This is a genomic window from Kitasatospora sp. NPDC058170 (assembly GCF_042883905.1).
Classification (GTDB): Bacteria; Actinomycetota; Actinomycetes; order Streptomycetales; family Streptomycetaceae; genus Kitasatospora.
Genome location: NZ_JBHVUV010000004.1, coordinates 1 through 114,163 on the forward strand (window position 1 = coordinate 1; position 114,163 = coordinate 114,163).

The 114,163-nt window shown below is 72.9% G+C and carries 94 protein-coding genes and 4 tRNA genes (1 of these 98 cut by a window edge); 33 read left to right on the forward strand and 65 right to left on the reverse strand.

Features of this window, described 5'->3' with window-relative positions:
- Positions 1-176: 176 nt before the first annotated feature.
- From ACFVVX_RS06120 to ACFVVX_RS06130, 3 genes are all read right to left on the reverse strand, one after another.
- The gene (locus tag ACFVVX_RS06120; protein ID WP_387941940.1) at positions 177-1,154 is read right to left on the reverse strand and encodes a ribose-phosphate diphosphokinase; all 978 of its coding nucleotides are present in this window, start codon (positions 1,152-1,154) and stop codon (positions 177-179) included.
- Positions 1,155-1,398: 244 nt separating this feature from the next.
- Entirely contained in the window at positions 1,399-2,874 is a 1,476-nt protein-coding gene (gene glmU / locus ACFVVX_RS06125; protein ID WP_387941942.1) for a bifunctional UDP-N-acetylglucosamine diphosphorylase/glucosamine-1-phosphate N-acetyltransferase GlmU, read from the reverse strand.
- A 140-nt stretch (positions 2,875-3,014) separates the two neighbouring features.
- Positions 3,015-3,088, reverse strand: a tRNA-Gln gene (locus tag ACFVVX_RS06130).
- Positions 3,089-3,327: 239 nt separating this feature from the next.
- Between ACFVVX_RS06130 and ACFVVX_RS06135 the strand changes: the two genes are divergently transcribed.
- Both ACFVVX_RS06135 and ACFVVX_RS06140 read left to right on the forward strand, forming a co-directional pair.
- Complete coding sequence (locus tag ACFVVX_RS06135; protein WP_387941944.1) at positions 3,328-4,299, forward strand: acyl-CoA desaturase; 972 nt, start codon at positions 3,328-3,330, stop codon at positions 4,297-4,299.
- A 173-nt stretch (positions 4,300-4,472) separates the two neighbouring features.
- The gene (locus ACFVVX_RS06140) at positions 4,473-5,075 is read left to right on the forward strand and encodes a TetR family transcriptional regulator (RefSeq protein WP_387942509.1); all 603 of its coding nucleotides are present in this window, start codon (positions 4,473-4,475) and stop codon (positions 5,073-5,075) included.
- On the opposite strand, the gene ACFVVX_RS06145 is transcribed toward ACFVVX_RS06140, so the two are convergent.
- Positions 5,072-5,890, reverse strand: coding sequence for a methyltransferase domain-containing protein (locus ACFVVX_RS06145; protein ID WP_387941946.1), 819 nt, complete (start codon positions 5,888-5,890; stop codon positions 5,072-5,074). The two genes, ACFVVX_RS06140 and ACFVVX_RS06145, sit on opposite strands and share 4 nt — an antisense overlap.
- A 111-nt stretch (positions 5,891-6,001) precedes the next feature.
- Here ACFVVX_RS06145 and ACFVVX_RS06150 point away from each other — a divergent pair, with 111 nt between their 5' ends.
- Complete coding sequence (locus ACFVVX_RS06150) at positions 6,002-6,499, forward strand: MarR family winged helix-turn-helix transcriptional regulator (RefSeq protein WP_387941948.1); 498 nt, start codon at positions 6,002-6,004, stop codon at positions 6,497-6,499.
- Between the two features lie 49 nt (positions 6,500-6,548).
- Here ACFVVX_RS06150 and ACFVVX_RS06155 read toward each other — a convergent pair whose 3' ends face one another.
- From ACFVVX_RS06155 to ACFVVX_RS06165, 3 genes are all read right to left on the reverse strand, one after another.
- Positions 6,549-7,460 (reverse strand): LuxR C-terminal-related transcriptional regulator, encoded by a 912-nt coding sequence (locus ACFVVX_RS06155; protein ID WP_387941950.1) that lies wholly within the window; start codon positions 7,458-7,460, stop codon positions 6,549-6,551.
- Positions 7,461-7,646: 186 nt separating this feature from the next.
- Complete coding sequence (locus ACFVVX_RS06160) at positions 7,647-9,170, reverse strand: DHA2 family efflux MFS transporter permease subunit (RefSeq protein ID WP_387941952.1); 1,524 nt, start codon at positions 9,168-9,170, stop codon at positions 7,647-7,649.
- 29 nt (positions 9,171-9,199) lie between these two features.
- The gene (locus ACFVVX_RS06165) at positions 9,200-9,781 is read right to left on the reverse strand and encodes an NADPH-dependent FMN reductase (protein ID WP_387941954.1); all 582 of its coding nucleotides are present in this window, start codon (positions 9,779-9,781) and stop codon (positions 9,200-9,202) included.
- A 119-nt stretch (positions 9,782-9,900) separates the two neighbouring features.
- On the opposite strand from ACFVVX_RS06165, the gene ACFVVX_RS06170 reads away from it, so the two are divergent.
- Entirely contained in the window at positions 9,901-10,566 is a 666-nt protein-coding gene (locus ACFVVX_RS06170; protein ID WP_387941956.1) for a TetR/AcrR family transcriptional regulator, read from the forward strand.
- A 63-nt stretch (positions 10,567-10,629) separates the two neighbouring features.
- Here ACFVVX_RS06170 and galE read toward each other — a convergent pair whose 3' ends face one another.
- From galE to ACFVVX_RS06190, 4 genes are all read right to left on the reverse strand, one after another.
- Positions 10,630-11,595, reverse strand: a complete 966-nt coding sequence (galE, locus tag ACFVVX_RS06175; protein ID WP_387941958.1) for a UDP-glucose 4-epimerase GalE — start codon at positions 11,593-11,595, stop codon at positions 10,630-10,632.
- Between the two features lie 229 nt (positions 11,596-11,824).
- A complete protein-coding gene (locus ACFVVX_RS06180) occupies positions 11,825-12,493 on the reverse strand; it encodes a LuxR C-terminal-related transcriptional regulator (protein WP_387941960.1) in 669 nt (222 codons plus the stop codon).
- A gap of 169 nt (positions 12,494-12,662) precedes the next feature.
- Positions 12,663-12,735, reverse strand: a tRNA-Thr gene (locus tag ACFVVX_RS06185).
- A gap of 78 nt (positions 12,736-12,813) precedes the next feature.
- Complete coding sequence (locus tag ACFVVX_RS06190; RefSeq protein ID WP_387941962.1) at positions 12,814-13,224, reverse strand: winged helix-turn-helix transcriptional regulator; 411 nt, start codon at positions 13,222-13,224, stop codon at positions 12,814-12,816.
- A gap of 152 nt (positions 13,225-13,376) precedes the next feature.
- On the opposite strand from ACFVVX_RS06190, the gene ACFVVX_RS06195 reads away from it, so the two are divergent.
- The gene (locus tag ACFVVX_RS06195) at positions 13,377-13,982 is read left to right on the forward strand and encodes a flavodoxin family protein (RefSeq protein ID WP_387941964.1); all 606 of its coding nucleotides are present in this window, start codon (positions 13,377-13,379) and stop codon (positions 13,980-13,982) included.
- Between the two features lie 18 nt (positions 13,983-14,000).
- Here the strand turns inward: ACFVVX_RS06195 and ACFVVX_RS06200 are convergent, their stop codons facing one another.
- The 4 genes from ACFVVX_RS06200 to ACFVVX_RS06215 all read right to left on the reverse strand — a co-directional run bounded on the left by ACFVVX_RS06200 (position 14,001) and on the right by ACFVVX_RS06215 (position 19,289).
- Positions 14,001-15,341, reverse strand: a complete 1,341-nt coding sequence (locus ACFVVX_RS06200; RefSeq protein ID WP_387941966.1) for an MFS transporter — start codon at positions 15,339-15,341, stop codon at positions 14,001-14,003.
- Positions 15,342-15,482: 141 nt separating this feature from the next.
- Positions 15,483-16,931, reverse strand: a complete 1,449-nt coding sequence (locus ACFVVX_RS06205) for a S8 family serine peptidase (RefSeq protein ID WP_387941968.1) — start codon at positions 16,929-16,931, stop codon at positions 15,483-15,485.
- A gap of 101 nt (positions 16,932-17,032) precedes the next feature.
- Positions 17,033-18,673 (reverse strand): WXG100 family type VII secretion target, encoded by a 1,641-nt coding sequence (locus ACFVVX_RS06210; protein ID WP_387941970.1) that lies wholly within the window; start codon positions 18,671-18,673, stop codon positions 17,033-17,035.
- 43 nt (positions 18,674-18,716) lie between these two features.
- Positions 18,717-19,289, reverse strand: coding sequence for a hypothetical protein (locus ACFVVX_RS06215; protein ID WP_387941972.1), 573 nt, complete (start codon positions 19,287-19,289; stop codon positions 18,717-18,719).
- Between the two features lie 367 nt (positions 19,290-19,656).
- Between ACFVVX_RS06215 and ACFVVX_RS06220 the strand changes: the two genes are divergently transcribed.
- Entirely contained in the window at positions 19,657-21,591 is a 1,935-nt protein-coding gene (locus ACFVVX_RS06220) for an FUSC family protein (RefSeq protein ID WP_387941974.1), read from the forward strand.
- Positions 21,592-21,641: 50 nt separating this feature from the next.
- On the opposite strand, the gene ACFVVX_RS06225 is transcribed toward ACFVVX_RS06220, so the two are convergent.
- From ACFVVX_RS06225 to rsmI, 8 genes are all read right to left on the reverse strand, one after another.
- On the reverse strand, positions 21,642-23,444 hold the full coding sequence (locus ACFVVX_RS06225) for an ABC-F family ATP-binding cassette domain-containing protein (RefSeq protein WP_387941976.1): 1,803 nt from the start codon (positions 23,442-23,444) through the stop codon (positions 21,642-21,644).
- A 183-nt stretch (positions 23,445-23,627) separates the two neighbouring features.
- Positions 23,628-24,560: a 4-(cytidine 5'-diphospho)-2-C-methyl-D-erythritol kinase gene (locus ACFVVX_RS06230; RefSeq protein WP_387941978.1), complete on the reverse strand. Its 933-nt coding sequence runs from the start codon at positions 24,558-24,560 to the stop codon at positions 23,628-23,630.
- Positions 24,557-25,438, reverse strand: a complete 882-nt coding sequence (rsmA, locus tag ACFVVX_RS06235; protein WP_387941980.1) for a 16S rRNA (adenine(1518)-N(6)/adenine(1519)-N(6))-dimethyltransferase RsmA — start codon at positions 25,436-25,438, stop codon at positions 24,557-24,559. Before rsmA ends, ACFVVX_RS06230 begins: the two co-directional genes overlap by 4 nt.
- Positions 25,439-25,466: 28 nt before the next feature.
- Positions 25,467-26,066 carry a Uma2 family endonuclease gene (locus ACFVVX_RS06240; protein ID WP_387941982.1) on the reverse strand — a complete coding sequence of 200 codons (600 nt, stop codon included), beginning with the start codon at positions 26,064-26,066 and terminating at the stop codon, positions 25,467-25,469.
- Positions 26,067-26,149: 83 nt separating this feature from the next.
- Positions 26,150-27,028 carry a TatD family hydrolase gene (locus ACFVVX_RS06245; RefSeq protein ID WP_387941984.1) on the reverse strand — a complete coding sequence of 293 codons (879 nt, stop codon included), beginning with the start codon at positions 27,026-27,028 and terminating at the stop codon, positions 26,150-26,152.
- Positions 27,028-28,647 carry a methionine--tRNA ligase gene (gene metG / locus ACFVVX_RS06250; protein ID WP_387941986.1) on the reverse strand — a complete coding sequence of 540 codons (1,620 nt, stop codon included), beginning with the start codon at positions 28,645-28,647 and terminating at the stop codon, positions 27,028-27,030. The genes ACFVVX_RS06245 and metG overlap by 1 nt, the downstream gene beginning before the upstream one ends.
- Positions 28,648-28,757: 110 nt before the next feature.
- The gene (locus ACFVVX_RS06255; RefSeq protein ID WP_387941988.1) at positions 28,758-29,183 is read right to left on the reverse strand and encodes a hypothetical protein; all 426 of its coding nucleotides are present in this window, start codon (positions 29,181-29,183) and stop codon (positions 28,758-28,760) included.
- A 302-nt stretch (positions 29,184-29,485) separates the two neighbouring features.
- Entirely contained in the window at positions 29,486-30,385 is a 900-nt protein-coding gene (gene rsmI / locus ACFVVX_RS06260) for a 16S rRNA (cytidine(1402)-2'-O)-methyltransferase (protein ID WP_387941990.1), read from the reverse strand.
- 106 nt (positions 30,386-30,491) lie between these two features.
- On the opposite strand from rsmI, the gene ACFVVX_RS06265 reads away from it, so the two are divergent.
- Positions 30,492-32,318 (forward strand): phospholipid carrier-dependent glycosyltransferase, encoded by a 1,827-nt coding sequence (locus tag ACFVVX_RS06265; protein WP_387941992.1) that lies wholly within the window; start codon positions 30,492-30,494, stop codon positions 32,316-32,318.
- 177 nt (positions 32,319-32,495) lie between these two features.
- On the forward strand, positions 32,496-34,271 hold the full coding sequence (locus tag ACFVVX_RS06270) for a penicillin-binding transpeptidase domain-containing protein (protein WP_387941994.1): 1,776 nt from the start codon (positions 32,496-32,498) through the stop codon (positions 34,269-34,271).
- Positions 34,272-34,313: 42 nt separating this feature from the next.
- Here ACFVVX_RS06270 and ACFVVX_RS06275 read toward each other — a convergent pair whose 3' ends face one another.
- The 5 genes from ACFVVX_RS06275 to ACFVVX_RS06295 form a co-directional block, all read right to left on the reverse strand.
- Positions 34,314-35,729, reverse strand: a complete 1,416-nt coding sequence (locus ACFVVX_RS06275) for a glycosyltransferase 87 family protein (RefSeq protein ID WP_387941996.1) — start codon at positions 35,727-35,729, stop codon at positions 34,314-34,316.
- A 124-nt stretch (positions 35,730-35,853) separates the two neighbouring features.
- Positions 35,854-37,341 (reverse strand): amino acid permease, encoded by a 1,488-nt coding sequence (locus ACFVVX_RS06280; RefSeq protein ID WP_387941998.1) that lies wholly within the window; start codon positions 37,339-37,341, stop codon positions 35,854-35,856.
- A gap of 265 nt (positions 37,342-37,606) precedes the next feature.
- Positions 37,607-39,067: a penicillin-binding transpeptidase domain-containing protein gene (locus ACFVVX_RS06285; RefSeq protein WP_387942511.1), complete on the reverse strand. Its 1,461-nt coding sequence runs from the start codon at positions 39,065-39,067 to the stop codon at positions 37,607-37,609.
- Between the two features lie 62 nt (positions 39,068-39,129).
- Entirely contained in the window at positions 39,130-40,464 is a 1,335-nt protein-coding gene (locus ACFVVX_RS06290) for an FtsW/RodA/SpoVE family cell cycle protein (RefSeq protein WP_387942000.1), read from the reverse strand.
- A gap of 129 nt (positions 40,465-40,593) precedes the next feature.
- Positions 40,594-41,106, reverse strand: a complete 513-nt coding sequence (locus ACFVVX_RS06295) for a DUF1269 domain-containing protein (protein ID WP_387942002.1) — start codon at positions 41,104-41,106, stop codon at positions 40,594-40,596.
- A gap of 557 nt (positions 41,107-41,663) precedes the next feature.
- On the opposite strand from ACFVVX_RS06295, the gene ACFVVX_RS06300 reads away from it, so the two are divergent.
- The 3 genes from ACFVVX_RS06300 to ACFVVX_RS06310 all read left to right on the forward strand — a co-directional run bounded on the left by ACFVVX_RS06300 (position 41,664) and on the right by ACFVVX_RS06310 (position 44,415).
- Positions 41,664-42,980 carry a VWA domain-containing protein gene (locus tag ACFVVX_RS06300; RefSeq protein WP_387942004.1) on the forward strand — a complete coding sequence of 439 codons (1,317 nt, stop codon included), beginning with the start codon at positions 41,664-41,666 and terminating at the stop codon, positions 42,978-42,980.
- Between the two features lie 2 nt (positions 42,981-42,982).
- Positions 42,983-43,876, forward strand: coding sequence for a peptidase (locus tag ACFVVX_RS06305; RefSeq protein ID WP_387942006.1), 894 nt, complete (start codon positions 42,983-42,985; stop codon positions 43,874-43,876).
- Between the two features lie 101 nt (positions 43,877-43,977).
- Positions 43,978-44,415, forward strand: a complete 438-nt coding sequence (locus ACFVVX_RS06310; protein ID WP_387942008.1) for a universal stress protein — start codon at positions 43,978-43,980, stop codon at positions 44,413-44,415.
- Between the two features lie 87 nt (positions 44,416-44,502).
- Here ACFVVX_RS06310 and ACFVVX_RS06315 read toward each other — a convergent pair.
- The 8 genes from ACFVVX_RS06315 to ACFVVX_RS06350 all read right to left on the reverse strand — a co-directional run bounded on the left by ACFVVX_RS06315 (position 44,503) and on the right by ACFVVX_RS06350 (position 50,851).
- A tRNA-Ala gene (locus tag ACFVVX_RS06315) sits at positions 44,503-44,576 on the reverse strand.
- Positions 44,577-44,648: 72 nt separating this feature from the next.
- Complete coding sequence (glpR, locus tag ACFVVX_RS06320) at positions 44,649-45,749, reverse strand: gephyrin-like molybdotransferase receptor GlpR (RefSeq protein WP_387942010.1); 1,101 nt, start codon at positions 45,747-45,749, stop codon at positions 44,649-44,651.
- Between the two features lie 150 nt (positions 45,750-45,899).
- Positions 45,900-46,526: a GNAT family N-acetyltransferase gene (locus ACFVVX_RS06325; RefSeq protein ID WP_387942513.1), complete on the reverse strand. Its 627-nt coding sequence runs from the start codon at positions 46,524-46,526 to the stop codon at positions 45,900-45,902.
- Positions 46,523-47,029 (reverse strand): molybdenum cofactor biosynthesis protein B, encoded by a 507-nt coding sequence (locus tag ACFVVX_RS06330; RefSeq protein ID WP_387942012.1) that lies wholly within the window; start codon positions 47,027-47,029, stop codon positions 46,523-46,525. Before ACFVVX_RS06330 ends, ACFVVX_RS06325 begins: the two co-directional genes overlap by 4 nt.
- On the reverse strand, positions 47,026-47,466 hold the full coding sequence (gene moaC, locus ACFVVX_RS06335; RefSeq protein WP_387942515.1) for a cyclic pyranopterin monophosphate synthase MoaC: 441 nt from the start codon (positions 47,464-47,466) through the stop codon (positions 47,026-47,028). The genes ACFVVX_RS06330 and moaC overlap by 4 nt, the downstream gene beginning before the upstream one ends.
- 170 nt (positions 47,467-47,636) lie before the next feature.
- Complete coding sequence (gene glp / locus ACFVVX_RS06340) at positions 47,637-48,983, reverse strand: gephyrin-like molybdotransferase Glp (RefSeq protein ID WP_387942014.1); 1,347 nt, start codon at positions 48,981-48,983, stop codon at positions 47,637-47,639.
- A gap of 26 nt (positions 48,984-49,009) precedes the next feature.
- Positions 49,010-49,930 carry a UTP--glucose-1-phosphate uridylyltransferase GalU gene (gene galU, locus ACFVVX_RS06345; protein ID WP_387942016.1) on the reverse strand — a complete coding sequence of 307 codons (921 nt, stop codon included), beginning with the start codon at positions 49,928-49,930 and terminating at the stop codon, positions 49,010-49,012.
- A gap of 51 nt (positions 49,931-49,981) precedes the next feature.
- Complete coding sequence (locus tag ACFVVX_RS06350; protein WP_387942018.1) at positions 49,982-50,851, reverse strand: GGDEF domain-containing protein; 870 nt, start codon at positions 50,849-50,851, stop codon at positions 49,982-49,984.
- A 61-nt stretch (positions 50,852-50,912) separates the two neighbouring features.
- On the opposite strand from ACFVVX_RS06350, the gene ACFVVX_RS06355 reads away from it, so the two are divergent.
- Entirely contained in the window at positions 50,913-51,488 is a 576-nt protein-coding gene (locus ACFVVX_RS06355; RefSeq protein ID WP_387942020.1) for a 5-formyltetrahydrofolate cyclo-ligase, read from the forward strand.
- Positions 51,489-51,581: 93 nt separating this feature from the next.
- Here the strand turns inward: ACFVVX_RS06355 and ACFVVX_RS06360 are convergent, their stop codons facing one another.
- A complete protein-coding gene (locus tag ACFVVX_RS06360; RefSeq protein WP_387942022.1) occupies positions 51,582-54,299 on the reverse strand; it encodes a penicillin acylase family protein in 2,718 nt (905 codons plus the stop codon).
- Positions 54,300-54,637: 338 nt separating this feature from the next.
- Here ACFVVX_RS06360 and ACFVVX_RS06365 point away from each other — a divergent pair, with 338 nt between their 5' ends.
- From ACFVVX_RS06365 to mscL, 4 genes are all read left to right on the forward strand, one after another.
- Positions 54,638-56,122 carry a potassium/proton antiporter gene (locus ACFVVX_RS06365; RefSeq protein ID WP_387942024.1) on the forward strand — a complete coding sequence of 495 codons (1,485 nt, stop codon included), beginning with the start codon at positions 54,638-54,640 and terminating at the stop codon, positions 56,120-56,122.
- A gap of 378 nt (positions 56,123-56,500) precedes the next feature.
- The gene (locus ACFVVX_RS06370) at positions 56,501-57,925 is read left to right on the forward strand and encodes an MFS transporter (protein ID WP_387942026.1); all 1,425 of its coding nucleotides are present in this window, start codon (positions 56,501-56,503) and stop codon (positions 57,923-57,925) included.
- Between the two features lie 180 nt (positions 57,926-58,105).
- A complete protein-coding gene (locus tag ACFVVX_RS06375) occupies positions 58,106-58,408 on the forward strand; it encodes an FmdB family zinc ribbon protein (RefSeq protein ID WP_387942028.1) in 303 nt (100 codons plus the stop codon).
- A gap of 605 nt (positions 58,409-59,013) precedes the next feature.
- On the forward strand, positions 59,014-59,433 hold the full coding sequence (gene mscL / locus ACFVVX_RS06380; protein ID WP_387942029.1) for a large conductance mechanosensitive channel protein MscL: 420 nt from the start codon (positions 59,014-59,016) through the stop codon (positions 59,431-59,433).
- Positions 59,434-59,943: 510 nt separating this feature from the next.
- Here mscL and ACFVVX_RS06385 read toward each other — a convergent pair.
- Positions 59,944-60,915, reverse strand: a complete 972-nt coding sequence (locus tag ACFVVX_RS06385; RefSeq protein ID WP_387942031.1) for a sigma-70 family RNA polymerase sigma factor — start codon at positions 60,913-60,915, stop codon at positions 59,944-59,946.
- 447 nt (positions 60,916-61,362) lie between these two features.
- Between ACFVVX_RS06385 and ACFVVX_RS06390 the strand changes: the two genes are divergently transcribed.
- From ACFVVX_RS06390 to ACFVVX_RS06405, 4 genes are all read left to right on the forward strand, one after another.
- Entirely contained in the window at positions 61,363-62,271 is a 909-nt protein-coding gene (locus ACFVVX_RS06390; protein WP_387942033.1) for a phosphatase PAP2 family protein, read from the forward strand.
- Positions 62,272-62,281: 10 nt separating this feature from the next.
- Positions 62,282-63,124: a carbon-nitrogen hydrolase family protein gene (locus ACFVVX_RS06395; RefSeq protein WP_387942035.1), complete on the forward strand. Its 843-nt coding sequence runs from the start codon at positions 62,282-62,284 to the stop codon at positions 63,122-63,124.
- 543 nt (positions 63,125-63,667) lie between these two features.
- Positions 63,668-64,825: a sensor histidine kinase gene (locus ACFVVX_RS06400; RefSeq protein WP_387942037.1), complete on the forward strand. Its 1,158-nt coding sequence runs from the start codon at positions 63,668-63,670 to the stop codon at positions 64,823-64,825.
- Positions 64,822-65,517 (forward strand): response regulator, encoded by a 696-nt coding sequence (locus ACFVVX_RS06405; protein ID WP_387942039.1) that lies wholly within the window; start codon positions 64,822-64,824, stop codon positions 65,515-65,517. Before ACFVVX_RS06400 ends, ACFVVX_RS06405 begins: the two co-directional genes overlap by 4 nt.
- Positions 65,518-65,698: 181 nt before the next feature.
- Here the strand turns inward: ACFVVX_RS06405 and ACFVVX_RS06410 are convergent.
- Positions 65,699-65,771: transfer RNA gene (locus tag ACFVVX_RS06410), tRNA-Arg, on the reverse strand.
- Between the two features lie 274 nt (positions 65,772-66,045).
- On the opposite strand from ACFVVX_RS06410, the gene ACFVVX_RS06415 reads away from it, so the two are divergent.
- Positions 66,046-67,584 carry a glycosyltransferase family 39 protein gene (locus ACFVVX_RS06415; protein WP_387942041.1) on the forward strand — a complete coding sequence of 513 codons (1,539 nt, stop codon included), beginning with the start codon at positions 66,046-66,048 and terminating at the stop codon, positions 67,582-67,584.
- A gap of 54 nt (positions 67,585-67,638) precedes the next feature.
- A complete protein-coding gene (locus ACFVVX_RS06420) occupies positions 67,639-68,727 on the forward strand; it encodes a YhjD/YihY/BrkB family envelope integrity protein (RefSeq protein ID WP_387942043.1) in 1,089 nt (362 codons plus the stop codon).
- Positions 68,728-68,875: 148 nt separating this feature from the next.
- Here ACFVVX_RS06420 and ACFVVX_RS06425 read toward each other — a convergent pair whose 3' ends face one another.
- Positions 68,876-71,176 (reverse strand): D-alanyl-D-alanine carboxypeptidase, encoded by a 2,301-nt coding sequence (locus ACFVVX_RS06425; RefSeq protein WP_387942045.1) that lies wholly within the window; start codon positions 71,174-71,176, stop codon positions 68,876-68,878.
- Between the two features lie 298 nt (positions 71,177-71,474).
- Between ACFVVX_RS06425 and ACFVVX_RS06430 the strand changes: the two genes are divergently transcribed.
- The 3 genes from ACFVVX_RS06430 (at position 71,475) to ACFVVX_RS06440 (ending at position 73,869) form a co-directional block, all read left to right on the forward strand.
- Entirely contained in the window at positions 71,475-72,224 is a 750-nt protein-coding gene (locus ACFVVX_RS06430; protein ID WP_387942047.1) for a GPP34 family phosphoprotein, read from the forward strand.
- 575 nt (positions 72,225-72,799) lie between these two features.
- On the forward strand, positions 72,800-73,663 hold the full coding sequence (locus ACFVVX_RS06435) for a helix-turn-helix domain-containing protein (protein WP_387942049.1): 864 nt from the start codon (positions 72,800-72,802) through the stop codon (positions 73,661-73,663).
- Entirely contained in the window at positions 73,660-73,869 is a 210-nt protein-coding gene (locus tag ACFVVX_RS06440) for a DUF397 domain-containing protein (RefSeq protein ID WP_387942051.1), read from the forward strand. The genes ACFVVX_RS06435 and ACFVVX_RS06440 overlap by 4 nt, the downstream gene beginning before the upstream one ends.
- 124 nt (positions 73,870-73,993) lie before the next feature.
- On the opposite strand, the gene ACFVVX_RS06445 is transcribed toward ACFVVX_RS06440, so the two are convergent.
- Positions 73,994-75,109, reverse strand: coding sequence for an ADP-ribosylglycohydrolase family protein (locus ACFVVX_RS06445; RefSeq protein ID WP_387942053.1), 1,116 nt, complete (start codon positions 75,107-75,109; stop codon positions 73,994-73,996).
- Between the two features lie 187 nt (positions 75,110-75,296).
- On the opposite strand from ACFVVX_RS06445, the gene ACFVVX_RS06450 reads away from it, so the two are divergent.
- Complete coding sequence (locus ACFVVX_RS06450; RefSeq protein WP_387942055.1) at positions 75,297-76,409, forward strand: tyrosine-protein phosphatase; 1,113 nt, start codon at positions 75,297-75,299, stop codon at positions 76,407-76,409.
- A gap of 133 nt (positions 76,410-76,542) precedes the next feature.
- On the opposite strand, the gene ACFVVX_RS06455 is transcribed toward ACFVVX_RS06450, so the two are convergent.
- The gene (locus ACFVVX_RS06455; RefSeq protein ID WP_387942057.1) at positions 76,543-79,116 is read right to left on the reverse strand and encodes a bifunctional FO biosynthesis protein CofGH; all 2,574 of its coding nucleotides are present in this window, start codon (positions 79,114-79,116) and stop codon (positions 76,543-76,545) included.
- Positions 79,117-79,309: 193 nt separating this feature from the next.
- On the opposite strand from ACFVVX_RS06455, the gene ACFVVX_RS06460 reads away from it, so the two are divergent.
- From ACFVVX_RS06460 to ACFVVX_RS06470, 3 genes are read left to right on the forward strand one after another with little or no spacing between them, the layout of a single operon-like run.
- A complete protein-coding gene (locus tag ACFVVX_RS06460; RefSeq protein ID WP_387942059.1) occupies positions 79,310-80,536 on the forward strand; it encodes an outer membrane lipoprotein carrier protein LolA in 1,227 nt (408 codons plus the stop codon).
- Positions 80,536-81,672, forward strand: coding sequence for an ABC transporter ATP-binding protein (locus ACFVVX_RS06465; protein ID WP_387942061.1), 1,137 nt, complete (start codon positions 80,536-80,538; stop codon positions 81,670-81,672). Before ACFVVX_RS06460 ends, ACFVVX_RS06465 begins: the two co-directional genes overlap by 1 nt.
- Positions 81,659-82,579: an ABC transporter permease gene (locus ACFVVX_RS06470; RefSeq protein ID WP_387942063.1), complete on the forward strand. Its 921-nt coding sequence runs from the start codon at positions 81,659-81,661 to the stop codon at positions 82,577-82,579. Before ACFVVX_RS06465 ends, ACFVVX_RS06470 begins: the two co-directional genes overlap by 14 nt.
- A gap of 63 nt (positions 82,580-82,642) precedes the next feature.
- On the opposite strand, the gene rarD is transcribed toward ACFVVX_RS06470, so the two are convergent.
- Positions 82,643-83,641 carry an EamA family transporter RarD gene (gene rarD, locus ACFVVX_RS06475; RefSeq protein ID WP_387942065.1) on the reverse strand — a complete coding sequence of 333 codons (999 nt, stop codon included), beginning with the start codon at positions 83,639-83,641 and terminating at the stop codon, positions 82,643-82,645.
- Positions 83,642-83,785: 144 nt separating this feature from the next.
- Positions 83,786-84,637 carry an NAD(P)H-binding protein gene (locus tag ACFVVX_RS06480; protein WP_387942517.1) on the reverse strand — a complete coding sequence of 284 codons (852 nt, stop codon included), beginning with the start codon at positions 84,635-84,637 and terminating at the stop codon, positions 83,786-83,788.
- A 110-nt stretch (positions 84,638-84,747) separates the two neighbouring features.
- On the opposite strand from ACFVVX_RS06480, the gene ACFVVX_RS06485 reads away from it, so the two are divergent.
- On the forward strand, positions 84,748-85,140 hold the full coding sequence (locus ACFVVX_RS06485; RefSeq protein ID WP_387942519.1) for a winged helix-turn-helix transcriptional regulator: 393 nt from the start codon (positions 84,748-84,750) through the stop codon (positions 85,138-85,140).
- A gap of 58 nt (positions 85,141-85,198) precedes the next feature.
- Here ACFVVX_RS06485 and ACFVVX_RS06490 read toward each other — a convergent pair whose 3' ends face one another.
- Positions 85,199-85,969: a TetR/AcrR family transcriptional regulator gene (locus tag ACFVVX_RS06490; protein ID WP_387942067.1), complete on the reverse strand. Its 771-nt coding sequence runs from the start codon at positions 85,967-85,969 to the stop codon at positions 85,199-85,201.
- 82 nt (positions 85,970-86,051) lie between these two features.
- On the opposite strand from ACFVVX_RS06490, the gene ACFVVX_RS06495 reads away from it, so the two are divergent.
- On the forward strand, positions 86,052-86,255 hold the full coding sequence (locus ACFVVX_RS06495) for a DUF6011 domain-containing protein (RefSeq protein WP_387942069.1): 204 nt from the start codon (positions 86,052-86,054) through the stop codon (positions 86,253-86,255).
- Positions 86,256-86,274: 19 nt separating this feature from the next.
- On the opposite strand, the gene ACFVVX_RS06500 is transcribed toward ACFVVX_RS06495, so the two are convergent.
- Positions 86,275-88,158 carry a hypothetical protein gene (locus tag ACFVVX_RS06500; protein WP_387942071.1) on the reverse strand — a complete coding sequence of 628 codons (1,884 nt, stop codon included), beginning with the start codon at positions 88,156-88,158 and terminating at the stop codon, positions 86,275-86,277.
- A 227-nt stretch (positions 88,159-88,385) separates the two neighbouring features.
- Here ACFVVX_RS06500 and ACFVVX_RS06505 point away from each other — a divergent pair, with 227 nt between their 5' ends.
- A complete protein-coding gene (locus ACFVVX_RS06505) occupies positions 88,386-90,392 on the forward strand; it encodes a DUF4157 domain-containing protein (protein WP_387942073.1) in 2,007 nt (668 codons plus the stop codon).
- Positions 90,393-90,553: 161 nt separating this feature from the next.
- A complete protein-coding gene (locus ACFVVX_RS06510; protein ID WP_387942075.1) occupies positions 90,554-90,934 on the forward strand; it encodes a VOC family protein in 381 nt (126 codons plus the stop codon).
- 68 nt (positions 90,935-91,002) lie between these two features.
- Here the strand turns inward: ACFVVX_RS06510 and ACFVVX_RS06515 are convergent, their stop codons facing one another.
- The 19 genes from ACFVVX_RS06515 to ACFVVX_RS06605 form a co-directional block, all read right to left on the reverse strand.
- The gene (locus ACFVVX_RS06515; protein WP_387942077.1) at positions 91,003-92,058 is read right to left on the reverse strand and encodes a 2-oxoacid:ferredoxin oxidoreductase subunit beta; all 1,056 of its coding nucleotides are present in this window, start codon (positions 92,056-92,058) and stop codon (positions 91,003-91,005) included.
- Positions 92,051-94,033 (reverse strand): 2-oxoacid:acceptor oxidoreductase subunit alpha, encoded by a 1,983-nt coding sequence (locus ACFVVX_RS06520; protein ID WP_387942079.1) that lies wholly within the window; start codon positions 94,031-94,033, stop codon positions 92,051-92,053. Before ACFVVX_RS06520 ends, ACFVVX_RS06515 begins: the two co-directional genes overlap by 8 nt.
- Before the next feature lie 337 nt (positions 94,034-94,370).
- The gene (locus tag ACFVVX_RS06525) at positions 94,371-95,033 is read right to left on the reverse strand and encodes a response regulator (RefSeq protein WP_387942081.1); all 663 of its coding nucleotides are present in this window, start codon (positions 95,031-95,033) and stop codon (positions 94,371-94,373) included.
- 134 nt (positions 95,034-95,167) lie between these two features.
- A complete protein-coding gene (locus tag ACFVVX_RS06530; protein WP_387942083.1) occupies positions 95,168-96,178 on the reverse strand; it encodes a polyprenyl synthetase family protein in 1,011 nt (336 codons plus the stop codon).
- Between the two features lie 263 nt (positions 96,179-96,441).
- The gene (nuoN, locus tag ACFVVX_RS06535) at positions 96,442-98,079 is read right to left on the reverse strand and encodes an NADH-quinone oxidoreductase subunit NuoN (RefSeq protein ID WP_387942085.1); all 1,638 of its coding nucleotides are present in this window, start codon (positions 98,077-98,079) and stop codon (positions 96,442-96,444) included.
- Positions 98,076-99,695 carry an NADH-quinone oxidoreductase subunit M gene (locus ACFVVX_RS06540; RefSeq protein ID WP_387942087.1) on the reverse strand — a complete coding sequence of 540 codons (1,620 nt, stop codon included), beginning with the start codon at positions 99,693-99,695 and terminating at the stop codon, positions 98,076-98,078. The genes nuoN and ACFVVX_RS06540 overlap by 4 nt, the downstream gene beginning before the upstream one ends.
- A gap of 37 nt (positions 99,696-99,732) precedes the next feature.
- Positions 99,733-101,646, reverse strand: a complete 1,914-nt coding sequence (nuoL, locus tag ACFVVX_RS06545; RefSeq protein WP_387942089.1) for an NADH-quinone oxidoreductase subunit L — start codon at positions 101,644-101,646, stop codon at positions 99,733-99,735.
- A gap of 14 nt (positions 101,647-101,660) precedes the next feature.
- Positions 101,661-101,960 (reverse strand): NADH-quinone oxidoreductase subunit NuoK, encoded by a 300-nt coding sequence (gene nuoK, locus ACFVVX_RS06550; protein WP_209412994.1) that lies wholly within the window; start codon positions 101,958-101,960, stop codon positions 101,661-101,663.
- Entirely contained in the window at positions 101,957-102,847 is an 891-nt protein-coding gene (locus ACFVVX_RS06555; protein ID WP_387942521.1) for an NADH-quinone oxidoreductase subunit J, read from the reverse strand. The genes nuoK and ACFVVX_RS06555 overlap by 4 nt, the downstream gene beginning before the upstream one ends.
- A 5-nt stretch (positions 102,848-102,852) precedes the next feature.
- Positions 102,853-103,455, reverse strand: a complete 603-nt coding sequence (gene nuoI, locus ACFVVX_RS06560) for an NADH-quinone oxidoreductase subunit NuoI (RefSeq protein ID WP_387942091.1) — start codon at positions 103,453-103,455, stop codon at positions 102,853-102,855.
- A 6-nt stretch (positions 103,456-103,461) separates the two neighbouring features.
- The gene (nuoH, locus tag ACFVVX_RS06565; protein WP_387942093.1) at positions 103,462-104,793 is read right to left on the reverse strand and encodes an NADH-quinone oxidoreductase subunit NuoH; all 1,332 of its coding nucleotides are present in this window, start codon (positions 104,791-104,793) and stop codon (positions 103,462-103,464) included.
- Complete coding sequence (locus ACFVVX_RS06570) at positions 104,790-107,402, reverse strand: NADH-quinone oxidoreductase subunit G (protein WP_387942095.1); 2,613 nt, start codon at positions 107,400-107,402, stop codon at positions 104,790-104,792. Before ACFVVX_RS06570 ends, nuoH begins: the two co-directional genes overlap by 4 nt.
- A complete protein-coding gene (nuoF, locus tag ACFVVX_RS06575) occupies positions 107,399-108,760 on the reverse strand; it encodes an NADH-quinone oxidoreductase subunit NuoF (RefSeq protein WP_387942097.1) in 1,362 nt (453 codons plus the stop codon). Before nuoF ends, ACFVVX_RS06570 begins: the two co-directional genes overlap by 4 nt.
- Positions 108,760-109,500 carry an NADH-quinone oxidoreductase subunit NuoE gene (nuoE, locus tag ACFVVX_RS06580; RefSeq protein WP_387942099.1) on the reverse strand — a complete coding sequence of 247 codons (741 nt, stop codon included), beginning with the start codon at positions 109,498-109,500 and terminating at the stop codon, positions 108,760-108,762. The genes nuoF and nuoE overlap by 1 nt, the downstream gene beginning before the upstream one ends.
- Positions 109,497-110,843: an NADH-quinone oxidoreductase subunit D gene (locus ACFVVX_RS06585; RefSeq protein ID WP_387942101.1), complete on the reverse strand. Its 1,347-nt coding sequence runs from the start codon at positions 110,841-110,843 to the stop codon at positions 109,497-109,499. Before ACFVVX_RS06585 ends, nuoE begins: the two co-directional genes overlap by 4 nt.
- Complete coding sequence (locus ACFVVX_RS06590; RefSeq protein WP_387942103.1) at positions 110,843-111,634, reverse strand: NADH-quinone oxidoreductase subunit C; 792 nt, start codon at positions 111,632-111,634, stop codon at positions 110,843-110,845. The genes ACFVVX_RS06585 and ACFVVX_RS06590 overlap by 1 nt, the downstream gene beginning before the upstream one ends.
- Entirely contained in the window at positions 111,631-112,185 is a 555-nt protein-coding gene (locus ACFVVX_RS06595) for a NuoB/complex I 20 kDa subunit family protein (RefSeq protein ID WP_387942105.1), read from the reverse strand. Before ACFVVX_RS06595 ends, ACFVVX_RS06590 begins: the two co-directional genes overlap by 4 nt.
- Before the next feature lie 87 nt (positions 112,186-112,272).
- Positions 112,273-112,632 (reverse strand): NADH-quinone oxidoreductase subunit A, encoded by a 360-nt coding sequence (locus ACFVVX_RS06600; protein WP_014137597.1) that lies wholly within the window; start codon positions 112,630-112,632, stop codon positions 112,273-112,275.
- Between the two features lie 785 nt (positions 112,633-113,417).
- Positions 113,418-114,163, reverse strand: partial view of a response regulator gene (locus ACFVVX_RS06605; protein ID WP_387942107.1) — the 3' portion only. Its footprint extends 7 nt past the window's final position; the window shows 746 of its 753 coding nt (coding positions 8-753); its start codon lies off the right edge, out of view; it ends in the stop codon at positions 113,418-113,420.

The window sequence follows — 114,163 nt, forward strand, 5'->3', positions numbered from 1 at the left end:
CCCCCCCCCCCCCACCCGCCCCCCCGCCCCCCCCCCGCGATATTTTCCTCGAGCCTCCCCCCCGGGGGGCCCCGCCTTAATCGGGGGGGGCGCCCGGGCGGGGGGGCGCGGGGCCCCCCCGCCCGAGGCTTCGTCAGTGCACGCCCCCGAAGGTCCGCGCACGGGTGGTGCGAAGGTCAGTGCACACCCTCGAAGAGGCTGGTCACCGAGCCGTCCTCGAACACCTCGCGGATCGCGGCGGCGATCGACGGGGCGATCGACAGCGTGGTGATCTTGTCGAGCTGGAGCTCGGCCGGGGTGGGCAGGGTGTTGGTGAACACGAACTCGCTCACCCGGGAGTTCTTCAGGCGGTCCGCGGCCGGGCCGGAGAGCACACCGTGGGTGGCCGCCACGATGACGTCCGCCGCGCCGTTCTCGAACAGGGCGTCGGCCGCGGCGCAGATGGTGCCGGCGGTGTCGATCATGTCGTCGACCAGGACGCAGACGCGGCCCTTGACGTCACCGACCACCTCGGCGGAGAGGATGGTGTTGGCCTGCGTCATGTCGCGGCGCTTGTGGATGATCGCCAGCGGCGCACCCAGGCGGTCCGACCACTGGTCGGCGACCTTGACCCGGCCGGCGTCCGGCGAGACGACGGTCAGCCGCGAGCGGTCGACCTTGTCGCCCACGTAGTCGGCCAGCAGCGGCAGCGCGAACAGGTGGTCCACCGGGCCGGAGAAGAAGCCCTGGATCTGCGCGGTGTGCAGGTCCACCGCCATGATCCGGTCGGCGCCGGCGGTGGCCAGCAGGTCCGCCACCAGGCGGGCCGAGATGGGCTCGCGGCCCAGGTGCTTCTTGTCCTGGCGGGCGTAGCCGTAGAACGGCAGGATCGCGGTGATGCTCCGGGCGGAGGCCCGCTTCAGAGCATCGATCATGATCAACTGCTCCATGATCCACTGGTTGATGGGAGCCGTGTGGCTCTGCATCACGAAGCAGTCGGCGCCGCGCGCCGAATCCAGGAAGCGCACGTAGATCTCGCCGTTGGCGAAGTCCAGGGCCTTGGTCGGGACCAGCTCGGTCCCCAGCGACTCGGCGACCTCCCTTGCCAGCTCCGGGTGGGCACGGCCGGAGAAGAGCTTCAGCTTCTTCTCACCCGACGTCGTGATCCCGCTCACTGCACCGTCTCCTCGCGTTGCTGACGCTGAACCCGTCCGCACCGCGGGCAGGCAGAGGCCTGCTGGCGATGGAGGTCGGGGCTTGTCGGTACGCCTGGACGCGGGCGGTAAGCCCAATGGCGCACGTATGTCCCCCAGGTTACGCGCCCGCGCAGAAACCGTCCGCCTCGGGACCGCCCCTCGGACGGCCCGCAGGCCCGGACCGGCCCTCCCGGACCGGCCCCGGAGCCGGCGAACGGCCCGCTCAGCCCTTGTCGCCCTCGGCGGGCGCGACCTCCCGCGCCTGCGCGACGTACGCCGCGCGCGCGGAGTCCGTACCGGAGCGCTTGCGGAGCACCCAGCCGTCGATGTTGCGCTGCTGCGCCCGGCTCACGCCCAGCGCACCGGCCGGGACGTCGCCGGTGATCACCGAGCCGGCCGCGGTGTAGGCACCGTCGCCGATGGTCACCGGGGCGATGAACATGTTGTCCGAACCCGTGCGGCAGTGGGCCCCCACCACCGTGCGGTGCTTGTTCACCCCGTCGTAGTTCACCGTCACCGAGGCCGCGCCGATGTTGGTGCCCTCGCCGATCGTGGCGTCCCCGATGTAGGAGAGGTGCGGCACCTTGGCGCCCTCGCCCAGCTCCGAGTTCTTCACCTCGACGTAGGTGCCGACCTTCGCCCTGCGGGCCAGCCGCGCCCCCGGCCGCAGGTAGGCGTACGGGCCGACGGAGGCCAGCTCGCCGATCTCGGCGCGGTCCGCCGTGGTGTTGCTCACATGTGCGCCGGCGCCGATCGCGGTGTCCTTGATCGTGGAGTTCGGGCCCACCTCGCAGCCCTCGCCCAGGTGGGTGGTGCCCTTCAGCTGGGTGCCCGGCAGCACCACCGCGTCCGGCTCGTACGAGACCTGCACGTCGAACCAGGTCGTCGCCGGGTCCACCACGGTGACGCCCGCGCGCATCGCCTGGTCCAGCAGGCGGTCGTTCAGCAGGCGGCGGGCCTGCGCCAGCTGCACCCGGTCGTTGATCCCCAGGATGTCCCGGTAGTCGGTCGCCACCACGGCGCCCACCCGGTGGCCGGCCGTGCGCAGGATCTCCAGGGTGTCGGTGAGGTACTCCTCGCCCTGCACGTTGTCCGTGGTCACCCGGGACAGCGCCTCGGCCAGCAGCTTGGCGTCGTAGGCGAAGACGCCGGAGTTGATCTCGTCGATCGTCCGCTGCTCGTCCGAGGCGTCCTTCTCCTCGACGATCGCGGCGACCGCGCCGTCGGCCCGGTCGCGCAGGATCCGCCCGTAGCCGAACGGGTCCGGCACCACGGCGGTCAGCACGGTCACGCCGTTGCCCTGCTCGGTGTGCGCCTGCGCGAGCGCGCTCAGCGTCGCGCCGGTCAGCAGCGGCGCGTCCCCGGTGGTGACGATCACCGTGCCGTCCAGCTCCACCCCGTCGGCCGCCAGCGACTCCAGGGCGGTCCGCACCGCGTGCCCGGTGCCCTTCTGCTCCGTCTGCACCACGGCGCGCGCCGCCGGGTAGTGCGCCGCCAGGTGCTCCTGCACCTTCTCCCGCATGTGGCCGACCACCACGACCAGCTGCCGCGGGGTCAGTTCCTCCGCCGCCGCCACCGCGTGCCCGACCAGCGAACGCCCGCACACCTCGTGCAACACCTTGGGCAGGCTGTTCGACTTCATCCGGGTCCCGCCACCGGCGGCGAGCACGACAACGGCGGCAGGCGAATTGGCACTCACGGGGGGAGGCTCCTCAGTCGGTTCACAGAGAGGGCAGAGCAGCCCGGCCGCGACCCAGGCCGGTCGCCCTTCGCACAGTCCGCCGAGCGCCACAGACAATACCGGCGGTGTGGTGACGAGCCCGAAACACGGGCATCCACTGGCTCCGCCGCTAGGATTCGAACCCAGACAAAGGCCTCCAAAGGGCCCTGTGCTGCCATTACACCACGGCGGATCGATCATCAACTCGCAGCGCCCGAGGCGCTCCGACACAGCCTAAGGGTTGTGACCGCATAGCTCCACCACCATTGCGCGACCGGTCGCGCCCGCGTGGATTCCGCTCGTTGTCCATCCAGTCGGGTGAAATACGCCCACCTGCCCCCGGCCGCGTATTCCCTTGGTGACGAACCACAACCTACGATGCCGTAGGTTACGCCAACGTAGCCTTCGCCCCCCTCCCCCCAAGGGACGCCCATGACCATTCAGGCCGGCGAGGCGCGCTCCGATACCGCGCTCTCCATCGACCCCGCCCCGACACTGCTCTCCGCCACCCGTGGCGGAGAGAGCCAGGGGCTCGCCGAGCGGATCGCGCTCGGGTCCTTCATCGCCGTACCGTTCGTCGCCCTGCTGGCCGCCGTGCCGGTGGCCTGGGGCTGGGGACTGGGGTGGACGGACCTGGCGATCGCCACCGTCATGTACTTCCTCACCTGCCACGGCATCACGGTCGGCTACCACCGCTACTTCACCCACGGCGCCTTCAAGGCGAACCGGGCGATCCGGCTGAGCCTGGCGGTGGCCGGGTCGCTCGCGATCGAGGGCCCGCTGGTGCGCTGGGTGGCGGACCACCGCCGGCACCACCGGTTCAGCGACAAGGAGGGCGACCCGCACTCGCCGTGGCGGTACGGGGAGACCATCCCGGCCCTGCTCAAGGGCCTCTGGTGGGCGCACATGGGCTGGCTCTTCGACGAGGAGCAGACCCCGCAGCTGAAGTACGCGCCCGATCTGGTCGGCGACCCGGCCATAAGGCGGATCTCCCGGCTGTTCTGGCTCTGGACCACGATCTCGATGCTGCTGCCGCCGCTGGTCGGCGGGCTGGTCACGCTGTCCTGGCAGGGGGCGCTGTCCGCCTTCTTCTGGGGCTCGCTGGTCCGGGTGGCGCTGCTGCACCACGTCACCTGGTCGATCAACTCGATCTGCCACGCGCTCGGCGCGCGCCCGTTCCGCTCGCGCGACCGGTCCGGCAACGTCTGGTGGCTGGCGGTCCTCTCCTGCGGCGAGTCCTGGCACAACCTCCACCACGCGGACCCGACCTCGGCCCGGCACGGCGTGCTGCGCGGGCAGATCGACTCCTCGGCCCGGCTGATCCGCTGGTTCGAGCTGGCCGGCTGGGTCCGGGACGTCCGCTGGCCGGACGCGGAGCGGATCGCCGCCCGCCGCGCCGCATGAGGCCGCGCCTGCAGCATGATGTAGGGGTGAACGGGAGCAGCGCAGACAGCACAGGCGGCCACGAGAGCACGCGGACGGACGCCGCGCCCGGTGCGGCGCCGGCCCGTCCGCGTGCCGCTGCCCCGACGGGTTCCGGCACCCCGGCGGCCCGCCGCCGCGGCGGCCGGGTCCGGATGACCGGGAAGCAGCGACGGGAGCAGCTGCTGGAGATCGGCCGGTCGGTGTTCGCGGAACGCGGCTACGACGGCACCTCGGTGGAGGAGATCGCCGAGCGCGCCGGGGTGTCCAAGCCGGTGGTGTACGAGCACTTCGGGGGCAAGGAGGGGCTGTACGCGGTGGTGGTCGACCGCGAGATGCAGCTGCTGCTCGACATGGTCACGGGGGCGCTGACCGGCGGGCACTCGCGCGAGCTGCTGGAGCAGGCGGCGTTCGCGCTGATGGACTACATCGACACCTCCACGGACGGCTTCAAGATCCTCGTCCGGGATTCGCCGGTGGCCCAGTCGACCGGCACCTTCGCCTCGCTGATCAGCGACATCGCGACCCAGGTGGAGGACATCCTCGGCCTGGAGTTCAAGGCGCGGGGCTTCGACCCGCGGCTGGCCCCGATGTACTCGCAGATGCTGGTGGGGATGGTCGCGCTGACCGGCCAGTGGTGGCTGGAGGTGCGCAAGCCGCAGAAGGCCGAGGTGGCCGCCCACCTGGTCAACCTGGCCTGGCACGGCCTGGAGGGCATGGAGCGGCACCCCAAGCTGGTGGGCGAGCGGAAGGGCTAGTCCCGGCCCGAGCGCGCGGGCCGCCCCTGCCGGACCGCGACGGCGAAGATCCGCCGGAACGGGAAGACGGTGCCGTGCGGCCCGGCCGGGTAGGCCCCGCGCAGCAGGGCGCCGTACTCGGCGAGGAAGGCGGCCCGCTCGGCGGGGTCGGTGAGCCGGGTGAGGACGGGCCGCAGCGCGGTGCCCTTGACCCACTCCAGCACCGGGTCCGGCCCGGGAAGCAGGGTGCTGTAGGTGGTCTCCCAGACGTCGACGGCGCACCCGGCGCCGGCGAGCACCTCCAGGTACTCGCCGGGTTCGTGGGCGCCGGCCCGGGTGGAGTCCGCCCCGAGCAGGGCGCGCCAGCGGGGGGTCCGGCGCAGCTCGGCGAGCAGCGTGTGGCTGGGCGAGCCGAAGTTCCCCGGCACCTGGAAGGCGATCACGCCGCCGGGCTTGAGCGCCCCCGCCCAGCGGGGCAGCAGGGCGAGGTGCCCGTCGATCCACTGCAGGGTGGCGTTGGAGGCGATCAGGTCGGGCCCGGCGCAGGCCGGGTCGTAGCCGCCCGCGTCGGCGAGCAGGTAGTCGGCGGAGGGCTCGCCCTCGGTGCGGGCGGTGGCGAGCATCTCGGCGGAGTTGTCGATGCCGGTGATCCGGGCCGTGGGCCAGCGCTCGCGCAGGACGGCGGTGGAGTTGCCGGGGCCGCAGCCGATGTCCAGGATCGTGGCGGCCGGCTCGTGCGGGACGGCGGGGACGCGAGCGAGCAGGTCCCGCAGCGGGCGGGTCCGTTCGTCGGCGAAGCGCAGGTACTGGGCCGGGTCCCAGGTGGGGGTGCTCATGGTCGACCTCGCAAGTATCTCGACATCAAGATATCCAGGCGTAGCTTCCACGTTACATTTCTCGACGTCAAGAGACTTCACATCGACACATCCCCCGATACACTGATCGTCATGGAGGACGAGGTCGACCGCCTGGTCGCAGCATGGCGCCGAGAGCGCCCCGACCTCGACGTGGAACCACTTGAGGTGCTCAGCCGGGTCAGCCGGCTCGCCCGGCACCTGGACCGCGCCCGTCGGACGGCCTTCGCCGAGCACGGCCTGGAGCCCTGGGAGTTCGACGTCCTGACCGCACTGCGGCGGGCCGGCTCCCCCTACCAGCTCTCCCCCGGACAGCTGCTCACCCAGACCCTGGTGACCTCCGGCACGATGACCAACCGGATCGACCGGCTCACCGGCAAGGGCCTGGTCAAGCGCCTGCCCGACCCGGACGACCGGCGCGGCGTACTGGTCCGGCTCACCGACGACGGACGCGACCGCGCCGACCAGGCGCTCGCCGGGCTGCTCGCGCACGAGCGGGAGCTGCTCGCCCAGCTCACCGCCGGCCAGCAGGGCGAACTCGCCGGGCTGCTGCGCCGGCTCGTCGCCCCCTTCGACAACATCCCCGGCTAGGACTGGCGGACCTGACGGACCCGACGGGGTCGGTGCGACGGGACGCGGGTCAGCCGGCGCCGGGGGCCGTGGTGGTGGCGACGGACGGCGGGACTGCGGGCACGGCCGGCTCGGACGGGCTGACGCCGGCCCGGCGCGCCACCGCGACGGCGGCCAGGGTGGAGTGCACCCCGAGCTTTCCGAGGACGTTCTGCATGTGGGTGCGCACGGTGTGCGGGGAGAGGTAGAGCCGTTCGGCGACGGCCTGGCGGCCGAGGCCGGCGACCATGCAGCGCAGGATCTGCTTCTCGCGCGGGGTGAGGGTGTCGACGAGGCGTTCGCTCTCGGTGCGGTCCCGCCGGGCGGTGGTCAGCTCCCGGATGACGCCGGTGAGCAGCGCCGGCGGCAGGTGCGTCTCGTCGCGCAGCACCCCGCGGACCACGGCCAGCAGGCGGGCGAGCGAACTCTCCTTGGCGACCCAGCCGGTGGCGCCGGCGTGCAGGGCGCGGGCGGCGCGGTGCGGGTCGTCGGCGGCGGCCAGGACGATCGCGCGCACCGCCGGGTGGTTGCGGCGGGCCCGGGCGAGCAGGGTGATGCCGTCGGGTGCCGGTGCGGTGCGGTACGCGTCCGCGGACGGCCCGGCGGGGTGGCCGACGGGCGGCACCGGGATGCCGGGAGGGCGCCGGGGTGCGGGCACCGGGGACGGCAGGCGCCGCCGGGCCGCGTCGGACAGGCCCTCGCCGGGGCGGACGGGTCGGCGCGGGACGGTGGGGACGGCCTCGGCCCCGGCGCCGAGGTCCGCGTCGATCAGCACCACGTCGAAGGCGCGGCCCTCGACCGCGGCCCGCTCCAGGGCGCGTTCGGCGGCGGCCGCGCTGCCGGCTGCGCCGACCTCCACATCGGGCTCGGCGGCGAGCGCCGCGGCCAGGGCCTCGGCGAAGATCCGGTGGTCGTCGACCACCAGGACGCGGATCCGCCCCATCGTCAGTTCCCCCCTGCTCGGACCGGCCTGCGCACGGGGCTACGGCCCGGGCCCAGTGCCGCGACCTGGGCACTTCCACTCCGCCCGCCCACCGGTTGCCGGTGAGGCCGAGGCGCCGACCCCCACCGGTACCGGATTCAGCGTACGGGGTGGGGGGCGACCGGGTGGGGGTTTGGTGAAGTTTCGTCAGGAGGTGCGCACTTGGCGTGACTTGGGGCCGTCCTGGACCGGCTTGCGGCGGGACATCAGCAGGGCGGGCAGCAGCGCGAGGGCGAGCAGGGCCACGGCCCATCCGTAGGTGTCCCGGAAGGCGTCCGCGAGGCCGGGGGCGAGTGCGGCCCGGGCCGGTCCGGTCAGGGTCCGCAGGGCGCCGAGGCCTCCGTCGCCGATCTCCGGCAGCCGGTCGGCCATCGCCCCGGTGAGCACGACGGACATCAGCGCGGTGCCGACCGAGCCGCTGACCTGCTGGACGATGGTGAGCAGGGTGGTGGCGGCCGGGACGTCGGCGGGTGCGACGCTGCGGGTGACGGCCGCCATCGCGGGCATCAGCGTCATGCCGATGCCGGCACCCATCACCACCAGCGCCGCGATCAGGTGCCGGAACGGGGTGTCGGCGGCGACCTGGACGGTGAAGGCGGCGAAGCCGGTGGCGGCCGTGGCGACGCCGGTGAGCACGATCCGGCCGGGGGCGAAGCGGTCGGTCAGCCGGCCGGCGACCTGCATGGTGAGGCCGGTGGCCAGGGCCTGCGGGATGCCGAGCAGGCCGGCCGCGGTGGCGCTCTCGCCGCGCACCAGCTGGTAGTAGAGCGGGAGCAGCAGCATCGAGCCGAAGTAGCCGCAGCCGACCAGGGCGATGGTGGCGGCGGGGGCGGCGAAGGAGCGGCGGCGCAGCAGCCGCAGGTCGAGCAGCGGCTCGCGGGCGGTCAGCGACCGGACGACGAACCCGGCGACCAGGGCCGCGCCGGCCAGGGCGGGCAGCAGGGTGCCCAGGCCGCCCGGGTTCCCGCGTTCGGCGCCCAGGCCGTAGACCAGCGCGGCCAGGCCGGGCGAGAGCATCAGCAGTCCGGGCAGGTCCAGTCGGCGCCCGCCCTGCCCGCCGCCGCGGGGCAGCAGCCGGGCGGCCAGGAGCAGCGCCAGCGCGCCGAGCGGCAGGTTGACCAGGAAGACCCAGCGCCAGGAGGCGTGGTCGACCAGCCAGCCGCCGAGCACCGGCCCGGCGAGCGGGCCGATCAGGACGGGGATGCCGAGCACGCTCATCGTGCGCCCGGTGCGGGCCGGGTCGGAGGCCCGGACCAGGACGGTCATCCCGACCGGCATCACCATGCCGCCGCCGAGGCCCTGCAGCACCCGGAAGGCGATCAGGGAAGGGGCGTCCCAGGCGAGTCCGGCGAGCGTCGAGCCGAGCACGAACAGCACGAGGGCGGTCAGGTAGAGGCGCCGGGTGCCGAAGCGTCCGATCGCCCAGGCGGTGACCGGCGTGACGGTGGCGAGCGCCAGGGTGTAGCCGGTGGTGATCCACTGGATGGTGGCGAGCGGGGCGTCGAAGCTCTCGGCGAGGTGGTTGAGGGCGACGTTGACGATGGTCGTGTCGAGGACCGTCAGCAGCGAGCCGAGGACCACCACCGCGGCGATCGCCGCGGTCCGCGGGCCGGCCGCGGCGGCGGACCGCACGGGTGCGGCGGCGGTGTCCGGGCCTGTGATGGTGCTCATGTCCGTTCCCCCCTTCTCGGCGCGCGGGCTCAGACGCCGTACGGGCGGGCGGTGCGGGCGTCGCGCAGCGCCCGCGCCCACCAGGTGAGCTGGTCGAGCATGCCCTTGGCGGCGCCGTTCGGGACGGCCGGGTCGACCGGCTCGCCGTCGTCGCCGAAGACCGCCCAGGCGCCGTGGAAGCTGACGGTGTCCCGGACGGTGACGGCGTGCAGCTCGGCGAAGACCAGCCGCAGCTGCTCGACCGCGCGCAGCCCGCCGCCGAGGCCGCCGTAGGAGACGAAGCCGACCGGCTTGGCCTGCCACTCGGCGCGGTGCCAGTCGATGGCGTTCTTCAGGACGGCGGGGAAGCTGTGGTTGTACTCGGGCGTGATCACCACGAAGGCGTCGGCGGCGGCCAGCCGGAGGGAGAGCGCGGCGAGCAGCTCGGCCTGCTCGGGGGTGGGCGTGTCGCCCAGGTGCGGCAGCGGGTGGTCGGCGAGGTCGACGACGTCCAGGTCGAGGTCGTCCCGCCCGCGGGCGGTGCGCAGGAACCAGTCGGAGATGGTGGGCGCGAACCGGCCCTGGCGGTTGCTGCCGACGATGACGGCGACGCGGTACTGGGTCTCGGACATGGCGGTCTCCCTGGTCGGGCGGTACGGAGGGCACCGCCCGATCGGACGGCACATCAGGTAAAGTACAACGTGTATGGCAATTAGTACAACGGTGACTGCAAGTTTTCGGAGGAGCTTCGATGAGCAGCCAGAACGAGACGCCCGCCCCGCCCCGCCGGGGGCTGGCCGAGAAGCGCCAGGCCATCACCCGGGCCGCCCTCACCGTCTTCGGGCGGGACGGCTACACCCGCGCCAGCATCGACGCCATCGCGGCGGAGGCCGGGGTGTCCACCCGCACCATCTACAACCACTTCGCCGGCAAGGAGCTGCTCTTCCAGACCGTCGTCCAGGACAGCGCCGGGCAGGTCAGGGACGCCCAACTGGACGTCATCGAGCGCCGGTTGGCCAAGGTCACCGACCTGGAGGCGGACTTCGTCGCGTTCGGCCTGGCCTGGGTGGCCACACTGTGGGAGTTCGGCGACCACTTCGCCCTGGTCCGCCAGATCAACGCCGAGGCCGGCCACCTGCCGAAGCCGCTGCTGGACGCCTGGCAGGAGACCGGACCCCGCCGAGCCATGGCCGAACTCTCGCGCCGGTTCGGCGAGTTGGCCGACCAGGGGCTGCTGGAGGCGGCCGATCCGGCGCTCGCGGCCCAGCACTTCGTCCTGCTCACCGGCACCGAGGTCACCCAGCGCTCGTACTGGGGCGTGCACCCGCTCACGGCCGAGCAGACGGAGGAGATCGTCAGCAGCGGCGTGCGGGTGTTCCTGCGCGCCTACGCCGCACGCCCGGCGCGGGCCGAGTAGGCACCCGCAGACGCCGAGGCGCCGCCCCCGGGCAGGTGGGGGCGGCGCCTCGGCGGGCGGCGGCTACTTCCCGCCGTTCTTCTCCAGGGTGAAGTTCCAGGCGTCGGCGACGATGTCGTCCAGGTTCGGGCGGCGCGGGGTCCAGCCGAGGGCCTGGTGGGCGCGGGCGGCGGAGGCGACCAGCACGGCCGGGTCGCCGGCCCGGCGGCCGGAGGTCACCACCGGGATCTCGCGGCCGGTGACCCGCTTGACCGACTCGATCACCTCGCGGACCGAGAAGCCGCTGCCGTTGCCCAGGTTGCAGATCAGGTGCTCGCCCGGCTCGGCCGCGTCCAGCGCCAGCAGGTGCGCCTCGGCGAGGTCCGCGACGTGGATGTAGTCGCGGATGCAGGTGCCGTCCTCGGTCGGGTAGTCGTCGCCGTACACCGCGATGTGCTCGCGCTGCCCGAGCGCGGCCTGGAAGACCAGCGGGATCAGGTGCGACTCGGGGTCGTGCCGCTCGCCGTACGCACCGTAGGCGCCGGCCACGTTGAAGTAGCGCAGCGAGACGGCGGCCAGGCCGTGGGCGACGGCCTCGCTGGTGATCAGGTGGTCGACGGCCAGCTTGGTGGCGCCGTAGGTGTTGGTCGGGGAGGTGCGGGCGGTCTCGGCGATCGGGACCTCCTCGGGCTCGCCGTAGACGGCGGCGGTGGAGGAGAACACCAGCTTGCGCACGCCGGCCTTGCGCATCGCGGCGACCAGCTCCAGCGAGCCGGCCACGTTGTTGCGCCAGTACTTCTCCGGGTCCGCGACCGACTCGCCGACCTGGGAGGAGGCCGCGAAGTGCAGCACGCCGTCGAAGGAGCCGTCCAGCACGTCGGCGGCGTCCTGGATCCGCCCGCGCACGAACTCGGCGCCGGCCGGCACGCCCTCCCGGAACCCGGTGGAGAGGTCGTCCAGGACGGTCACCTGGTGGCCCGCCTCCAACAGGTGCGCGGCGACGACACTGCCGACATAGCCGGCGCCACCCGTGACCAGGTACTTACTCATGATGAGACCTCCAGCGGGCGATGGTCCGCGGCGTCGGCGGGCCATCGGTGACGTACGTACGACGGGCCCATTCTCCCTGGCCGCGGGGGTGCTCCGGACCATCGGAACGACCCGCCGACCGGCGGCGCCCGGACCGTCCGCCCGGTTCGCCGGCCCGGCCCACCCGGTCGGCCCACCGGCGCAGGCGACCCCGCGCCGCCCTCCCCCACGGCCCGGGCCGCGGCCGCCGTCAGTCGCGCGCCATCCGCTCCAGCAGGCCGGTCCGGGCCGCCACGGCGGCCGCCTCCAGCCGGGTGCGCGCGCCGAGCTTCATCAGCACCCGCTGGACGTGGGTCCGGGCCGTGCTCGCGGCGATCCGCATCCCGGCCGCGATCGCCGCGGTGTCCTCGCCGTCCGTGATCCGCGCCAGCACCTGGACCTCACGGCGGGTCAGCAGCCGCAGCAGCCGCACGGCTTCGTCGTCCGACTCGGCCGCCGGTCTCAGCAGCTGGTCGAAGGCCCCCCGCAGGACGTCCACCGCGACCGCCGCCTCACCCGCCCGAGCCCGCGTGATGGCCCGTTCGACCACCTCGATCCGCTCGTCGCTGGGCACGTACCCCGCCGCCCCCGCCGCGAACGCCGCCGCCACGCCCCGCAGTTCGCCGACCGGTCCGAGCACGATGACGGCCACCTCGGGCCGCTCCCGGCGGATCCGCCGCAGCCCGTCGAAGGCCGCCGGCTCGGCCGGAGCGGCCACCCCGAGCAGGCACACCTCGGGCCGCCGCCCGACCACCAGGTCGGCGGCCGCCGCACCCGGCGACCCCACCGCGAGCACCCGGTGGCCGCGCAGCTGGAGCGCGGTGGCCAGCGCCTCGGCCAGCAACCGGTGGTCGTCGACCACCACGAGTCGAACACCCATGACGCCTCCAGGTCGGGGTCCGGCCCGCGCCCGTCCCCGGTGGGGCGGGCGGCCGATGACGCACCATCACAGCGCATTCCGTACCCGACCCGCTAGGCCGCCTCACACCCGGCGGGTGCGCGGGGAAACGAAAAGGACCCTCGCCGTTGGGCGAGGGTCCTTCACTTTGAGCCCCCATGCGGAATCGAACCGCAGACCTTCTCCTTACCATGGAGACGCTCTACCGACTGAGCTATAGGGGCGAACCGGTCGAACAAGGAAGACATTACACGGCTCGCGGCCCGAAAGGGAAATCGGCCCCCACCGCCCCCGCCGCCGGGTCAGCCCCCCGTGTGGGCACGGTCGAACTCCTCGCGCGCGGCCAGCATCCGGTCGGTGTGGAGCTCGGTCCAGTGCCCCATCGGCGACACCAGCGCGGCCAGCTCGCGACCGAGCGGCAGCAGGTCGTAGACCACGCGCGGCGGCGTCTCGGGGTACACGGTGCGCCGCACCAGGCCGTTGCGCTCCAGCGTGCGCAGCGACTGGGTGAGCATCTTGCGACTGACCCCGTCGACCGCGCGCTGCAGCTCGGAGAAGCGCTGCTGCCCGAACTCGCCGAGGCTCATCAGGATCAGCAGCGACCACTTGTCCGCCAGCTCCGCGAACACCGCCCGGCTCGGACAGAGCTGGGCGAAGACATCGAGTGCCTGGTCCTGCCCGGTGTCGGCCGGGCACCGCTCGTGCGTCGTCATGTACTCCAGGGTAGCTGGGGAGTCTCCAATCCACCCTTGGTAACTATTAGAGACCTGGTCTATATTAGAGACCGAGGTGAGGGGCAGTAGCCGGTGCCCCTCCAGCCCTCCGTCCTTCCGTCCCCATGCCACCGTTCAGGAGTGCCCCAGAGATGACCGCCACCCGCCCGACCGTCGCCATCGCCTACCACTCCGGCTACGGCCACACCGCCGTGATCGCCGAGGCCGTCGCCCGCGGCGCCGTCGAGGCCGGAGCCGAGGTCGTGACGGTCGCCGTCGACGCCATCACCGACGAGCAGTGGGCGCAGCTGGACGCCGCCGACGCGATCGTCTTCGGCTCCCCCACCTACATGGGCACCGCCTCCGGCGCCTTCCACACCTTCGCCGAGGCCAGCAGCAAGCGCTGGTTCGGCGACGCCTGGCTGGACAAGGTCGCCGCCGGCTTCACCAACTCCGCCTCCAAGAGCGGCGACAAGTCCGGCACCCTGGGCTTCTTCCAGACCCTGGCCGCCCAGCACGGCATGAACTGGGTCAACCTGGGCCTCAAGCCGGGCTGGAACTCCTCGGCCGGCTCCGAGGACGACCTCAACCGCCTCGGCTTCTTCGCCGGCGCCGCCGCCTCCACCCCGTCCGACGGCGGCGCCGAGACCGTCCACAAGGCCGACATCGCGACCGCCGAGCACCTCGGCGGCCGGGTCACCCGGCACACCGCCACCCTGCTGGCGGGCCGCGCCGCCCTGACCTCCGTCGCGGTCTGACCCCGGCACCACCACGCGCTACGCCGCCGGGTCCGCCTCCAGTACGGGCGCCCGGCGGCGTCGGCCGTCCGGCAGCGGCACCGTGAGGTCCGCGCCGCGGGTCTCCGGCAGCAGCCGCAGGCAGAGCAGCGCGACCGCCCCCAGCACCGCCAGGTACCAGCCCACCGGTTCCGCCGTCCCGAACGCCTCGGTCAGCCTGGTCGCGATCAGCGGCGTGGTCGCACCGCCCACCACCCCGCCGAGGTTGTACGTCAGCGCGGCCCCCGTGTACCGCACCCGGGTCGGGAACAGCTCCGGCAGGTACGCCGCCAGCGGCCCCAGCAGGCAGCCCAGCACCACCATCGCCCCCGCCAGCGCCACGAACATCAGCGGTCGGCGCACCGTCTCCAGCAGCGGGAACAGCACCAGGGACCAGAGCACCGCGAGTCCGGTCGCCAGCTGCAGCGTCCGCCGGCGCCCCCACCGGTCACTGCGCCGGGCGCTCACCCAGACCGTCACGCCCTTCCCTGCCGCGCCCACCAGCAGCATCGACAGCACCAGCGTGCTCGGCACCCCCAGCCCGGTCGTCGCGTACGCCAGCGCGTACGTGGTGGTCAGGTAGAACAGCGCGTACCCGACGGTGATCGCGCCGCACCCGAGCAGCACCGTCCGCCAGTGCCCGCGCAGCACCTCCGCCACGGGCGGCCGCTCCCGCCGCTCCCCCGCCCGGAACAGCGGCGTCTCGGTGATCCGCAGCCGGACGAACAGGCCCACCGCCACCAGCGCCAGCGAGGCGACGAAGGGCACCCGCCAGCCCCAGGTCTCGAACGCCCGCCGGTCCAGCACCAGTTGCAGGACCAGGAACACCCCGTTGGCGAGCACGAACCCACTGGTCGGCCCGAGCTGCAGGAACGCCCCGTACCGCCCGCGCCGCCCGGCCGGCGCGTTCTCCGCGATGAGCAGCGCCGCCCCGCCCCACTCCCCGCCCAGCCCGACGCCCTGGCACACCCGCAGCACCACCAGCGCCGCCGGCGACCACCACCCCCAGGCCTCGTACCCCGGCAGCACCCCCACCGCCGCCGTCGACAGCCCCATCAGCAGCAGCGACACCACCAGCGTGACCTTGCGTCCCAGCCGGTCCCCGAAGTGACCGAACACCACCGCCCCCAGCGGCCGCGCCAGAAACGCCACCGCGTACACCGAGAACGCCGCCAACAGCGCTCCCACCGTGCCCAGTTCGGGAAAGAACACCTTGCCGAAGACCAGCGCGGCCGCCGTCCCGTAGATGAAGAAGTCGTAGAACTCGATCGCCGTACCGATCAGCGCGGCCGCCGCCGCTCGGTGCAACTGGGGTGCCTGCCGGGCTTCCTGCGTATCCATACCGCCACAGTGCCGACCCGGCCACCCGCCGCACAGCGCCCACCCGAGTGACACGGTCGCACCCCCGGGGCGTGTGCGCCCCACGAACGCGCCCGGCCGCGCGGCAGTTGCCGTGCGGCCGGGCGGTCACGATCCCTGCTGCTACCGCGCGTACGGATTGTCGCTCGGCGGAGCCGGCGGCTCGTACGACGGCGGACCATACGCCGAAGGCCCCGGCGCAACCCCCGGCCCGGACTGCTGCGGCGCCTGCCCGGGCACATTCGGATACCCCACCGGCGGCACCCCGACCGGCACCGCACGCCCAGCAGCCCGCCGCCGCAGCACGAAGACCACCACACCCACCACCAGCGCCAGCCCGACCACCACGGCCACCACAACCGGCACCAGACTCCCCGAATCCGACCCCTCATCGGCCTTCGGCTGAGCAGCGGGCGACCCGACCGGCCCGCCACCCACCGACGGCACCGCCGCGGAAGCGGACGGAACCGAAGAAGGCGCCGCACTCGACGGACCCGCCGACGCCGCCGGACCCGACGGGGTCGGCGTCGCCACGACCGGCTCCACAATCGGGCTCACATCCGCAGGCCCCGGGTCACCGGGCTCCGTCACCGCCACTCGGGGACGGACGATGCCGTAGCCGACGATGTCATTGCGGTTGGAGCCGTCCGTCGGCTTGCCGGCCGTGTTGATGAGGACACGCGTGATCTGGTTCGCCGTCCAGTCGGGGTGCACCGCCCAAACCAGCGCCGCCGAGGCAGAGACAAGCGCGGTGGCATCGGACGTCCCGTGCCCCTTGCAGTAACCCGACGCCGCAGTGCAGGCGTTGTAGATCTCGATACCGGGCGCAGCCAGGTCGACCTGCGGCCCCTGCTCCGACTCGGCGGTCACCGTTCCGTCCCGACCCACCGCGCCGACACCGACGACACCGGGGAGCGCCGCCGGGTACTGCAGCGGATTGCCCGACTGCGCCGAGTTCCCGACACCTGCCACGACCAGAGCGCCCTTGGCGCTCGCGTGCGCCACCGCAGCCTTGAGGGCGTTGACATCCTCGGCCGATGCCCGGGCCGCCGACGTCGCCTGCGAGATGCTGATCACCTTCGCGCCCTGGTCGGCCGCGTAGACGATGCCCTGGTCGATCTGGGCGAGGAACTCCGACGAACTCACGCCCGACGCGTTGTCATTGTTCTTGATCTTGATCGGCAGGACCTTCGCCCCCGGGGCCAGACCGTACGCGCCGCTGCCGTTCATGCCCTTCCCGGAACCCACGACGAGCGCCGCCATCTCCGTGCCATGGCTCTCCGTGAACGTCCCGACACCACCGGGGAGGCCGCTGAAGTCCTTGCCCGGCAGCAGCTGCCCGACCAGATCCGGATGGTCCAGCTTGAACCCGCTGTCGATCACCGCGACCGTGACGCCCTGGCCCTTGGTCTTCTGCCAGATCTCGGACGCCTTCATGACATCGAGATGCCACTGCTGATCGCGGATGGAATCGGCCACCGCCGGCACAACCGCCGGCCCCACAACGACACCAGCCGCCAGCAGTACCGCAGCCAACCCCCGCCCGCGCGCCAGTACGTCCGTCCGCCGCATCCCAGCTCCCTCGTCAGTTTCCCCGTCAGCCGAGGAGCGTGCCCCGGACAGGTCTGCCCGGCCACCGGGGTGCACCCAGTGGCCGGGCAGTTGTTCCAGTCCTACTCAATCACGCCGGGGTTGCTCTGCGGCGTGCCGTTGGTCCAGGTCTCCTCGTCCTCGTGCAGGTAGTCGGCCCGCTTGCGGCGGTCGCGCTCGCTCCTGCCCGCGCCGCCTGCCGCACCGCCACCCATCATGCCGTTCTGGCCGGAACGAGACCCGCCCTCGGGACCGCCACCGCCGGCTCCGCCGGGACCACCCGCGCGGTTGCGCAGACCGCTGCCGCCCGGAGTGAACTCACCGCCGACGGTCGGTCCCTTGCGTCCACCGACCGTACCGCCGCCGGTGGACGTGAGGCCCCGACCACGCGAGCCGCCGGCGGCACCGCCGCCGCCCGCACCGCCGTGCATACCGCCGGCACCCATGCCGCCCGGGCCACCGGGCGCACCGCTCCGACCGGCCTGGGCCTCGCGCCCGCCGAAGACCGACCCGCCGCCCGTCACCGGCGCACCGTTCTTCGACGCGGCCGGGCCGCCGCCGAAGGTGCTCGGACGACTCGGGGTCGCACCACCGCTCTTGCTCTGGAGCGAACCGCCGCCCCCGCCGGGGAAGCCCGGGAAGACCGTCGGACCGGTACCGGGGAAGCCGGGGCCGCCGCCGGGGCCACCCGGAGTACCCGGAACACCGGGACCGCCGGGCGGCACGACGCCAGGAACGCCGGGGGTGGTCGGCCCCGGCACGGTCGGCAGCGTCGGCACGCTGTTGATGTCGGTGCCGGGCAGCGGCGGCAGGGTCGGGTGCGTCGGCACCGGCCCGGGCACGACGCCCCCGGGGTCGGTCGGCAGCGGCGGCAGGGTGCGCGGAGGCACCGGAACCGGAGTCGGTTCCGGACGACCCGGGTACTGCGGGCCGGGCGGGGTCGGCACGCTCGGAGGGGGCAGAGCCGGGCCCCGGTTGCGGTCGCCGCCGCTGGGCGGGCCGTAGCTTCCGCTACCTCCGTCCACCTTCGGGCTGCGGACGCTCCCGCCACCCGAGCCACGGCCTCCGGACCCTCCGCCTGTGATCTCCTCGCTGCCGCCGACGCCTCCGCCGTCCCCCGGCGAACCCGGCAGCTCAGGCAGCTTCAGCCCGTTCAGCTTGGTCGTCGCGGCCTCGTACGCCTGCCCCAGCTTCTCCATCTGGTGGATGGCTTCCTGGTGCGCGACCACGACCCGCTTCTGCGCCGCCTGGGCCTCGGCGGAGGACACCCAGGTGGGGTCCTCCTTCTTCATGATCGCGTCAGTCATCGCGGTCGGGTTCCCGATGCCGAGCAGGCTCATCGTCGACGGCTTCAGGGACGGCTGCTTGCCGTGCCGGTCGACCGTCGCGATGTCGGTCTTCGGGACCTCGGGCACGCCGGTCTTGGCACTGCTGAGCGCCTCGCCCGCCTCGACCATCGCCTCGCCGGCGCCCTTGGAGTACTCGCTGATCATCGCGGCCGACTTGTTCAGGTTGGTCGCCCAGGTCTTGAAGTTCTCGGCGGCCGGCCCCTCCCACTGAATCTGGCCCAGGTGCGCGGCCAACGCGCGGCTCAGGTCGTCCAGGACCCGGCCGGCCGCCTTGAGCTGAGTGCCCCGGCCGGTGACCTTCCCCGGATCCGTGGTGGCGACCATGGACTTGAGCTTTCCGTGCTCAATCCCCTCGAAGTTCGTTCCGCCTGCCATCACTTACTCCCCGTGTCGCTGAGACTCGCTTCCTGGACCACCATCAGAAAGTGCCGCCGCCCGTACTCGGCGCCGGCCCGTTCGGCCCCGCCGACGGGGTGTAGGTGCCCGCGTTCTTGGCGACGGCCTTCGAGGCGGCGGTTTGGTGCTCCTCGTTGCTCCCGTAGTTGACCGCCGTCTGCGCGACCGCTTCGCTCATCTTCGCGATCTGCTCGGCGAAGCTCTTCGACAGCTGGGCGATCGCCGCATGCGTCTTGTCGTACGCGGCCATCAGGTCCGTGGACTCGGCGAACCCCGTCCCGAGGTTCCCCGCGCTGAGCCTCTGCTCCGCGATCTTGTCCTTGGCCGCATCCGACCCCTCAAGGGAGGCCAGCAGCGCGTCGACCTTCTTCTTGAAGGCGGTCAGGGTCTCCAGCTCGATCTGGACGTTCTTGCTCCCGAAGGCGGACACCAGCGCCGAGGCGCTCACGTCCGTCTGGACCGCACCGATCGCGCTCTGGACGAAGCCGAAGATGCCGCCCCCGGTGCTGAGCACAAACGGCGTGTCGTCCAGAGGCGGCGTCACCGTGCCGTCCGTCGTCCCCGCCGCGCCGCCGCTCTGAGCCGCGTCTGCCACCGCAATCCCCTCTTCCCCCGTGTGCGACGCGCCCCGGGAGACACCCCGGCCACCGCACCGCAACACACCGTCAACTTCTCGGTCGTACAGTCCTACTCGGCGCACCGTCCGCCCTGTGGGACAGCCGCCGCCACGACCATCGTAGCCACCGCCCCTGACGGACGGGCAGGGCCCTTGCCGCGACCGAGCCCGATCGGTACGAACTTGACACGTACCGCCGGGCCCGGAGGCCGACCCGGCCCACCGGCTAGACTGGCCCGGTCCGGTTCAGCCCGGTACGACCTCATCTGCCGCGCAATGTCGCACAGCAGCGACCACCGCCCCGTTCACCCGCACGGGCGGCCTGCAGCGGAACGGACGTGATCAGGTGTCACCCGGGCAGTCAAGCACCCCCTGGTGGGCCAGGGCGGCCCGCCCGGCCCGGCCGCCGCTCCCGCTCGCCCTGATGCTCCGCGCGGCCGTCGGCATGGCGGCACCGCTGGCGCTCGGGCTGCTCACCGACCGCCTGGACCTCGGCGTCTTCGCAGGCCTCGGCGCGATGCACGCCACCATGAACGACCGGATCGAGCCGACCCGCCTGCGCGCGCCGCGGATCGCCTCCGCGGTACTCGCCTCCGCCCTCGGCATGCTGATCGGCACCGCCCTCCAAAAGGCCTCTCTCCCCGGCACCGGCACCACCCTCCCCGTCGCCGCCGCCCTCACCCTCACCGCCTTCGCCTCCGGCGCACTGAGCGCCACCGGCCCGCGCGGCTCGGCGGCGGGCATGCTGCTCCTCGTCTCCGCCGCGCTCGGCAGCGGCATGCCGCTGCCGAGCCCGTGGTGGGCCGCGGCGCCGACGATGCTGGCCGGGGCGGCGCTCGTGATCGTGCTCGGCCTGCCCCGCCGCAGCTACCGCCGCCCGCGCGCCGACCCGCGCACCCGCGCCCTGGCCGCCGCGTACGACGCACTCGGACGCACCCTCGCCGATCTCGGCTCGCCGCGCGGCGCCTCCTCCCGCCAGGTGCTGACGGCCCGTCTGAACCAGGTCCAGGACCTGCTCCCCCGCCCCCGCGGAGCCGAGCCGCCCCGCACCGCCGGGCTCCGACGCGTGTACGCGGCGGCGCTGGCCGCCACCGAGGCGGCCAGCGGGCTGCTCTGGGCCCGGCGGCCCGTCCCGCCCGAGGTCGCCGCCGTTCCCGGCCTGCTGGCCCGTGCGGTGGAGCGCGGTGGCGGCGAGGTGGCCGTGCCCGACTGGCAGCCGGACACGCCGTCCCGCCGGGCCCTGGACGCGGCCCTGCGCGCCGCCGCCGAGACGGTGGCCGGCCGGGAGGCGGGGCTCGGCACCGCGCCGCCACCGCCCCCGGATCCCTGGCGCCTCCGGGTCCGGCTGCTCTCCTGCGGCTCGGTCCGGTACGGCCTGCGGGTGGCGCTCTGCATCGCGGTGGGCGCGGCCGTCACGGCCGCGCTCCCGCTCAGCAGGAGCTACTGGGTGCCGATGACGATCGCCTTCGTCCTCAAGCCGGATCTCGGCTCGGTCTTCCTGCGCGCGGTCAGCCGCTCGATCGGCACGGTCCTCGGTGTGGCGGTCACGGCGGCCGTGCTGTCGGCCACCACCGACGCGTGGGCGCTGACCGCCGTCGCCGCGCTCTGCGTGGCGCTTCTCCCCTATGTCACGGCGGCGCACTACGGCCTGAACACCGTCGCCATGACGCCGATGGCCCTGATCCTGCTGCAGCTGGGCGGTCGGAGCGGCGCGGCCGAGTTCTGGCCCCGGGTGCTGGACACCGCGCTCGCCAGCGCCGTCGTGCTGCTCTTCGGCTGCCTGCTCTGGCCCGAACGCCCGCGCCACCGGATCGAACCCCGGCTGGTGGACGCGACCACCGCCCTCCAGTCCTACCTCTCCTCCGTCACCCGGGCCGCCGAGGACGCCGGGGCCACCGGGGCCGCCGAACCGGTCGCCGAGGTCTGGTTGCGCCGCACCGCGTACCGGGCGCTGGCGGACGCCCGCCAGGAGGTGCAGCACGGGCTCAGCGAACCGCCGCCGACCGGGCGGCTGGCCGAGCAGTGGCTGCCGGCGACCGCAGCGCTGGAACGCCTCAGCGGCGCGGTGGCGGCCCACGCGGCACAGATCCGGTACGGCGGCCGGGTGCCCGACCCGGTCGAGGTGGCCCGGGTCCGGCGGGCCCTGGACGAGCTCACCCGGGCCGCCCGCGAGCACCACCCGCCGACCCGGTCCGCGGCCCGCCCGACCCGGCCGCACGACCCGGCGCGCAGTGCGCTGGGCCGTGCGGCGGACGAACTCGAAACGCTCCTGCGGAACTGAGGGCGGACCAGAGAGCAGGACCGGGGGCGGTCCAGAGGCCCGCGCGGTCCTCAGACCTGCTCGGCCAGCTCCATCCAGCTCATCTCCAGCTCCTCCTTCTCCTCCCGGACGCCGCGCAGCTGCGTGTCCAGCTCGGCGACCTTGGAGAAGTCGGCGGCGTGCTCGGCGAGCTGGCTGTGCAGCTTGGACTCCTTCTCGTCCAGCTTGGCGATCTGGCGCTCCAGCTTCTGCATCTCCTTCTTCGCCGCCCGCACGTCCCCGGCCGACATCCCCGCGGACTCCGCCACCGGGGCGGGCGCCGCCGGCGCCGCCACCGCGGCCATCCGGGCCCGCCGCTCCAGGTACTCGTCGACGCCGTTCGGCAGCATCCGCATCTTCTTGTCGCCGAGCAGGGCGTGCACGACGTCCGTGGTCCGCTCGATGAAGAAGCGGTCGTGGCTGATCACGATCATCGAGCCGGGCCAGCCGTCGAGCAGGTCCTCCAGCTGGTTGAGCGTCTCGATGTCCAGGTCGTTGGTCGGCTCGTCGAGGAACAGCACGTTCGGCTCGTCCATCAGCAGCCGCAGCAGCTGCAGTCGGCGCCGCTCGCCACCGGACAGGTCGCCCACCGGCGTCCACTGCTTGTCCTTGCCGAAGCCGAACTGCTCGCACAGCTGGCCGGCGCTCATCTCCCGGCCCTTGCCGAGGTCGACCCGCGAGCGCACCTGCTCCACGGCCTGCAGCACCCGGGTGGCCGGGTCCAGCTCGACGACCTCCTGGGAGAGGTAGGCGAGGCGTACCGTCTTGCCGACCTTGATCACGCCGGAGACGGGCTGCACGTCCCCCTCCGAGGCGTACGCGTCGCGCAGCGCGCGCAGCAGCGAGGTCTTGCCGGCGCCGTTGACGCCGAGCAGGCCGATCCGCTCGCCGGGGCCGAGCTGCCAGGTGAGGTTCTCCAGCAGCAGCTTGGGGCCGGCCTTGACCGTGACGCCCTCCAGCTCGAAGACGGTCCGCCCGAGCCGGGCGTTGGCGAACTTCATCAGCTCGCTCTTGTCCCGCGGCTCCGGCACGTCGGCGATCAGGGCGTTGGCGGCCTCGATCCGGTAGCGCGGCTTGGAGGTGCGGGCGGGTGCGCCGCGGCGCAGCCAGGCGAGCTCCTTACGGGCCAGGTTCTGGCGCTTCTGCTCCTCGGTGGCCTCGATCCGGGTGCGCTCGGCGCGGGCGAAGACGTAGTCGGAGTAGCCGCCCTCGTACTCGTGCACGGAGCCGTTCTGGACGTCCCACATCCGGGTGCAGACCTGGTCGAGGAACCAGCGGTCGTGGGTGACGCAGACGAGGGCCGAGCGCCGGGCCTGGAGGTGCTTGGCGAGCCAGGCGATGCCCTCGACGTCGAGGTGGTTGGTGGGCTCGTCGAGGACGATCAGGTCGGGCGAGCCGAGCAGCAGCTTGGCCAGCGCGATCCGGCGGCGCTCGCCACCGGAGAGCGGGCCGATCACGGTGTCCAGGCCGTCGGCGAAGCCGGGCAGGTCGAGACCGCCGAAGAGGCCCTCGATGATGTCGCGGATCCGGGCGTCGCCGAGCCACTCGTGGTCGGCGCGGCCGGCGATCACCTCGTGCCGGATGGTGGCCTTCGGGTCGAGCGAGTCGTGCTGGGTGAGGACGGCCATCTCCACCCCGCCGACGTGGGTGATCCGCCCGCCGTCCGGCTCCTCCAGCTTGGCGAGCATGCGGATCAGGGTGGTCTTGCCGTCGCCGTTGCGTCCGACGACGCCGATCCGGTCCCCCTCACTGACGCCGAGGCTGACCCCGTCGAGAAGGGCCCGGGTGCCGTAGACCTTCGTGACGGACTCGATGGTGGCGAGGTTGACGGCCACGTGTGCTGCGCTCCTGGGGTTCGACGTTCTCGGGGAAGGCCCCGATCTCCCCAGCCTAGTGGGCCCGCCCTCACCCCGGCCGCCGAGCGCTCCGCCGCCCGGGCCGCCCCGGCCCGACCCCTCCGCCCGGCCCCTCCGCCCGACCCGGCCGCAACCGTCCGACCGCGCCGCCCCCCGACTGCCTCAGCCGCCGAGCACCTCGGCCCCCGGCACCGGCCCGTGGGTCGCGTGCGCGGTGCGGCAGGTGCCGGACCGCCGCAGCGCCTCGGCGACCGCGGCGGCGGAGTCGGCGTCCTTGGCGAGGAAGGCGCAGGTCGGGCCGGAGCCGGAGACCAGGGCCCCGATCGCCCCGGCCTCGGTGCCCGCCCGCAGGGTGTCCGCGAGCGCGGGCCGCAGCGAGAGGGCGGCCGGCTGCAGGTCGTTGGCGAGCGCGCCGGCGAGGGCGACGGCGTCGCCCCCGGCCAGGGCGGCGAGCAGGCCGGGGTCGGCGTCGGGGGTGCGGACGTCGGTGTCCGAGGAGCCGGTACCGGCCTCCTCGCGCAGGCGGTCGCACTCACGGAACACGGCCGGGGTGGACAGCCCGCCGTCGGCGACGGCGAACACCCAGTGGAAGGTCCCGCCGACCGGCAGCGCCTCCAGGAGCTCCCCGCGGCCGCGGCCCAGCGCGACGCCGCCGAACAGGGCGAACGGCACGTCGGAGCCGAGTTCGGCGGCCAGTTCCAGCAGGACCTCGGCCGGCGTCCGCAGTCCCCAGAGGGCGTCGCAGGCGACGAGCGCGGCCGCGCCGTCGGCGCTGCCGCCGGCCATGCCGCCGGCCACCGGGATGGCCTTGGCGATGTGCAGGCGGACGTCGGGTGCGGCGAGGCCGTGGTGGGCGGCGAGCAGCCCGGCCGCGCGGGCGGCGAGGTTGGTGCCGTCGAGCGGGACGGCGGCCGCGTCCGGGCCGGAGCAGGTGAGGGTGATCCCCGTGCCGGGCTCCCCGGCCGCCGCCGTGACCTCGTCGCCGAGGGCGACCGCGAAGAACACGTTGGCCAGGTCGTGGAACCCGTCGGCGCGCAGTCCGCCGACTCCCAGCTGCACGTTGACCTTGGCGGGGACGCGCACGGTGATGCTCACTCGGTGTCCTTCGCTGGTTTGTGCTCGGCGATCGCGGCGAACTGTTCCACCGTCAGCATCTCGCCGCGCAGCTTGTGGTCGATCCCGGCGGCGGCGAGCGCCTGCTCGGCCCCGGCCGGGGAGCCGGCCCAGCCGGACAGCGCGGCGCGCAGGGTCTTGCGGCGCTGGGCGAACGCGGCGTCAACCACCGCGAACACCTCCTTACGGCTGGCCGTGGTCTTCGGCGGCTCGTGGCGGATCAGCGAGACCAGCCCGGAGTCGACGTTCGGGGCGGGCCAGAACACGTTGCGGCCGATGGCACCGGCCCGCTTGACGTCGGCGTACCAGTTCGCCTTGACCGAGGGGACGCCGTACACCTTGTTGCCGGGCTTGGCGGCGAGCCGGTCGGCGACCTCGCTCTGCACCATCACCAGGGTGCGCTCGATGGTGGGGAAGGTCGCCAGCATGTGCAGCAGGACGGGGACGGCCACGTTGTAGGGGAGGTTGGCGACCAGCGCGGTCGGCGCGGGGCCGGGCAGCTCGGTGACCTCCATGGCGTCGCCGAACACCAGGTCGAAGGCGTCGGCCCGGTCGGGCATCCGGGCGGCGACGGTGTCCGGCAGGTGCCGCGCGAGCACCGGGTCGATCTCGACGGCGGTGACGTGCCGCGCGACCTCCAGCAGCCCCAGCGTCAGCGAGCCGAGCCCGGGGCCGACCTCCACGACGGAGTCCTCGGCCGTCACCCCGCCCGCCCGGACGATCCGGCGCACGGTGTTGCCGTCGATGACGAAGTTCTGCCCGCGCTGCTTGGTCGGCTTCACGCCGAACGCGTCCGCCAGTGCCCGGATGTCCGCGGCGCCGAGCAGATGGCTGTCAGGGGTGGGGTCGGTGGTGCTCACGCGCCAAGGATACGGGCGCGGCGGCCGCTCAGAGTTCGACGACCGCCGCGAGGTCGATCTCCACGGGGTAGGGCACGGACGTCCGCAGCACCCCTTCGTGCTGGGCGACTGGCAGGTAGACGCCCTTCTCCTCGTCCCGGTGGAACTCGTGGACGATCGGGAGGTTGTCCAGGCCGCGCTCGACCCGCCAGTAGTACGGGATGCCGGCCTCGGCGTACTGCCCGGGCTTGCGGAACCGGTCCGCGGCCCGTGTACCGGGCGAGACCACCTCCACCGTGAGCACGACGGCCCCGGGCGGGAGGCACTCCAGCTCGAAGACGTCGACACCGGTCTTGTCGAAGACCACCACGTCCGGCTTGGTCGTGTTGTCCTCGTCGAGCAGGACACAGCGTTCGACGTTCGCCGCGTACGGCGCGACCCGTGCGTTGAACACGGCCATGAACAGCCGGTCCCGCACCTGGTCGTGCCACTGATTCGTCTGCCCCCGGACCACGACGACTCCGTCCACCAGATCCCATTCGAACGGCAGGTCGAGGTCCTTGACCTGCTCGTACGTCCAGCCCTGGGACGGCGGATGCATCCAGTCGATCAGCTCGGCGGTCATCGCCACCTCCCTCACTGCACTCATGCTAGCCAGCCTAGGAGCGCCGGTGGAGTGCCGAACCGTTCCTGCACTCCCCGACGTTCGTTCGACCGGCGGGGCCGCCCGGCTCAGTACCCGAAGGCCCGCGCCGTGTTCGCCGCGATGGCGGTGGCCAGCTCGTCCTCGTGCAGGCCGAGCGTGTCGGCCATCGACCGCACCGTGACCGGGATCAGGTACGGGGCGTTGGGCCGACCGCGGTACGGGTGCGGGGTGAGGAAGGGCGCGTCGGTCTCGACCAGGACGCGGTCGAGCGGGGTGGCCGCGAGCGCGTCGCGCAGCGGCTGGTTGGCCTTGAAGGTGACCGGCCCGGCGAAGGAGAGGTACCAGCCGTGCTCGGCGCAGACCTTGGCCATCTCGGCGTCGCCGGAGTAGCAGTGGAAGACGGTGCGCTCGGGGGCGCCCTCCGCCAGCAGGACGGCGATGACGTCCTCGTGGGCGTCCCGGTCGTGGATCACCAGGGCCTTGCCGTGCCGCTTGGCGATCTCGATGTGGCGGCGGAACGACTCCTTCTGGATCTCCACGCCCTCGGGACCGGTCCGGAAGTAGTCCAGGCCGGTCTCGCCGACGGCGACCACCTGCGGCAGCGCGGCGAGCGCGTCGATCTCGGCGAGGGCCGCGTCCAGCGCGCCCTGCCCGCCCGCCGGCCGCTGCTGCCCGGACCAGCCGTCCGGGTCGCCCAGGAAGATCCGGGGCGCCTCGTTGGGGTGCAGCGCGACGGCCGCGTGCACCTGCTCGAACCGGGCCGCCAGCTCGGCGGCCCAGCGCGAGCCGGGCACGTCGCAGCCGACCTGGACGACGGTGGTGACCCCGACCGAGGCGGCGCGGGCCAGGCCCTCCTCGGGGGTGCCGGACTGCATGTCCAGGTGGGTGTGCGAGTCGGCCACCGCCACCGCCAGCGGGGCGGGCAGCGGCGGTGGGGTCGACCGGTCGTCGTCCTTCTTCGGCATCAGGAGGCCGGCTTCTCTTCCAGGCGCGGGAACAGGATGTCGCCCTTGGTGACGGTGGCACCGGCGGGAAGCCGGCCCCAGTCGGCCACGGTGGCGATGGTCTGCGCGGACAGCTCGCCGAGGCCCTCGGCGGCCCCCAGCGAGGTCCAGAGCTTCTCGGCGGTGCTCGGCATCACCGGGTTGAGCAGCACCGCGGTGGCCCGCAGCGCCTCGGCGGCGGTGTAGAGGATGGTCGCGAGGCGGGCGCGGCCCTCCTCGGAGTCGTCCTTGGCCACCTTCCACGGCTGCTGCTCGGTGAGGTAGCCGTTGACCTGCTTGACGAACTCGAAGACCGCCGCGAGGCCGCCGGCGAAGTCCAGCTCCTCGCCGATCTTCCGGTCGGCGGTGGCGGCCGCGGCGGTGAGCCCGTCGGCGACGGCCTGCTCGGCGTCACCGTGGTCGGCCGAGGCCGGCAGCGCGCCGTCGAAGTACTTGCCGACCATGGCCGCCACCCGTGAGGCGAGGTTGCCGAAGTCGTTGGCCAGCTCCGAGGTGTACCGGGCGGTGAAGTCCTCCCAGGAGAAGGAGCCGTCGGTGCCGAACGGGATCGCCCGCAGGAAGTAGTAGCGGTACGCGTCCACGCCGAAGTGCGAGGTCAGGTCGGTCGGGGAGATGCCCGTCAGGTTGGACTTGGACATCTTCTCGCCGCCGACCATCAGCCAGCCGTTGGCGACGACCCGCTTGGGCAGCGGCACGCCGGCGGCCATCAGCATGGCCGGCCAGATCACCGCGTGGAACCGCAGGATGTCCTTGCCGACCAGGTGCACCGAGGCGGGCCACAGCTCGGCGAACCGCTCCGGGTCGCTGCCGTAGCCGGCCGCGGTGATGTAGTTCTGCAGCGCGTCCACCCACACGTACAGGACGTGCTTCTCGTCCCAGGGCAGCGGCACGCCCCAGTTGAAGGTGGAGCGGGAGATCGAGAGGTCCTTGAGGTCCTGCTCGACGAAGCGCAGCACCTCGTTGCGGGCCGCGGCGGGCTGGATGAAGTCCGGGTTGGCGGCGTAGAACTCCAGCAGCTTCGGGCCGTACGCGGAGAGGCGGAAGAAGTAGTTCTCCTCCTCCAGCCACTCGACCGGCCGCTTGTGGACCGGGCAGAGCTTCTCGTCCTCGGTGGCGCCGTCCAGCAGCTCACCGGGGAGCTTGTACTCCTCGCAGCCGACGCAGTACGGGCCGGAGTAGCCGCCCTTGTAGATCTCGCCCTTGTCGTAGAGGTCCTGGACGAACTCCTGCACCCGGTCGGTGTGCCGCTGCTGGGTGGTCCGGATGAAGTCGTCGTTGGCGATCTCCAGGTGCTCCCAGAGCGGCTTCCACTCCTCCTCGACCAGCTTGTCGCACCACTCCTGCGGGCTGACGCCGTTGGCCTCGGCGGTGCGCAGGATCTTCTGACCGTGCTCGTCGGTGCCGGTCAGGTACCAGACCTTCTCGCCGCGCTGGCGGTGCCAGCGGGTGAGGACGTCGCCCGCCACGGTGGTGTACGCGTGGCCGAGGTGCGGGCGATCGTTGACGTAGTAGATCGGGGTCGAAACGTAGTACGCCGGGGTCTGGTCCCCGGTGGTGCTGTGTTCTGCAGTGGCCGCCATGGTCGGAAAGCTTAGTCGCGCGCACGGGCCGCCCTCGACCGATTACTTCGGGGGCGGCTCGGTGCCGGCGGTCGTTCGCGCCGGGGCGGCGGGCGGCCTCCGGCCGGTGCTCAGCCCACCAGTCGCGACCAGATCCGGGCCCAGCGTCCGCGCGGCCGGTCGGGCCGCGCCGCCGCCGGGGCGTCGGCCGGCTCGGCGTGCGCCGGGAAGCCGGGGGCGTGGTGCCAGGACTGGTCCGCGATGGCCACCCGGCCCTCGCGCATGATCCGGACGGTGTGCCCGCCGCAGCCCGGGCAGGTCGGCTTGAGCAGCGGGGACGGCACCCGGACACCGTTGGCGTGGTACTCGATCACGACGTGCCCGTCCCGGGCCGCGTGGTGCTCGATGTCGTACGCCTGCTCCCACCCGTACCCACAGCTCAGGCACGCGAAGGAGTAGGCCTCCCGGACGGTCTCGACGGGAGTGTGCGCCCGGCCCACCGGGCCGGGGTCGCTCAGCGCGTTACCACCGAGGGGGCTACCGATCGTCTCGCTCATAGCCGTCTCCCAGCGCCCGCCGGACGCTCGCCCGGCTGGGTCTTTCCATCCCAGGAAATGCCCGAACCGCCCCGGCCGATACCCGTCTTGTGAAGACTTGGACGCGGGTTGGGAATCCCTATACGAAAGGTGGGTTCCTGTCCGGAAAGCGCGACCAAAGCTTCAGCTCAGCGGGCGTTTAGCCCGGGCCTTCTCTCCAAGGTACGCGCCCCCGTCGGGCCCGGCACCCCCGGTTTTCACCCGCTTTTCAGGGCCGCCTCCCCCACCGGTTCCCGCGCCGCCTCCCGGCCCCGGCCGCGGACCTACTGCGCGGCCCCGCTCGCCGCTCCGCCCTTCGCCACGCTCGCCGCGCCGTCCTTCGCCTCGTTCTTGGCCGCGACGACCGCGTCGAACACCTCCCGCTTGGGCAGCGCCAGCTCGGCCGCCACGGCCGCGATGGCCTCCTTGCGGCGCTCTCCCGCCTCCTCCCGGACGGCCACCCGGCGGGCCAGCTCGGCCGGGGTCAGCTCCGTCGGACCGGCCGGCGGGGCACCCGCGACCACCACGGTGATCTCGCCCCTGACCCCCTCGGCGGCCCAGGTCGCCAGCTCCCCGATCGGGCCGCGCTTGACCTCCTCGTAGGTCTTGGTCAGCTCGCGGCAGACGGCCGCCGGCCGCTCGGCGCCGAACGCCTCGGCCATCGCGGCCAGCGCCTCCGCGATCCGGTGCGGGGCCTCGAAGAAGACCATGGTGCGCGGCTCGTCGGCGACCGAGGCGAGCTGGCGGGCCCGGTCCCCGGTCTTGCGCGGCAGGAAGCCCTCGAAGGTGAAGCGGTCCACCGGCAGGCCGGACAGCGCGAGCGCGGTGAGCACGGCGGACGGGCCGGGTACGGCGGTCACCTTGATCCCGGCGACCACCGCGGCGGCGACCAGCCGGTAGCCCGGGTCCGAGACGGAGGGCATCCCGGCGTCGGTCACCAGCAGCACCCGGGCGCCGCCGAGCAGTGCCTCGACCAGTTCCGGGGTCCGGCCGACCTCGTTGCCCTCGAAGTAGGAGAGCACCCGGCCGGTCGGGGCCACCCCGAGCGCCTGGGTGAGCCGGCGCAGCCGCCGGGTGTCCTCGGCGGCGATCACATCCGCGGTGGCCAGCTCGGTGAGCAGTCGGGGCGGGGCGTCCGAGACGTCGCCGATGGGGGTGCCTGCGAGAACGAGTACTCCTGTCACGGGCCCCATCCTCGCAGCTTCCGGGGGCCCGGGGCTTTTGGTGACGATTCGGGCAGCTTCGGAGGGAGCCGTCACCCGCTCATCACACGCCCCTACGATGTGGCGGATGAACGGCGACACGGCGGCGCAGACGCCCACTGGTACAGACCACACCCCGCAGGGTGGCGTCGGCGTGCCGGTCCTGACGGACCAGCCGTCCCCCGCGGTCCCGGGCCCGCGCGAGCCCGCGCACGACCGGCCGCGGCCGCCGCGCCCGGCCTGGCTGCGCGTCCTGGCCCGGCACGGCTACTCCGCGCCCGAGCCGGCCCCGCTGGCCGAGCGGCTGGTGCCGCCGATGCCGGACGGCCCGCGGGTCACCCCGCGCCGGGTCGAGCCCTCCGCGCTGCTGCTGCGGATCGGCATAGCCCTGCCGGCGGGCCTCTGGTCGTGGCTCTGCCGCTGGGCGGGCTGGCTGGGGCCGCTGGCGGTGGCACTGTTCGGCGGGGCGCTGCGGTTCACCGGCCTCGGCGAGCCGCACGCGATCATCTTCGACGAGACCTACTACGCCAAGGACGCGTACGCGCTCTGGCACGGCGGCTACGAGACCAACTGGTCCGACAACGCCAACCAGCTGATCATGACGCCCGGCGAGGCGGTGCCCTACCGCGGCGACGCCTCGTACGTGGTGCACCCGCCGGTCGGCAAGTGGATCATCGGCTTCGGCGAGCAGCTGTTCGGGATGAACCCCTTCGGCTGGCGCTTCGCGGTGGCGCTGCTGGGCACCCTGTCCATCCTGATGGTGGCCCGGATCGGCCGCCGGCTGTTCCGCTCGACCCTGCTGGGCTGCGTGGCCGGCCTGCTGCTGGCGGTGGACGGGCTGCACTTCGTGCTCAGCCGGGCCGCCCTGCTGGACCTGGTGGTGATGTTCTGGATCCTGGCCGCGTTCGGCTGCCTGCTGCTGGACCGCGACCACACCCGGGCCCGGATCGCCGCCCGCCTCGGCGGTGTCCAGGACGCCGTGCTCGCCCGGCGGATGAACCTGGGCTGGCGCCCGTACCGGATCGCCGCCGGCGTCTGCGTGGGCCTGACCTGCGCGACCAAGTGGAGCGGGATGTACGTGGCGGCGGCCTTCGGCGTCCTGACCGTGCTCTGGGACGTCGGCTCGCGCCGTCTGGCGGGCGCCCCCCGGCCGTACCTGTGGACGCTGGTCCGGGACACCGTGCCGGCCTTCGTGTCGATCGTCGTGGTCTCGGTGGTCGTGTACATCACCTCCTGGTGGGGCTGGTTCGCCAGCAGCACCGTGCCCGGCAAGGGCGGCTACGGCCGGGACTGGGCGGTCGGCCGGGACGGCGCGACCTGGATCCCCGAGGGCCTGCGCGCGCTGTGGCACTACCACTCCACGGTGTACGACTTCCACACCCACCTGACCAGCCCGCACACCTACCAGTCCAACCCGTGGAGCTGGCTGCTGGTGGGCCGGCCCGTCTCGTTCTTCTACGAGTCCCCGAAGGCCCGCCAGAACGGCTGCACCGCGGCCGACTGCGCCCGCGAGGTGCTCGGCATCGGCACCCCGCTGCTCTGGTGGGCGGGCGTGGTCGCGCTGGCCTACTGCCTGTGGCGCTGGGTCGCCCGGCGCGACTGGCGGGCCGGCGCGGTGCTCTGCGGCCTGGCCGCCGGCTACCTGCCGTGGTTCGCCTACCAGCAGCGGACGATCTTCCTGTTCTACGCGGTGGCCTTCGTGCCGTTCCTGGTGCTCGCGGTGACCATGCTGGTGGGCGCGCTGATCGGCCCCGCGCACGCCTCCCGGGACCGCCGGATCATCGGCTCGGCGGCGGCCGGGCTGCTGATCCTGCTGATCATGTGGAACTTCCTCTTCTTCTACCCCCTGTACACGGGGCAGACGATCCCGATGGACGACTGGCGCAAGCGGATGTGGTTCAACAGCTGGATCTGAGGGCCGGACCCGAGGGCCGGATCCGTCCGGACGTGGTGCGCGACACGTACCAGATCCGTCACAAGACCCCGGCATTTCGTCGGCGCACGGAGCTGGTCTGCCTACCCTGAGTCCCGAACGCGTATCCGGCCCTTCTCCGGCTGCGGCCAGTCGCCAGACCCTTGGGGGAGCAGCACCATGCGCAGAGGCGCGAAGATCGGCATCATCACCGGCGTGTCCGTCGCCGTGCTCGCGGGCGGCGGCTACGGGGCCTACAGCCTCGTGGGCGGGTCCGACGACTCCGACGCCTCCAAGGCCCCGAAGCCCCGCACGGTGGTCGCCGAGCCCCCCAGTGCCGAGCAGGCCGCGGCCGGGGCCAAGGACTTCCTGGCCGCCTGGGCCGCCGGTGACATCGCCAAGGCCGCCGCGCTGACCGACGACCCGGCGGCCGCCACCGCCGCGCTGACCGACTTCAAGGACAAGGTCAAGCCGAGCGGGCTGACCCTGGTTCCGTCCGGTCCGGCGACCCCGGCGGCCTTCGCCTCGGCCACCGGCACCCCCTCGCCGACGGCCGCCGCCAAGCCCCCGGCCTCCGGTACGCCGACCACCCCGGCCGCCACGGGCGCCCCGACCGACACCGAGTCGTCGCCCCCGGGCCCGACCGGCGTGCTGCTGGGCTTCAAGGCCAAGGCCGAGTTCGAGGGCACCAACAAGGCCTGGGACTACAACGGCTTCCTCAGCGTCGTGAAGATGAGCGACAACACGCCGTCCGTGCACTGGGCCCCGTCGGTGATCCACCCGCACCTGGGCCCGAACGAGGTGATCTCCACCCAGCCGGTGTTCTCCCCGCCGAGCAACGTGGTGGACCGCAACAACAAGCCGCTGCAGGGCGCCTCGATCACCCAGGCGCTGCTGACCACCCTGCAGGACAACGCCCGCAAGATCCTCCAGTCCGACCCGACCAAGGACCAGAGCGACGCGGGCAGCGGTGTGGTGATCACCGACGCCGCCGGCAAGGGCACCACCGACAAGCTGTTCACCATCGTCGAGCCCAAGCCGGCCAAGCCGTTCAAGGTGACCATCGACAACACGGTGCAGGCCGCCGCCGAGAAGGCGATGGCCGACCTCGGCGGCAAGCAGGGCTCGATCGTCGCCATCGAACCGAGCACCGGCCAGGTGCTGGCCTTCGCCAACGCCCCGGCCACCGGTCAGAACCGGGCCTTCACCGGCCTGCTCGCCCCCGGCTCCACGATGAAGATCGTCACCTCGGCCGCCCTGCTGGAGGCCGGGGTCAACACCGACACCGTGGTGGCCTGCCCGGCCAAGAGCAGCAACCCGCAGGCGATCCCGAACTCCTTCACCGAGGTGTACCCGAACAACACCCTCCAGCAGGACTTCATGATCTCCTGCAACACCGCCTTCATCGACCAGGGTCTGGCCAGCCTGAAGGGCGGCACGCTCTCCGCCACCGCCAAGGACGTCTTCGGCGTCGGCCTGGAGTGGAAGACCGGCCTGCCCAACACCGACGGCCGGGTGCCGGACGCGGGCTCCAACAAGGACGAGCAGGCCATGCAGTCGATCGGCCAGGGCAAGGTCCAGATGAACCCGCTGGCGATCGCCTCGGTCACCGCCACGGTGCAGAGCGGCGAGTTCAAGCAGCCGATCCTGGTCGCCGAGCTCCCGCAGCAGAAGGCCGCCCGCAACCTCGCCCCCGATGTCGCGGGCAAGCTGCGCTCGATGATGGCCGCCACCGCCAAGGACGGCACCGCCAAGACCGCGATGGCCGGGATCTCCGACAACGCGGGCGCCAAGACCGGCTCCGCCGAGGTGACCGGCATGGCCACCACCAACAGCTGGTTCACCGCCTACCGGGGCAACATCGCCGTCGCCGCCGAGGTGCAGGCCGGCGGCCACGGCGCCGACGCGGCCGGCCCGGCCGTCGCCGCCGTCATCAAGGCCGCCGGCAACCGCTGACCCGCCGCCGGGACCGGCCCGGCCCCTCCCCCGCCCCGGTGCTCAGCGCCGGGGCAGGGGCACGGTGGGCACCGCCCGGGCCAGCAGGCAGTTCGCCGGTATCCGCGGCCGCCCGCTCCAGCGGTGGGCCGCCAGCCGGGGCCAGATCACCAGCACGACCGGCAGCGCCAGGTACCCGAAGCGCCCCGCCGGCGCCAGCATGAACGCGATCGCCAGCCCCGCCGCCAGCAGGTCGGCGGCGGCGATCGCGGAGACCGGCGGACGGGCCAGCAGCCAGATCGCCACCCCGATCCCGCCCACCGTCATCAGCGCCAGCGAGACGGTGTGCCCGGTCGGCCCGAACCCGGCCAGCACCTTGCCCGGCAGCGGGCTCCCGGCCGGCGTCTGGATCGCGGTCAGCCCCAGCGGGAACCGCACCACCTGCTCGCGCAGCGCGTCCGCCCGGGTCAGCGCGGACGGCAGGATGACCGCCAGCCCGGCGCCGAGCGCGGTCAGCCCGGCCCGGGCGGCCGGCCGCCGCCCGTAGAGCCGCCAGAGCAGCAGCACGGCCACCGGCAGCGCCGGCCAGGCCGTCCACTTGAGGGTGCAGGCCAGCGCCAGCACCAGCCCCGCCTGGATCGTGCGGTCCCGCTCGGCCAGCGCCATGGCCAGACAGCAGACCCCGATCAGCGGCAGGTCCACCCCGCCGACCACCAGCGCCAGCGCTATCAGGGGCGACGCGGTGAGCACGGCCAGCGGCAGCAGCGGGGCGCGGTCCCGGGAGGGCCGCAGCAGCCGCCAGCTGGCCAGCAGACAGGTCAGGAAGGCCAGCGCGAACCAGATCCGGGCGTCCCCGAGCAGCTGCGCCACCGGGCCGCCGTTGCCCAGCACGGCGCGCGGCATCCCGAACAGCGTCATCGCCGGCAGGTACGGGTTGTAGTCGGTCACCACCACCGGGTGCGGCAGGTACGGGCTGCCGGTGGTGAGCAGCAGGTGCGCCGAGCGTTCGACCACCATCACCTCGGACTGGTGGCGGCCCTGCAGGGCCAGCATCGCCAGCGGCACCAGGACGGCGCCCAGCAGGGCGACCCCGGCCGCCACCCGGGCCGCGAAGCGGCGGGGCAGGACCAGGCAGAGCAGCCCGGCGAGGGTGTACGCGGGAGCCGCGACGGCACCCCAGAGCCGCTGGTTGGGCAGGTCGGAGACGACGGGGAAGGCGGCCGCCCAGACCGCCGCGATCGCGCAGCCGAGCAGTTGGACCCAGCGCCGCGAGGCGAGCCGGGCGTGCATCAGCCGTTCGGGCGGGGGGAGCTGGGGGCCCTCGCCACGCTGACGGGGGAACGGACGGGGTGCCAGTCCGCGGCGCAGGCGCTCGCGTCTGGTCGGCGGACCGGCCGCCGCGGGCGGGGTCGGTGTGCCGCTACGGCCGGTGAAGCGGCCGCGTGGGCGGGACGGGCCGGGCGTGCGGGTGCTCACCATGGAGGAAGGTTATGGGTGGGGGCCGCGCCCTGTCGCCATGTCGGGGCAGGGAGTGTCCGGTGGGCTTGGCGGGGCCGCCGGGGCGTGGTTCCGGCCGGCGGCCCCGCGAAGCGGGGGTCGGGTCTCAGCCCTTCGGGGCGTCGGCCGACTCGGCCTGCTGCTCCTGGTTCAGCTTGGAGTGCTTGATGCTGTAGCCGAAGTAGACCACCAGCGCGACGACGAGGGCGATCGCACCGGCCCGGAAGGTGTCGGCGTGCAGACCGGTGATCAGGTAGATGCAGAAGCCCACGCTGATCAGCGGGACGACCGGGTAGCCGGGCACCTTGAAGCCGCGCGGCAGGTCGGGCTGGGTGCGGCGCAGGATGATCACGCCGACCGAGACCACCGAGAAGGCGATCAGGGTGCCGAGGCTGGTGATGTCGGCCAGGACGTTCAGCGGGATGAAGGCGGCCAGCAGTCCGACGCCCACGCCGACCACGATGGTGTTCCAGACCGGGGTCCCGGTCCGCGGCGAGAGCTGGGCGAAGCGCTTGGGCAGCATGCCGTCGCGGCCCATCGAGTACAGGATGCGGGTCTGGCCGTAGATCACCACGAGGGTGATGCTGAAGATCGAGATGATCGCGCCGATCGCGAAGACCATCGCGGGCCAGCTCTGCCCGGTGATGTCCTGCAGGATCTGGGCGAGGCCGGCCTCCTGGCCGTCGAACTTCTCCCAGGGCTGGGCGCCGATGCCGACCAGGGCGACCAGAATGTACAGCAGGGTGACCACGACCAGCGAGATGATGATCGCCAGCGGCAGGGTGCGCCGCGGGTTCTTGACCTCCTCACCGGCGGTGGACACGGCGTCCAGGCCGATGAACGAGAAGAAGATGCTGGAGGCCGCGACCTGCACGCCGCCGATGCCCAGCGGCATGAACGGGGTCAGGTTGCCGGAGTGGAACCCGGTCAGGCCGACGCCGATGAAGAGCAGCAGGATCAGGATCTTGACGGCCACCATCGCCGCGTTGACCTTCACCGACTCGCTGACGCCGCGGATCAGCAGGATGCAGACCAGCGCGACCAGGATCAGCGCCGGCAGGTTGAACCAGTGGGTGCTGTCGGGCGCGCCGGAGACGGCCTCGGGGATCTGCACCCCGAAGGCCAGGTCGAGGAACTTGTTCAGGTACTCGGCCCAGCTCACCGCGATCGCGGAGGCCGAGACGCCGTACTCCATCAGCAGGCAGATGCCCACGCCGAACGCGACGCCCTCGCCGAGGGTGGCGTAGGCGTACGAGTAGGAGGAGCCGGAGACCGGGATCGCGGAGGCCATCTCGGCGTAGCAGAGCGCGGTGAGCCCGGCGGTGATGGCGGCGATCACGAAGGACAGGATGACGGCCGGACCGGCCTCCGGGACGGCCGTGCTGAGCACGAAGAAGATCCCGGTGCCGACGGTCGCGCCGATGCCGATCGAGGACAGCTGCCAGAGGCCGATCGAGCGCCGCAGGTGGATGCCGGAGCGTCCGCCCTCCTCGGGCGCACCGGCGGGGAGGGCGTCGCGGCCCTCGCTCTCGGCGATCAGGGTGGATACGGGCTTGCGCCGCAGCAGACGCGCGCCGAGGGTGTTGCTGGCCAAAACCTGATCCTTCTGGGCGGGGGAGGGTGTCCTAGGGCCGGACGGGACCTAGAGCGGCCGGTCACCAAAGATGCCGTGGGGTGTCATCGGGGACCAACCGAACAAAGATGGGACAGTACCCCGCGAAAGCACCAGTGTCGCAAACGAACAGTCACACCGCGCGCATTGTACGAATCGTCGCACCGCCCGGCACAAACCGGACACTTCGCAGGCGACAGATCCCCTGTCGAACGACTAAGCGGCAGGTCAGCGCCATCCGGGTGGCTCAACCACCGAGAACCGCCTGCATCACCGAGCGCGCGATCGGAGCCGCGAGGCCCCCACCGGTGACATCGGTGGCGTCACTGTCGGCGATCACCACGGCGACCGCCACCGGCGGCACCCGGTCCGAGCCGGCGGGCTTCGCCCAGGAGATGAACCAGGCGTACGGCGTGCCGCTGTTGTCCACCCCGTGCTGGGCGGTGCCGGTCTTGCCGCCGACCACCGCGCCGGCGATCCGGGCGTTGCGCCCGGTGCCGTTCTCCACCACGTCGGTCATCAGCCGCTGCACCTGCCCCGCCACCGCCGGGCTCATCGCCTGCCGGTACGTCGAGGGCTTCATCAGCTGCACCGTGGTGCCGTCGCTCCTGGTCAGCCTGTCCACAAGCTGTGGACGCAGCACCGTGCCGCCGTTGGCGACCCCGGCCGCGACCATCGCCATCACCAGCGGGGTGGCCGCGGTGTCGAACTGGCCGATCGAGGAGAGCGCGAGCTGCGACCGGTTCATCTCGGTGTCGAAGTTGGAGCGCGCCGCCCGGACCGGGGTGTCCAGCTTCGGGTCGTTGAAGCCGAAGTTCCCGGCCATCGCGACCATCCCGTCCAGGCCCACCTGCACCCCGAGGTAGCCCATGACGCTGTTGCAGCTGCGGACCATGGCGTCGTCCAGCGACTGGCCGGGCTCGTCGCAGGCGGAGGTGTCGTTGACCAGCGGGGTGGTGGTGCCCGGCAGCACGTACGGGTACGGCGCGTCCGTCGGCGCGTCGATGTCGGTGACCACCCCGTTCTCCAGCGCGGCCGCCGCGGTGACCACCTTGAAGGTCGAGCCGGGCGGGTAGGTCTGGCGCAGCGCCCGGTTGAGCATCGGCTGGTCGGTGTCGGCCTGCAGCCTGTTCCAGGCCGCCTGGTCGGCGGCGGAGGTGCCGGCGAAAGACCCGGGGTCGTAGGAGGGGGTGCTGGCCAGCGCCAGGATGCGGCCGGTGGCGGGCTCGATCGCGGCGACCGCGCCCTGCTGCCCGCCCAGGCCCCGCATGGCGGCCTGCTGGGCGGCCCGGTTGATGGTGGTGTAGACGTCGCCGCCCGGGTTCTGCCGGCGCGCGACGGCGTCCCAGACCGCCCAGCTCGCCAGCCGGCTGTCGGTCCCGGAGAGCAGCTCGTCCTCCGTCCCCTCCAGCTGGGTGTTGCCGTAGGTCTGCGAGGAGTAGCCGGTGACGGCGGCGTACAGCGGGCCGTCGGTGTAGGTGCGCTTGTAGTCGTAGCGTCCGCCGGTGGGCGTGGAGCCGGTGACGGTGTCGGAGCCGACCAGGATGTTGCCGCGCGGCTGCGAGTAGCGTTCGACGGTGAGCCGCTGGTTGGCGGCGTTGTGGTTCAGCTCCTTCGCCCGGAACACCTGCACCCGGGTGGCCTGGACGCACAGCGCCACGATCAGCACCAGGCAGAAGGTGCCGGCCCGGCGGCCGGTGACGGAGATCCCGGGCAGGCCCTGCGGGCCGTTGGTCGAGCCCTTCGGCCGGGCCGGCCGGTCGCGGCGGATCACGGGGCCTCCTCGGGGGCCGGGCGGCGGGCGAGGTCGCTCATCCGGACCAGCAGCGCGACGATGATCCAGTTGGTGACCACCGAGGAGCCGCCCTGGGCGACGAACGGCAGGGTCATCCCGGTCAGCGGGATGAGGTCCAGCACCCCGCCCGCCACCACGAACACCTGGAGGCCGACGATCGCGGCCAGCCCGATCGCCAGCAGCCGCCCGAACGGGTCGCGCAGCGCGATGCCGGTCCGGAAGCCCCGGGAGACCAGCAGCGCGTAGAGCAGGAACAGCGCGACCAGTCCGGTCAGGCCCAGCTCCTCGCCGATGGTGGCGAGGATGAAGTCCGACTTGGCGGCGAAGCCGATCAGGACGGAGTGCCCGTTGCCGAGGCCGGCCCCCAGCTCCCCGCCCCAGGCGAAGGCGAACAGCGACTGGGCGATCTGGTTGGCGCCCCTCCCGGCGGCGATCGAGCCGAGCGGGTCCAGCCAGTCGCCGACCCGGCTGTGCACGTGCGGCGAGAGCCAGCCGACCCCGACCGCCGCCACCGCGGCCAGGAACAGCCCGATGGCGATCCAGCCGCTGCGCGCGGTGGCCACGTACAGCATCACCACGAACAGGCCGAAGAACAGCAGCGAGGTGCCGAGGTCGGTCTCCAGGACGAGGATCCCGACGAAGGCCGCCCAGATCAGCAGCACCGGTCCGAGCACCCGCCCGCGCGGTAACTGGAACCAGAGCACCCGGCGGCCGGTGAGCGCCAGCGCGTCGCGGTGCACCGCCAGGTAGGCGGCGAAGAAGACCGCCAGCAGGATCTTGGCGAACTCCCCCGGCTGGAACGAGAGCGGCCCGATCGTGATCCAGATCCGCGAGCCGTACACCGGCGGGAAGAAGATCGGCAGGACCAGCAGGACCAGGGCGACCAGCGCCCCGCTGTAGGCGTAGCGCTGGAGCCGCTTGTGGTCGCGCAGCAGCAGGACGACGGCGATGAACAGCGCCACCCCGAGGGTCGACCAGAGCAGCTGGGTGGGCGCCGCGCCGCCGCCGGCGGTGGCCCGGTCCAGGCGGTAGATGACGACCAGCCCGACCCCGTTGAGCAGCACCGCGATCGGCAGCAGCAACGGGTCCGCGTACGGCGCCTTCCAGCGGACCACGGCGTGCGCCAGCAGCGCGAGCACGCCGAGCGCCGCGCCGTACTCGCCCGCGTCGGCGGGCACCGTGCCGTCGATGTTGACGCCGACCTCGGCGTAGCCGAAGACGGCGAGCAGCACCGCGGCCAGGACCAGCGCGAGTTCGGTGTTGCGCCGGGTCCGCACGGTCCGGCGCGGCCGGCCTGCGGTTCTCGTCACGGCGGAGGGAGTGGCCACGGACCGTCCTGCGGAGTTGGCGCCGACCGGGGGATGGCGATCGGGGCGGACGGGCCGCGGGCCCGTCCGCCCCGACGTGAGCGGCTGGTCGGGTCAGACCGGTGCGGCGCCTCAGGCGGGGGTCGGGGCGGCCTGCGCCCGGGACGCATCGACGGTCGCCTTCAGTTCGGCCTCGGCCTCGGCGGAGAGCGAGGTCTGGATGATCTTTCCGCCGTAGCGGGCCAGCGCGGGGACGACCTTGTCCGCGGTGGCCTTGCGGACCAGCAGGAACACCGCGGCGGTGCCCGGCTGGAGGTGCTCGCCGACCTCGCGCATGAACGTGTCGTCCACCCCGATGTCGGTGGAGGCGCCGACCGCCGCGCCCGCCGCGCCGCCGACCGCCGCCCCGAGGAACGGCATGAAGAACAGCAGCCCGATGACGCCGCCCCAGAGCGCGCCCGAGGCGGCGCCCGCGCCCGTGGTGCTGACCTGCTGGTGCAGCTTGATCCGGCCGTCGCCGCGGCGCTCCACGACGACGGCGTCCTCCAGGTCGATCAGCTTCTGCGTCTGCAGGCCGACCGCCTCGCTGCGCACCGCCTGGGCGGTGGCCAGATCCGGGTAGGCGATCGCGAAGAGGTTGCTCACGTGCGGGTCCTTCCAATCAGTCGGACATGCCGGCCGGGCGCGGGCGCCGGTGTAGCGGCGCCCTGCCCCGTTCGTCACCCTAACGAGCGCTATCCATATTTATTGGCTCTTCCATCCGGTGTGTCCCGCATTGAAGCGACGGCCCACGGCGGTCACCCCGGGCGTCGGCCGGCCAGCGCCGAGGACCCCGCCGCCCCCGCGGCCAGCAGCCCGGCGGCGAGCAGCAGTTCGAGCCAGGGCGTCGAACGGCAGCGCGGGCGGGAAGCGCTCCGGCACGTACGCCGCCCGCCCCGCCCGTACCGCTTGCCTACCCCGGCCAGCTCCATCCGCGCGCCCCCTCCGCCTCTCCCGGCCCGAAGGCTAGTCCGGCCCTCGCAGGACCGGCGTGAACATCCACACCCACGGCCGATCGGCCACCGGAGCCCGGAAGTTCACACCCGGAGCCACCCCGCCCGCGCGCTCCCCCCGCCGACCGTGGCGAACTGGTGCTCCCCGGGCCGGGCCTGACGATCCGCGGGCCCGACGCGACTTCGCGAACACGCCCTAGGATTCGGCGGGTGACTACCGGACGACGACCAAAGGCCAGGCTCGGCAGCCTGCTGGCCGCCCTGGCGATAACAGGCGGTGCGCTGCTCAGCGGCCTGCCCGCCCATGCCGACGAACCATCAGCCGGCTCCGCCGGCAAGGAAGCCCCCCGGGTCGACCTCGTACTCGACGTCAGCGGCTCCATGCGGGCCACCGACATCGAGGGCAAGAGCCGCATCGCGGTGGCCCAGCAGTCCCTGAACGAGGTGATCGACGCCCTGCCCGCGGAGACCGACTTCGGCATCCGCACCCTCGGCGCCAACTACCCCGGCGACGACAAGGCCCAGGGCTGCCAGGACACCAAGCAGCTCTTCCCGGTCGGCAAGACCAACAAGGTCGAGGCCAAGACCGCGGTGGCGACCCTGCGCCCGACCGGCTGGACCCCGATCGGCCTCGCCCTGCGCGGCGCCGCCCAGGACCTCGGCAAGGGCGAGACCACCCGCCGGGTGGTCCTGATCACCGACGGCGAGGACTCCTGCGCCCCGCCGGACCCGTGCGACGTGGCCCGCGAGCTCGCCGCCCAGGGCATCCACCTGGTGGTCGACACCCTCGGCCTGGCGCACGACGACAAGACCCGTCAGCAGCTGCTCTGCATCGCCAACGCCACCGGCGGCACCTACACCGACGTCCGCTCGCAGGACCAGCTCACCGAGAAGGTCAAGCAGCTGGTCGTCCGTTCCAGCGACACCTACGCCGTGACGCCGGTCAAGACCGCGGGCACCGACAAGTGCGAGAGCGCACCGGTGCTCACCCCCGGCGTCTACAGCGACCGGGAGAAGTTCTCCGAGCACCGCGTCTACCGCATCCCGGTCAAGGCCGGCCAGGAGCTGCGCGCCTCGGTCAGCGTCTCGCTCGACCGGCCGGTGGCCCGCGACTACGGCGTCCTGCTCCAGGCCACCAGCACGAGCGGCCAGGAGCTGGTCCGCGGCACCGACGCGGGCAGCGGCCGGACCGACGTGGTCTCCACCGGCCTGCGCTGGTCCACCGACGACTCCAAGGGCTACGCCTCCGCCACCCCGTCCGGCTCGCCGAGCGGCAAGCCGGAGACCACCGTCTGCCTGGTGGTCAGCAACTCGCTCGCCGCCCAGGCCGGCGTGCAGGCCGACCCCGGCCTCCCGCTGGAGCTGACCGTCGACCTGGCCACCGCCTCGCCCGCCCCGGACGGCCCGGCGATGGGTCTCGGCCGCGGCTGGATCCTGCTGCTGGTGCTCACCCTGGCCGGCCTGCTGACCGGCCTGCTGTTCGGCTGGATCGCACGCTGGCGAATCGCCGTCTGGCGGGAGAACTGACGATGCCCACCCTGACGACCCACCGCGCCCTGCGCGCCTCCCTGGCCGGGTTCGCCCTGCTCCCGGCCCTCGCCGTGGCGGCGCCCGCCGCCTCGGCCGCCTCGCCGTCCCCCTCGCCGAGCGCGAGCGGCAAGCCCGCCCCGGCCACCAAGGCCGGGACGTCCTTCCTGACCGCGATCAACCTCGCCGCAGGTCAGGACGCCAACGTCGCCGCCTCCACCGGCGACTACCTGTACTGGGCGTTCGGCGCGTCCGAGGGGCAGACCCCGACGATCGGCCTGACCGTCAACCTGCCTCCCGCCGCCGACCGGCACGGCCCGCAGACCTGGAGCGTCGAGGTCTTCGACGGCCTGCGCCGCCGCCAGTCCTGCACCGCCGGCACCCAGAACGCCACCGGCGAGGCGGCCGCCCCCGCGCTCTCGCTGAGCTGCACCATGCGCGAGGTCCGCTCCTGGGCCGAGCCGTGGTCGGGCGACCCGCTGCCGGGCACCTACTACGTCCGCCTCGCGCTCTCCGACGCCCCGCAGCCGGACCTCGGCCTCGCCGCCTCCGTCCAGCTGCACGTCGGCGTCAAGGGCGACGCGGACAACGCCCAGCCCGAGGGCGGCGAGCTCAAGGCCCCGCTGGTGCCCCCGGTGGGCGGCGGCGCGGCGAACGCCGCCCAGGCGGCCGCACCGGCGGAGGCCGAGGACCACTGGTACTCGGGCTGGTTCTCCGGCTGGAACAGCCGCTGGTTCTGGACCGTGGCCGGCGGCGCGCTGGCCGCCCTCGCGGGGGTGGCCGGCTACACCCTGACCCGCCACCCGCGCGGCCGCCGTCCGGCCCGCTACGGCAGCGTCCCGCCGCAGGCCGGCGCCCCGCAGCCGGGCCCCTACGCGGGCTCCGGGCAGCCCTGACGGCACCCGCCCCTCCCCGAGGGCCGGCCGGACACCTCCGGCCGGCCCTCGGTCGTCCCGCCGCCCCGGCGCCCCGGCCCCGCAGGCCCTACGCTCGAACCATGGCCCGGCAGCCGGACGGCAGGATCGTGGTGGGCGTGGACGGCTCACCGCTCTCCCACGCGGCCGTCCGCTGGGCGGCCCGGCTGGCCGCCCAGACCGGCGGCGTCCTGGAGGCGGTGGCGGTCTGGGAGTTCCCCGGCCTGTACGGCGAGCGGGGCCTCGTCCCTCCCGCGCTGGACGGCTTCGAACCGGAGCGCTGCGCCGCCCGGATCCTCGACGAGGCGCTGGCCGCGGCCCTCCCCGGCGCCGCTCCCCCGGTCCGGCGCCACCTCAAGGCCGGTCCGCCCGGCCCCGCCCTGTCGGCCGCCGCCGAGGGCGCCGACGCCCTCGTCCTGGGCAGTCGCGGCCGCCACGCCCCGCCCGGCGCGGCCCTGGGCTCGGTCAGCCACTACTGCGTCCACCACGCGCCGTGCACCGTCGTGATCGTCAAGCACTGACCGCGGCCGACACCCCGTCAGCGCGCCCTCCCCGTACAACGCAGAAGTCCCGCCCGATCTGAACGATCGGGCGGGACTTCCGTTGGGTGGAGCTGAGGGGATTCGAACCCCTGACCCCCTCGATGCGAACGAGGTGCGCTACCGGACTGCGCCACAGCCCCAACGAGATGAAACTCTAGCACCCTTTGGAGGGGGTCCGTGACCACCCCCGCTGGTGAGGGGTCCGGCGCGGACTACTCGTTGGCGGCGCGGGGGCGGAGCTCGGCGGCGGGCGCCTCGGCGTACTGGTCGAAGAGCGGGGTGTTCCGCGCCTCGGTGGAGTGCGCGTCGGCGGAGCGGCCGGCGGTCCAGGTGCCGGGGGCCGACAGGTCGAGGCCGCGGGTGACCCGGGGGGCCACCGGAGCGGTCACATAGGTCGGCAGCGGGACGGGCACCGGCTCCCAGGAGTCCGGACCGGCCGCACCGCGCTCGCGCATGCCGTCGACCCACTCCTCGTGCTCGGTCACCTCCGCCACGGCGGAGGCCGACCCGGTCCGGCGCGGGGCGCCCTGGGCCGGGTCGGTGGCGAGCCTCAGGTGCGGGCGGCCGCGCCCGGCGGCCGTGCTCGGCGCCGGGGCGGGCTCGGCCTGCTCCGCGGCCTCGGCCGCACGGGCGTCGGCCCGCCGGCGCTCCCGCTCGCGCTTGCGCAGCCGCTCGGCGGCCTGGGCGGCGCGGGCCCGGTCGAGCTTCACCTCGTACCGCTGGCGCTCCAGCTTGCGCAGGTGGCCGATGTAGAAGGTCAGGAGGGCCGCCGGGACCGCCGGGACCCAGAGGAAGGCCAGACCGGCCACCGCCGCGACGACCGCGCCGAGCGCGAACGCCAGGAAGAGGACGGTGACCATCCGGCGGCGCCGGGCCAGCAGGCGCGCCCGGCGCACGGCCCCGGCCCGCCGCTCGGCGGAGTCCTCGGCCGCCCGCTCGGCCGGCCGGTCGTCGGCCCGCTCGGCCCGCTCGGCCCGCTCGGCCTGCTCGGCCTGGCGGTCGCCGGACCGCACCGGCGCGTGCTCGGGGGCCGGCTCGACCGTCGCACCGTCCGCGGGGTCGCCGGAGTCGGCCGCGTCCCGCACGGGAGGGCCGTCGTCACTGCTCTGCTCGTCGTCACGCAGGTCGTCGCCCAGGGCCCGGGATGCCCGCCGCTCCAGCGCCGAACGCCCGGCCAGCAGGCGGATGGCGGTGCTGAAGCGCTCCGTCGGACGCGCCTCGTTGAGCTCGTCCTGCCTGCGGAGCCACATCGGCACCAGATAGGCGGCCCAGGCCCCTACGATGACGGCGTAGATAAGGCCGCTACTGCTCACGTTTCACACCGTACGGGCGCCGGGTAAGGCCTGGCAGCAATTTGGCACGGCGTGTCGTGTGATCAAGCTGATTCTCCGACTATTTTGCCGGTATTTGTGCCCGTCCGTCGCCGCGCCGATGCCATATCGATATTTCTTTCGAACATATATTCAATTACGAGGTCTGCGGCTGGAACTGAGCGTCCGCCACCGCTCCAGCATCCCCTCGGGGACCTCCTCGGCGGTGAGTGCGTACACCAGGTGGTCCCGCCAGTCACCGTCGATGTGCAGATAGCGGGGGCGCATTCCCTCCGAGCGGAAGCCCAGCTTTTCCACCACCCGGCGGCTCGGACCGTTCTCCGGCCGGATGCACACCTCGATCCGGTGCAGCCCGAGGGTGCGGAAGCAGTGGTCCACCGACAGGGCCACGGCGGTCGGCATGATGCCGCGCCCGGCCACCGCCTCGTCGACCCAGTAGCCGACGTTGGCCGAGCACATCGAGCCCCAGGTGATCCCGCCGACCGTCAGCTGTCCGACCAGCCGGCCCTGGTGGAGCACCACGAAGGGCAGCATCCGACCGGCCGAGGCCTCGCCGCGCAGGAAGCGGACCATCTGCCGGTACGTCGGACGCGGGCCGGCGCCGTGGCCGGCCGGGCCGGGCGGCACGGTGGCCTCCCAGCGCAGCAGCCAGTCCCGGTTGCGGCGGCTGACCTCCTGCCAGTCGCGCTGGTCGCGGGCCCGGATCGGGCGCAGCGCGACATCCCCCTCGTGGAGCTCTACCGGCCAGCCGGCGTTCAGTGCGTACTCCCAGGGGCAGGCGGGGTGTCGGGCCTGGGGTGGTCCCCGCCGCCGAGCTGGTCGACGGCGTGGGCCAGCAGCGGCTCCAGGACGGCCAGGCCGTCCTTGACGCCGCCGGTCGAGCCCGGCAGGTTGACGATCAGGGTACGTCCGGCGAGGCCGGCCAGCCCACGGGACAGCGCCGCGGTGGGGACCTTCTCGCGGCCGTACGCCCGGATGGCCTCGGGGATGCCGGGGATCTGCCGGTCGATCACCCGGGCGGTCATCTCGGGGGTGAGGTCCATCGGCGAGATGCCGGTGCCGCCGGTGGTGAGCACCACGTCGTAGCCGGCCTCGACGGCCTCCCGCAGGGCCGCCTCGACCGGCTCGCCGTCCGGGACGACCCGGGGGCCGTCGGCCGTGAAGCCCATCGCGCGCAGGCCGGCCACCAGTAGCGGGCCGCCCTTGTCGGCGTAGACGCCGGCCGAGGCGCGGTTGGAGACGGTGACGGCGAGGGCCCTCACTGCGGGCTCCCCGGGGCGAACCAGTCGCCGCTCTTGCCGCCGGTCTTGGCGATCACCCGGACGTCCTCGATGGCGGCGGCCTTGTCGACGGCCTTGACCATGTCGATCACGGTCAGGCCGGCCACCGCGACGGCGGTGAGCGCCTCCATCTCGACGCCGGTGCGGTCGGCGGTCCGCACGGTGGCGGTGATCTCGACCGCCTCGTCGGTGACGGCGAGGTCCACCTGCACGCCGGAGACCGCGATCGGGTGGCAGAGCGGGATCAGCTCGGGGGTCTTCTTGGCGCCCATGATCCCGGCGATCCGGGCGACGGCGAGCGCGTCGCCCTTGGGCACGCCCTCGCCGCGCAGCAGCTCGACCACCCGGGGGGCGACCCGGACCCGGCCGGCGGCGACGGCGGTGCGCACGGTGGCGGTCTTCTCCGACACGTCGACCATCCGGGCCGCGCCCTGCTCGTCGACGTGGGTGAGGCGGTCGCCGGGGGGTGAGGTGCTCACGGGGTACTCCAGGGGGCGCAGGTCGAATACCGCGCTACCGTACCCCCAGCCCCGGCCGGTGCGTGGGACGGGCCGTGTCAGTACCCGAGACGGCCCGCCGCGCCGTGCGGTCAGCCGCCGAGCAGGACGACCTCGACCGCGCTGCCCGCGGGCAGTTCGACGACGTCCTCCGGCACGGTGATCAGGCAGTCCGCCCGGGCCAGGGCGCCGACCAGGTGCGAGTCCGCGGCGCCGACCGGTTCGACCACGCCGTCGGCCGCCGAGTACCGCCCGCGCAGGAACTGCCGCCGCCCCGCGGGCGAGCGCAGCGCCACCGGGCAGACGGCCCGGACCACCGGGCGGTGCACGTCGGCGGCGCCGAGCATGGTGCGGATGACCGGCCGGACGAACAGCTCGAAGGAGATGTACGCGCTCACCGGGTTGCCGGGCAGCGCCATCAGCGGGACGCCAGCCCCGGCACCGATCCGGCCGAAGCCCTGCGGCTTGCCGGGCTGCATCCGCAGCCGGCGGAAGTCCATCCCGCCGTAGGACTCGAAGACCTCCTTGACCACGTCGTACGCGCCGACGCTGACCCCGCCGCTGGTGACGATCAGGTCGGCCCGGCCGAGCTGGTCCTCCAGGACGGCGCGCAGCCGGTCGGCGTCGTCCGGCACGCCGCCGACCCGGTAGGCGATGGCGCCGGCGTCCAGGGCGGCCGCGGTGAGGGTGAAGCTGTTGGAGTCGGCGATCTGCCCGGGGCCGACCGGCTCCCCGGGCTGGACCAGTTCGCTGCCGGTGGAGAGCACCACCACGCGCGGGCGCGGGCGGACCCGTACGGCGGCCCGGCCGATCGCGGCGAGCAGGCCGAGCTGGGTCGGGCCGAGCCGGGTGCCGGCCTCCAGCACGCGCGCGCCGGCGGCGACGTCGCTGCCGCGGCGGCGGATGTGGGCGCCCTCGGCGACCGGGCGCCGGACCCGGACCTCCTCGTCCTCGACGGGAGCGGTCATCGCGTCGGCGGCCTCGCCGGTACCGCTGCCGCCGTCGGTCCACTCGACCGGGGCGACGGCCTCGGCGCCGGGCGGCACGGGTGCGCCGGTCATGATCCGGGCGGCCTGGCCGGGACCGACCCGGGGCAGTTCACCGGCGCCGGCGGCGATGTCGCCGACCACCGCGAGCACCGAGGGGTACTCGGTGGTGGCCCCGGTGGTGTCGGCGGTGCGGACGGCGTAGCCGTCCATCGAGCTGTTGTCGAAGGGGGGGAGGTCGCCGTCGGCGACCACGTCCTCGTCGAGCCGGCAGCCCTGGGCGTCGAGCAGCTGGAGCTCGATCGCGGGCAGCGGGCCGACGGCCGCCAGGACGTCGGCGAGGTGCTCGTCGACGGTCCACAGGCGGGCCGGGCGAGCGGCCGGTGCCGGGTCCGCGGATCCGTCGCAGCAGGCTGCGGCGGGGGTGGTACTGCTCTCCGTGGACCCGGTCATCGGCGCACTCGCTCTCTGTCGGTGTGTCAGTCCTGCATCTCGGAGGCGACGAACTCCTTGAGCCAGGAGCGGAACTCCGGGCCCAGGTCCTCGCGCTCGGAGGCCAGTCGGACGATAGCGCGCAGGTAGTCCGCACGGTCGCCGGTGTCGTAGCGGCGCCCCTTGAACAGCACGCCGTGCACCTGGCCGCCGGACTCGGCGTCGCGGGTGGTCAGCTCGCGCAGGGCGTCGGTCAGCTGGATCTCGCCGCCGCGGCCGGGCTGGGTCTCGCGCAGGACGTCGAAGACCGAGGGGTCGAGGACGTAGCGGCCGATGACCGCGTAGTTCGACGGGGCGTCGGCGGTGTCCGGCTTCTCGACCAGGTCGGTCACCTGGAAGACGTCCTCGCCGAAGCCGTTGGCCTTGACGGCCGCGCAGCCGTACAGGTGGATCTGCGAGGGGTCGACCTCCATGAGCGCGACGACCGAGCCGCCGAGCTCCTGCTGGACCTCGATCATGCGGGAGAGCAGCGGGTCGCGCGGGTCGATCAGGTCGTCGCCGAGCAGGACGGCGAAGGGCTGGCCGGCCACGTGCTGCTCGGCGACCGAGACGGCGTGGCCGAGGCCCTTGGGGTCGCCCTGGCGGACGTAGTGCATGTTGGCCAGGTCGACGGACTCGCGCACCCGGCGCAGCCGGTCCTGGTCGCCCTTGCGGGCGAGCAGCTCCTCCAGCTCGTACGCGCGGTCGAAGTGGTCCTCGAGGGCGCGCTTGTTCCGGCCGGTGACCATCAGTATGTCGGACAGCCCCGCGGAGGCGGCCTCCTCGACGACGTACTGGATCGCCGGCTTGTCGACGACGGGCAGCATCTCCTTAGGCGTGGCCTTCGTGGCCGGCAGGAAGCGGGTGCCCAGTCCGGCCGCGGGCACCACGGCCTTGGTTACCGGAATTCGGGAGTTGGTCGTCGTCATGCGTTTACCTTACTAAGGCATGTTTTCGCCCGGCCGAGCGCATGGAAGCGGCTATGACAGCACGTCGCGTGGCCCGGCCACAGTGGCAGGCGTATGGGCAGTGGCGGGTGGGCTGAGGGGGTCCCCACCGACACAGGGCGACAGACTACCCGGCTTTTCCGAACGGTCACGTTCGGCATCGGGACCACCGTCCGGCCTGGGGGAAAAGGCTCTGTGCCAGCGGTCGCCGCCCGCCGCGCGGGCCGCGGCCAGGGCCCGGTCGGCGGCCCGCAGCAGCACCGCGGCGTGGGTGCCGTCCTCCGGCAGGACGGCCAGGCCGACGGCGGCGGTCAGGCCGTTGCCGTGCGGGCGGCGGTCCTCGCGCGCGCCGGAGGACCAGTCCAGCAGCAGGTGGCGGCGGACCGACCAGACCAGGCGCTCGGCGACCTGTGCGGCGCCCTCGGCCCCGGTGTCCGGCAGCACGATCAGGAACTCCTCGCCGCTGTACCGGCCGAGGGTGTCCGAGCGGCGGATCTCCATGCCGAGCCGCTGGGCGAGGTCGCGGAGTATCGCGTTGGCCCGGGCGCGGCCGTGCTCGGCGATGACGGCCTCGAAGCCGGCGATCTCCAGCAGCAGGACGGCCAGCGGGCGCGGCCCGTCCTGCGGTTCGGCCTGGTCGGCCCGTCGGGCGCGCTCGATCTCGCGGTCCAGGGTGAGCTGGAGGTGGCGGTAGTTCCAGACCCCGGTGAGCGGGTCGCAGGAGGCGGTGCGCTCCAGTTCCGCGCAGCGCTCCTCCAGCTCGGCGGCCCGCTCGCGCAACCGGGCCTCCCGGTCGGCGGCGGCGCGCTCGCCGCGGCGCAGCCGCCACCCGAGCAGGGTGGCGCCGGCCAGCGCGGGCGCGCTCAGCACGGCCAGGGCCTGGACCAGGAGCGGGGTGGACATCGGGGCGCCTTCCGCATGTCAGGCTCTGAGCGTGACGGGGCACAGAGCCGTGGAGGATCCCATGCACAACGAGAAGAGCGCGCTGAGGACACGGCTGCTGGCCGGGCGGCGTGCGCTGACCGCGCCGTCCCGGGAGGCGGCCGCGCTCGCCCTGGCCGGGCACGCCGGGGAGCTGGCCGCGCCGGGCGCCACCGTGGCCGCCTACGTGTCGGTCGGCGCCGAGCCGGGCACCCGGCCGCTGCTGGACGCGCTGCTGGCGCGCGGGGTCCGGGTGCTGCTGCCGGTCCTGCTGTCCGACAACGACCTGGACTGGGCGGCGTACACCGGCTCGGACGGGCTGGCCCCGGCCGGGCGCGGCCTGCTGGAGCCGGTCGGCGAACGGCTCGGCCCGGAGGCGGTCCGCACCGCCTCGCTGGTGCTGCTGCCGGGCCTGGCGGTGGACCGCCGGGGGCTGCGGCTGGGCCGGGGCGGCGGCTCGTACGACCGGGTGCTGGCCCGGCTCGGCCGGGCCGGGGCGCGGCCGCTGCTGGCCGTCCTGCTGTACGAGGACGAGCTGCTGGAGAGTGTGCCGGCCGAGCCGCACGACCTGCCGGTGGATGTCGCGCTCACCCCGTCCGGGCTGCACCGGCTGGGGTGACGCCGACCGCGGCAGGAACGGCGGCGACGGTAGGAACGGCGGCGGCCCCGCTCCCCGGTGCTCGGGGGGCGGGGCCGCGTCGGCGGACGGGGGTCAGCCGGTGGTCAGCACCAGCCGGTGCTTGGTCGCCTTCTCCACCGCGTCCGGGGAGTAGGCCCAGGTCAGCAGTTCGCCCTTGAGCCAGAGGTCGGTCTGGTCGTTGTAGTTGGGGTGGAAGGCGTGGCCGGAGGCGCCGCCGACGTTGACCCAGCGCGAGGCGTCGAGGTCGCTGAGGTCGACGACCATCCGCATCGAGGGGATCCAGTCCACCTCGTAGCCGGCGGCCGCGTTCCAGCCCGCCGCGTCGACCGCCGCCGAGCCGCCGGAGAGGCGGTACGGGCCGCGGTTGAGCAGCCGGTGGACGAGCCCGGAGGCGATCGAGGAGTCGTCGGTGCCGAGGGTCTGCTCGCGCAGCGTCAGCTTGTGCAGCCGGCCCCAGCTCCAGGTGGAGACGTCCTTGCTGAGCTTCGCGGTGAGCTCCTGGCGGGCGTTCTTCATCGCCTCCGCGAGCAGGTTGTCGAGGCCCTTCTGCTCGTGGTGCTGCGAGTCGATGTACGTCCACCAGCTGCTGTCGGGCTTGTCCAGCTGGCCGCGCACCACCTCGGTCCAGCGGTCGCCGCCGTCCGGCTGGGCCTTGCCCGGGTCGCGGGTGCCGCACTCGGTGACGATCGAGGCGGTGCGCCCGCTGTCGGGTTTGGTCGGGTCCGCCTGCTGGCGCACCAGCAGGCAGTTGTCCTTGGCCCGCAGGTCGGCCGGGAACTTCTGGCCGAAGGAGAGGCTGAGCAGCTGGCTCCAGACGCCGTTGTAGTAGGCGGCGGCGGCCGAGTCGGCGTCCTGGTGGTAGTTCCAGTCCTTCAGCAGGTTCTGCGCCTCGCGCACGTACGGGTCGTCGATCTGGACCTTGAGCAGCAGCGGGACCAGGGTCCGGGCGAGGACGCTGGTGTTGTCGAGCTGCATGTCCTTCATGTCGTCCGGCGAGATCTTGCCGTTGTTCTTGAGCTTGAGGTCGATCTGCTCGGTGATCTCCTTGGCCCGGGTGCCGTACTCCCAGTCCTTGGTCAGCGAGTACTTGTACGACGGGTCGACCACGGCCTGGTTGGCGGTGACGATGTACCCGGCGGAGGGGTTCTGGCTGTAGGGCAGGGCGGAGAAGGGGATCGAGCCCTTCCACTGGTACGCCGAGTCCCAGCCGGGCGCCGGGTAGGTGCCGTCGCCCTTGCCGCGGATCGGGATGTTGCCGGGGGCCTGGTAGCCGATGTTCTTCGCGTCGGCGTAGATCAGGTTCTGGGCGGGGACGGCGAAGTCCTTGGCGGCACCGCGGAACTCGTCCCAGTTCCTGGCGCGGTCCAGCGCGAAGACGGCGTCCATCGTCTTGCCGGGGCTGAGCGCCGTCCACTGCAGGGCGACGCCGTAGCCGCCGGTGCCGCGGTCCGGGGCGGCGTTGCCGTTCGGCGCGTACTTGCCGACGTTCTGCTGCTCGGTGCTCGGGTCGGAGATCAGCGGGGCGCCGGTCTGGGTGGTGCGGACGGTGATGGTGCGGTCCGCACCGCCGGCCACCTTGATGGTCTCCTTGCGCAGCTCGAACTTCGTCTCCTTGCCGTCCACCAGGTAGGTGTCCGGGCCGGTGACCTTCTCCAGGAAGAGGTCGGTGACGTCGGCGCCGAGGTTGGTGAAGCCCCAGGCGACGTCCTTGTTGTGGCCGATCACCACGCCCGGCAGGCCGGCGAAGGTGAAGCCCGAGACGTCGTACTGGCAGGCGGGCGAGGCGGTGCGGCAGTGCAGGCCCATCTGGTACCAGACCGAGGGCAGGCCGGGGCCGAGGTGCGGGTCGTTGGCCAGCAGCGGCTTGCCGGTGGTGGTGTTGGAGCCGGCGATCACCCAGGAGTTGGAGCCGATGCCCTGCCCCTGGCGGCCGAGCAGCTGCGGCATCCCGTCGATCCGGTCGGTGACGTCCTTGAGCAGCGCCTTGGTCGCGGCCGCGCCCTGGGCGGTGGCGGTGCCGGCGTTGGCCGGGCCGGAGCCGTCGGCGGGCCGGTAGGCGTCGCCGACCACGGTGCCGGTCTTCACGATCGTGCCGTTGCGCGCGTACGGGTACTCCGGGTACAGCTCGGCGATCTTCTCCGGGCTGAAGTCCTGGGCGAGCAGCGAGCGGTCGATCTCCTCCTGGAGGTTCCCGGAGAGGTTCCAGGCCATCGCCTTCAGCCAGGACACCGAGTCGACCGGGCTCCACTGCTCCGGCTTGTAGTCGCCGTTGACGACGCCGAGCAGGGTGTACTCCAGCGAGGCGCTCTCGCCGCCGGGGTGCTCGGCGAGCCAGGCGTTGACGCCGTCGGCGTAGGCCTGCAGGTACTTCTTGGTCTCGGGCGAGAGCTGAAGGTCGTACTCCTTCTGCGCCACCTGGCGCCAGCCCATGGTGCGGATGAAGGAGTCGGTGTCGACCTGGCCGTCGCCGAACATCTCGGAGAGCCGGCCCGCGGTGATGTGCCGCCGGACGTCCATCTCCCAGAACCGGTCCTGGGCCTGGACGTAGCCCTGGGCGCGGAAGAGGTCCTCGCTGGTGTCGGCGTAGAGCTGCGGGATGCCGTTGGCGTCGCGCTTCACGTCGACCGGCGCGCTCAGGCCCGCGACCTTGACGCTGCCGTCGACCTCCGGGAAGGACGCGCGGACCGCGGCCACCCCCCGGTAGCCGCCGTAGCCGGCGCCGGCCACCAGCAGCACGACCAGCACGATCACGATCAGACGGGCGCGCCGGAACTTCTTCGAGCGGGGCATCTGGGTCCTTGCGGTCCTCGACTGGGGGGCGGGCGGGCGTGTCCAGGGCACTCGGCCATGACAGGGCACCACATTAGGCCGACTCGGCTGGCGGGCGTGCACGGGGGACGCCCACGGTGGGATCGGACGAGGTCAACGAAGAGGCCCCGGGGGCCGGTGGGAGGCCCTGAGACGGAGCGAACCTAAAGATATGGCAAAATGTTAGACTGAGTAACGATCCGCTAGGGGAGCAACCGGCGATCCGTCATCGTCCGGCGCCCCCTGCCGTCGGCTCACCCCTTCGGCCCCACCGCCGTCGGACACCCCGCCCGCCCCCAGCCTGCTCGAGGTGCCCCTGCGTGAATGTCGACCACCTGAACCAGCTGCTCCTTGAGTTCTCCGTGATCCTGCTGGTCGCGGTGGTCGCCGTGCGCATCTCGACCCGGTCGGGGCTGCCCAGCCTGCTGATCTATCTCGGCATCGGTGTCGCGCTCGGTCAGAACGGCCTCGGCGTCTCCTTCAACAACGCCGCGCTGACCCAGGTGATCGGCTACGCGGCCCTGGTGGTGATCCTGGCCGAGGGCGGCCTCAAGACCAGCTGGCGCGAGGTCAGACCGGTGATGCCGGCGGCCACCGTGCTCGCCACCGTCGGCGTCGGGATCAGCGTCTTCGTCACCGCCGCCGGCGCGCACTGGCTGGTCGGCCTGGACTGGCGGACCTCCATGCTGCTCGGCGCGATCGTCTCCTCGACCGATGCCGCCGCCGTCTTCTCCGTCCTGCGGATGGTGCCGCTGCCGCACCGGCTCACCGGTCTGCTGGAGGCCGAGTCCGGCTTCAACGACGCGCCCGTGGTCATCCTGGTGGTCGCCTTCGCCACCGCCGGCGAGCTGGACTCCTGGTACGTCCTGGTCGGCACGATCATCGCCGAGCTGGCGATCGGCGCGGCGGTCGGCTTCGCGGTCGGCAAGATCGGCGCCTACGGCATCAAGCACGTCGCCCTGCCCTCCTCGGGCCTCTACCCCATCGCCGTCATGGCGCTGACCGTGCTCGCCTACGCGGGCGGCGCGCTGCTGCACGGTTCGGGCTTCCTCGCCGTCTACATCAGCGCGGTCATCCTGGGGAACGCCAAGCTGCCGCACGGCCCCGCCGTGCGCGGCTTCGCCGACGGACTGGCCTGGATCGGGCAGATCGGCATGTTCGTGCTGCTCGGCCTGCTCTGCACCCCCGAGTCGATGGGCTCGGCCGTGGTGCCCGCGCTGGTGATCGGCGCGGTGCTGGTCTTCCTGGCCCGGCCGCTGTCGGTGGTGCTCACCCTGACGCCGTTCAAGCTGCCCGGCCGCGAGCAGGCACTTCTGAGCTGGGCCGGACTGCGCGGGGCGGTGCCCATCGTGCTGGCCACCATCCCCATGGTGGCCGGCGCACCGAACGCCCAGAAGGTGTTCAACATCGTCTTCATCCTGGTCGTGGTCTTCACGCTGCTCCAGGGCCCGACCCTGCCCTGGGTGGCGAAGCGGCTGCGGATCTCCGAGGGCTCGATGGGCCAGGACCTCGGCATCGAGTCCGCGCCGCTGGAGAAGCTGCACGGGCACCTGCTGTCGGTGGCGCTCTCCCCGACCTCCCGGATGTCCGGCGTGGAGATCGGCGAGCTGCGGCTGCCGGCCGGCGCCGCGGTGACCCTGGTGGTGCGGGAGGGCAGCAGCTTCGTCCCCGACAAGGCCACCGTGCTGCGCGGCGGCGACGAGCTGCTGGTGGTCACCACCGACGAGGTGAGCGAGGCGGCGGAGCGGCGGCTGCGGGCCGTGGACAAGGGCGGCAAGCTGGCCGGCTGGCTGCACGGGCGGTAGTACTGCCCGGGTTCGCCGCCGGGAGTCTGGTCCGGGCTCGCGTCGGGGCTCGCCTCGGGCTCGCGTCCGGCTTCGCACTGGCTTCCTGCGGCCGTCGCGCGGTGTTCACCTTTCATTGGCAGGACATTTTTGACTGAGCCCTGTATTGTGGAGGTGTGCGCGACATCTACGCGCGTATAAGTATGATGGTTGATACACACCCAGCATCTGCCTGAAGCAGAGTTGGCGCGACCGCTCGGCGGCCGCGGCCCGGACCTCGGCAACCACGCCGATCCGGCCCGGTAACTACCCCGGTCGACGCGCGAGAGGACGACTCTCGGCGCCGTCGGGGCCACACCATGCCCCTTCCGCGCTACCAGGCAGCAGGAAGGACCGACCGTGACGGCCCGCCGAACGGTCGACAACAACGGCGTCCCGAAGGACGCCGGCGCCGACGCGCCCACCCGCATCGGGTACGGCACGCTGCTGCGCACACCCGGTGCCCGGACGTTCCTGGTGCCCGCCTTCGCGGCGCGCCTGCCGTACGCCATGCTCAGCCTGGGCATCGTCCTGCTGGTCCTCGACACCCACGGCTCGTACGGCACCGCCGGCACCGTCGCGGCGGTCTCGGCCGTCGCCCAGGCCCTCGTCGGCCCGCAGACCGGCCGGCTGGCCGACCGGTACGGCCAGGCCGCCGTGCTGGTGCCCAGCGTCCTGGTGCACGCCGTCTCGGTCGGCGCGCTGATCGCGCTGGCACTGGGCCACGCCCCGGTCTGGGCGCTGCTGCTGGCCGCCGCTCCGGCCGGCGCCAGCGTGCCGCAGGTGGGCGCGATGGTCCGCGCCCGCTGGGTGGCCAAGCTCTCCTCGGAGGGCGCCTCCACTCCTGTGCTGAACACCGCGTTCGCCTTCGAGTCGGTGACCGACGAGTTCACCTTCGTGATCGGCCCGGTGCTGGCCGGTGCGATCGCCACCTCGCTCAACCCGTCGACCGGCCTGATCGCCGAGGCCGTGCTGACCGTCGTCGGCGGCCTCGCCTTCGCCGCCCAGCGGCGCACCGCCCCGGCCCGGCACCCGCACCAGCCCGGTGTCCGCCGCGCCTCCGCGCTCGCCTCCCCGGGCGTGCGGCTGCTGGCCGGCGCGTTCCTGGGCGTCGGCACCGTCTTCGGTGCCATGCAGGTCTCGGTGACCGCTTTCACCGAGTCCGTCGGCCAGCCCGGGGCCAACGGCGCCGTGTACGGGATCTTCGCCGGCGGTTCGATGCTGGCCGGCGTGCTGTACGGCATGGTCGCCTGGCGGCACGCCGCACGGCACCGGCTGCTGGCCAGCTACGCGCTGCTGGTGCTGGGCTGCTCCACGCTCTGGGCGATGCCCAACCTGGTCGCGCTGTCGATCGCCGCGCTGGTCTGCGGCCTGGCCATCGCGCCGACCCTGATCACCGGGTACACCCTGGTCGAGACGCTGGTCGCGGACGGTGCCAAGACCGAGGCCTTCACCTGGCTGACCGGCGCCATCGGCCTCGGCCTGGCGACCGGGTCCACGGTGGCCGGGCAGCTGATCGACGGGCACGGCCCGTCGGCCGGGTTCCTGGTGCCGGTGGCCGGCGCCGGTCTGGGCCTGATCGCGCTGGTCGCGCTGCGGCGGTTCCTGATCGCGCCGAGCGCGCCGAGCCGGTCGGTTGCGTCCGGCGCGGCCGACTCGTCCGGTACCTCCGGCACGTCCGGTAAGGCGAGCCCGTCCGGCGCCGCGACCACGGCCGGCCCGGCGATCGCGAGCGGCTCGGAGCGGGGCGCGGCGCCCCAGCTCGTGGGTGCCGCCAAGGCCTGACGGAGGCGGTGCGGGCGCCGCTCCGGGGGTGGGGCGGCGCCGGTTCCGGATGGACCGGGCGCCGGTTCGCAGCCGTCGCACGGTTCATCTCACACCGGAGTCGCTGGACTGATCCAGCGGAATGCCGCATCATTGACCATCGTTAGCACTCATCAGGCGAGAGTGCCAGGAGGAAGACAAGTGCCCACGTACCAGTACCAGTGCACCGAGTGCGGCAGCGGCCTGGAGGCGGTGCAGAAGTTCACCGACGAGGCGCTCACCACGTGCCCCGAATGCCAGGGACGGCTCCGCAAGGTCTTCTCGGCCGTGGGTGTGGTCTTCAAGGGCTCGGGCTTCTACCGGACCGACAGCCGTTCGTCCTCCAGCAGCTCGGTGGGTTCGAACTCGTCCTCGGGTTCGTCGGCCTCCCCGGCCGCGTCCTCGTCCTCGGGCGGCTCGACGCCCGCCGCCAGCCCCGCCCCCGCGGCGAAGCCGGCCGGCTGAGCGACGCCGAAGACAGCACCAGAAGCATTCGAAAAGGCCCGGTGGCCCCGCTTTCCAGCGGCCCACCGGGCCTTTTCGTCTGCCCGGGCCCGTCGGACTAACCCGGACGGGTGTACGAAGTTATCCACACCCCCGGGTTTTCCACAGGCTGCGGGAAAGGGCTTCCGCGGGCCTTGCGGCGGGCGCAGAGTGTGCGTCACAGCGACCGGCCGCTTCGGGGCCGGCCTCCCGCGACCAGAGGTGGTGTCCCGCATGACCGCGACCTTCCCCCTTCCCCGCACACTCCCCCTCGCCCAGCGGCCGGCGCCGGCCCGGCGGTATGCCGTACCGCTCCCGCCACTCGCGGTGCCGCCGGGCCGGGAGGTGCCGTCGTTCGCGCCGATCAGGCGTGGCGGCACCGGCCGGTACCGGCTGGCACAGGCCCTACGGCAGCGGCCCGGGGTGCTGGCCGTGAGCCTGCTCGTCGCGGTGGCAGCGCTCACCGCCGGGGCGCCGCGAGCGGGGCTGCCGCCGCCGGGGGCCACCCCGGTCCACCAAACGGGTTGTCAACCGGGAGAGACCGAAGATCACCCGTGACCTGGAGACGACTTCGTCGTTCACGCGGCATGAAAGGCTTCAAAGAATTCCTGCTGCGTGGAAATGTCGTCGACCTGGCCGTCGCCGTCGTCATCGGTGCGGCTTTCACCAACATCGTCAACGCCTTCGTCAAGGGCGTGATCAATCCGATCGTCGGCCTTTTCGGAGCCAAGGATCTGGCGTCCTACAGTTCCTGCCTCAAGGGCCCCTGCGAGATGGGCGCGGCCGGCGAGGTCACCTCCGGCGTCTACATCCTCTGGGGCTCCGTGCTCAGCGCGGCCCTGCAGTTCCTGATCACCGCGGCCGTCGTCTACTTCTGTCTGATCCTGCCCATGACCAGGTTCACCGCCAAGCGCAAGACCCTCGACGAGGAGATGGCCGAGGCGGAGGCCAAGGAGGTCGCCCTGCTCACCGAGATCCGCGACGCGCTGGTCACCAGCCAGCGCTGAGCACCGCCCCGGCCGCGCTCCCGGTTCCGGCCCGGTTCCGGGTTCCGTTCTGTTCCGGCTCCGGTCGGTCTCAGCCCCCGTGGTGCGGCGGGCGCTGGCTCAGGTACCAGTCCAGCCCTCGTCCACTGCTCTGCCCCGCTCCGGGACGGTCCCCCCAACCGGAGTCGGTGTCGTCCCGGGACTGCTGGTCCAACGGATCCCGGAACACCAGCCGGGCCTTCGCCGCCGGATTGTCCCCGGTGCCTCCGGCGGCCCCGGCACCCCCGGTGCCGTTCGTGGCGCCTTCCGCTCCCTCGGCGCTCTCCGCGCCCTCCGTGCCCCGTACGGGGTTCTGCTCGCCCACCGGTCCGCCTCCGTCGTCCTCTGCCGTTCCGATCCCCTGCATCCGTCCCTACAGCCTAGAAGCCCCCCGGCCGACCGCCGCCGACGCGCAGCGGGCCCGGGTGCGGAGCGCTCCGCACCCGGGCCCGCCGGTCGGCCGACTCTCGCCAGTCGGCCGTCGCGAGGCCGTCAGGCGGCCTCGAAGCCCGCATGGTCGGCGATCCGCTTCAGCTCGGCCAGTGCGTGCTTCTCGATCTGGCGGATGCGCTCACGCGTCAGCCCGTGCTGCTTGCCCACCTCGGTCAGGGTGCGCTCGCGGCCGTCCTCCATCCCGTAGCGGGACCGGATGATCGATGCCGTGCGGTCGTCCAGTCGCCCGATCAGGCCGTCCAGCTCCTCGCGGCGGAGCATGACCATCACGGCGTCCTCGGGGGACGTCGCCCCGGTGTCCTCGACGAGGTCGCCGAACTGGGTCTCGCCCTCGTCGTCGACCGACATGTTGAGGCTGACCGGATCCCGGGCCCAGTCCAGCACGTCCTTGATCCGCGCCTCGGTGGTGTCCAGCTCGGCCGCGATCTCGGCCGGCTCGGGCTCGCGGCCCAGCTCCTTGGACTTCTCCCGCTGCACGCGCCGGATTCGGCCCAGCTCCTCGACCAGGTGGACGGGCAGCCGGATGGTCCGCGACTGGTCGGCGATCGACCGGGTGATCGCCTGCCGGATCCACCACGTCGCATAGGTGGAGAACTTGAAGCCCTTGGCGTAGTCGAACTTCTCCACCGCCCTCACCAGGCCCGCGTTGCCCTCCTGGATGAGGTCCAGCAGCGGAAGGCCGCTGCGCGGGTAGCGCCGGGCGACCGCGACCACGAGACGGAGGTTGGACCGGATGAAGACGTCCTTGGCGCGCTCGGCGTCCTCGGCTATCGCCTCCAGCTCCTCGCGCTTGACGCCCTTGGGCGGCTCGCCCTCGTCCAGCAGGTGCCGGGCGTACACGCCGGCCTCGATCCGCAGCGAGAGCTCGACCTCTTCGGCGGCATCGAGCAGGGGTGTCCTGGCGATCTCGTCGAGGTACATGCCGACCAGGTCACGGTCGGCCTCAAGGTTGGTCGGGCGGGCCGCGCGAGTCCGGTCGGCCCTGTCGCGAACGACGGCACGGGTGGCCATGCTTGCTCCCTTTGCTGGTGTTGCCGAGGTCTGCCTGCCTGCCCCGAGAGGGCAAGAAATGCGGGCCCCGGGGGGCTCACACGTAACGATCCAACGAACAGATTCCGGACAACATTCCCAAGTCGCTCAGATTCCTCCAGCGATGCAGTATCCTGCCGCTTTTCACCCCGGATTCAGACGGAGGGTGACCGTCTCGACACCGCGGGTGCGAGCCCTGCGACCGGTTCGGAGCGGCCGCCCCGGCCCCGTCCACCGCTGCGCAACCCGCCACCCGGTGAAACCCTCGGGCCGTCGCGCGCGTTCCCACGCGCCACGCCCGCACAACTCCACACTCCCGGCTTCCGCCCGCGCCCGCGACCTGGCGCACGCAGGTCCTCCGCACAAAAGATGCAAAATCGCTATCACCGCACGGTCCGATCAGCAGGGCGCACTGGGAAGGTGTCAGCCATGCACCTGACCAAAAGCTCGCCCGCCATCACCCGGCGTAACCAGCGCCTGCTCCGGTACTCGGGGATCGCGGTCGGCTGCGCGGTCCTGTTCGGTGTCCTGACAGCCCTGGTGCAGGCCGGTTGGGGCCCGCTCTCCCGCTTCGACCAGGGCTGGGTCGCGAGCATGCACGACTACTCGCAGGACCACACCGTCTGGACGGCCTCGGTGCAGACGCTCTCCGATATCGGCGGCACGGTCACCATGCGTGCACTGCTCGGTCTGGCCGCCGTCTGGCTCTGGCTGATCGGCGCCCGGGTGCTGTCCGGCTGGACGGCGGCACAGGCCCTGGTCGGCTGGGGCGGCCAGTGGCTGCTGAAGCTCTCCTTCGACCGACAGCGGCCGCACTTCCCCGATCCGGTGTCGCACGCCGCCGGCCCGGCCCTCCCCTCCGGCCACGCGATGGCCGCGGCGATCACCTGCGCCGTCCTGGTCGGGCTGTTCTGGCCGCAGGCGCGTCGCGCGGGGCGGACCGCCGCGTGCGCCGTCGCCGCGCTCACCGCGCTGGCGATCGGATGGACCAGGATCGCCCTCGGGGTGCACTGGCCGAGCGACGTGCTCGCCGGCTGGCTGGCCGCCGGGATCGTGCTGGGCGCCGTCACCACCGCCGTCGAGCTCTGGCGGCCGGGCGCCCTGGCCCGGGACGTCCGGCGGGTGAACTGGCGAACCAGACCCCGGGTCCAGCGCGTGCTGGCCTCGCCGACCCGCCCCGCGGCCTTCGAGGACGACCTGGACGGCCTGGACAGCCCGAACCACCTGGGCGGCCCGGACAGACCGAACGACCCGAACGACCTGGGTGGCCCGGGTGGCCCGGGTGGCCCGGACAGCATGGACGAGACCGCGGGCCGACCGGACAACGCGGTTCGCTAGCGTGGCCGCCATGTCCTCTCCCTTCCCCACCGGGCCGCTGCGGATCGCGGCCGCCCAGGCCCCGGTCGTGGCCGGCGACATATCCGCCAACGCCGCCACCGCCGCCGCGCTGATCCGCGAGGCCGCCTCGGCCGGGGCACGTCTGGTGCTCTTCGCCGAGAAGTTCCTCTCCGGCTACGAGCCCGAGCTGATCAAGAGCGATCCCGCCCGGTACGCCGTCGGACCCGGTGACCCCAGGCTCGCGCCGATCGCCGACGCCTGCCGCGAGACCGGCACGGCCGCCGTCGTCGGCGCGGGCGTGCACGACGACGGCGACCTCCTGGTCTCCGCCCTCGTCTTCGGCCCGGACGGCTCCCTCGTCACCCGGTACGACAAGCAGTACCTGTTCAAGAGCGAGCGCGACTACTACCGGCCCGGCACCGGCGACCGCACGATCGAACTCGACGGCTGGCGGCTCGGACTCGGCATCTGCTACGACTCCGGCTTCCCCGAGCACGCCCGCGCGGCCGCCCTGGACGGCTGCCACGCGTACCTGGTCGGCGCCCTGTTCAGCGTGGGCCACGGCCACCACGAGTCGCGCACCTGGTTCCCCGCCCGCGCCCTCGACAACACCCTCTACACCCTGCTCGCCAACCACGTCGGCACCACCGGCTCCTGGCACACCTGCGGCGGCAGCGCGGTCTGGTCCCCCGACGGGCGCCTGCTCGCCGAGGCCGGTCCCGACGAGCGCGAGCTCGTCCTCGCCGACCTCGACCCGGACGTCCTGCGCGCCACCCGGGAGTCCGAGACCCTCCTCGCCGACCTCCACACCCGCCTCCCGGCCACTCCCCGGACCCACCACTCCCTCGCCTGACGCCCCGTACGGCAGAGCTCCGGTCGACCGGTGACCGGTTGCCTCCGAGCTGCCGACACGTTCGACCGGGGCGGCCGTGGAACCGGGGCAGTGAAACCGGGGCCGACGGGAGCACCGGGAGCACCGGTACGAGCAGGCTGCGCAGCGGCACGCCCGCAGGAGCTGGGCCCGGCACACGGGCCGGACCAGGACCGGGGTCCTGGTCCGAAGTCCGCCCCCGGGTGCCGCCCCGGGCCGGGAGCCGCTGCGAGAATGGGCCGCGGACGCCGGCTGCGGGCCTGACCAGAGGCCCGCCGACGGCTTCCTCCGGGCTGCAGACCACCGCGGGAACGGCTCACGGACGACGGTCGCGGCGGACCGGCGAAGGCCGGGCCGTCGGCCACGGGGAGGACCATCAGCATGCCGACGACGCACCACCGGCCCACGCCGCCACCCTTGCCGCCTTCCCCTTCCCGCTTCCCTGCCCTTACCCCGTCCCCGTCGCCATCGTCATCGTCATCGCCGAGAGCCGACGGCCTGCCCTGGACGGCCAGCGACGCGCTGGTGGCCGTCGGGGCGGCCGCCGTGGACCTCATCGGCTACACGGTCGGCGGCCCGGACCAGAGCCAGCCGATCTCCCTGACCGCGCTGGTGCTGCTCGTGCTGGCGGCCATGCCGCTGCTCACCAGGCGCCGCCACCCGCTGGCGTCGCTGGCGGGTGTACTGGCTCTCGGCCTGGCGCTGAACCTGAGCGTGCAGGTACCGCACCACTTCAACGCCACCCTCTGCATCGCGCTGTTCGCCGTGGCCCGGTCCCGCGGGCTCGCGGTGGCGGTGCCGGCCGGCCTCGTGGCGGCGGCCGTGCCGCTGCTGGGTCGGGGCCATCCACTGCCCCCGCCGATCGGGATCGCGGCGGCCGACGTGTTCGCCGCGGCACTGATCATCGCCGCAGCCGAGGCGCTGAAGCGCTGGCAGCGCGAGGTCGAGGCCAGGCGCGGGCTGCTGGCCGACCGCGCGGTGGCCCAGGAACGGCGCCGCATCGCACGGGAGTTGCACGACATCGTCGCCCACCACATCACCACCATGCAGCTGATGGCCGGCGGGGCGAGGGCCAACCTCGGGCGCGACACCGAGGTGGTGCGCGACGCCCTGGTCGCCCTGGAGGGCTCCGGGCGGATGGCGCTGCGCGAGATGCGCCAACTGCTCGACGTGCTCCGGGCCGGCGACGAGCCGGACGGGGCGCCGGGCGGGGCCTCGCCGGCTCCGCAACCCGGTGTCGGGGATCTCGGACGGCTCGTCGACGAGTCCCGGCGGGCCGGCCTGCCCACCGACTTCGCCGTCCTCGGGGAGGAGCGCCCGCTGCCGCCGAGCACCGGCCTGGCGGTGTTCCGGATCGTCCAGGAGTCCCTCACCAACACCCGCAAGCACGCCGGCCCCGCCCGGGCCCTGGTCCGGCTGACGTACCGTCCGGACCGGATCACCGTCGAGGTGTCCGACGACGGCGCCACCGCCTCGGCCGACACCCTGGTGGGCGCCCTGGCAGGGCCGGGCGATACGGCCGCAGCGAGGGCCGGCCGCACCGGGTACGGTCTGATCGGAATGCGCGAGCGCGTCGCACTGCAGGGCGGCAGCCTGGAGGTCGGCGGTCTCGACGGCGGTGGCTTCCGGGTGGCGGCCAGCCTGCCGCTGGCGCCGGTCGACAGAGAGGAACGGCTCGGATGACGGGATCCACGGAGCGGATCAGGGTGCTGATCGCGGACGACCAGCCGCTGGTGCGGCGGGGCCTGGCACTGATCCTGGCCCCCGACCCCGGGTTCGACGTGGTGGCCGAGGCGGACAACGGGCAGCGGGCGGTCGACCTCGCACACGAGTACCGGCCCGACGTCGTGGTGATGGACATCCGGATGCCGGTGCTCGACGGGGTCCAGGCGACGGAGCGACTCACCCGGGAGCTGCCTGCGAGCCGGGTCCTGGCGCTGAGCACCTTCGACATGGACGAGTACGTGGTCGCCGCCCTGCGCGCCGGCGCCTCCGGGTTCCTGCCCAAGGACGTCTCCCCGGAGGAGCTGCTGGCAGCCGTCCGCACCGTGCACACCGGCGAGGCGGCCGTGGCGCCGCGCCTGCTCACCCGGCTGATCTCCACCTACGTCACGGCGCCCCGCGTTCCGCAGCCGCCGTCGCCGGCACCCGGTCTGGGCGAACTGACACCCCGCGAGATCGAGGTGTGGCACCTGCTGGCCACCGGCCTCGACAACGCCGAGATCGCGTCGGCGATGGGTATCAGCGTCTCCACGGTCAAGAACTACATCACCAGCATCTTCGGCAAGTTGAGCGTCCGCGACCGCGCCCAGGCGGTGATCGCGGCCTACGAGTCCGGCCTCGTCGCAGCCCGGTCGGCGAACCCGGCGGGCTGAACCTGGCGGGCTGAACCGGACCAGGCCGAGCCGGGCCGAGCCGGGGCGGGCCGCGCGGCCTCCCGGCATGCAGGCAGGTCCACCCGAGGGGCGGGCCCGCGGCCGCACGCCGGCCTCGGGTGCGCCGAAAACGCCAAAGGTCCCCCACCCGGAAGGGCGGGGGACCTGCGCACGATCACTGTGCCCCAGGCAGGATTCGAACCTGCGACACCGGCTTTAGGAGAGCCGTGCTCTATCCCCTGAGCTACTGAGGCGGGGCCGGCCGGCCTGTTCGGCGACGACCAGGGTGCGGGCGCCGGTGGGGCGTCCGGTCCACAGAGTACCGGATTAGGGGTCGGGCGGGTGGTGAGGTCACAGGGGCTAGTGGGATCATGGTGCGTGCAGGGGGGACCGGGCGACGGGGTGTCAGATCACGGTCCAGTAGCCTGGGGCGAACCGGCTTGCCGGTACCGGCCGTTGGCGGCTCACCCCGGCTCTGGCCTGTCCGCATCAAGCTTCCGCACCAGATCGACAACGAGGCAATTCAGCATGACATCAGCCGCCGGGTGGCGCCCGGTCCGCCTGGTACTGGGACAGGTGTGGGTGCTGCCGGCACTCGCCATGCTGTTCGTCGGAGGGTTCCGGCTCGGGACGCCCGAGTTCTGGCGCGACGAGGTGTCCACCTGGACAGCGGCCACTCGCTCGTTCGGGGACCTGCTGCGGCTGCTGCAGCACGTCGATGCCAGCAACGGCTTCTACTACCTGCTGCTGCACGGGTGGACCCAGGTCTTCGGCGACTCGGTCATCGCGCTGCGGATGCCCTCGGTGCTGGCGATGACGGCCGCCGCGGCCTTCGTGGCGCTGACCGCGGAACGGCTGTTCGGCAACCGGGTCGCGGGGATCAGCGCCGGACTGCTCTTCGCGGTGGTACCGGAGATCGCCCGGTACGCCCAGGAGGCCCGCTCGTACGCGCTGGTCACCTGCGGAGTAGCCGGGGCGACCTGGTTCCTGGTGCGGGCGCTGGACCGGCCGGGCTGGCAGCGCTGGGCGCCGTACTGCGTGGCGATGGCGGTGGCGGGCGCAGGCCATCTGATCTCCTTCAGCACCATCGCCGGTCAGGTCGCGGTGGTCCTGCTGCACCTGTGGCGCACCCGGAGCGCGGTGCAGTGGCGGGTGCTCTGGCAGTACCCGCTGGCGGTGGCCGTCGCGACGCTGCCGGTGATCCCGGTGATGATGCTGGGCAACGAGCAGTCGGGGCGGCAGCTGGGCTGGATCATCCGGCCGGAGCTGGGCCAGCTGGTGCATCTCGGCGACTCGCTGTTCGGCGGGGTCGGGGTCTACCACGCCTTCACCTTCCTCGCACTGCTCGCGCTGCTGCTGCCCGGCGGACGGCTGCCCGCGCTCCAGATGCTGCTGCTGGCGCTGCTGCCGGCGATCGCCGTGTGGGTGGTCTCGCGCAACGGCACGACCTCGTACTTCCTGGAGCGCTACCTGCTGTTCACGGTGCCCGCCTGGGCGGTGCTGGGCGGTGGCGGCATCGGCGCGGTGTACGCGCTGGTGACGGCGCCCCGGCGCAGCCGGCCGGCCGGGCACGCCCGGGCCGCGGGGGTGCTGCTCACGGTCGGCCTGCTGGTGCTGCCCCTGGTGGAGGCCAAACCGGCGCTGCTCGCGGTGCGGACGGTCTACGGGCACACCTGGGCGCGCGAGCACTTCCGGGCGGCGGCCGACCTGATCGCCGCCGGGTACCGGCCCGGGGACGGGGTCGCGGCTCCGCTCGGCAACCAGAGCTGGTCCATGATCGGCCCGGGTGTCGACTTCTACCTGCCGGACGGCATCGAGCCGTACCCGGTGTTCGTGGAGCACAGCGCCGCGCAGGCCGAGGACCTCTTCCCCTCGGCCTGCCCGCAGCCCGCCAACTGCCTGGGGCAGGCGCAGCGGATATGGCTGCTGGTCCTGGGTGACACCAACGACCCGATGGCCGCCATCCCCGGCGACCAGTCGCAGGCCCTGCGGGCGCGGTACGGCGCCCCCAGCCAGGTCACGGCACTCGGCGGGGTCACGGTCGCGCTGCTGGACCGCACCGGCTGAGCCGGTTCCCCGCCCGGATGCGGGCACCCGGTCGGCGGGCGATCATTGGTCGCGGTGACCAGGGCGCGCTCGGACGCCCGCGCGTCCGCGGCCGAGGAGGACGAGCCCGTGACCGACCAGCCCTCCGGTCCGCCCGCCGACCCCGACGACGAGAACAACGGGGACGGCGACCGCGGCAGCGAGGGCGGCCACGGCAGCGGCGGGGACGGCAGCGGCGGGGACGCCGGCGGCGAGCGGGCCGACGGCGACGACGGCGGCCCTGCGGCGGCCGGCCGGGTCGCCCGGATGCGGAAGCACTCCACCAGGCTGGCGACGACCGCGCGCGGGCTGCCCGAGCAGGTCCCGCTGGTCGGCCGGGCGATCCGCCAGCTGCTGCGGGTGAACCTGCTGGACTGCGCGACCCGGCTCGCCGCCCAGGCCTTCCTGAGTGCGCTGCCCGCCCTGTTCGTGGTGTCGGTGTTCGCGCCCGCCGCGGTGCGCAACGGCGTGGTGCACTCGCTGCGGACCGAGCTGGGGCTGCAGGGACAGGCGCAGCAGTCGGTGCAGGAGCTGCTGACCCCGAGCCATGCGGAGGAGACCACCATCGGGGTGGTGGGCGCCCTGGTGACGCTGCTGTCGGCGACGGCGCTGAGCCGGGCGATGCAGCGGGTCTGCGAGCGCTGCTGGGAGCTGCCGAAGGCGGGCACCCGGCTGGCCGCCTGGCGCTGGCTGGTCTGGCTGGCGGTCTGGCTGACCTGCATGGTCTACCAGACACCGGTCCGGGACGGCTTCGGCCAGGGCCTGTGGCTGGGGGTGCCGCTGTCCTTCGTCGGCGGGACGGCGCTGTGGTGGTGGACGCAGCACCTGCTGCTGGGGGGCCGGGTGCGCTGGCTGCCGCTGCTGCCGGGCTCGCTGTTCTGCGGGGCGGCGGTGACCGCCCTCGGGGTGGCCTCCCGGATCTACCTGCCGCGCGCGATGTCGCACAGCGTGTCCCAGTTCGGGCCCTACGGGGTGATCTTCACCGGGCTCTCCTGGCTGATCGTGACCTTCACCGCGGTGACGCTGGCGATCGCGCTGGGCCGGGTGGTGGCGGAGGAGGAGATGATCGCCCACTGGCTGGGCTCCCGGACCGAGCCGGGGGTCTGGGGCGGCGTCCGGATCTGAGGCCTGCCGCGGGGCGACCGCTCCGCCCTTGCGGCTCCTGGTCCCGCAACGACAGCGGAGTGGGAAGTCGGACCGGCCGACTTCCCACTCCGTTGTTGGGCGCCCGTCAGGGCGTGCGGGGCATTGCGTGCTCGTCGGAGCGTGCGGGTCAGAGCGTGCGGGTCAGCCTGGAGAGGATCGACGGCGGGGCCAGGTCGGACTGGAGGACCACCGGGATCTCGATCCGGCTGTCGCCCTCGCCGGTGCGCAGGACCCCGACCCGGGTGCCGGCCTTGGCGGTGTGGCCGACCTTCGCCGGGTCCAGGACGAGGGTGGCGGAGACGCCGGGGAAGCCGGCCACGGTCAGGTCCTTGGTGGCGACCACCGGGATCCGGCCGCCGAGGCCGTCGTCGACCTGTCCGACGACGTCGCCCTGCTTGGCCAGGGTCTGGCCGGTCAGCCCGTTCTGGGCGGCCTGGATCTGCTTGGCGCTGACGATCTGGACCACCTTGAGGATGCTGGGCTCGGCGGTGGTGGCCGGCTGGCCCAGGGTGACACCCAGGATCAGCCGCTTCACCCCGCCGATCTCCTTGTACGCCGCCCACATCAGGCAGCCGCCGGCCGGGGTGCTGGAGCCGGTCTTGACGCCGATGATGCCGTTCTTCGGGGAGATCAGGGTGTTGGTGTTGGAGATCTTCTGGTTGTTGAAGGTGGTGTCCGGCGTCGAGACGATCTGCCGGAAGATCTCGTCCTGCATCACCTGCTCGGCGAGCTTCAGCTGGTCCTTGGCGGTGCTCTTGGTGTCCGGGCTGAAGCCGGCCGGGTCGGTGTAGACGGTGTTGGGCATCCCGAACCGGACGGCGGTGTCGTTCATCTTCTTCACGAACGCCTCCTCCGAACCGGAGTCCCAGCGGGCCAGCAGCCGGGCCACGTTGTTGGCCGACGGCAGCATCAGCAGTTCCAGCGCCTGGTACTGGGTGAGCTGCTGGCCCTCGGTCAGGGTGACCCTGGACTCGTCGACGTTCCCGGACTCCTGGGCGGCCTGCTTGTCGACGGTGATCTTCGGGCCGCTCTCCCCCTTCTTCAGGGGGTGCGCCTGGAGGATCAGGTAGGCGTTCATGACCTTGGTGACGCTGGCGATCGAGGCCGGGGTCTCCGGGCCGGAGCTGCCGAGGCTGCCGACGCCGACCACCCCGGCGGCGGACTGGCCCTTGGCGGGCCAGGCCAGGTCGAGCGGGTCGCCCGTGAAGGTGAAGCCGCTCTGCGCGGTCAGCCTGACCTTGGAGTCGGGCAGCGGGCGGAGCAGCTGGGCGGCCACCACGGCGCCGAGCACCACGGCGAGGAAGACGGTCCAGATGGTGATCCGCTTGAGCGCGCGGCGCAGCGGCGAGACCGGGCGGGCGTTGAGGGCCGCCAGCACCTCCATCGCCTCGGAGGTGTTCTCCGGTGCGCGGAGCGGCGCGGGTTCGGGCAGCGGTTCGGGCAGCGGTTCGGGCAGCGGTTCGGGCTTGGGCAGCGGCGGCGCGGGCGGCACCGACGGGCGGTCCGGGTCGGGCAGTGGCTCGGGGGCCGGGGCGGGCTCGGGCTTCGGCTCGGGGGCCGGGACGGGCCGCGGCTCCGGTTCGGGGGCCGGCTCGGGCTCGGGCAGCGGCCTCGGCGCCGGGGGCTCCGGCACGGAGCCACCGCCCGGGGCCGGGGCGGTCGCCGGGACGGCCGCCAGGGCGGGAAGCGCGGCGGCGGCGAGGGAGCCGGCGGGGCGCGGCTTCTCCAGCTTCTCCGCCTTCTCCGCCCTCTCCGTGCCAGCCGCCTTCTCCGTGCCCTCCGCCCTCTCCGTGCCAGCCGCCTTCTCCGTGCCCTCCGCGCTCTCGGCCTTGGCGGGCTCCTCCGCGGTCGCGGGCTCCTCCGCCGCGGCCGGCGCCTCGCGCGTCGCGGCCGCCGCGTCCCGGGCGGGCGCCTCGTCGACCGCCTCGTCGACCGGCTCCTCGTCCGCCACGGGCGCCACGGGCGGCTCCGCCCTGTCGGTCTGCTCGGTCTGCTCGGTCGGCTCGGTCCGCTCGGTCCGGCCCGCCTCCCCGCCCGTCCGGATGGCGAGACGCGGGTCGCGCCCGGCCGGGCGGCCGGACGCCCCGTCGACCGGCTCGGCCACCGCCGGACTCCCGTCGGCGGTCGCGGACCCGTGCCGGTCAGCGGCGGAACCCTCCTCCGCCGGGGCGGACCTGACGAGCTCGTCGGGCAGCCGCAGCGCCGTGGTCGCGTTGTCGACAGGCAGCCGCAGCATGGTCGTCCGGGTGTCCACATCCCGGACCCGGAGCTGCACCGTCCCCGCACCCTTGACCCCGGCCGCCGCGCCCTCGGCAGGCTTGTCGGCAGCGGCGGCCGCCGCGGTATCGGTGGCGGCGCCGGTCACTTCCCGGTCCCGCTCCTGCTCCCGCTCGCCGTCCCGCAGCACCCTGTCGGGGGACTCGCCCACGTAACCCAGCCTCCTCAACGCCCGGCGGGGCACCGGCAGACCCGATTTCGGGAAGCCGACGCCCCGCCCCATGTACCTGTACAGTCTCCGCCACCGACGACGGTTCCGGCCGCCCACACCCCGCCCGACCGGCGCATATTGTCGCCGCGCGGTCGTACCCCGGCCTGTCCACCGGTCAGACGCCGGGCCCACCACCGCCGGTTCCCTGCCGCGGCCGCAAGGTCACGATTCGGAGGCGTACTCGACAAGCCCGTGTGAGAGGCGTCACGCTGTCATTCATCCACGCGGGGAGGCTTGGATGGGCAAGAGCCGCAGAACTGTTCCCGAGGAACTCTTGCTGCTCGCCTTGGACCCGACCACGGGCACCACGGCGCAGCCGCAGACCCTCGACCTCGGACTCGCCGGGGCCCAGCTCGTCGAGCTGTCCCTGGCCGGACGGATAGTCCCGGAAGGAGACCGGATCGCCGTGGTGCTGCCACGGCCCACCGGTGACCCGACACTGGACCACGCACTGGAGCTGCTGCGCCGACGCGGCAGCCCGGTCCGCGCGGCGCACTGGATCGGCGGGCCCCGGCTGGGGCTTCGGCAGACCTACCTGGCGCACCTGGAGCGTTGCGGCATGGTCACGGCCGTGCCGGGCCAGGTGTGCGGGGTACTGCCGACGACGCGCTACCAGGCGTCCGACGACTGCACCAACGCCGCGATCAAGCAGCGGCTGGACACCGCGATCCGCACGGGTGTTCCGCCGGACCCTCGGACGGCCGCGCTCGCCGCGCTGGCCCACTCGGTGGGTCTGGGCAAGCACCTGTACCCGGGCAACGAGGGTCGGTCCTCGCGGTCGCGGCTGCGCGACCTGATCAGGTACGACCCGCTGGGCGGGATGGTCGCGCACGCCGTGATGGACGTGCAGAACGGCCTGCCCAGCCAGCAGAACCGTTCACCCCAGAGCGACGGGGCTCCGGCCGGCGCCGGCCGCCCCGGCCCGCGCTCGGCGGGCCGCAGCGGACCGGGCGGACGGGTCGCGGTGTCCCGCGTCGGGGTCCGCTGACGGAGCCGGGCGCCCGGCGCCCGGCAGGCGGCGTGCGAAGCGGCGCCCGCCGCACCGCTCACGCCGTCCGTCGGCGCTGAGCAACCAGGAGGCAGCAAGGGGCGGTCGCCCGCGACGGAAGTCGTGGGCGACCGCCCCTCTGCCGTCCCCGAGGCCGCCCGAGCCGCTCGGCGCCCGCGTGCGGGCCCGTCCGGTCCCGTCCGGTCCCGTCAGCGTCGCCCAGCACGCCCAGCACACCCAGCACCGTGCGGAACCGTTTCGGGGATGCTCCGGAGCCACTCCGAAGCCGCTCCCCCACCGTGTCCACGCCGTCCCCGCATGTGCCACCAGCACATGCACCCAGCAAGCGCACCACTACCGGAGAGGGCCGCAGACTCGCCTTACCACCCGGGGGTGCCCGCTGTCTCGCCGAAGCGCTTTTCCGATGATCTGTTCTACTGCGCTCCTGCGATTCCCCGGCGCCGACCTGAGCCAAGGTGTCATGCTGCTCCGAGTCAGGGGGGTTGGTCCCAATTTCCACAGTGTTCCGAGGAATGCCGCTCCAACGATCACCAGAGGTCCGGCCGGAGGTCGACGTGTCCGCGAACATCAATCCCACCGTGCGCCGCAGAAGGCTCGGCGCCGAACTGCGCAAGCTGCGCGAGGGCCTGGGGATGACGGCGGAGGAGGTGGCCGGGCGACTGATGGTCTCGCAGTCGAAGATCAGCCGGCTGGAGAACGGCCGGCGCAGCATCAGCCAGCGCGACGTCCGCGACCTCTGCGACGTCTACAACGTCAACGACGAGCAGATGCGCGGCAGTCTGATGGACATGGCCCGGGAGTCCCGCCAGCGCGGCTGGTGGCACGACTTCAACGACATGCCCACCCCGTACAGCGTCTACATCGGCCTGGAGGCGGAGGCCTCCTCGATCCGGGCGTACGAGTCCTCGTTCGTCCCCGGCCTGCTCCAGACCGAGCAGTACGCGCACGCCGTGGTGGTGGGCACCCAGCCGGACACCGACGCGCTCTCCGTCCAGCGCCGGGTCCAGGTGCGGATGAAGCGCCAGGACCGCGTCCACGGCGAGAACCAGCTGGGCAGCCTCTGGACCGTCATAGACGAGGCGGTGCTGCGCCGCGAGGTCGGCAGCCGGGAGGTGATGGCCGACCAGCTCAAGCACATGCTGGAGCTGAGCCAGCGCCCGAACATCACCATCCAGGTGATCCCGTTCTCGCACGGCGCCCACCCCGGAATGACCGGGACATTCTCCCTGCTGGAGTTCCCCGAGTCAGCCGATTCCACGGTTGTCTACTTCGAAGGGGTGACGAGCGATCTCTACCTGGAGAAGGAGGCCGACGTGCGCCGCTATACCAGTCTCTACGACCACCTGCGGGCAGCGGCTCTGGGGGTCGCGGAGAGCCGGTCACTGATAGCGACGATTGAAGAGGGATACCACGAATGAGCACCACCTTCGAGAACGGGACGGTCTGGCGGAAGAGCAGTCACAGTGGCGGCAACGGCGCCTGTGTGGAGATCACCGCACCGGATGCGGGAGCAGTGGCGGTACGGGACTCCAAGGATCCTCAGGGCCCACGCCTGCACTTCTCCTCCGAGGCCTGGAACGCGTTCGCCGCCGCCGCCGGAGCCGGTGCGTTCGGCGGGTTCTGATCCCGGCGGGTTCACCCGGCCGCCCGATCTCGGCCCAGTTGCCCGTAGCGGGGTCCGCCGCCCTCCCGGCGGCAGGCCCCGCTACGGGCAACTGCGTGTCCGGGGCCGGGCCGGCGGCCGGGTGTCAGCGCAGTACCGGGTACCGGGTGGCCCAGGCGAGGCCCTCCGGCGTTTCCAGACTGTGCAGTTCGGGCCCGTGCATCAGTTCCAGGACGAAGTCGTCGGCCAGCTCCAGGATCGCCCCGCGCCCCTCCAGGCCGGCCACCAGGCCGGGCGGCAGCGCGGTGTCGCCGTGCAGCACCCCGAGCAGGTTGCCGCAGATCGCGCCGGTGGAGTCGCTGTCTCCCGAGTGGTTCACCGCCAGCAGCAGGCCCGAGCGCACATCGTGGGCGACCAGCGCGCAGTAGACCCCGATCGCCAGCGCCTCCTCGGCGACCCAGCCCTCCCCCAACGCCTCGACCCGCTCGGCGGACGGCTCCCCGGCCCGGACCGCGTCCAGCGCCCCGCGCAGCGCGGCCGTGGTCTCCTCGTGCGCCGGCCGCTCGGAGAGCAGCGCCAGCGCCAGGTGGACGCCCTCCTCCAGGGTGCCGCCGCGGGCCGCGGTCTGGACGATCACCGCGAGGGCGCCGGCCGAGAGGTAGCCGCTGGGGTGGCCGTGGGTCAGCACCGAGCACTCCACCGCCAACTGGAACACCAGGCCTGGCTCCCAGGTGGTGAGCAGCCCGAACGGCGCCGCCCGCATCACCGTGCCGCAGCCCTTGGAGTGCGGGTTCTTGGGCGCCTCCAGGGTGCCCAGCCGGTCCGCCTCCGGACCGGAGAGACCGGAGAGGCAGGCCTGGCCCGGGGCCCGCTGCGCGTACAGCCACTCCTCGCGGCCGAGCCAGCCGAGGTCGGCCCGCCGCTCGTCCGGACCCCAGTCGCGCTGGGTGGCGGCCCAGCGCAGATAGGCGAGGTGGATGTCGGTGGGCGGGTGCCAACTGCCGGTGTCCCGGCGGATGTGGGCGCGGATCAGGCCGTCCAGCGTGAACAGCACCATCTGGGTGTCGTCGGTGACCGCGCCGAGCCGGCCGTACGCGGGGACGTAGCCGGTGACGCCGTGCGGCCCGTGCAGGGCCCGTATCTTCTCCAGCGACTCGAACTCGACACCGGCGCCGAGTGCGTCGCCGATCGCACCGCCGAGCAGACAGCCCCGCACCCGGCTGCGGAAGTCCTGCTGCTGGGCGCGTGACCACAGTGGCATCACGACGGGGCGCCTTTCGTCCGGGGATCAGGCCGCGCGACGCTCGGCCGGTCGCGCGCCATCGCACTGTATTCGAATGCCCGAACAAGTCGAGGTGTTCCCTCGCACACCAGCACTTCAACATCTTGTTGCTGCGGCGCCACCCGGCGGACACGAACCGCCACCCGGGGCTCCCTACCGTCCGGCCATGACCATCTCCCACACCCGTCTGACCACCGCACTGGCCCTCACCGGCGCACTCGTCCTCGGTACCCCCGCGCTCGCCCTCGCCGCCCCGGCCGCCCCCACGGCCGCCGCCGAGGCGAAGCAGTCCGCGCACGCCATCCCGTTCACCGCCGCCACCGTCACCCAGCAGGCCGACGGCACGTTCACGCTCGGCTGGACCGCGCCCGGCACCCGGGGCGTCACCGTCTACGCCGGCACCGACCCGGAGGACATCCGCCACCGCAAGCCGGTCGCCCGGGGCGCGGGCAGCGCCACCGTGACCGTCACCGGCCTGGCCGCCGCCGACCGCTGGTACTTCGAGCTCGTCCCGGACCGCGGCGAGTCGCTCGTCGTCGCGGACCGCTCGCTGCACCTGGCCTCCGCCCCCAACTTCCGCGACGCCGGCGGCTACCGCACCACCGACGGCCACTGGGTGCGGATGGGCGTGGTCTACCGCTCCGGCGACCTCGGCAAGCTGACCGACGAGGACCTCGCCAAGCTGCGCCGCCTCGGCATCCGGACCGTCTTCGACCTGCGCACCCCCGGCGAGCAGAAGACCGCCCCGGACCGCATCCCGGCCGGCGCCACCGCCGTCGACGCCAACGTGCTCGGCGTCCCCGACACCGGTGCCTTCAACGTCACCACCCCGCAGGCCGCCGTCCAGGCCATGGTCGACGCCGAGCGCACCATGGTCTCCGCCGACAGCGCCCGGACCGCCTACCACGCGCTGCTCGACTCCGTGGTGGAGCGCGACGACGAGAACATCCTGTTCCACTGCACCGCCGGCAAGGACCGCACCGGCTGGGCCTCCGCCGCGCTGCTCACCGCCCTGGGCGTGCCGCGCGAGAGCGTCGAGGCCGACTACCTGGCCAGCAACACCTACCGGGCCGCCGAGATCGCCGCCACGCTGGCCAAGCTGCCCCCGGCCTACCAGGCCGTCTACAAGCCGCTGCTGGACGTCCGCCCCGAGTACCTGAACGCCGGCTTCGACGAGGTCCAGCGGGCCTTCGGCTCCTTCGACGCCTACCTGAAGTCCGGCCTCGGCCTGGACAGGCGCGACCTGCGCGACCTGCGCAGCCAGCTGCTGGTCGGCTGAGGCCCGCACCGGAGGGCGGGCCGGTCCCCGACGGTGGCGCGGGGACCGGTGCTCGCGGTTCGGACGTTTCCGACGGCTCCCGACGGCTCCCGACGGTTGCGACGCCGCCGCCGGGCGGTTCCCGGCGGCCGGGTCAGTCCACCAACGGCAGCAGCTCCGGCAGGTGCCCGTCCGAGGCGAGCGCGGCGGCCCGGCGCTCGGCGGACACCTCGCCGTAGGTGGTGGTGCGCTGGCGGTGCGGGCGGCCGGCCGCCTCGGCGATCGCCTGGAGGTCGCGCACCGACTTGTAGCTCCCGTACGCCGAACCGGCCATCCGCGAGATGGTCTCCTCCATCAGCGTGCCGCCCAGGTCGTTGGCGCCGGAGCGGAGCATCTCGGCCGCGCCCTCGGCGCCCAGCTTCACCCAGCTGGTCTGGATGTTGGGGATGTGCGGGTGCAGCAGGAGCCGCGCCATCGCGACCACGGCCCGGTTGTCCCGGGCGGTCGGTCCGGGCCGGGCGATCCCCGCCAGGTAGACCGGCGCGTTGGTGTGGATGAACGGCAGCGTCACGAACTCGGTGAACCCGCCGGTGCGCTGCTGGATCTCCGCGAGCAGCCGCAGGTGCCCCAGCCAGTGCCCCGGGGTGTCCACGTGCCCGTACATCATCGTGGAGGAGGAGCGGATGCCCAGCTCGTGCGCGGTGGTGACGACCTCCACCCAGGTCGCGGCGGGCAGCTTGCCCTTGGTCAGCACCCAGCGGACCTCGTCGTCCAGGATCTCGGCCGCCGTGCCCGGGATGGTGTCCAGGCCCGCCTCCTTGGCCTGCTGGAGCCAGTCGCGGACGGAGAGCCCGGTGCGGGTCGCGCCGTTGACCACCTCCATCGGCGAGAAGGCGTGCACGTGGATGCCGGGCACCCGCTCCTTCACCGCGCGGGCGATGTCGAAGTAGGCGCTGCCGGGCAGGTCCGGGTGGATGCCGCCCTGCATGCAGACCTCGGTGGCGCCGACCTCCCAGGCCTGCGCGGCCCGGTCGGCGACCTGCTCCAGCGAGAGGGTGTAGGCGTCCGCGTCGGTGCGGCGCTGGGCGAAGGCGCAGAACCGGCAGCCGGTGTAGCAGACGTTGGTGAAGTTGATGTTCCGGGTGACGCAGTAGGTGACGTCCTCGCCGACCGCGTCGCGCCGGACGTCGTCGGCGATCCGGCAGAGCGCGTCCAGGGCCGGGCCGTCCGCGTGGAAGAGCGCGAGCGCCTGGTCGTCCGTCAGCCTGGTCGGGTCCTCGGCGGCCACCGCGAGGGCCCCGCGCAGATCACCCGCCAACCGCTCGGGGGCGCCCTTGGCGAGGACCTGCTCGCGCAGCACCTCCCAGTCCCCGTAGACGTCCTCGAAGTCGGCCCGGCGGTCCCCGGTGCGGCCCTCGGTGTCGATGGTGGCGTGCAGGTCGGTCCGCCCGTACGAGGCGGGCAGGTCCTCGGGCTCCTGCCACGGGTGGCCGGTGACCACGGCGTCGGGGCGGGCCAGGCCGGTCCGCGGGTCGCTGAGCGCCCGGACGTGCGGCAGCACCCGCGGGTCCAGCCAGGGCTCGCCGTGCCGGACGTACTCCGGATAGACCGCGAGGCGCTCGCGCAGCTCGAAGCCGGCCGCCGCGGACCGCTCGGCCAGCCGCTCGATCTGCGGCCAGGGGCGCTCCGGGTTCACGTGGTCGGGCGTCAGCGGCGAGACCCCGCCCCAGTCGTCGATGCCTGCGCCGATCAGCCGCTCGTACTCCCCGTCGACCAGGTTCGGCGGGGCCTGCAGACAGGCCGTCGGGCCCATCACGTGCCGGGCCACGGCCACGGTCGCGACCAGCTCGTCCAGCTCGGCGTCCGGCATGCCGCGCATCGCCGTGTCCGGCTTGGCGCGGAAGTTCTGCAGGATCAGCTCCTGGATCCCGTGGTAGGCCCGGGAGACCTTGCGCAGGGCGAACAGCGACTCGGCGCGCTCCCGGTAGGTCTCGCCGATGCCGATCAGCAGCCCGCTGGTGAAGGGCACGGAGCTGCGCCCGGCGTCCTCCAGCACCCGCAGCCGGACGGCCGGCTCCTTGTCGGGCGAACCGTGGTGCGGGCCGCCGGGCTCGCTCCACAGCCGGGTGGCGGTGGTCTCCAGCATCATGCCCATCGAGGCGGAGACCGGCTTGAGCCGCTGGAAGTCCGTCCAGCTCAGCACCCCGGGGTTGAGGTGCGGCAGCAGCCCGGTCTCCTCCAGGATGCGGATGGACATCGCCCGGACGTAGGCGATGGTGTCGTCGTAGCCGTGCGCGTCCAGCCACTCGCGGGCCTCGGGCCAGCGGTCCTCGGGCTTGTCGCCGAGCGTGATCAGGGCTTCCTTGCAGCCCAGCTCGGCGCCCCGGCGGGCCACCTCCAGCACCTCGTCCGGCGACATGAACATCCCGTGGCCGGCCCGGCGCAGCTTGCCGGGGACGGTGACGAAGGTGCAGTAGTGGCACTTGTCGCGGCAGAGCCGGGTGAGCGGGATGAACACGCTCTTGGAGTAGGTGATGACGCCCGGCCGACCGGCCTCCGCCAACCCCGCGTCGCGCACCCGGACGGCGCTCGCACAGAGATCCCCCAGGTCGTCCCCTCTGGCCTGGAGCAGGACCGCCGCCTCGGTCGCGTCCAGCGCGACACCGTCCCGGGCACGGCGCAGGGCGCGCCGCATCGCGTTCGCGGTCGGGGTGTTCAATGCGTCCATGGCGCGACCCTACGCCAGTTCTCGTACGTCCGGAGGAGGGAACCCTGAGGAGGTATCAGGGTCGACTGCGCCGGGAGACCGACCCCGATCTGGCCCTGCAGGGCGATGACTCCGGCGGCTCGCGGCCGTGTAATGGAGAGGCACAGGCAGTCGGTCACGGGTATTCGGTCACGGTTACGGAGGGGTTGGACGTATGACGGACGACACGGCGACTCAGGAGCACCAGGGCGGCGTGCCCTACCGGTCCGGGCGGCGCACCGCGGTGCGGGTGGCGGTGCCGCTGGTGGTGGCGGGCACGATCGCCGCCGGGATCGGCCTGGTGCCGGCGCTGGCGGACGACTCCCCGCCGAACCTGCCCGCGCTGACGGCGGAGCAGGTGGTGGCGAAGGCGCTCGGCTCGCAGGCGCAGACGCTCTCCGGCACGGTCGCGGTCTCCGCGGACCTCGGCGTCCCGGGCCAGCTCTTCTCCGCCGCGGGCGGCGGGATCGGCTCCGGCGGCACCGGCTCGTCCTCCTCGGCCGCGCCGGAGGCCAAGCTGGCCGGCCTGCTCGGCGGGGACCACACCCTGCGGGTGGCGGTGGACGGCCCGGACCGGCAGCGGATCGGCCTGATCGAGAACCTGTCCGAGTACGAGCTGGTGCACAACGGCGACCAGGTCTGGGCCTGGGACAGCTCCACCAACGAGGCGGTGCACCTGACGGCTCCGCAGGGCGCGCGGCCGGGCCACCCGGAGCGGGCCCCGCTGACCGGGGTGCCGGCCACGCCGGCCGAGGCGGCCCGGGAGTTCCTCGCGGCGGGCGCGGGCACCACCGCCGTCACCGTCGACGGCACGGCGAACGTGGCCGGGCAGAAGGCCTACCAGCTCAGCGTGAAGCCCACCCAGTCCGGCTCGACCATCGGCGAGGTGCGGATCGCGGTGGCCGCCGACAACGGCGTGCCGCTCGCGGTGGTGGTCAAGGGGACGGACGGCTCGACCGTGCTGGACGTCCACTTCAAGGACGTGTCGTTCGCCAAGCCGGCCGCCAAGTCCTTCGAGTTCTCGGCCCCCAAGGGCGCCAAGGTGACGGAGCAGAAGGCGGACGGTCGGGGCGAGGGCCACCAGGCCCCCGGCGCCGCCGCGGAGAAGGGCGACCTGAACGTCGTCGGCGAGGGCTGGACGACGGTGCTGAGCACCCGGCTGCCGAGCGGTGACATCACCGCCCCGGCGGAGTCCGGCAAGCAGGGCCGGCACGGCGACAAGGGCCGGGGCAACGGCGGCGGCCAGAGCGTGCAGGGCCTGGTGAAGTCGCTCGGCAAGCCCGTCAAGGGCGGCACTCTGATCAGCACCAAGGTGCTGAACGTGCTGGTCACGGATGACGGCCGGGTGTTCGCCGGTGCGGTGACGCTCCCGGTGCTGCAGAGTGCGGCCGGGGTGAAGTAATGACCCAGGCTCCCGTAACGGGGGACGTTACGGAGCCGGCCGGGGGGCCGGGCGCCGAGGTGCGCCCGGCCCCCGTGGCCGTTCCCGCGACCGTTCCCGCCGTCGCTCCCTCCGGCGTTCGTGCCGGAGCTCCCTCCGGTGCTTCTGCCGTCGACCTCTCCGGATCCGACGCGGTGATCAGCGCCAGGGGTCTGACCAAGCGCTTCCGGGGCGGCCAGCTCGCCGTGGACGGGCTGGACCTGACGGTGCCCCGCGGCAGCGTCTTCGGCTTCCTCGGCCCGAACGGCTCCGGCAAGACCACCACCATCCGGATGCTGATGGGGCTGATCGCGCCCACCTCCGGCGTGGCCACGGTGCTCGGCGAGTCGATGCCGCAGTCCGTCGCCACCGTGCTGCCCCGGGTCGGTGCGCTGATCGAGGGCCCGGCCCTGTACGGCTTCCTCTCCGGCCGGGACAACCTGGCCCGCTTCGACGCGGCCGATCCGACGGCCGACCCGCGCACCCGACGGCAGCGGGTCACCGAGGCGCTGGACCGGGTCGGACTGACCGCGGCCGCGGGCAAGAAGGCGCGGGCGTACTCGCTGGGGATGAAGCAGCGGCTCGGGTTGGCCTCGGCGCTGCTCCAGCCGCGCGAGCTGCTGGTGCTGGACGAGCCGACCAACGGCCTCGACCCGCAGGGCATGCGGGAGATCAGGGCGCTGGTACGGGAGGTCGCGGCGGAGGGGACGACGGTGTTCCTCTCCTCGCACCTGCTGGACGAGATCGAGCAGGTCTGCACCCACGCCGCGGTGATGTCGCGCGGGCGGCTGGTCGTCCAGGGCACCGTCGCCGAGCTGGCCGCCCGGGCGCAGGGCCGGCTGGTGGTCCGGACGCCCGACGTGGCGCAGGCCGCCGAACTGCTGACGGCGTACGGGGTGGCCGATGTGACCGTCGGCGAGGGCCGGGTGGACGGCGTGCCGGGCGTGCCCGCCGAGGGCGCGTCGGGCGCTGAGGCGGCGGCCGACGACCTGCTGCCCAAGCTGTGCGCGGCGCTGGTCGAGGCCGGGGTGCGGGTGCGCGGCTTCGGGGTCGAGCGCGGGACGTTGGAGGACGCCTTCGTGGCGCTGACCGGGGAGGGCTTCGATGTCGCGGGCTGAGGTTGCCGGGGCCGGGGGTTCGGGGGCCGCGCCCGCCGGGGCCGGGGTCGCCGCCGGGCCGGTGGTCGGGCGGCGGCCGCAGACGGCGGCCGGGTTCCTGGCGCTGTTCCGCAGCGAGCTGGTGCTGACCTTCCGCCGGGTGCGCACCATCGTGCTGCTGGCGATCCTCGCGGTGCTGCCGATCCTGATCGGCGTCGTCGTCAAGATCGAGACGGACGGGCCGCGCGGCGGCGAGGGTCCCGCCTTCATCGCGCAGGTGACGCAGAACGGCCTGTTCCTGGTCTTCACCGCGCTGGCGGTGGCGCTGCCGGTCTTCCTGCCCATGACGGTCGGCGTGGTCGCCGGGGACTCCGTCGCGGGCGAGGCGGCCTCCGGGACGCTGCGCTACCTGCTGGTCGCGCCGGCCGGGCGGACCAGGCTGCTGGCCGCCAAGTTCACCGCCGGCCTGGTGTTCTGCCTGGCGGCCACGGCGACGGTCGCGCTGGCGGCGCTCGCCACCGGCGCGGCGCTGTTCCCGCTCGGCGAGGTCACGCTGATCTCCGGTGACACCATCGGCCTCGGCTCCGCGCTGCTGCGGGCGGTGCTGGTCGCCGCGGTGGTGGCGGCCTCACTGGCCGGGCTGGTGGCGATCGGGCTGTTCATCTCGACGCTGACCGGCAGCGGCATCGCGGCGATGGCGGCCACCGTCGGTCTGGTGATCACCGTGCAGATCCTGGACAGCTTCCCGCAGCTGCACGCGATCCAGCCGTTCCTCTTCACCCATCACTGGCTGAGCTTCGGGGACCTGCTGCGCGAGCCGATGTACTGGGACGGCGTGCTGAAGAACCTCGGCCTCCAGGCCGCCTACGTCGCGGTGTTCGGCTCGGCCGCGTGGTCGCGGTTCACCAGCCGGGACATCACGGCGTAGGGCCGAACCGAGCAGCGGGCCCCGTCGACGAGGTGCTGTCGGCGGGGGCCCGCGGGGTCTGCGTCAGCCGGCCGCCGCCGGGGCGGTGGCGGGTGCGGCGCCGGGGGCGGCCTGTACCGCCGCAGCCTGCTTCCGGAGGGCCGCCCGCTCGACGCGGTCCGCCTGCACCCGGCGCAGCGCGTCCCAGGTGAGCACCGCCAGCGCCGCCCACACCAGGGCGAAGCCTGCCCAGCGGGCGGGCGGCATGGACTCGTGGAAGACCACGATGCCGATCAGGAACTGGAACACCGGTGCCAGGTACTGCAGCAGCCCGAGCATGGTCAGCGGTACCCGGACGGCGGCGGCGCCGAAGCAGAGCAGCGGGATCGCGGTGATCACCCCGCTGAGCAGCAGCAGCCCCGAGTGCCCCCAGCCGTACTCGCCGGGCACGGTGTGCCCGAAGGTGCCGCGGCCCACGACCTCCAGGTAGACCAGGTACCCGAGCGCGAACGGGAACATGAAGGCGCTCTCCACCGCCAGGCTCTCCAGCCCGCTGAGCCCGACCTTCTTCTTCAGCAGCCCGTAGGTGGCGAAGGAGAACGCCAGGGTGAGCGCGATCCAGGGCAGCCGCCCGTACCCGATGGTCAGCACCGCCACGGCGAGGGCGCCGATGCCGACGGCCGTCCACTGCACGACCCGCAGCCGCTCCTTGAGCACCAGCACGCCGAAGGCGATGGTCACCAGCGGGTTGATGAAGTAGCCGAGGCTGGTCTCCACGACGTGCCCGGTGTTGACGCCCCAGATGTAGACGCCCCAGTTGACCGAGATCACGGCCGCCGCCGCAGCCGACATGGCGAGTCGGCGGGGCTGGCGCAGCAGCGGGCGTATCCAGCCCCAGTGCCGCTGGGCCAGGAGGAACAGCACCACGGCGACCAGGGACCAGACCATCCGGTTGGCCAGGATGTCGTCCGCGGCGCCGGGCTCCAGCAGCGGCCAGAAGAGCGGGAAGAGGCCCCACATCCCGTACGCGGCGGCGCCGAGCCAGAGGCCTCTGCCGGCTTCCTGCTGGGTTGTCTCTGCCATCGACGGCCTGCCCTCCGCGCGCACGTGTGTCGAGCCGACGGTAGCGGGCGCGGGGGCAGGATGTCATCTACGTATTCACGTTTTGGTCATGACATGAGGCGCGCCGGGCCGTGCCGGAATCGCGCCGGGGCAGGCCCGGACCGGTCAGGCACCCAGGGCCGCGCGGACGCTCTCCGCCAGCGGCGTGGTCGGGCGGCCGATCAGCCGGGCCAGGTCACCGGGGGTGCCGGCCAGCTCGCCGCGGGCGATCCCGGCGTCCACGTCGACCAGGATCTCGGCGAAGCCCTCCGGCAGACCCGCGCCCACCAGCACCTCGCGGTGCTCGGCCGGGGCCACGTCGCGGTGCTCCACCGGCTTGCCCGAGACCTCCGCCAGCTCGGCGGCCAGCTCGGCCAGGCTCCAGGCGGCGTCACCGCTCAGCTCGTAGACCCGGTTCTCGTGCCCCTCGCCGAGCAGCACCGCGACGGCGGCGTCCGCGTAGTCCCGACGCGCGGCGCTGGCCACCCGGCCCTGGCCCGCGCTGCCGATCACGGCACCGCGCGCCGCGGTACCGGCCGCGTCGCCGAGGTAGTTCTCGGTGTACCAGCCGTTGCGCAGGAGGGCGAAGGGGACGCCGGACTCGCGGATGGCCGTCTCGGTCTCCTTGTGCTCGTCCGCCAGCCGGAAGGTGGCCGCACCCGGCGCGCTGGTGTAGGCGAGCAGCGCGACGCCGGCGGCGCGCGCCGCGTCCACCACGGCGCGGTGCTGCGGGATGCGGCGGCCGACCTCGCTGCCCGAGATCAGCAGCACCCGGTCGCCGGCCGCGAAGGCGTCGGCCAGGGTCTCGGGGCGGTCGTAGTCGACCACCCGGACGGTCACCCCGCGATCGGCGAGGTCCGCGGCCTTCCCGGCGGAACGCACGGCCACCGCCACCTCGCTCGCGGGGACCTCGGCCAGCAGGCCCTCGACGACCAGACGGCCGAGCTGTCCGGTGGCACCGGTGACGACGTACATGATGTTGCTCCCTCGGTTGGCTTCGCTGCTTCGTTGACCTCGCAACTAACCCTAGGGACTGCACTAACCTTTCGAAAGTACGCACTTCAAAGTACGGTACTGGTATGAAGGTAATGACCCAGGCCACCGCCCCCCTCGGCGAGCTGCCCCCGCCCGACGTCTACGACCGGATGTGCCCGTCCCGCGGCGTCCTGGAGCACGTCACCACGCGCTGGGGCGTCCTGGTCCTGGCCGCACTGGAGGAGCGCGGCTACCGCTTCAGCGAACTGCGCCGCCGGGTGTCGGGCGTGAGCGAGAAGATGCTCGCCCAGACCCTGCAGACCCTCGAACGCGACGGCTTCGTCCTCCGCGAGGCCCACGCGGTGATCCCGCCCCGCGTCGACTACAGCCTCACCCCCCTCGGCCGGGAGGCCGCCCAGCTGGTCGCCGCCCTCGCGCACTGGTCCGAGTCCCGAGTCCCCGCCGTCCAGACGGCCCGCGCGGAGTACGACGCACGGCCGCGCTGAGCGGGGCCGGAACGGCTGACCGGCCCACCTGTCCGGTCCCCGCGGCGTACCGGCCGGTCTACTCGCTCTCCTCGACCAGCGCCGCCAGCCCGTCCAGCACCCGGGCCAGCCCGAACGCGTAGGCGTGGTCGGGGCTGTAGGCGCCGCCGTGGGCCTCCCCGGCGGCGGTGCCCACGCGGGCGGCGGTCGGGAAGCGCCCGGGGTCGAAGACGCGGGCGAGCAGCTCCGCGTGGGCGGCCCACCACTGCTCGTCGCCCATCGCGCTGTCCTGCTCGGCGGCGCGCTCGTCGGCGGCCATCCGGGCACAGGTCTGGACGAAGCCGAGCAGGTGGGTCAGGGCCGCGTCGAGGTCGACGTCCGACAGGCCGGCGCCCTCCAGGGCGCGCAGCTCGTACTCGTACTTCGCCATCAGCCCGGGACCGAGCGGCGGGCGGCTGGTGGAAACACTCGCCACCCAGGGGTGGGCGCGGTAGAGGGCGCGGTTGTCGTCGGCGACGGCGGCGGCCCGGGCACGCCAGCCGTCGTCCGCGGGCGCGGTCCGGGGCATCCGGGCGTAGACGGTGTCCAGCATCAGGTCGAGCAGCTCGGCCTTGCCCGGCACGTAGGTGTAGAGCGCCATCGGCGAGAGCCCGAGCTCCTGGGCCACCCGGCGCATGGTGACGGCGTCCACGCCCTCGGCGTCGGCCAACACGATCGCCGACGCGGCGATCTCCTCCGTGGAGCGCGCCTGGCGCGGCCCGCGCCGGCCCGGCTTCTCGGCCGCCGTCAGCCCCCAGAGCAGGGCGAGGGTACGCGCGGGGTCTCCTGCGCTACTGCGGTCGGTGGCCATGGGCGAATCCTTTCACGGCGGCCGCCCGGCCGAGGGGGCCGGGAGCCGTGACGTCAGGCGGACGTCCCGCTAGGTTCGGGCCATGACCAGCCCCGGACCCACTCCCCTGCCCGGCACCCCGCCCGAACCGGAGCTGCTGCGCCCGCACGTCACCTGCCGCCGCTGCCACCGCCCCCTCCACGACCCCGAGTCCCGCCTGCTGCGGCTCGGACCCGGCTGCCGCGACACCGCCGAGCGCGTCCCCCGCCACCACGTCGAGCAGGATCCGCTGCCGGGGATGGGCTAGGGCGGACCGGGGCGTCCGGTCAGCGCCCGCCGAAGAGCCGCTTGAGGAGACCCGGGCGGGCGGCGGGGGCCTCGGGCGCCGGTCCGGCCGGTCCGGCCTGCTCGGTGGCGTGGTCCCGTTCGTCCCACTCGAGCAGGGATTCGGCCAGTCCGAGGGCGTCCTCGTCCAGCCAGGGGCAGGCCCGCACGAGCGTGCAGACCGACCGCAGGATGGTCACCTCCCGGTGCCGGACCGCCCCGGCGGTGTAGTCCAGCCGCTCCAGCAGCCGGGCACCGACATCGGCCCGGGTCTCCGGCTGGGTCCAGGCGATCGCGACCAGCGCGAAGCCCGCCGCCTCGACCACCCAGTCCTCGGAGCCGAGCAGCAGGTCGAGCAGCACCCGGCGGCGGTCCGAGCCGGCCCAGGGCTGGTCGGTGCGGTGGTGGGCGATGCCGAGGCAGGCGAAGGCCTGGACGGCGCGGACCCAGAGTTCGGGCTGGTGGGCCAGCAGTGCCCGCCCGAGTTCGTCCTCGCGCGGCGCGGGCGGGTGGGCCAGAACGCCGAGCAGGTCGTCCAGCGGCACCTGGGCGAGCCGCACCGCGTGGTCGTAGGCCGCCGGCAGACCGGGCCAGGCGATCTCGGCGGTGTCCCGGATCAGCTCGGCGGATGCCGCCGACGGCGGTGCGACGGCCGGGCGCGGCACGGTCTCGTCGTAGTCCCAGATCCGGATGCCGACCTCGCGCAGGGGCACCCGGGGGTCCGGTTCGAGGATCGCGCCGTACTCGACGGTGGCCCGGGGCAGCGCGAGCAGCAGGACCGACAGCGAGCTGGGCGGTTCCAGCGCGGAGGCGGTGAAGGCGACGTGGCTGTCCCGGGTGGTGTCCGACGACGCCAGAAACTGGTGGAGGACGTTGACCGACGCCTCGGTCGCCCCGGGCACGATGCCCAGCCAGGGCTGGTGACGGCTGAGCCGGGAGAGCAGTTCGGCCGCGTACTCGTGCTCGGGGTGGGCCCGGTGGTGGTCCGCCAGTGCCAGCAGCTCGGCCGTCCCCCCGTCCACGGCGTGGCGCAGGCCGTGCCGGGCCGGGGCGGCCTTGGGGTGCTCGGGCTCGACGGCGAGGACGCGCTCCAGCCGGCGCAGGCCCTCGGCGGGCCGCCCGGTCGACCCGTACAACTCGGCGATGTCGACGGCCAGATAGCTGTTGGAGGGGTCGCGGGCCAGTTCGGCCTCCCAGACCGCCAGGGCCCGGCCGGGCTCCCCGTGGGCGCGCAGGGCGTTGCCGAGCATGACGGCGGGGAGGTAGTCGGGCGAGAGCCGGTGGGCGCGCTCGGCGAGGTCGACGGCGCGGGCGGTGTCGCCGAGGCGCCTAGTCAGCCCGGAGGCCAGGGCGAGCAGCAGCGGATGCCTGGGGTGACGGTCCGCCACGGCCCGGACGAAGGCCTCGAACGGCTCGACGGCCGGGCGCAGTTCCTCGTCCAGCGGGTCCGCGAGGGAGCCCGAGGCGCGGGCCGCGGCCTGGGCCACCGCGTCGGCGGAGACCAGCCCCGGAAGGTCCTCCCGGGCCAGCCAGGCGGCGTGCGCCCAGGGCGTGGCGGGCTCGAACTGGATCGCCGAGGCCAGCAGCCCCACCGCGGTGTCCCAGTCGCCCGCGACGGCCTCGATGTGGGCCCGGCAGACGAGGGTGCCCAGGTAGACCTGCTCGCCGAGCGGGAAGTGCTCCCGCGCCGCCGCCGGACCACCCGCCCTGGCGCAGAACTCGGCCAGCGCCTCGTGCAGTTCGGGCAGCTGCGGGTCGACGGCCATGGCATCCGCCAGGTGGTCGGCGGCGTGCGGGAGGTCCTCGGAGTCGATGGCCAGCCGGGCCATCGCCACCTCGCCCTCCGCCGCCAGTCGCCGATCGTCGTGGCTCTCCGCGTGCTCCATAAGCCGTGGCCCCCCTCTGCCCTGTTCCGACGCGTGCGCGGACGAGGCTATCCGGCGGTGACCGGGGGCGGATGATCACCCCTTCCGGCCACGCTGCGGCCACCGTCCGTCACTTCGCGTGACATCGGTCGATTCACCGGGCACCCGGGCGGGTACCACTGGAAGGCTGATCGCAGCCGGAAAGCACCGGCATCCGCGAGCGCCGGCATCCAGGCCAGGAGAAGCCGATGGACCACACGAACCTCCTCCGGCGACGGGCCGACAGCAGGTCGGCCGTCGAGCCGCCGGAAGCCCTCCCCGGACCGGACCCCTCCCACCTCGGCACCGCGCGCGGCAGCTGCGGCGCGCCCCCGGGTGCGACGATGCGCCCGAGCCCCGCGCCGGGGGACTTCAGCGGGACGCCGCTCCGCGCGAAGGCCCTGGTCGGATCGGTCGACGACCCGCTGGAGCACGAGGCGGACCGGTTGGCCGAGCGCCTGGTCGCGGGCGGCACGCCCGATCATCACGGCGGCGGCGCGGGCGGTACGAGCCACCCGAGTGCCATCGGCGCGGCCGGTCCGAGCGGTCCGGCCGTGCTTCGACGCTGCCCGGGCGCCTGCGGCTGCGGGTCGGAGGACCACGCCCTCCTGCGCTCCCCGGAGACCAGCGGCGCGGGAGGGGCGGGCACGTCACCCGCGCCGGCGGCGGCGACGGCCGTGCTCGGCCAGGCGGGGCGGCCGCTCACCGCGTCGGACCACGCGTTCTTCGAACCCCGTCTGGGCATCGACCTCTCCCGGGTGCGGCTGCACACCGGCCCCACGGCCGACGCGGCGGTGGACGCCGTCCGGGCCAAGGCCTTCACGGTGGGCGAGGACATCGTCCTGGGCAGTCGGCACTGGTCCCCGGGCGCCGCCGCGGACCGCAGGCTGCTGGCGCACGAGCTCGTCCACGTCGCACAGCACCGGCGCGCCCGGTCCGCGACCGCCGCCGGGCCGACGCTCAGGCGCCAGCCCGCCACGGCGGAGGACCTGGGGCGCCGGATCCTGGAGAACGAGCGGAAGCTGGCCGACCAGAGCCTCGCCCCGGAGGAACTGCGCCGACTCAACGCCGAGCGCGACGAACTCCTGGACCAGTACCGCTCGACGGCACGCGGAGGCTCCCCCGCCGCGCCCCGAACCGCTCCGGCAGCCGCTCCGACCGCCGCGCCGACAGGGGCGGCGCGTCCTGCCGCGCAGTCCGTCGAGGAGCAGGTCATCCCGGTGGGGGTGACCTACGAGGTCGTCCGGCCCCTGGCGTACGCACAGCCGTCCGGGCCGGGGTCGGACCAGGACCTGCCGCCGTGGGTGGCGCCCTACCTCTCGGGCGCGTCGACCGCAGCCGGCCAGGGGGTCCAGCGGTACGTGGACCCCCTGCCCGGGAACGTCGCCCCCGGCACCTCGAACGTCTTCACCAGGTTCGTCGGGCCGGGGCGCGGGGAGTTGCGGCCGAGGCTCGGCCAGGCCGGCGACTTCGCGGAGGGGGCCGAGGCCTTCGAACAGTTCAAGCTGCGGGGAGTCGACTACGGCCAGCTGTCGCGGCTGTCCGCGAAGCTGCGGGCCGGCGGCGTCAGCGCGCTCACCCAGGAGGAGGCCGCCCTCCTGCGGACGGTGACCCAGATCCATGCGACGGTGCACGGGGCCACCCCGTCCAGTCCGCTGCTGTCGCTCACCGAACTGGAGCCCGCGGCCGCCGTGAAGGCGCTGCCCCCCGTGGCGACCCAGCGCCTCTACGTCGTGCGGGTGCGGATCGACCCGAACGACGTCATCCGGGTCAACGAGATCCTCAAGCGGACCGGTCGGATCGGGCTCGCGGCCGAGCAGGAGGTGGTGGTCGCGCTGGACCTGGCCGCGGGCTCCGGCGCCCGCGGCCCCGAGATCCTGTCGATCACCGCCAACCAGGCCAAGGGCGCGCCGCTGGCCGGTGCGGCCGGAACGGCCCTGCGCTTCGTGGGGCGCGCCCTGGTGGTGGTCGGCGCCGGGCTGGCGGTGCACGAGGTGGTGACGGCGGAGGGGCCGAACCGCCGGGAGACCCAGGGCCGCGCCGCGGGGAGCTTCGTGGGGGCCACGGCCCTGGGCGCCTTCGGCGCGGGGCTCTGCGTCGGCCTGGGGATCGCGACCGGCGGCATCGCCCTGGCGCTGTGCGGCCTGGGGTTCGGCCTCGCGGGCGCCCTGGGCGGCGGCGCCATCGGCGGCCGGATCGGCCGCGCCTTCGACTAGGCACCGGCACCGCCCTGTCTCAGCTCTGTGGACCGGTCGGCGACCGGTCCACAGAGCTGAGACAGGGCCGGGACAGAGCGGGGGACAACTCTTGCGCGATTCTCCGTACTATGTATAGTGTACTGCGTACGGGATAACCGCCGACGAGAGGCACCTCTTTCATGCAGATCACCGCGTCCGCCGTTTCGCTCACCGTCGAGGACGTCGACGCGTCCTCCGCGTTCCTCCGGAAGCACTTCGGGTTCACCGAGCAGATGGCCGCCGACGGATTCGTCTCACTCGGTCGCGAGGATGCCGGGATGAACGTCATCTACCTGCGACGCGGCCTCGAAGTCCTGCCCGAGGGATTCCGGGACCAGCACGCCGCCGGGCTGATCCTGGCCTTCACCGTCCAGGACCTGGCCGGCGAGGAGGCCCGACTGCACTCCGAAGGGGCCGAGATCACCATGCCGCTGCGCGAGGAGCCCTGGGGTGAGCGGCTGCTCCAGGTCACCGACCCGAACGGGGTGGTGATCCAGCTGGTCGAGTGGGTCCAGCAGTAGGGACACGACAGCGCCCCCGGTCGGCGAACCATCCGACCGGGGGCGCCGTGGCGGGACGCCGTCGACGGTCAGTCGACCGTCCAGGTGTCGCCGCCGGTGAGCAGCGTCGCGAGGTCCCCCGGACCGTGCCGGGTGGCGGCGGTGGCCAGCTGGTCCGCCATCAGCTCGTCGTACACCGGGCGCCGCACGCTGCGCAGCACGCCGATCGGGGTGTGGTGGAGCGTGTCCGCGTCGGCGATCCGGGAGAGCGCGAAGGCCGTCGCCGGACTGTGGGCGTGGGCGTCGTGGACCAGGACGGCGCCCTCGTTCTCCGCCGTGACCGCGGCGACCGACAACTCGCCGTCGGCGCCGCGGAAGACGCCCTGCGAGCGATCGGCGCCGAAGCGGATCGGCTGCCCGTGTTCGAGCCGGATCAGCGCCTCGTCGCGCGTCCCCGGCTCCTTGAGCACCTCGAACGCGCCGTCGTTGAAGATGTTGCAGTTCTGGTAGATCTCCACCAGGGCCGTGCCCTCGTGCTCGGCGGCCGCCCGCAGCACCGCCTGCAGGTGCTGGCGGTCCGAGTCGATCGACCGGGCGACGAACGAGGCCTCCGCCCCGATCGCCAGCGAGAGCGGGTTGAACGGGGCGTCCAGCGAACCCATCGGCGTGGACTTGGTGATCTTTCCGACTTCACTGGTGGGGGAATACTGCCCCTTGGTAAGTCCGTAGATGCGATTGTTGAACAAAAGGATCTTCAGATTCACATTGCGCCGCAGCGCATGAATCAGATGATTCCCGCCGATCGACAGCGCATCGCCGTCACCCGTCACCACCCAGACGCTGAGATCCTGCCGCGCCGACGCCAGTCCGGTGGCGATCGCCGGCGCACGACCGTGGATCGAGTGCACCCCGTAGGTGTTCATGTAGTACGGGAAACGCGAGGAACACCCGATACCGGAGACGAAGACGGTGTTCTCCCGTCTGATCCCCAGCTCCGGCATGAACGCCTGCACCGCGGCCAGGATCGCGTAGTCCCCGCAGCCGGGGCACCAGCGGACCTCCTGGTCGGTCTTGAAGTCCTTGCCGCTCTGCGGCGCCTCGGCCTTCGGCACCAGCTTCAGCGAGGGGAACCGGTCGTCAGTCATCGCTCTCGTCGCCTTCCAGGTTGCCGATAGCCGCCCACAGCACGTCCGCCAACTGCGCCGCCTTGAAGGGGAGTCCGCGCACCTGGTTGTAGGACTGCGCGTCCACCAGGTACTTGGCGCGCAGCAGCAGGGCCAGCTGCCCGAGGTTCATCTCGGGGACGATCACCTTGTCGTAACTCCCCAGCACCGCGCCCAGGTTGGCCGGGAACGGGTTGAGGTTGCGCAGGTGCGTCTGGGCCACCCGGCCGCCGTCCGCCCGGACCCGGCGGACCGCCGCGGTGATCGGGCCGTACGTCGACCCCCAGCCGAGCACCAGCACCCGGGCCTCGCCGCTGGGGTCGTCGACCTCCAGCGCGGGCACCGCGATGCCGTCCACCTTGGCCTGCCGGGTGCGGACCATGAAGTCGTGGTTGGCCGGGTCGTAGCTGATGTTGCCCGTGCCGTCCTGCTTCTCGATGCCGCCGATCCGGTGCTCCAGGCCGGGCGTTCCGGGCACCGCCCACGGACGGGCCAGGGTCTGCGGGTCGCGCTGGTACGGCCAGAAGGAGCCGTCCTCGCGGTTCGGCCCGGTGGCGAAGTCCGGCTCGATCTCCGGGAGTTCGTCGACCTCGGGGATGCGCCACGGCTCGGAGCCGTTGGCCAGGTAGCCGTCCGAGAGCAGGAAGACCGGGGTGCGGTAGGTGACCGCGATCCGGGCCGCCTCCAGCGCCGCGTCGAAGCACTCGGCCGGGGTCGCGGGGGCCACGATCGGCACCGGCGCCTCGCCGTTGCGGCCGAACATCGCCTGCAGCAGGTCCGCCTGCTCGGTCTTGGTCGGCAGGCCGGTGGACGGGCCGCCGCGCTGGATGTCCACCACCAGCAGCGGCAGTTCGAGCGAGACTGCCAGGCCGATGGTCTCGCTCTTCAGCGCCACACCCGGGCCCGAGGTCGTCGTCACGCCGAGCGCCCCGCCGAAGGCCGCGCCGAGCGCCGCGCCGATACCGGCGATCTCGTCCTCGGCCTGGAAGGTGCGCACGCCGAAGTTCTTGTGCCTGCTCAGCTCGTGCAGGATGTCCGAGGCCGGGGTGATCGGGTAGGAGCCGAGGTAGAGCGGTAGCCCGGAGCGGTCGGAGGCGGCGATCAGGCCGTAGGACAGGGCGAGGTTGCCGGAGATGTTGCGGTAGCGGCCCGGGGGGAGCTTGGCCGGCGGTACCTCGTAGGAGACCGCGAAGGTCTCGGTGGTCTCGCCGAAGTTCCAACCCGCCCGGAAGGCACTGATGTTCGCCTCCGCGATCTGCGGCTTGCGGGCGAACTTGGTGCGCAGGAAGGACTCGGTGCCGTGGGTGGGCCGGTGGTACATCCAGGAGAGCAGGCCCAGCGCGAACATGTTCTTGGCCCGCTCGGCGTCCTTGCGGGCCAGGCCGCTCTCCTTGAGCGCCTCCAGGGTCAGCGTGGTCAGCGGCACCTTGTGCAGGTGGTACGCCTCCAGCGAGCCGTCGGTGAGCGGGTCGGCCGGGTAGCCGACCTTGGCCAGCGCGCGCTTGGTGAACTCGTCGGTGTTGACGATGATCTCCGCGCCGCGCGGCAGGTCGGGCAGGTTGGCCTTGAGGGCGGCCGGGTTCATCGCCACCAGGACGTTGGGCGCGTCCCCCGGGGTCAGGATGTCGTGGTCGGCGAAGTGCAGTTGGAAGGACGAGACACCCGGCAGGGTTCCGGCGGGGGCACGGATCTCGGCCGGGAAGTTGGGCAGGGTGGAGAGGTCGTTGCCGAAGGACGCCGTCTCCGAGGTGAAGCGGTCACCGGTGAGCTGCATGCCGTCCCCGGAGTCACCGGCGAAGCGGATGATCACCCGGTCCAGTCTGCGGATCGGCTTGGCGCGCCTGGGCTGCGAAGTGGGCGGCACGGTGGGACCGGAGCGGCCCTCACCGGGCCCGGAGCGGCCTTCGTCGCCGTCCGAGCCGTCCACTGCCTCTGACTGATCGACCTGACTGGTCACTGCCGCGGACCTCCTCGTGGGAACCAGCCGCGGGCGTGAGCCGTGTGCCCCGTCCGCCTGGTGCACCTCTCGCATCCTATGCGGGTACGGATTGCCTGGGACGGAACTACCCCATGCGGCGGGAAATCACCTCCGTATGTCGGTAGAAGGCGAAAAACCCCCGGGCCGATACCGCCCGGGGGTGCTCGCTGTGACCGGTCGATCGGGAACGGCCGACCGGGCACGAATGGTCGGCCGACCGCGAACGGCCGAGCCGTCCGCGGCGGCCGGCCGGCATCCGATCAATGGCCGATCAGTGGTCGATCAGTGGCCGATCGGCGCGCGGCGACCGCACCGGCTAGGAATTCAAATAGGTGAGCACCGCCAGCACCCGGCGGTGGTCCTCGGGGCTCTGGGCCAGGCCGAGCTTGAGGAAGATGTTGCTGACGTGCTTCTCCACCGCGCCGTCCGAGACGACCAGCTGCTTGGCCACCGCCGTGTTGGTGCGGCCCTCGGCCATCAGGCCCAGCACCTCGCGCTCGCGCGGGGTCAGCCCGGCCAGGACGTCGCTCTTGCGGCTGCGGCTGAGCAGCTGCTGGACCACCTCCGGGTCCAGCGCCGTCCCGCCCTGGGCGACCCGGACCACCGCGTCGACGAACTCGCGCACCTCGGCGACCCGGTCCTTCAGCAGGTAGCCGACACCGCGGGTGGAACCGGCCAGCAGCTCGGAGGCGTACCGCTCCTCGACGTACTGCGAGAGCACCAGCACGCCCAGCTCCGGGTAGAGGCCGCGGAGCGTGACGCAGGCGCGCACGCCCTCGTCGGTGTGGGTCGGGGGCATCCGGACGTCCGCCACCACCACGTCGGGGAGCGCGTCGGCGGCGGAGAGCTCGTGGACGGCCTTCAGCAGCGCCTCGCCGTCCCCGACGCCTGCGACGACCTCCAGGCCCCGGTCGGTCAGCAGCCTGGTCAGGCCCTCCCGCAGCAGTACGGAGTCCTCGGCGATGACGACGCGAAGCATGGTGACCTTCCGGTGGGCAGAGCTGACGGGAGTCAGTCTTCCCTACTCACGCACCGGTCGGGCGGCAAAGCCGGACACCGGGGCACGGCCGCCGGAGCGCCCGTCACGGAAGATCACCGGGCCGTCACCGGCGATCACATGGTGCGGATCGCCACCGCGTCGCACAGCCCCTGCAGCGCGGCCTTGGCCGGGCCCTCCGGCAGCGGGTCGAGCAGCGCGCGGGCCTCCTCGGCGTGCCGGAGGGTCTCCCGGCGGGCGTGCTCCAGCGCCGGGTGGCGGCGCAGCAGGCGCAGCGCCTCGGCGTGCAGCCCGTCGTCGGTGAGGTCGAGGGTGAGCAGCTCGCGCAGGCGGTGGTCGGCCGGGTCGGACTCGTCCGCCGGCATCTGCCGGAGCAGCAGGACCGGCAGGGTCGGGACGCCCTCGCGCAGGTCGGTGCCGGGGGTCTTGCCGGACTCGTGGCCGTCGCTGGCGATGTCGAGGACGTCGTCGGCCAGCTGGAAGGCCATGCCGATCCGCTCGCCGTACGCGGCGAGGATGTCGGTCACCCAGGGCTCGGCGCCGGCCATCAGTGCACCGATCCGGCAGGAGACGGCGATCAGCGAGCCGGTCTTGCCGGACAGCACGTCGAGGTAGTGGCGCAGTACGTCGTCGTCCGGGCCGGGGCCCGCGGTCTCCAGGATCTGGCCGGTGACCAGCCGTTCGAACGCGTCGGCCTGGAGCCGGACGGCCTCCGGGCCGAGGTCGGCGAGCACCTGGGAGGCGCGGGAGAAGAGGAAGTCGCCGGTGAGGATGGCGACCGAGTTGTCCCAGCGCGAGTTGGCGCTCGGGGCGCCGCGGCGCACGGGGGCCTCGTCCATGACGTCGTCGTGGTAGAGCGTGGCGAGGTGGGTCAGCTCGACGACGACGGCTGCGGGCACCACGCCGGGCGCGTAGGGGTCGCCGAACTGAGCGGCGAGCATCACCAGCAGCGGACGGAAGCGCTTGCCGCCGGCCTCGATCAGGTGGCTGGCGGTGACGGTGATGAACGGGACGTCGCTCTTCACGGCTTCGTTCAGGGCGGCCTCGACCGCGTCCATCCCGGCCTGGACATCGCGGGTCAGATCGCGGTCCTGCACGCTGAGCCCAAAGGGTCCCACGACGGTCACGAAGACCACTCCTCTGTCCCTGGTCGATCTAGCGGCCTGGTCCCTGAGTGCCGCCGCTGGCCATACAGGCAGGGTATCCGGTCACGAGTGGATCACTGCACGGGCGTGCGGATCCTGTCATGATCGGGCCGGATCGGCTGGTCAGGGCTGGTCCTGGAGACGGCTCGTCCGGGCCGCGCGGATAAGGGCGCGGCCCGGACGGTACGGCGGTGACGGGCACTCGGGGCTCGCGCGGTCCCGGAGGTTCGCGAGGTCCCGGGGGCTCAGCGGACGAAGAGCGAGGCCTTCGACGCCAGGTCGAGGAAGTACTGCGGCAGCAGTCCGAGTCCGAGCGTGACCAGGACCCCGATGCCGATCGCCGTCGCCGTGAAGGCGCTGGGGATCGCGACGGTCGGGCCGCCCGGCTGCGGGTCGGAGAAGAACATCAGCACGATGACCCGGATGTAGAAGAAGGCGGCCACCGCGGAGCTGAGCACACCCACGATCACCAGCGGGGTGGCGCCACCGGCCGCCGCGGCCTGGAAGACCGCGAACTTCCCGGTGAAGCCGGAGGTGAGCGGGATGCCCGCGAAGGCCAGCAGGAACAGCGCGAAGACCGCCGCGACCAGCGGGGAGCGCCGGCCGAGGCCGGCCCAGCTGGAGAGGTGGGTGGCCTCGCCCTTGGAGTCCCGCACCAGGGTGACCACGGCGAAGGCGCCGAGCGTCACGAACGAGTACGCCAGCAGGTAGAACAGCACCGAGCTCAGGCCCTGCTTGCTGGTGGCGATCACCCCGGTCAGGATGAACCCGGCGTGCGCGATGGAGGAGTAGGCGAGCAGCCGCTTCACGTCCTGCTGGGTGACGGCGAGGACGGCGCCGACCACCATGGTGAGGATCGCCACCCCCCACATCACCGGCCGCCAGTCCAGGCGCAGGCCGGGGAAGGCCACGTAGAACAACCGCAGGAACGCGCCGAAGGCCGCCACCTTGGTGGCCGCCGCCATGAAGCCGGTCACCGGAGTGGGGGCGCCCTGGTAGACGTCCGGGGTCCAGGAGTGGAACGGCACCGCGCCGACCTTGAAGAGCAGGCCGACGGACAGCAGCGCCAGTCCGACCAGCAGCAGCGCGTCGTTCTGGGTGGTGTTCAGCAGCGCCGGCGTGGCCAGCGCCTTGCCGGAGATGACGTCCGAGATCTCACCGAGCCGGACGCTGCCCGCGTAGCCGTACAGCAGGGCGGTGCCGAACAGGAAGAACGCCGAGGCGAAGGCGCCGAGCAGGAAGTACTTGACCGCCGCCTCCTGGGAGAGCAGCCGGCGGCGGCGCGCCAGCGCGCAGAGCAGGTAGAGCGGGAGGGAGAAGACCTCCAGCGCGACGAACATCGTCAGCAGGTCGTTGGCCGCGGGGAAGAGGAGCATGCCGCCGACCGCGAACATGGTGAGCGGGAAGACCTCGCTGGTCGCGAAGCCGGCCCGGACCGCGGCGCGCTCCTGCTCGCCGCCGGGGGTGGCGGAGGCCTGTGCGGCGAAGGCGTCGGCCGGCTCACCGCCGGCCTTGGGCTCCAGCTTGCGCTCCGCGTAGGTGAGCACGGCGACCACGGAGGCCAGCAGGATGACGCCCTGGAGGAACAGCGCGGGGCCGTCGAGCGCGACCGAGCCCATGGCGAGCAGGTCGACCTTGGTGGAGCCGTAGCCCTCGGAGGCCAGCACCACCACGGCGACGAACGCCCCGATCAGACCGGTCAGGGCGAGCGTGACCTGGGCCCAGTGCCGGTGCCGGCGGGGCAGGAAGGCCTCCAGCAGGATGCCGGCCACGGCGGCGCCGAACACCACCAGCATCGGGGAGAGCTGCCCGTACTCGACGTGCGGCGCCGGAATGCTGGAGGTGTTGCCCCCTGCGGCGGCGAGCCATCCGGTGGTGCTCACTTGTGGTCACCTCCTGAGGTGGCGGCGACCGGGTGGGCCGGTGCCGGGTCGGTCTCGTGGATCTGCGAGAGCGTCGCGTCCACCGAGGGGTTGACGATGTCGGTGAGCGGCTTCGGGTAGACGCCGAGCAGGACGGTCAGCGCCACCAGCGGGGCGACGACGGCGAGCTCGCGCACCTTGAGGTCCGGCATGCCGCGGACCCCTTCCTTCACCGGGCCGGTCATGGTGCGCTGGTAGAGCACCAGGGCGTACAGCGCGGCCAGCACGATGCCGAAGGTGGCGACGATGCCGAGCGCCGGGTAGCGGGTGAACGTGCCCACCAGCACCAGGAACTCGCTGACGAAGGGCGCCAGTCCGGGCAGTGACAGGGTGGCCAGGCCGCCGATCAGGAACGTCCCGGCGAGGACCGGCGCCACCTTCTGCACGCCGCCGTAGTCGGCGATCAGGCGCGAGCCGCGGCGGGAGATCAGGAAGCCGGCCACCAGCATCCACGCGGCGGTGGAGATGCCGTGGTTGACCATGTACAGGGTGGCTCCGCTCTGGCCCTGGCTGGTCAGCGCAAAGATGCCCATGATGATGAACCCGAAGTGCGAGATCGAGGCGTAGGCGACCAGCCGCTTGATGTCCTTCTGGCCGATGGCCAGCAGGGCGCCGTAGAGGATGCCGATCACCGCGAGCACCATGATCGCCGGACCGAAGGTCTTGGAGGCCTCCGGGAAGAGGCCCAGGCAGAACCGGAGCATCGCGAAGGTGCCGACCTTGTCCACCACGGCGGTGATCAGGACGGCCGTCCCGGCGGTGGACTCGCCCATCGCGTTCGGCAGCCAGGTGTGCAGCGGCCAGAGCGGGGCCTTCACGGCGAAGGCGAAGAAGAAGCCGAGGAACAGCGCCTTCTCGGCGGTGCCGCTGAGCACCAGCCGGCCGTCGGCGATCGCCCCGGTCAGGGTGGGCAGGTCGAAGGTGCCGAAGCCCTGGTCCTGCGCGATCACGTACAGGCCGATCACGGCGGCCAGCATGACCAGGCCGCCGAGCAGGTTGTACAGCAGGAACTTGACCGCCGCGTAGGACCGCTGCCGGGACGACTCCGGGCCGCCGGCCCGGTCCCCGAAGCCGCCGATCAGGAAGTACATCGGGATCAGCATGGCTTCGAAGAAGACGTAGAAGAGGAAGACGTCGGTGGCGTAGAAGGAGACGATCACCATCGCCTCCACCGCCAGGATCAGGGCGAAGAAGCCCTGGGTGCGGCGCCTGTTCTCGAACGTCCCGTCCGGCGCGGCGGGCCCCGGGTCGGCGTCGTGCCAGGAGGCGAGCATGACGACCGGCACCAGCACCGCGGTGAGCAGTGCGAGGACGGCACCGATGCCGTCCACGCCGAGCGCGAAGGTGATGCCGAAGGAGCGGATCCAGCTGTAGGACTCGGTCAGCTGGTAGCGCGCGCCGTCCGGGTCGAAGCGCGCGGTCACCACGGCGGCCAGCGCCAGGGTGACGGCCGAGACGCCCAGGGCGACCACCTTGGTGGTGCGCCGCCGGGCCTCGGTGGAGCCGGCGGGCAGCGCGGCGGTGAGCACCGCGCCGGCCGCCGGGACGGCGCAGGTGGCGGTCAGCAGGGCGCTCATGCGGTACCTCCCTGACGGTCTGTGTTTTTCCTGTCCATCAGACGGACCTCATCAGGAGAGTCGTGGCGACCAGCACCAGCGTGCCGCCGAACATGGAGAGCGCGTACGAGCGGACGTAGCCGTTCTGGATCCGGCGCACCCGGCTGGAGATGCCTCCGATGGCGGCGGCCAGCCCGTTGACCAGGCCGTCCAGGCCCCGGCTGTCGAAGTAGACCAGCGCCGCGGTGAGCGCCGAGCCGGGGCGGACCAGGACGGCGTGGTTGAAGTCGTCCTGGAGGAGGTCCCGGCGGGCGGCCCGGGTGAGCGGGGAGCCGACCGGCGCCACCACGGGGACGGCGGAGCGGCCGTACATCACGTACGCGAGCGCGACGCCGGCCAGCATGCAGGCCGTGGCGAGCAGGGTGACCACCAGCGGGGAGAGCGGCGAGTGGCCCTCGGAATGACCGGTGACCGGCTCCAGCCAGTCGACGAAGGAGCTGTTCAGGACGAACAGTCCGCCGGCGAACACCGAGCCGAAGGCCAGCACGATCATCGGGACGGTCATGCTCTTCGGCGACTCGTGCGGGTGCGGGTCGTGGCCCTCGGCGTCCGGCTGCCAGCGCTTCTCGCCGAAGAAGGTCAGGATCATCACCCGGGTCATGTAGAACGCGGTGACGGCGGCGCCGACCAGGGTGCAGAGGCCGAGGATCCAGCCCTCGGTGCCGCCCTTGGCGAAGGCCGCCTCGATGATCTTGTCCTTGGAGAAGAAGCCGGACAGCCCCGGGAAGCCGATGATGGCGAGGTAGCCGAGCCCGAAGGTGACGAAGGTGATCGGCATGTACTTGCGCAGGCCGCCGAAGTGACGCATGTTCACCTCGTCGTTCATGCCGTGCATGACCGATCCGGCGCCGAGGAACAGGCCGGCCTTGAAGAAGCCGTGCGTCACCAGGTGCATGATCGCGAAGGCGTAGCCGATCGGGCCGAGCCCCGCCGCCAGGATCATGTAGCCGATCTGCGACATGGTCGAGCCGGCCAGCGCCTTCTTGATGTCGTCCTTGGCGCAACCGACGATCGCACCGAACAGCAGCGTCACCGCACCGACCACCACCACGGCGGTCTGTGCGTCCGGCGCCAGGTTGAAGATCGCACCGGAGCGGGTGATCAGGTAGACGCCGGCGGTCACCATGGTGGCCGCGTGGATCAGGGCCGAGACCGGGGTCGGGCCCTCCATGGCGTCCCCGAGCCAGGACTGCAGCGGCACCTGGGCGGACTTGCCGCAGGCCGCCAGCAGCAGCATCAGCGCGATCGCGGTCAGCTTGCCCTCGCTCGCCTGGCCCGCGGCCCCGGCCGCCCCCTCCGAGCCGAGGATCGGCTCGAAGGCGAAGGAGCCGAACTCCACGAACATCAGCATGATCGCGATGGACAGGCCCATGTCGCCGACCCGGTTGACGATGAACGCCTTCTTGGCGGCCGTCGCGGCACTCGGCTTGTGCTGCCAGAACCCGATCAGCAGGTACGAGGCGAGGCCCACGCCCTCCCAGCCGACGTACAGCAGGAGGTAGTTGTCGGCCAGCACCAGCAGCAGCATGGCCGCCAGGAACAGGTTCAGGTACGCGAAGAAGCGGCGCCGGCGCTCGTCGTGCGCCATGTAGCCCACCGAGTAGAGGTGGATCAGGGTGCCGACGCCGGAGATCAGCAGGACGAAGGTGACGGACAACTGGTCGAGCTGGAACGCCACGTCGGCCTGGAAGCCGTTCACCGGGATCCAGCTGAACAGGTGCTCGGTGACGGCCCGTTGGTCGGCGTCACGGCCCAGCATGTCGAAGAAGAGTGCCAGGCCGAAGCCGAAGGACAGCGCGGCGAGCGCGGTGGCCAGCCAGTGGCCGAACCGGTCGAAGGCGCGGCCGCCGAGCAGCAGCAGGGCGGCGCCGGCCAGCGGGGCTGCCACGAGCAGCGGAATGAGAGAGTTCACCGAAGGCCCTCCGCCTACAGCTTCATCAGGTTGCTGTCATCGACCGAAGCCGAGTGCCTGGTCCGGAAGATGGACACGATGATGGCGAGGCCGACGACGACCTCGGCCGCCGCGACCACCATGGTGAAGAACGCGATGATCTGGCCGTCCAGGTTGCCGTGCAGCCGGGAGAAGGTGACCAGGGCCAGGTTCGAGGCGTTGAGCATCAGCTCGACGCACATGAACAGCACGATCGCATTGCGCCGGATCAGCACGCCGGAGGCGCCGATGGTGAACAACAGGGCGGAGAGATAAAGGTAGTTGACCGGATTCACTCCGCCCCCTCCTCATGGTTGGCAGGCCCGGACGTGCCGTTCGGCACCGGCTCCAGCGACTTGCGCGGCCCGGTGACCGGCGGCCGCTCGGACCGCGGCCGGCCCAGCCAGTCGGCGGTGGTGGCCTCCAGCTCGGCCATCCGCTGGAGCATCTCCTGGCTGACGTCGCGGATCTGGCCGCGCTCGCGCAGGGTCTCCATCACCGAGTCCTCGGCGATGGTGCCGTCCGGCAGCAGGCCGGGGATGTCCACCGCGTTGTGCCGGGCGTACACGCCGGGGGCGGGCAGCGGCGGCAGCTGGATGTTGTCCATGACCCGCTGGGCGGCCAGCTCGCGCTGGGTCTTCGGGGCCTTCACGTGCTCGCGGTGGGTCAGCACCATGGCGCCGATCGCCGCGGTGATCAGCAGCGCGCCGGTGACCTCGAAGGCCCAGACGTACTTGGTGAAGATCAGCCGGGCCAGGCCCTGGACGTTGCCCTCGGCGTTGGCCTCGGCCAGACCCGAGAAGGTGTCCAGCCTGGCGTTGGCGATGCCCGCGATCAGCAGGACGCCGAACCCGAGCCCGCACAGCAGGGCGGCGAACCGCTGCCCCTTCAGCTGCTCCTTCAGCGAGTCCGCGCTGGTGACGCCGACCAGCATCACCACGAACAGGAACAGCATCATGATCGCGCCGGTGTAGACGACGATCTGCACCACGCCCAGGAACACCGCGCCCTCGGCCATGTAACAGACCGCCAGGGCGAGCATCGTGGCGGCCAGGCAGAGCGCGCTGTGCACGGCCTTGCGCATCAGCAGCATGCCCAGCGCGCCGCCGACGGCGATCACCGCGAGCACCCAGAACTGGACGGCCTCCCCGGTCGAGGTGGTTCCGGTGGCCGCGAGGGTCATGGCGGTCACTGCTGCACCTCCGGCTCCCGGTCGGAACGCTCCTGCTGCACGGTGCCCGGCGCGGCCGCGGTGATCTCGCCACGGTAGTAGGCGCCCTCGTCGGCGCCCGGGTAGTACGCGTGCGGGGAGTCGACCATGCCCTCGGAGAGGCCGACCAGCAGCTGCTCCTTGGTGAAGATCAGGTCCCGGCGCGAGGAGTCCGCCAGCTCGTACTCGTTGGTCATGGTCAGCGCGCGGGTCGGGCAGGCCTCGATGCAGAGCCCGCACAGGATGCAGCGGGCGTAGTTGATCTGGTAGACCGCGCCGTACCGCTCGCCGGGCGAGAAGCGCTCCTCGTCCCGGTTGTCGGCACCCTCCACGTAGATCGCGTCGGCCGGGCACGCCCAGGCGCACAGCTCGCAGCCGACGCACTTCTCCAGGCCGTCCGGGTGCCGGTTCAGCTGGTGGCGACCGTGGAAGCGCGGGGCGGTGGGCTTCTTCTGCTCCGGGTACTGCTCGGTGAGCCGCTTCTTGAACATGGCCTTGAAGGTCACGCCGAAGCCGGCGGCCGGGCCGAGAATCGATGGGCTTGCAGTTGAATCAGGCGCAGTCGGCTCGTCGGACGACATCTCGGTTCAGCTCCCTTCGGAATGGTCGGCCCCGTTGAGGGCGTCCTGGAGTTGCTTCGGGGCGCGGCTTCGCCGGCGCGGGACGGGCGGGAGCTGCTGTCCGGGCAGCGGCGGCACCGGGTAGCCGCCCGCCATCGGGTCGAACTCCCCGCTGGGCGCGGCCTCCTCCTCCGGCTCGGGCTTGCGCCGCAGGAAGTCCCGCAGCAGGGCGAGCAGCAGGATCGCGGCGACCGGCGCACCGACGTACAGCACCACCTCGCCGAAGTCGTAGCCCTCGTTGCGCAGGGCGCGGACACTGGCCACCATCACCAGCCAGACCAGCGAGACCGGGATCAGGACCTTCCAGCCGAGCTTCATGAACTGGTCGTAGCGCAGCCGGGGCAGGGTGCCGCGCAGCCAGATGAAGAAGAACAGCAGGAGCTGGATCTTCAGGATGATCCAGAGCATCGGCCACCAGCCGTGGTTGGCCCCCTCCCAGAAGGTGGAGACCGGCCAGGGGGCCCGCCAGCCGCCCAGGAAGAGCGTGGAGGCGACGGCCGAGACGGTGACCATGTTGACGTACTCGGCCAGCATGAACATCGCGAACTTCAGCGAGGAGTACTCGGTGTTGAAGCCGCCGACCAGCTCGCCCTCGGCCTCCGGAAGGTCGAACGGCGCCCGGTTGGTCTCGCCGACCATCGCGATGATGTAGACGATGAAGGACACCGGCAGCAGCACCGCGAACCAGGTGGGCTGCTGCGAGGAGACGATCTCCGAGGTGGACATCGAGCCCGAGTAGATGAACACCGCCGCGAAGGACAGGCCCATCGCGATCTCGTAGCTGATCATCTGCGCGGACGAACGCAGCCCGCCGAGCAGCGGGTAGGTCGAGCCGGAGGACCAGCCGGCCAGCACGATGCCGTAGATGCCGACCGAGGCGGTGGCCAGGATGTACAGCAACGCCACCGGGAAGTCGGTGAGTTGCAGCGGCGTCCGGGTGCCGAAGACGGACACCTCGTCACCGGCCGGGCCGAACGGGATCACCGCGAAGGCCATGAACGCGGGGATGGCGCAGACGATCGGGGCCAGGATGTAGACCGCCTTGTCGGCGCCCTTGACCACCAGGTCTTCCTTGAGCGCCAGCTTCACCCCGTCGGCGAGCGACTGCAGCAGGCCCCACGGGCCGTGCCGGTTGGGCCCGATGCGCAGCTGCATCCAGGCCACCACCTTGCGCTCCCAGACGATCGCGATCAGCACCGTGCCGACCAGGAAGGCGAAGCAGAAGACCGCCTTGAGCAGGACCAGCCACCAGGGGTCGCGGCCGAAGAAGCCCAGGGTCTCGTACGCGGCGAGGTTCACTGCTCCCCCTCGGTGCTCGTGGCGGCCGTCTTCGCCGCGGCGTCGACGGTGGTGGTGGTGCCGGTGGTTCCGGCGGTGGTTCCGGCGGCCCGGCCCGGGTCGGCGGCGATCGTTTCGGCAGCGATCGTTTCGGCGGCGATGGTGTCGGCGGCGATGGTGACCAGGTGGCCGACCGTGGTGCCGAGTGCGCGGTACGCCCCGCCCGGGGTGGAGTTCAGCGGGATCCAGACCGTGCGGTCGGGGATGTCCTCGCCGATCTCCAGCGGCAGGGTGAGCGAGCCGGCCGGCCCGGTCAGCCGCAGCGCCGCGGTGGCACCGGGCTCCTCGAGGCCGGTCTCGCCGGCGCCGATCTCCTTCGCGGTGACCGGGGAGATCCGGGCGACCGCCGGGTGCCGGGTGCCGGCCAGGTGCGGATCGCCCTGCTGGAGCGAGCCCTCGTCCAGCAGCAGGCGCCAACCCGCCAGGACCGCCTGGCCGGTGGCCGGCCGGGGCAGCAGCCCGGGGTGCGCGGCGGGGGCGGTGGACCGGTCGCCGGTCCACGGCGCGAAACCGTCCAGCTCCAGCCGGGCGGCCCGGACGTCGGGCAGGCCGAGCCGGTGGCCCAGCGCGTCCGCCAGCATGTTCAGCACCCGCAGGTCCGGGTGGAGGTGGCGGCCCATCTGCTGGTCGGGCTTGAGCGCGGCCTCGAACATCCGCACCCTGCCCTCCCAGTCCAGGAAGGTCCCGGCCTTCTCGGTCACCGCCGCCACCGGCAGCACCACGTCGGCCTGCGCGGTGACGGCGGACGGGCGCAGCTCCAGGGAGACCACGAAGCCGACCCCGGCCAGCGCCTCCTCGGCGAGCACCGGATCCGGCAGGTCGTCCGGATCGACACCGCCGACCAGCAGGGCGTCCAGGTCACCCGCGGCGGCGGCCGCCAGGATCTGGTCGGTGTCCCGGCCGAGCCGGGCCGGGAGCTCGGCCACCCCCCAGGCCGCGGCGGCCTCGGCCCGGGCGGCCGGAGCGGAGACCGGGCGGCCGCCGGGTAGCAGCCCGGGCAGCGCGCCGGCCTCGACGGCGCCGCGCTCACCGGCCCGGCGCGGGATCCAGGCGAGCCGGGCGCCGGTGGAGTGCGCGAGGCGCAGCGCGGCGGTCAGCGCGCCGGGGGCGGCGGCCAGCCGCTCGCCGGCCAGGATCACGGCGCCGGGGGTGCGCAGCAGCGCGGCGGCGCGGCCCGCGTCGTCGTTCAGCGGCTCGTCGGAGGCGAGGGCGGCCAGCCACTCGGCCTCGGTGCCGGGGGCGGCCGGCAGCAGCGCGCCGCGCAGCTTGGCCAGGCCCCGGGAGCCGTGCGCGGCGATCGAGAACACCTTGAGGCCGCTGGCCCGGGTGGCCTTGCGCAGCCGCAGGAAGGCGATCGGCGACTCCTCCTCGGGCTCGAAGCCCGCGAGCAGCACGGCCGGTGCGCCCTCCAGTTCGTCGTAGGTGACGCCCTCGCCGTCGAGGTCGACGCCCCGGCCGGCGACGGCGGCGGCCAGGAAGTCCGCCTCCTCACCGCTGTGCGGGCGGGACCGGAAGTCCACGTCGTTGGTGCCGAGCACCACCCGGGCGAACTTGGCGTACGCGTAGGCGTCCTCGACGGTGACCCGGCCTCCGGTGAGCACCCCGGTGCGGGCGCCGCGCAGGCCCTCGGCGGCCTTCGCCAGCGCCTCCGGCCAGGAGGCGGGCACGAGCTCGCCGTTCTCGCGGACCAGGGGGGTGGTGATCCGGTCGCGCTGCTGCGCGTACCGGAAGGCGAACCGGCCCTTGTCGCAGTTCCACTCCTCGTTCACCGCCGGGTCCTCGCCCGCCAGGCGCCGCAGCACCTTGCCGCGCCGGTGGTCGGTGCGCTGCGCGCACCCCGCGGAGCAGTGCTCGCAGACGCTCGGCGAGGAGACCAGGTCGAACGGGCGGGAGCGGAAACGATAAGCCGCCGAGGTGAGCGCGCCGACCGGGCAGATCTGGATGGTGTTGCCGGAGAAGTAGGAGTCGAGCGGCTCCGCGTCCCCGATGCCGACCTGCTGCAGGGCACCGCGCTCGATCAGGTCGATGAACGGGTCCCCGGCGATCTGCTGCGAGAACCGGGTACAGCGGGCGCAGAGCACGCAGCGCTCGCGGTCCAGCAGCACCTGGGTGCTCAGCGGGATCGGCTTCTCGTACGTCCGCTTCATCCCCTCGAAGCGGGAGTCGACCTCGCCGGTGGACATCGCCTGGTTCTGCAGCGGGCACTCGCCGCCCTTGTCGCAGACCGGGCAGTCCAGCGGGTGGTTGATCAGCAGCAGCTCCATCACGCCGCGCTGCGCCTTCTCGGCGACCGGCGAGCTGACCTGCGTCCGGACCACCATGCCCTCGGCGACCGGGATGGTGCACGAGGCGACGGGCTTGCGCTGACCCTCGATCTCGACGATGCACTGCCGGCAGGCGCCGGCCGGGTCGAGCAGCGGGTGGTCGCAGAAGCGCGGGATCTGGGTGCCGATCTGCTCGGCGGCCCGGATCACCAACGTCCCCTTGGGGACCTGCACTTCGATGCCGTCGATGGTGAGCGTGACCAGTTCGACCGCTGCCTTGGAGGTGGATGGCTCTGTGATCGTCACGCGTGCACCTCCCTTTCGGTGGCGGACTGGTGGCCGGGGCGGGGGCCGTCGGCCCAGACGGTGGAGGCGGTCGGGTCGAACGGGCAGCGCCGCTCGGCGAGGTGCTGCTCGTACTCGGCCCGGAAGTGCTGGAGTGAGGAGACGATCGGGCTCGCCGCGCCGTCGCCCAGGGCGCAGAAGGACTTGCCGTTGATGTTGTCGGCGATGTCCAGGAGCTTCTCCAGGTCCCCGTCGACGCCCTCGCCGGACTCGATCCGCTTCAGCAGCTGGACCAGCCAGTACGTCCCCTCGCGGCACGGGGTGCACTTGCCGCAGGACTCGTGGGCGTAGAACTCCGTCCAGCGGGTGACGGCCCGCACCACGCAGGTGGTCTCGTCGAAGACCTGCAGGGCCTTGGTGCCAAGCATCGACCCGGCCGCGCCGACGCCCTCGTAGTCGAGCGGGACGTCGAGGTGCTCGTCGGTGAACATCGGGGTGGAGGAGCCGCCCGGGGTCCAGAACTTGAGCCGGTGACCGGCCCGGATGCCGCCGCTGATGTCGAGCAGCTGGCGCAGGGTGATGCCGAGCGGGGCCTCGTACTGGCCGGGGTTGGTGACGTGGCCGGAGAGCGAGTAGAGCGTGAAGCCGGGGGACTTCTCGGTGCCCAGGCTCTTGAACCACTCCTTGCCGCGCGCCAGGATCGGCGGCACCGAGGCGATCGACTCGACGTTGTTGACGACGGTCGGGCAGGCGTAGAGCCCGGCGATGGCCGGGAACGGCGGCCGCAGTCGCGGCTGGCCGCGGCGGCCCTCCAGCGAGTCCAGCAGCGCCGTCTCCTCGCCGCAGATGTAGGCGCCGGCGCCCGCGTGCACGGTGATGTCGAGGTCGATGCCGGAGCCCAGGATGTCCCTGCCGAGCAGCCCGGCCCGGTAGGCCTCGGCGACCGCCGCCTGCAGCCGGCGCAGCACCGGGACGACCTCGCCGCGCAGGTAGATGAAGGCGTGGTCGCAGCGGATCGCGTACGAGGCGATGATCATGCCCTCGATCAGCGAGTGCGGGTTGGCGAACAGCAGCGGGATGTCCTTGCAGGTGCCCGGCTCGGACTCGTCCGCGTTGACCACCAGGTAGTGCGGCTTCCCGTCGTTCTGCGGAATGAACTGCCACTTCATGCCGGTGGGGAAGCCGGCCCCGCCGCGGCCGCGCAGACCGGAGTCCTTGACCAGGGCGATCACGTCGTCCGGGGGCATGGCGAGGGCGGCCGTCAGGCCCTCGTACCCGCCGTGGCGGCGGTAGGTGGCGAGCGTCCAGGGCCGGCTGTCGTCCCAGGAGGCGGAGAGCACGGGGGTGAGCAGCTTCTCGGCCGGCTCGGCGGAGGTCATCACGCTTCGGTCCCTTCGTGGCGGGGCGAGACGACCTTGGTGCCGCCGGTGCCGGGCAGGGCCTCGCCCTTGGCCAGGCGCAGGCCCGCGAGCGAGGGCGCACCGCCCACGCCGGACTCGTCCACCGCACCGGGGCGCTCGTCGGGGAAGCCGGCCAGGATGCGGGCGGACTCCTTGAAGCTGCAGAGCCGGGCACCGCGGGTGGGCCGGACCTCCTGGCCCGCCCGCAGGTCGTCGACCAGCCGCTTGGCGCTCTCGGGGGTCTGGTCGTCGAAGAACTCCCAGTTGACCATCACCACGGGGGCGTAGTCGCAGGCCGCGTTGCACTCGATGTGCTCGATCGAGATCTCGCCGTCCTCGGTGGTCTCGTTGTTGCGGATCCCGAGGTGCTGCTGGAGCTCGTCGAAGATCTGGTCGCCGCCGAGCACCGCGCAGAGGGTGTTGGTGCACACTCCGACGTGGTACTTCCCGGCGGGCCGGCGCCGGTACATGGTGTAGAAGGTGGCCACGGCGGTGACCTCGGCGGTGGTGAGGTCCAACTGCTCGGCGCAGAACCGGATGCCGGTCGGGCTGACGAAGCCCTCCTCGGCCTGCACCAGGTGCAGCAGCGGCAGCAGCGCGGACCGGGCCACCGGGTAGCGGCCGATCAACTCCCGGGCGTCCGCGGCCAGGCGGGTGTGCACCTCCTCGGGGTACGGCCTGGCCGGCAGCGCCGGCATCCCCAACTGGACGTCTGTCACCGGTCCACGCCTCCCATCACCGGGTCGATCCCGGCCACCGCGACGATCACGTCGGCCACCTGGCCGCCCTCGCACATCGCCGCCATCGTCTGCAGATTGGTGAACGACGGATCCCGGAAGTGGACCCGGTACGGGCGCGTCCCGCCGTCGCTGACCACGTGCACGCCGAGCTCGCCCTTGGGTGACTCGACCGCCGAGTACGCCTGCCCGACCGGGACCCGGAAGCCCTCGGTGACCAGCTTGAAGTGGTGGATCAGGGCCTCCATCGAGGTGCCCATGATCTTGCGGATGTGGTCGAGCGAGTTGCCCATCCCATCCGGGCCGACGGCCAGTTGGGCCGGCCAGGCGATCTTCTTGTCCGCCACCATGACCGGGCCCGGGCGCAGCCGGTCCAGGCACTGCTCGACGATCCGCAGCGACTGCCGCATCTCCTCCAGCCGGATCAGGAAGCGGGCGTAGGAGTCGGCGCCGTCGGCGATCGCCACCTCGAAGTCGTAGTCCTCGTAGCCGCAGTACGGGTCCGTCTTGCGCAGGTCGTGCGGCAGGCCGGTGGCCCGCAGGATCGGGCCGGTCGCGCCGAGGGCCAGGCAGCCGGGCAGGTCCAGGAAGCCGACGTCGACCAGGCGGGCCTTGAACACCGGGTTGCCGGTGGCGAGCTTGTCGTACTCGTGCATCCGCGAGCGGAGCGTCTTCACCGCCTCGCGGATCTGGTCGACGGCGCCGGGCGGCAGGTCCTGGGCGAGGCCGCCGGGGCGGACGTACGCGTGGTTCATCCGCAGGCCGGTGACCAGCTCGAAGACGTCCAGGATCAGCTCGCGGTCCCGGAAGCCGTAGATCATCAGGGTGGTGGAGCCGATCTCCATACCGCCGGTGGCCAGGCAGACCAGGTGCGAGGAGATCCGGTTGAGCTCCATCATCAGGACCCTGATGACGTTCGCGCGCTCGGGGACGTCGTCGGTAATCCCGAGCAGCTTCTCGACCGCCAGGCAGTAGGCGGTCTCGTTGAACAGCGGGGTCAGGTAGTCCATCCGGGTCACGAAGGTGGTGCCCTGGACCCAGCTGCGGAACTCCATGTTCTTCTCGATGCCGGTGTGGAGGTAGCCGATGCCGCAGCGGGCCTCCTTCACCGTCTCGCCGTCGATCTCCAGGATCAGGCGCAGCACGCCGTGGGTGGACGGGTGCTGGGGGCCCATGTTGACGATGATGCGCTCGTCGTCGGCGCGGCCGACGGCCTCGACCACCTCGCCCCAGTCGCCGCCGGTGACCGTGAAGACCCGGCCCTCGGTGGTCTCGCGGGGCTGCGCCTCTTCGTAGTGCGCGGCCTGCTCGTGTTGAGTGGTCATCAGCTGTACGACCTCCGCTGGTCGGGCGCCGGGATCTGGGCGCCCTTGTACTCGACGGGGATGCCACCGAGCGGGTAGTCCTTGCGCTGCGGGTGACCCAGCCAGTCGTCCGGCATCATGATCCGGGTGAGGGCCGGGTGGCCCTCGAAGACCAGACCGAAGAAGTCGTAGGCCTCGCGCTCGTGCCAGTCGTTGGTCGGGTAGACGCTCACCACGGACGGGATGCGCGGGTCGGCGTCCGGCGCGGTGACCTCCAGCCGCAGCAACCGGCCGTGGGTGATCGAGCGCAGGTGGTAGACCGCGTGGAGCTCGCGGCCCTTGTCGCCCGGGTAGTGCACACCGCTCACCCCGAGGCAGAGCTCGAAGCGGAGCGCCGGGTCGTCGCGCAGGGTGCGGGCGGTCCCCAGCAGGTGCTCGCGGGCGATGTGGAAGGTGAGCTCGGAGCGGTCGACGACGGTCTTCTCGATGACGTCCGACGGGTCGAGCCCCTGCTCCTCCAGCGCCCCCTCCAGCTCGTCCGCCACCTCGTCGAACCACCCGCCGTAGGGGCGTTCGCTGGCGGACGGCAGCGCGATCGGGGCGGCCAGGCCGCCGAACCCGGAGGTGTCGCCGCTGTCCTGGGCACCGAACATGCCCTGGCGGCGGCCGACCACCTCGACCGGGATCTCCTTGCGCGAGGCGGGGACGCCCTCGGCGGTCGGGGTGCCTTCCGCGTTCGGGGTGCTGTCGGCGCCTGGTGTCTTCCTGGCGCCCGGCGTGTTCTTGGCGCCCGGTGTGTTCTCCGAGGTCATCGCAGCTGCCCCCGAATCTCGCTGACCGGGGTGGCCTGGAGTGCCAGCGCCTCGCCCAGCTCCTCGGCCCGGCGCCTGTTCACGCCCAGCGGCTCGTGCTGGATCTTGTCGTGCAGCTTCAGGATGGCGTCCATCAGCATCTCCGGGCGGGGCGGACAGCCGGGCAGGTAGATGTCCACCGGAACGATGTGGTCGACGCCCTGCACGATCGCGTAGTTGTTGAACATCCCGCCCGACGAGGCGCAGACGCCCATCGAGATGACCCACTTCGGGTTGGGCATCTGGTCGTACACCTGACGCAGCACCGGGGCCATCTTCTGGCTCACCCGCCCTGCCACGATCATCAGATCGGCCTGCCGGGGGGAGCCCCGGAACACCTCCATGCCGAACCGGGCCAGGTCGTAGCGACCGGCTCCGGTGGTCATCATCTCGATCGCGCAGCAGGCCAGCCCGAAGGTGGCCGGGAAGAGCGACGCCTTGCGCACCCAGCCGGCGGCCGTCTCCACGCTCGTGAGCAGAAAGCCGCTCGGCAGCTTCTCCTCGATTCCCATCAGATCCCTCTCAATGCCCTCAAGTGGCTCAAGTCCTGTGGTTTGTCCGCCCGTTCGGGCTTGTCCGCCCGTTCACAAGGTCAGCGGTCAGTCCCACTCCAGACCGCCGCGCCGCCAGACGTAGGCGTACGCGACGAAGACCGTGGCGATGAACAGGAGCATCTCGACCAGCCCGAAGATCCCCAGGGCGTCGAAGCTGACCGCCCACGGGTAGAGGAAGACGATCTCGATGTCGAAGACGATGAAGAGCATCGCCGTCAGGTAGTACTTGATCGGGAACCGACCGCCGCCCACGGGCTGCGGGGTCGGCTCGATGCCGCACTCGTACGCCTCCAACTTGGCCCGGTTGTAACGCTTGGGGCCGGTCAGTGAGGCCATCACGACGGAGCCGACCGCGAACGCCGCCGCGATGGCACCGAGTACGAGGATCGGCGCGTAGGCATTCATAGCCCCCGCTCCCTCCGTCCAGTCGTCCTTGACTGCAGATCGGAACCGACGGGTCACGCTGTGGTGGACCCGCGTTCCGGTTCCCGAGATCCACCTCATGTGAGGCAGTTCACAAAGCCTGGAACGAGCGCATCCTATGCCCGTCGGCTTGTGATCTGCGACACGCAGTTCAGCGTGATCTTTGTGATCTACGACACCTCTTGAATGGTGACGAAAGTGAGCATGCCCAGAGTTGTCAACGCAAAGAAGTCAAATGATCACAACCAGTCGCATTTACCTGCGAAGCAGCTGGTCAGCGGCGTGCTCCTATATCAACTATGCTCCGCTCAGGGCAAATTTCCGGGCGTCATGTTGACGTGTTAATGGGCCTCACTCGCAGGGGTGGCGGGCCCCCGAACGTCCGCTTGACCCTTCGTTCACAAGCGCGCGAACTGGGGATCGGGCGGGGTGACTGGGGAGTGAGCCAGGAGTGAGCCGGGGGCGGTCCGGGGGTGAACCGGAGGTGAGTGGGCGGGTAGGCCGGAGGTAGATCCGGGTGGATTGAGGTGCGTGGGGGGTCGCTGTGGCGGGCCTCGTGGGCGGGGCCGGCGCTACGGCGGGAGGCGGCGCGACGCGGCGGCGGCGGGGGTCGCGGAGGCGGGGGCGCGGCGGCGTGGCAGGAGGCGCGGCGAGAAGGAGCTACTCGCGGGCGGGGAGGGCGGATCAAGGTCCTGCCGGAAGGCCGTCGGGGCACGCCGACGGACGGGAAGGCCGACGGGGGCGGGCCGGCCCGGTAACGGCCGGTCTCAGATGCTGCTCTCCCAGGCCCAGGCGGCAATGCCGACCCGATTCCGGGCGCCGATCTTCCTCTGGATCGTGGCCAGGTGGTTCTTCACCGTGCCTGCGGCGATGAACAGCTCAGCAGCGATCTCGGCGTTGGTCGCACCACCGGCCACAAGCTTGGCGATCTCGGTCTCCCGCCCGGTGAGATCTTCGATGGGCCCCCCTGACAGTTGTCCGCCCGGGCCTTCGTGCATCCCGTCCATCCCCAGCTTTTTCTCCCTTTCCCGCTTCCCTTGCCTCCACTGTCGCCCCTGCCTTTCCTGGCTTTCCCCGCCCTCGTTCTCCTCTCGTCGCTCCTGGTTTGTCTGCGACAGCTGTCGCAGCAGCCGGACGGTGACCTGCGGGCTGATCAGGGCGTCCCCCGCGACCGCTGCTCGAACCGCCTCGGCAAGCAGGGCCGGGCCCGACCTCTTCAGCAGAAAGCCCGCCGCTCCGGAGCGAATCGCCGTGTGCACGTACTCGTCCAGGTCGAAGGTGGTCACCACGACCACCCGGAACTCGCCGCCGAGCCGCCGGGTCAGCTCCAGCCCGTCCACCCTCGGCATCCGGATGTCCGCAAGGATCACGTCAGGGCGCAGCCGCTCGGCCAGTTCGAGCGCCGCCTGACCGTCCGAGGCCTCGCCCACGACCTCGATGTCGGGCTGGGCGTCCAGGATGATCCGGTACGCGCTGCGGATCGTCTCGTCGTCGTCTGCCAACAGGACTCGGA

What these genes read in the sequence shown, in the direction of transcription:
- ACFVVX_RS06135 (WP_387941944.1), top strand. Translation starts at nt 3,328, where the DNA reads ATGACCATTCAGGCCGGCGAGGCGCGCTCCGATACCGCGCTCTCCATC.
- ACFVVX_RS06140 (WP_387942509.1), top strand. Translation starts at nt 4,473, where the DNA reads ATGACCGGGAAGCAGCGACGGGAGCAGCTGCTGGAGATCGGCCGGTCG.
- ACFVVX_RS06145 (WP_387941946.1), bottom strand. Translation starts at nt 5,890, where the DNA reads ATGAGCACCCCCACCTGGGACCCGGCCCAGTACCTGCGCTTCGCCGAC.
- ACFVVX_RS06150 (WP_387941948.1), top strand. Translation starts at nt 6,002, where the DNA reads ATGGAGGACGAGGTCGACCGCCTGGTCGCAGCATGGCGCCGAGAGCGC.
- ACFVVX_RS06155 (WP_387941950.1), bottom strand. Translation starts at nt 7,460, where the DNA reads ATGGGGCGGATCCGCGTCCTGGTGGTCGACGACCACCGGATCTTCGCC.
- ACFVVX_RS06160 (WP_387941952.1), bottom strand. Translation starts at nt 9,170, where the DNA reads ATGAGCACCATCACAGGCCCGGACACCGCCGCCGCACCCGTGCGGTCC.
- ACFVVX_RS06165 (WP_387941954.1), bottom strand. Translation starts at nt 9,781, where the DNA reads ATGTCCGAGACCCAGTACCGCGTCGCCGTCATCGTCGGCAGCAACCGC.
- ACFVVX_RS06170 (WP_387941956.1), top strand. Translation starts at nt 9,901, where the DNA reads ATGAGCAGCCAGAACGAGACGCCCGCCCCGCCCCGCCGGGGGCTGGCC.
- galE (WP_387941958.1), bottom strand. Translation starts at nt 11,595, where the DNA reads ATGAGTAAGTACCTGGTCACGGGTGGCGCCGGCTATGTCGGCAGTGTC.
- ACFVVX_RS06180 (WP_387941960.1), bottom strand. Translation starts at nt 12,493, where the DNA reads ATGGGTGTTCGACTCGTGGTGGTCGACGACCACCGGTTGCTGGCCGAG.
- ACFVVX_RS06190 (WP_387941962.1), bottom strand. Translation starts at nt 13,224, where the DNA reads ATGACGACGCACGAGCGGTGCCCGGCCGACACCGGGCAGGACCAGGCA.
- ACFVVX_RS06195 (WP_387941964.1), top strand. Translation starts at nt 13,377, where the DNA reads ATGACCGCCACCCGCCCGACCGTCGCCATCGCCTACCACTCCGGCTAC.
- ACFVVX_RS06200 (WP_387941966.1), bottom strand. Translation starts at nt 15,341, where the DNA reads ATGGATACGCAGGAAGCCCGGCAGGCACCCCAGTTGCACCGAGCGGCG.
- ACFVVX_RS06205 (WP_387941968.1), bottom strand. Translation starts at nt 16,931, where the DNA reads ATGCGGCGGACGGACGTACTGGCGCGCGGGCGGGGGTTGGCTGCGGTA.
- ACFVVX_RS06210 (WP_387941970.1), bottom strand. Translation starts at nt 18,673, where the DNA reads ATGGCAGGCGGAACGAACTTCGAGGGGATTGAGCACGGAAAGCTCAAG.
- ACFVVX_RS06240 (WP_387941982.1), bottom strand. Translation starts at nt 26,066, where the DNA reads ATGAGTGCAGTGAGGGAGGTGGCGATGACCGCCGAGCTGATCGACTGG.
- ACFVVX_RS06245 (WP_387941984.1), bottom strand. Translation starts at nt 27,028, where the DNA reads ATGCCGAAGAAGGACGACGACCGGTCGACCCCACCGCCGCTGCCCGCC.
- metG (WP_387941986.1), bottom strand. Translation starts at nt 28,647, where the DNA reads ATGGCGGCCACTGCAGAACACAGCACCACCGGGGACCAGACCCCGGCG.
- ACFVVX_RS06255 (WP_387941988.1), bottom strand. Translation starts at nt 29,183, where the DNA reads ATGAGCGAGACGATCGGTAGCCCCCTCGGTGGTAACGCGCTGAGCGAC.
- ACFVVX_RS06265 (WP_387941992.1), top strand. Translation starts at nt 30,492, where the DNA reads ATGAACGGCGACACGGCGGCGCAGACGCCCACTGGTACAGACCACACC.
- ACFVVX_RS06270 (WP_387941994.1), top strand. Translation starts at nt 32,496, where the DNA reads ATGCGCAGAGGCGCGAAGATCGGCATCATCACCGGCGTGTCCGTCGCC.
- ACFVVX_RS06275 (WP_387941996.1), bottom strand. Translation starts at nt 35,729, where the DNA reads ATGGTGAGCACCCGCACGCCCGGCCCGTCCCGCCCACGCGGCCGCTTC.
- ACFVVX_RS06305 (WP_387942006.1), top strand. Translation starts at nt 42,983, where the DNA reads ATGCCCACCCTGACGACCCACCGCGCCCTGCGCGCCTCCCTGGCCGGG.
- ACFVVX_RS06310 (WP_387942008.1), top strand. Translation starts at nt 43,978, where the DNA reads ATGGCCCGGCAGCCGGACGGCAGGATCGTGGTGGGCGTGGACGGCTCA.
- moaC (WP_387942515.1), bottom strand. Translation starts at nt 47,466, where the DNA reads ATGGTCGACGTGTCGGAGAAGACCGCCACCGTGCGCACCGCCGTCGCC.
- glp (WP_387942014.1), bottom strand. Translation starts at nt 48,983, where the DNA reads ATGACCGGGTCCACGGAGAGCAGTACCACCCCCGCCGCAGCCTGCTGC.
- galU (WP_387942016.1), bottom strand. Translation starts at nt 49,930, where the DNA reads ATGACGACGACCAACTCCCGAATTCCGGTAACCAAGGCCGTGGTGCCC.
- ACFVVX_RS06350 (WP_387942018.1), bottom strand. Translation starts at nt 50,851, where the DNA reads ATGTCCACCCCGCTCCTGGTCCAGGCCCTGGCCGTGCTGAGCGCGCCC.
- ACFVVX_RS06355 (WP_387942020.1), top strand. Translation starts at nt 50,913, where the DNA reads ATGCACAACGAGAAGAGCGCGCTGAGGACACGGCTGCTGGCCGGGCGG.
- ACFVVX_RS06360 (WP_387942022.1), bottom strand. Translation starts at nt 54,299, where the DNA reads ATGCCCCGCTCGAAGAAGTTCCGGCGCGCCCGTCTGATCGTGATCGTG.
- mscL (WP_387942029.1), top strand. Translation starts at nt 59,014, where the DNA reads ATGAAAGGCTTCAAAGAATTCCTGCTGCGTGGAAATGTCGTCGACCTG.
- ACFVVX_RS06385 (WP_387942031.1), bottom strand. Translation starts at nt 60,915, where the DNA reads ATGGCCACCCGTGCCGTCGTTCGCGACAGGGCCGACCGGACTCGCGCG.
- ACFVVX_RS06390 (WP_387942033.1), top strand. Translation starts at nt 61,363, where the DNA reads ATGCACCTGACCAAAAGCTCGCCCGCCATCACCCGGCGTAACCAGCGC.
- ACFVVX_RS06395 (WP_387942035.1), top strand. Translation starts at nt 62,282, where the DNA reads ATGTCCTCTCCCTTCCCCACCGGGCCGCTGCGGATCGCGGCCGCCCAG.
- ACFVVX_RS06405 (WP_387942039.1), top strand. Translation starts at nt 64,822, where the DNA reads ATGACGGGATCCACGGAGCGGATCAGGGTGCTGATCGCGGACGACCAG.
- ACFVVX_RS06415 (WP_387942041.1), top strand. Translation starts at nt 66,046, where the DNA reads ATGACATCAGCCGCCGGGTGGCGCCCGGTCCGCCTGGTACTGGGACAG.
- ACFVVX_RS06430 (WP_387942047.1), top strand. Translation starts at nt 71,475, where the DNA reads ATGGGCAAGAGCCGCAGAACTGTTCCCGAGGAACTCTTGCTGCTCGCC.
- ACFVVX_RS06440 (WP_387942051.1), top strand. Translation starts at nt 73,660, where the DNA reads ATGAGCACCACCTTCGAGAACGGGACGGTCTGGCGGAAGAGCAGTCAC.
- ACFVVX_RS06445 (WP_387942053.1), bottom strand. Translation starts at nt 75,109, where the DNA reads ATGCCACTGTGGTCACGCGCCCAGCAGCAGGACTTCCGCAGCCGGGTG.
- ACFVVX_RS06450 (WP_387942055.1), top strand. Translation starts at nt 75,297, where the DNA reads ATGACCATCTCCCACACCCGTCTGACCACCGCACTGGCCCTCACCGGC.
- ACFVVX_RS06455 (WP_387942057.1), bottom strand. Translation starts at nt 79,116, where the DNA reads ATGGACGCATTGAACACCCCGACCGCGAACGCGATGCGGCGCGCCCTG.
- ACFVVX_RS06460 (WP_387942059.1), top strand. Translation starts at nt 79,310, where the DNA reads ATGACGGACGACACGGCGACTCAGGAGCACCAGGGCGGCGTGCCCTAC.
- ACFVVX_RS06465 (WP_387942061.1), top strand. Translation starts at nt 80,536, where the DNA reads ATGACCCAGGCTCCCGTAACGGGGGACGTTACGGAGCCGGCCGGGGGG.
- ACFVVX_RS06470 (WP_387942063.1), top strand. Translation starts at nt 81,659, where the DNA reads ATGTCGCGGGCTGAGGTTGCCGGGGCCGGGGGTTCGGGGGCCGCGCCC.
- rarD (WP_387942065.1), bottom strand. Translation starts at nt 83,641, where the DNA reads ATGGCAGAGACAACCCAGCAGGAAGCCGGCAGAGGCCTCTGGCTCGGC.
- ACFVVX_RS06485 (WP_387942519.1), top strand. Translation starts at nt 84,748, where the DNA reads ATGACCCAGGCCACCGCCCCCCTCGGCGAGCTGCCCCCGCCCGACGTC.
- ACFVVX_RS06490 (WP_387942067.1), bottom strand. Translation starts at nt 85,969, where the DNA reads ATGGCCACCGACCGCAGTAGCGCAGGAGACCCCGCGCGTACCCTCGCC.
- ACFVVX_RS06495 (WP_387942069.1), top strand. Translation starts at nt 86,052, where the DNA reads ATGACCAGCCCCGGACCCACTCCCCTGCCCGGCACCCCGCCCGAACCG.
- ACFVVX_RS06500 (WP_387942071.1), bottom strand. Translation starts at nt 88,158, where the DNA reads ATGGAGCACGCGGAGAGCCACGACGATCGGCGACTGGCGGCGGAGGGC.
- ACFVVX_RS06505 (WP_387942073.1), top strand. Translation starts at nt 88,386, where the DNA reads ATGGACCACACGAACCTCCTCCGGCGACGGGCCGACAGCAGGTCGGCC.
- ACFVVX_RS06510 (WP_387942075.1), top strand. Translation starts at nt 90,554, where the DNA reads ATGCAGATCACCGCGTCCGCCGTTTCGCTCACCGTCGAGGACGTCGAC.
- ACFVVX_RS06515 (WP_387942077.1), bottom strand. Translation starts at nt 92,058, where the DNA reads ATGACTGACGACCGGTTCCCCTCGCTGAAGCTGGTGCCGAAGGCCGAG.
- ACFVVX_RS06525 (WP_387942081.1), bottom strand. Translation starts at nt 95,033, where the DNA reads ATGCTTCGCGTCGTCATCGCCGAGGACTCCGTACTGCTGCGGGAGGGC.
- ACFVVX_RS06540 (WP_387942087.1), bottom strand. Translation starts at nt 99,695, where the DNA reads ATGAGCGCCCTGCTGACCGCCACCTGCGCCGTCCCGGCGGCCGGCGCG.
- ACFVVX_RS06555 (WP_387942521.1), bottom strand. Translation starts at nt 102,847, where the DNA reads ATGACCCTCGCGGCCACCGGAACCACCTCGACCGGGGAGGCCGTCCAG.
- nuoI (WP_387942091.1), bottom strand. Translation starts at nt 103,455, where the DNA reads ATGTCGTCCGACGAGCCGACTGCGCCTGATTCAACTGCAAGCCCATCG.
- nuoF (WP_387942097.1), bottom strand. Translation starts at nt 108,760, where the DNA reads ATGACCTCCGCCGAGCCGGCCGAGAAGCTGCTCACCCCCGTGCTCTCC.
- ACFVVX_RS06585 (WP_387942101.1), bottom strand. Translation starts at nt 110,843, where the DNA reads ATGACCACTCAACACGAGCAGGCCGCGCACTACGAAGAGGCGCAGCCC.
- ACFVVX_RS06590 (WP_387942103.1), bottom strand. Translation starts at nt 111,634, where the DNA reads ATGACCTCGGAGAACACACCGGGCGCCAAGAACACGCCGGGCGCCAGG.
- ACFVVX_RS06595 (WP_387942105.1), bottom strand. Translation starts at nt 112,185, where the DNA reads ATGGGAATCGAGGAGAAGCTGCCGAGCGGCTTTCTGCTCACGAGCGTG.
- ACFVVX_RS06600 (WP_014137597.1), bottom strand. Translation starts at nt 112,632, where the DNA reads ATGAATGCCTACGCGCCGATCCTCGTACTCGGTGCCATCGCGGCGGCG.